This window comes from Streptomyces sp. NPDC126499, from assembly GCF_040302485.1.
Lineage (GTDB): Bacteria > Actinomycetota > Actinomycetes > Streptomycetales > Streptomycetaceae > Streptomyces.
In genome coordinates, this window is record NZ_JBEOUO010000008.1 from 1 (window position 1) to 113,121 (window position 113,121).

Below are 113,121 nucleotides of genomic sequence, written 5' to 3' on the forward strand. Positions count from 1 at the left end.
GGCCGAACAGGCCCTGGTTCGCGGTGATCCCGGCCCGCGCCCCCGGCACCTGCCGGTCGCCCGCCGCGCCGTGAACCCGCCGTGGACGCGCCGTCGAGTCGCCGCGCAGGCGTCTCCAGGTGTCCGCAGGCGCCCTCAGGTCGTCGGCACGGGCGCCCTCAGGTCGCCGGCACGGGCACCCTCAGGTCGTCGGCACGGGCGCCCTCAGGTCGTCAGCGCCGCAGCTCCGCCCGCGAGGACCAGGGCGTGTTCGACGACCGCGACCAGGACGTTCTTGACCGACTCGCGGTCCCGGGCGTCGCACATCAGCAGCTCCACCTCCGGGTCGAGGTCGAGCGCGCCCCGGACGGTCTCGGGCGCGTAGCGGCGGGCGCCCTCGAAGCAGTTGACGGCGACCGTGAAGGGGATGCCGCGCCGCTCGAAGTAGTCGATGGCGGCGAAGCTGTCCTCCAGGCGCCGGGTGTCGGCGAGCACGACCGCGCCGAGCGCGCCCTGGGCGAGCTCGTCCCACAGGAACCAGAAGCGGTCCTGTCCCGGGGTGCCGAAGAGGTAGAGGACCAGGTCCTCGCGCAGCGTGATCCGCCCGAAGTCCATGGCGACGGTGGTGGTCGCCTTGGTCTCGACACCGTGCAGGTCGTCGACCGGCCGGCCGGCTTCGCTGAGGATCTCCTCGGTGCGCAGCGGCCGGATCTCGCTGACCGCGCCCACCAGGGTGGTCTTTCCGACTCCGAAGCCGCCCGCGACGAGGATCTTCAGCGTCATCGGTTCGACCGGCGGCTGCTGCTTGCGGCTAGAGCGCCCGAAGGCCATTGATCACCTCGCGAAGGATGCTCACGTCCGGCAGCTCGGCCGGCGGAACGGGGCGGGTCACGTGTACGAGCTCGTCCTCGACGAGGTCCCCGACGAGGACCCGTACCACCCCGACGGGGAGGTCGAGCCCCGCGGCGAGTTCGGCGATCGACTGCGGCTGCTCGGAGCAGCGTTCGACGATCTCCACGTGTTCGGGGGACAGCGTCTGGTCGCGGCCGGGGTCGTCGGCGGCCGGTTCGGGCACCACCACCGCGATGAGGTCGAGGCGGTGGCGGGTCGCGGCACTGGTGCGGCCGCGGGTCATCGCGTACGGGCGGACCACCGGGCCCGCCTCGTCGTCGAACCAGTGGCCGGTCTCGCCCTCGTGGCCCGCTCTGGACCGGCTGCCGGCCCGGTCTGCGTCACTCATCCCCGTCCCCCTCACTCATCCCCCGGTGGGCAGCCCGGTGCGGGGCGCCGTGGCGAGGTGCGCGCCGACCCGCTTGACCATGAGGGTCATCTCGTACGCGACCTGGCCGACGTCGGAGTCGGCGTCGGCGAGGACGGCCAGGCAGCTGCCGTCACCGGCGGCGGTGACGAAGAGGAAGGCGTCCTCCAGCTCGACGACGGTCTGGCGGACCCTGCCCGCCTCGAAGTGGCGCCCTACGCCCTTGGCGAGGCTGTGGAAGCCGGAGGCGACGGCGGCGAGGTGCTCGCCGTCCTCGCGGGAGAGGTCCTGCGAGGCGCCGGTGGGCAGGCCGTCGCTGGAGAGCACCAGGGCCTTGCGGATCGAGCCGACGCGCTGGACGAGTTCGTCGAGGAGCCAGTTCAGCTCCCCGTTGCCGTGGGTGGAGCTGTGGGCTGCTGCGGCGTTCGGTGCGGTCATCGACCGTCCCCCTCGGGTGTCGTTCCTGGTGCTGTCGTTTCGGCGTTCTGCCGGCGGCCGCGCTGCCAGCCCCGCTGCATCGAGGCCATGCGGCTGCGCACCTCCTCGGCGTCGCGCTCGAAGGAGTCGGTCTCGGTGGCGGCTCCGGAGCCGGCCGTGGCGCCCTTCCGGTCCCCGCCCCGACCGTCCCGGTCCCGTCCGTCGCGGTCACGACCGTCCCCGGCGCGGTCGTTCCCGCGCCCGTCGGTGGCGCGCAGCTGGGGCGCGAGGCTGGCCTGGCGGACGCGGCGGGGCAGCCCGCCGAACGGGGCCGGTTCCTCCTGCGGTACGGGGACGAGGGTGGGCGCGGGGCGGACCCGGCCGAGCTCCATCGTGTCGTCGGGACGGGAGCCGGGGCCGGAGGCGTCGGTGTCGCCGGCCGGTCCCGCGGCCGGGTGGTCCCGGCCCGGCTCGTCCAGGCGCCGGCCGTGGTCGACGACGAGCGTCGGCGGGCGGCGGCGGGGCAGCGGGACGGGTCCGGCCGGGGTGTCGTCGGCGCTGTGGGCGTCGGTGCGATCGTGGCTCTGCTGGTGCCGGTCCTGCTTCTGGCTCTGCTTCTGCCTCTGGCTCTGACCGTGGTGCTGGGCGCCGCGGCGGCGGTGCTCACGGGCCCGGAACAGGCCGCCGCGCTCGCTCTCGGTGTCGAGGAGGTCGGCCGCGCCGCCGAGGAGGTCGTCGAGGCCGTCGGTGCCCAGCGGGGCCTCCAGCTCGACGGGGCCGTCGAGGGCCGTGTCGAGGACCTGGGTGAGGGCGGGCCGGCCGCCGGTCAGCCCCTCGGGCCCGGAGGCGTTCTTCCGGTCCGTCGCGATGCGGGGGTCCAGGCTCTTGCGGTCGAGCCGGAAGCCGGCGCCCTGGGTCTCGGGGGCGTCGGTGAGCAGCGCGGCCGGGATGAAGACGACCGCGGTGGTGCCTCCGTACGGGGAGGGCTGGAGGGAGACGCGGACGTTCTGGCGCTGGGCGAGGCGGCTGACCACGAAGAGGCCGAGGCGGTCGGTGTCGGACAGCTCGAACTCGGGGGTCTCGGCGAGGCGCAGGTTGGCGTCGAGCAGGGCGTCGGGGCTCATGCCGAGGCCGCGGTCGTGGATCTCCAGGGTGAAGCCGTTGGCGACGCGCTCGCCGAGCACCTGGACGGCGGTGTGCGGCGGCGAGAAGACGGTGGCGTTCTCGAGGAGTTCGGCGATGAGGTGGGTGAGGTCGGCGACGGCGGGGCCGCCGACGCCGAGCCGGGGCAGCCGGCGGACCTCGATGCGCTCGTAGTCCTCGACCTCGGCGACGGCGGCGCGGACGACGTCCATGAGCTGGACGGGCTTGCGCCACTGCCGGGAGGGGGCGGCGCCGGAGAGGATCACCAGGCCCTCGGCGTGGCGGCGCATGCGGGTGGTGAGGTGGTCGAGCCGGAAGAGGTCGGCGAGCTCGTCGGTGTCCTCGGTGCGGCGCTCCATGGTGTCGAGGAGGGTGAGCTGGCGGTGCAGCAGGACCTGGTTGCGGCGGGCGAGGTTGACGAAGACCTCGGCGACGCCGCGGCGCATGTCGGCCTGCTTGACGGCGGCCTCGACGGCGGCGCGCTGGAGGGTGTTGAGGGCCTGGCCGACCTGGCCGACCTCGTCCTCGGCGTACCGCAGGTGGGGCACCTCGGTCTCGACGTCGACGTGTTCGCCGGCGGCGAGCCGGCGCATGACGCTGGGCAGGCGGACGCCGGAGACCTCCTGGGCCTCCTTGCGGAGCAGCCGCAGGTCGCGGATGAGCTCGCGGCCGATGCGGACGGAGACGACGACGGAGACGAGGAGGGCGACGAAGCCGAGGACACCGGCGATGCCGGCCTTGAGCAGCACTCTGTACGCGGCGGGCTGGACCCGCTCCTGGTAGCGGTCGCCGGCCGCGGTGTTCTCGCGGGCGAGGTCGTCGAGGACGGGGGCGGTGTGCTCCTGCCAGCGCTCGGCGGTGACGGCCCGGGGGTTGTCGGTGGCGCCCGCCGTGATGACGGCCTCCTCCGCCTTGCGCAGCGGCGCGGTCTCGGGGCCGGTCCAGTACGTTTCGAAGCGCCGGCGTTCGGAGCCCGGGAGGATCTCCAGGTTGGCCTCGTAGAACACCTTGCGACCGGCGACGAGGTCGGTGATCGCGCGGATCTCCTCGGTGGTGACGCGTTCGGCGATGAGCGCGGAGACGACGAGGGCGTCCTCGCGGGAGAGGAGTTCGCGGGCGCGGGTGACACCGACGAGGGCGCGGCCCTGCTTGTCCATCTCGACGTTCTCCAGGGCGTGGAGGGTCAGGAGGAAGCTGTAGCAGGGGTCGACGAGCCGGCTGTAGAAGTCGAGGGCCTGCATGCGGCCGATGCTGCGGTTCTCCACCGAGCGGCGCAGTGAGGAGAGGCCGTCGAGGGCGTCGAGGACGGAGGTGAGCCGCTGGGCGGTGACCGGGCTCATCTCGCCGCGTACGCCGGGGTCGGCGGCGTTGCGCCGGATCAGGGCGATCTGGCGGTCGGTGGCCTCGCGTTGCACGCGGAGCTCGGTGAGGGCGTCGGCGGCCCGGGGGTCGGCGAGGTAGACGAGGGACTGGCGGCGTTCCTTCTGGATGACGCGGACGGTGTCCTCGATGGGGTAGCCGACCTTGTCGACGATGTAGGCGACGTCGAGGAGTTGCCGGGCCTCGCGGCCGGTGAGGACCGTAGCGAAGCCCCAGAGGCCGGTGAGGGAGACGAGCGGCACGAGGAGCAACGCCACGATCTTCCTGCGGATGGACTTCCCGCGAAAGCGCATGGCCTCCCCCAGCTCGGCCCCCGCGGCCACGGAGGTCCCTCACATCGTCACGTCGTCACGCTCGGCGTCAACACGCGGCGTCAACCTTCGGATTCAACAAACGGCGGCGCGAGCCTACTACTGCATCACAGCCATCTCGAAGACGCGTCCGGGCGATTTTCAGCCGGTCGAGTGAGTGTTGATCATGAGATGTCCCGGTATTCGAGGAGTTGGCTTCCGCCACTGTGGCGCAGGACACCTTGCGGGGCGCGGCGCGGGCCGCCGAGGCCCGTCCGCTCCACGATGGCTGGAATTGGGCGTTCCGCTCCGTCGAGAGGTGACCGGGGAGGGGACCGGCGAAACCTTTTCCCTCCCTCGTACGTCATTCTGTACCGGGGAGGGTGTGTCCGCGTAAAGCGGCTCAAGACGGGCAGCAGCTTCCCTGGAGACATCGTTGGTGGGGAGTGACGAGCGCGATGGAACACGAGGCGCGGCCGGTGCGGCAGTTGTGGGTGGAGGACGAGAAGGGCCGTCGCCGGTTGCCGGATCCGGTGCGGGCGGCCGCCGTGCGAGCCGTTCTGATCACCTCCGTGACGCTGATTCAGGCGATGGTCGCCTTCTTCTGCTCGCTCGCCGGGTCGTGGCTGGCGTTCCCGGTGACGATCACGGCGGTGGTCAGCACCGTGGTGGCGACCTGGAGCGTGCTCGACGTGTGGATCACCCGCCAGGTGTGGCAGCAGCGCAACGGCGTCGTGTCGGAGCCGAGCAGCACGGCGGGTCTGCTGCGGCGCGAACAGCGCCGGGAGGAAGGGGCGGCGCTGTCGGAGGCCGCCTGAGCGCGGACGAGCGGAGACGCGGAGACCTGATGGCGAGGGCGTTCGGCCCGGCCCCCGTTGCGCGGGGGACGGGCCGAACGCCTTTTCCATGACCGCGCCCGACTACTCCGGCGCCGCGCCGGAGGCCACGGCGGTGGCGGAGGCGGTGGCCGAGGTGGATGCGGAGGCCGCGGCGACGGCGGGGGCGGTCTCGGGAGTACGGCGGAACATCCGGGTCGCCGTGATCTCGCCGTGGATCGTCTCGCCCTCCGCGCTCGGCTGCGGCAGGCCCGGCCGCAGATGCTCCTCCACGCTGATGTACTTCAGGCCCGCCCTCAGGTCGGCATCGTTGCGCAGCCGGATGACCAGCGGGAACTCGGCGAGCGCGGTCGTGTCGAACAGGCCCGTGGTGTACAGCAGCTGCACGCCGAGCGCGTCGGACACCGCCCGCTGGAGCTCCAGCAGATACGTGGCGTTGGCGCGGCCGATGGGGTTGTCGAGGAACAGCGTGCCCGCGTGGCGGTGCTTGTCGCGGCCCCGGTCGTTGGAGCGGAGCGCGGCCATCGTGCAGTAGAGGGCGATGGCGGCGGTGAGCAGCTGGCCGCCGGAGAAGACGTCGCCCATCTGCCCGACCGGCACGCGTTCGGCGCGCAGCACCGCGTCCGGCTTGAGGATCTCCACGGCGACACCGCGCGGTTCGAGCGCCGCCTGGACACCGCGCAGCAGCAGGGACATCCCGTCCCGGCGCAGGTCGGAGTTCTTCCTGACGGCGGCGCGGGTCGCCTCGTCGATCACCTCGCCGAGGCGCTCGGTGAGGGTGGCCTGGTCGGGCTCCTCGAAGCGGATGCGCAGGAACTCCTGGCCCGACCACTCCCCCAGGCCCTCGGGCAGCCGGGACAGCCGCTGGGCGGAGCGCAGCGTGGCGAGCGCGGACTCCACCAGGCCGCGCAGCCGGTCCACGATGGAGTCGCGGTTGCGCTCCAGCTGCGCGAGCTCGTCGGTGAGCACGCGCAGGCGCGGGGCGAAGGCCTCGGCCCACTTCGCCGCGTGCTCCGGCAGTGCGGCGGCGGGCAGTTCACGGATCTGCTGGCGGGCCGGGGTGCGGACCTGCTCGAACCGGGTGGAGTTGGCGTGCCGTACGAGGATGTCGCCGGCCTCGCGGACTGCGGCGTCGGCGGCCGACAGGTCGGCGGCGCAGCCGCGCAGCGAACGGCGGGCCTCCGCCGCCGCGTTCCGGGCCTCCGCCAGCGGGCCGGGGTACGGCTCGGGCTCCTCCTGCTCCTCCTCCGCGTGGTCGCGCAGGAGGTCGCGGAGGAGCGCCGCGGTCTCGTCGAAGCCGCCGGCGGCGTCCTCGGCGGCCCGGTGGGCCTGGAGCAGACCGGCGTGGGCGGCGCGCGCCGCCTCCAGGGCGTCGGTGCGGGCGGCCAGTTCGGCGGTGGCGGTACGCAGCAGGGCCTGGGCGTGCTCGGCGTCGGCCGGGACGAGCTCCTCGGGCAGCTCGGTGTGCGCCTCGCCGTCCTCGGGGGCGAGCCGCTCGGCCTCGCCGCGCAGCCGGCCGAGCTTCTCGCTGGCCTCGGAGGCGCGCGTCTCCAACTTCTGTACGAGGGCTTCGGCGCGGGCGGCGGCGGCCTGGCGGGACGGTCCGTCCGCGCCGTCGGTGGACTCCAGGAGCTGCTCGGCGCGGGTACGGACCTTGTTGGTCAGGCGGTCGAGCTCGGCGCGGGCGGCGGACTCGTCGCTCTCGGCACGGGCCTGCTCGGCGCGCAGGTCGGCGCCGACGCCGACCTTCTCGTACAGCTGGGAGGCGGCGCGGTAGGCCTCGCGCAGGGTGGGGAGCGCGGCGCGGGAGGCGTCGGCGTCCTCCTCCGGCAGGTTCTCCGGGGCGCCGGCGATCTCGGCGCGCTCGGCGCGCAGCGCGCGGGCGGTGCGGTGGGCGTCGTCGGCGGCGCGCTGGGCGGCCCGGCGGTCCTCGTCGGCGGCGCGGGCACGCTCCAGGCAGGTCTGGGCGCGGGCCTCGCACTCGGCGGCCTCGTCGGCGAGTTCGCGCAGCCTGGCCTGCCAGGCGGAACGCTCGCGCAGCCGGAAGGCGAGGCCGGCGAGCGCGTCGGCGGCACGGCGGGACCGCTGGGCGGCCTCCTGCCGCTCGTCGCGGACCCGGGCGGCGTCGGCGGCGGCCTCGTCGGCCTCGGCCCGTACCGTACGGGCCTCGGCGAGCGCGGCGACCGCGGCCTCGGCGGCGGTACGGGCGGAGGCCGCGGCGGCGGCCAGCTCCGTGAGCATGCCGGGCGGGCAGTCGGCGCGCCAGGCGCCGATCCGGGCGGCGAGGGAGCGGTCGCCCGCGAGGCGGGCGGCGAGGGCCCGGATCTCCTCGTCACGGGCGGCGGCACGGGCGCGCAGGGCCTGGCGCTCCTCGTCGGCGGCGTGCTCGTCGTGCATCGCCGGGTTCGGCGGCACGAGGAAGACCTCCCCGTCCTGCCCGGAGTCGGGCGCGGGCACGGGCGCGAGGAGGGCGGCGGCGGTGCCGACGGCGACGGTGGAGCGGGGCAGCAGCGCGGCGCCGCTCAGCACTTCGCGGGCACGGCCGTAGGAGACGGGGTCGGTGATGACGACGCCGTCGACCAGCTCGGGGCGGGCGGCGAGGACGGCGGCGTGGTCGGCGGGGTCGACGGCCTGGGCGAGGTAGCGCCAGCCGGGCAGGGCGGGGATGCCGTGCTCGCCGAGGTACTCGACAGTGGCGAGGACGTCGGGGCCGGGCGGCAGCAGACCGCCGTCGCCGAGGGCGCCGAGGATGCGGTTGTCGTCGGCGGCGGCCGTGCGCAGGTCGAAGAGCTGGCGCTCGGCGGAGGCGATGGACTGGTCGAGCAGGGCGCGCAGGTCGTCGGCGTACCGGTCGAACTCGGTGACGGTGAGGGGGCCTTGGGCGGCCGGCCGCAGACCGAAGGCGGCGCCGGGGGCGGCGTGGCCGGTGGCGGGCGCGGCGGCGGTGCCGGTGCGGTCGCCGGGGTCACCGGGGCCCTGGTCACGGAGGCCCTGACCACCCGGGCCCTGGCCAGGGAGGCCGTGGCCGCGGGCCGCGGGGTCGCCGGGCGTGGCGAGGCCGCTCTCGGCCTGGTCGTCGGACCGGGCCGCGCTGCCGTACGCGTCGCCGTCGGCGGCGGCGCTTCCGGCGTGGCCGGCGGCTTCCGGCCCGTCCGCGCCGGGGCGGGCGGCCGTGGCCGGGCCCGTCCGGCCGGCGCGGTGGTCACCGGACGCGGAGCCGGCCGGGCCGCCGGCGCCGTCGCGGCGGCTCCCGGTCGCGCCGGGGCCGCCCTGACCGGGGACGACGCCGGTGCCCGGGGTGCCGGCCCGCTGGCCCGGGACGGGGGCGGGGGTGCTCGGCAGGCTGAGCAGTTCGGCCAGGCGCTCCTCGGCGGCCAGCGACTCGGCGGCGCGGCGCTCCGCCTCGTAGGCGTGCTCGGCGGCCTCGGCCGCGTCGGAGGCGCGGGCGGCGGCGAGTTCGGCGCGGGATTCGGCGGCGGCGGCCTCTCGGGCGCGTTCGGCGGCCGTCCGGGCGGCCTCGCGGGCCGCGTCCCACGCGGCGACCGTGGTCTTCTCGGCGTCGCTCGCGGCGAGGGCGGCGCGGGCGGGGTCGGCGTCGGGCGCCGTGTCGTCGAGCCAGCCGGCGCGGACGGCCTCGGCCGTCTCCTGTTCGACCTCGGCGAGGCGCTGGCGCAGGTGGCCCGCCTCGCTGCGGGCGCGCTGGGCCTCGGTGGCGGCGGCGGTGGCGTCGCGGTGGGCGGTCTCGCCGGCCTCCTGGAGGGCGGCGGAACGCTCCTCCTCCTCGGCGGCCTGCCGTTCGCCTTCCTCGGCCGCGGCGGCCAGTGCCCGTACGAGATCGGCGGCGGCCTTGGCGCGGGCGGCGAGGGCCGGGGCGGCGTCCCGCTCGGCCTCGCGGATGGCCGCGGCGACGCGCGTGGAGCGGTCGCTCGCTGCCCGGTGGCGGAGCACGGACTCGGCGGCCTGCCAGGCCGCGTGCAGGGTGCGGGCGTCGCTGAGCTCGCGGCGCTGGGCGGCGGCGCCCTTCTCGGCGGCCGTCAGGGCCAGTGAGGCGTGGCGGTAGGCGAGTTCGGCGGCGATGAGGGCGCTGCGGCCGCGTGCGGTCTCGGCCTCGGAGACGGCGTGGGCGGCGGAGGTGACCTGCTGGGCGAGTTCGGCGGCCCGGCCGCGCTCCTGGGCGGCGCGGGCGGAGAGCCGGCGGGCGAGGGTGCGGGTGCGGCGTTCGGCGCCGGCGTGCACGTCGCGGGCGCGGGCGCGGGTGTCGGCGGCGTCCACGATGCGGGTGAGCAGGTCGACGGAGCCGGCGGTGAAGTCCCGTTCGGCGGTGAGCTCGGCGCGGCGGCCGAGCTTGTTGCCGAAGCCGCTGACCAGGTCGGCGAGGCCGTCGGTGTCGCGGGTGTCGGTGACGGCGCGCAGCAGCAGGTCGGTGAAGTCGGAGTCCTTCTTGACCGCGAAGAGGCCGGCGGCCTCGCCCTCGTCGGCGTTCATCTCCCGCTGATAGCGGAAGAGTTCGGGGTCGAGTCCGAGGTCGCCGAGGTGCTCGTTCCAGCGGTCGTGGATCTCCTCCCAGTAGACCTCCAGGTGGGGATAGGCCTTGCCCGCCTCGGTGAGGGCGTCGCGGAAGCCCTTCATGGTGCGGCGGCGGCCGGTGGCGCCGGAGGTGCCCTCGGCGGGCGGGCGGACGGAAGTGGCCTCGGCGACGGGCAGGTTGTCGAGGCTGAGCCCGGGGCCCGGGCGGAAGGAGTACCAGGCCTCGGCGAACTTGCGGGGGTCGTTGGAGACCTGGCGGCCGCGCCACTCGCTGGCCTTGCCGACGACGACGAGTTCACCGGTGAGGGTGTGCTGCCACTCCAGGGCGACGTGGCCGCAGTCGTCGGCGAGGAGGAACTTGCGGAGCACGCCGGAGCTGGCGCCGCCGAGGGTGTTGCGGTGGCCGGGCAGCATGACCGAGAAGATCAGCTTGAGGAGGACGGACTTGCCGCCGCCGTTCTCCAGGAAGAGGACGCCGGCGGGGGCCGGGCGGCGCGGCGGGCCGACCGGCTCCTCCTCGAAGAACTCCGCCTGGGTGGGGGCGGGGTGGGGCACGGGCGCGCCGACTCCGCGCAGGTCCAGGACGGTGTCGGCGTAGCGGGCACCGGCCGGGCCGATGGAGTAGAGGCGGACCCGGGACAGCTCGTACATGCGGCGGACTCTCGTCGTGTCGTTCGTGGATCAGGCGTGGAAGGGCAGGCCGGCGTCGGCGGCGATCTCCAGGTCGTCGCCCTCCGGCGGCGGCAGGAGCGTGGCGGTGCCGTCGCTGACGGGGACGATGCCGAGGTCGAGGAGCTCGGCGAGGGCGGCGCTGCCGGCCATGTCGCGGACCTGGAGCTGGTAGCGGGCGGTGGTGCGGTAGGAGCCGCCGGACTCGTCGCCGGTGCGCTGGAGGAAACCGGAGTCGGTGAGGAAGGCGACGGCCTTGCCGACGATGCCGGTGGTGGAGCCGGCGAGCCGGCGTGCGTCCTTGGTGGCGCCGGTGGCGCTGCGGCGGGCGTAGATCCGCCAGGCGGCCTCCAGGCCGGGGGCATCGGTCTCGGGGTCGGTGTTCTCGCCCTGCTGCTCGGCGCGCTCCTCCAGGCGGCGGCAGGCCTGGCGTACGAAGGCGTCGACGCCGTTGACGGTGAGCCGGCCGATGTAGCCGTCGTCGGCGAGGTCCTCGGGGCGGGGGAAGGCCATGGCGGCGACGGCGAGGTGGGCGAGGCCGTGCAGGAACCGGTCGGCGGAGTCGGTGGAGGCACGGCGGGCGTAGTCGCCCATGCGGACGGCGAAGACGGAGTCCTCCCCGGCGGTGACGGCCATGCCGGCGCGCGGGGAGACCTCCAGGACGACGAGGCCGAGGCCGGTGGCGACGGCGTCGGCGAGGCGCGCGAAGGCGGGGTCCTCGCGGTAGCGGCGGAGCAGTTCGGCGTACTCGGCGTCACGGGCGGGCAGCAGCTTGGGCTGCAGGCCGAAGGAGACGAGCCGGGCGGCGTCGGCCGCGTCGGCGGGCGTCAGCGCCGCGGTCGCGGGGGTGGTCCGGGGGGCCTCCGGCTCGCTCCACGCGTCGGTGTGCTCGACGTGGTGTTCGCTCACGGCTGGGGCTCCTCGGGACGGTGGGTGGGTTCGGGCAGGGGCAGGCGTACGGGCGTGACGGCGACGGGCGGCGGCGTGACCACCGGCTCGGCACGGGTCTCGGCACCGCGCGGCAGCGGCACCGCCCGCACGAACGGCCGCCCCACCGGCCCGCTCGCGCCCCCGACGACGACGGCCGCGACGCGCGGTCCGTCCCCGTCCGGCTCGGACGGCGCCTCGACGGGCCGCGCGACGGCGACGCGCGTCACACGGATGCCGGGCACGGGGGTGCCGGGCACGGGCGTGTCGGGCACAGGCGTGTCGGGCACAGGCGTGCCGGGGCGGGAGCCCTGGGCCGGGGTCCGCTCGGCGTGCGGCGGTGCGGTGCGCCGCGCGTCGGGCCCGGCGGGTGGCGGCGCGACGGGCCGCGCGTCAGGCCCGGCGGCCGGGGCGGTGGGGGCGGCCGCGCGGGTGCCGGTGCCCGTCGGCACGGCGGGATCGCCAGCGCGGGTGCCGGTACCCGTCGGGGCGGTGGGGGCGGCCGCGGGGGTTCCGGTGCGCGTCGGTGCGCCGGGGACCGGTGCGGCGAGGGAGGCCATGGGCTCCGGAGCGACGGACGGCGAGGCTGCCGGGGCTGCTGGGGCTGCCGCAGGCACGCCGGCAGGCGGCCCGGCGGCGTCCGGCCCCGCCGACGGCGCGGTGGCATTCCCCGCAGCGCCCGAGGCCGGCACCGGCCCGTCGGCACACGGCACGGGCTCCGCGGCCGTCGCCGGGGTCGTGTCGGTCGGGTCCGCGGGGGTCATGTGGCCTCCGTGCGGTCGGCCGCCATGCCCGCGGCGTCGAGGAGGGCCGTGCCGACGATGAGGTCGGCGCCGCCGAATTCGGGGTCGTCGAGGGGGGTGCCGTCGTCGACGGCGAAGAGGAGGCGTTCCTCGCCCTGGCGGTAGGCCGTGCCGACCGGAGGGCTGGCGGCGTGGACGGCGAGGAGGGCGACCAGGTAGGGAAGATCGGGGTCGAGGCGGCGGGCGTCGGCGAGGAGGCCGGAGAGGCGGCGCGGGGCGTCGTGCTCCAGGTCGAGGAGCTCCATGGCGCTCGCCAGCTGCTCCTCGCTGAAGCGGCTGTCGTCGGGGGTGGCGATCAGGTCCGGCTCGGGCATCTCGGCGCCCAGGTGCTGGCGCTCCACGGGCGGGGTGAGGAGCATGTCGACGAGGTCGCCGACGCGGACGGACGCGGGCGTGCGCAGGCCCGTGCCGTGGGCGAAGAAGGCGTCGGTGACCTTGATGGCCTGCTCGACGGGCAGCGGCAGGACCGGGGCGACCAGCTGTCCGTACAGGTCGAGGCCCGTGTACGCGGTGGGCGCGGCGAAGGCCTGGCGGTCCTGTTCGGCGCGGAAGAGCGGGCCGGCCTCCAAGAGGCGGGACTGGAGCTGGGTGTGCCGCCGGATGCAGTCCTTGACGATGTCGACGAGCTCGGCGGCGCGGCGCTTGTGCTCCTGGTCCTCCGCCTCGTCGCGGGCCTTGCGGATGTTGGTGAGGATCGCGTTCTCGTGGCGGTAGCGGTCGGCGACGTGGTCGAGCGCCTCGGCGATCATGTCGGGGACCGCGTTGAGCCAGTCGACGGCGCGGACGTTGCGCCGGGTGGCCTCCAGGGTCTTGCGGAGGGTCTCCGCGTACTGCACGGTCCGGTAGCGGGCCTGCTCCGCGGCGAGCTGGGCGTCGGCGAGGCGGCCCCGGTTGATGAGGACCTCCAGCTTCACCTCGGCGGCGATCTGGGCGCTGGTGACGTCCGTGTCGAGGGCGCCGACGAGGACGTTGACCGCTTCGTCCGTCGTACGGAGGTAGACGCCGCCGCCGTAGCCCGGGACCTCTTCGATGAGTTTGAAGTCGTAGTCGCGGCGGATGTAGACGCCGTCCGCGCCGAACGTGCCGTAGACGGCACGGAAGCCGCGGTCGACGCTGCCGACGTTGATCAGGTTCTCCAGGACCCAGCGGGCGACGCGCTCGTGCTCGGCGGCGGGGCGCTCGGGGGCCTGGGCGGCGACACGGGGCAGCAGACGGGCGATTATCTGCTCGCTGTCGGCGCCGGTGTCGAAGTCCATGTTGAGCGTGACGAGGTCGATCGCGGCGAGGGCGATCTCGGCCATCGCGTAGACCGAGTACTCACCGGCCAGGTTCGCCTTGCGCGCGTCGAGGTCGTGCAGCGGGGCGGTGCACGCGAGCGCGCGGAGCCGCCGCGCGAGCCCTTCGTCGGCGGCCGGGCCCTGCGCGGGGCGCGGCCCCGCGCTGAGCTGGGGCGGAGCGAGGTCCGTCGAGGCAGGCGAAGTCACGGTGCACAGAGTAGGTCCTCGAACTGACAACGGTCGAAACGGCGCTTATGCGACCGCGACGGCCTGCCCCGGCGCACCCCGGCCTCGCGCTTGCGCGACCGCGACGGCCTGCCCCGGCGCACCCCGGCCCCGGTCGGCCCGCGCCCCCGAGAACGCTCCCCCGCGCCCGGCGCCCGCTCACCCCTCCGGTTCGTCGACCGCCTTCGCGTACGCCTCGGCGATACGGGTGCGGGAGTCGTCCAGGTAGCGGGCGAGGAGTCGCTCGGCGCCGTCCCGGTCTCCGGACCGCAGCACGTCCAGAATCTCCCGGTTTCTTAGGAGATAGGGCTCGTGGAGACCGCGCGGGTCGTCCACCATGTGGAAGGCGAGCCGGAGTTCGGCGAGCACACCGCGCATGAGTTCGTCGGTGCGGGCGCTGCCGGCCAGGGCGACGAGCTCGCGGTGGAAGTGGATGTTGGCGGTGGAGACGCCCTTCCAGTCCCCGGCGCGCGCGGCCCGCTCGCCCTCCGCGACGGCGGCGGCGAGCCCGTCGACCGGGAACGGCGGCTCCCCGAGCCCGCGCACGACGGCGCATTCGACGAGCCGGCGGGTGCGGTAGATGTCGGCGACGTCCTCGACCGCGAGGACCCGGACGAAGACGCCCCGGTTGAGCCGGTGGACGAGCAGTCGTTCGTGGGTGAGCAGCCGGAAGGCCTCACGCAGGGTGTTGCGGGACACCCCGAGGGCGCCGCCGATGCTCTCCTCGGACAGGCGGGTGCCGGGCGGGAAGAAGCCCTCGGCGATCCGGGTGCGCAGGATGTCGGCGACCCGTTCCGCCGTGCTCGTGCGCCCCAGCAGGGCGCGGTCGTCGGCCAGTTCGCCGAATCCGTCCATGTGCCTCGTTCCCTCCGTCGTCCGCGGCCGAGTCAATCGCAGGAACCGTCACGGAAACAAGAACGAGCCGACACGTCTCTTGTCGGATCGTTCAACAATCCCTACATTGAACGACACCGCACCGCTCCTCACTCCTCCTCCCTCTGCGAGGTGCAGATGAGCACGACCAGGACCCAGCAGCAGATCCGGGACGAACGGGCCGACGACACCGGCGCGTTCGCGTGGCTGCGCGCCCTCGGACCGCGCGGCAGGCGCGCGTTCGGCGGCGCCTTCGGCGGATACGCCCTTGATTCGTACGATTTCTTCACCCTGCCGCTGTCGATGGTGGCGATCGCCGCCTACTTCCACCTCGACCAGGGGCAGACCGGCCTCCTCACCACCGTCACCCTGGTGGTCTCGGCCGTCGGCGGAGCGCTCGCCGGCATCCTCGCCGACCGGATCGGACGGGTCCGGGCGCTGATGATCACGGTCGCCACCTACGCCCTGTTCACCGTCCTGTGCGGCTTCGCGCCGAACTACGAGACGCTGATGGTCTTCCGCGCCCTGCAGGGCCTCGGCTTCGGCGGCGAGTGGGCGGTCGGCGCCATCCTGGTCGCCGAGTACGCCTCCGCGCGGCACCGGGGCCGTACGCTCGGCGGCATCCAGAGCGCGTGGGCGGCCGGCTGGGCGCTCGCCGTGATCGTCTACACGCTGGTCTTCCAGTTCGTCGACGCCGACACCGCCTGGCGGGTCATGTTCTGGACCGGCGCCCTGCCCGCCCTGCTCATCGTCTACGTGCGCCGCAACGTCGAGGACGCGCCGCAGGCGGCCGAGGCGCGCCGCGCGAGCGCCGACCGCGGCTCGTTCACCGCCGTCTTCAGGCGCCCGCTGCTCGGCACCACCCTCTTCGCGGTGCTGCTCTCGACCGGCGTCCAGGGGGGCTACTACACGCTCGCCACGTGGGTGCCGACCTTCCTGAAGACCGAGCGCGGACTGACGGTCGTCGGCACCGGCGGCTATCTGACCTTCCTGATCTCCGGGGCCTTCACCGGCTACCTCACCGGCGGCTATCTCACCGACCGGCTCGGCCGGAAGAAGAACATCGCGCTCTTCGCGGTCCTGTCCGCGCTCGCCGTCCTCGCCTACACCCACATCCCGGCCGGGGCGAACACCCTGCTCCTGGTCCTCGGCTTCCCGCTCGGCTTCTGCATGTCGGCCATCTTCAGCGGCTTCGGCTCCTTCCTCGCCGAGCTCTACCCGACGGCCGTCCGCGGCACCGGTCAGGGCTTCACCTACAACACCGGCCGCGCGGTCGGCGCGCTCTTCCCCACCCTGGTCGGCTTCCTCGCCGACAGCTGGGGCGTGGGCGGCGCCCTGGTGTTCGGCGCCGTCGGCTACGGACTCGCCGTGCTCGCCCTGCTCGGCCTGCCGGAGACCCGCGGGAGGGAACTCGTATGAGCCGCCCCACGACCGCCCACGACGGCGCCCGCGACCGCGACCGCGCCCTCGTCCCGGATCCGCCTGCCGCACGCGCGCGTGCCCGCGCGTGTGCCACGGGGCCCACCGCCGGCCGGGGCCCCGGCCATACGCGGGTGACGTCGCCGCCCGGCGGCATCGTGCGCTGAATTCGTGCTCTTCCGCGCGGCAAGGAAAGGAAACCTCTCATGACCCGGGTCTCGATCGACCTCAACGCCGATCTCGGCGAGGGCTTCGGCCGCTGGACGCTGACCGACGACGAGCGGCTGCTCTCGGTGGTCACCAGCGCCAACGTGGCCTGCGGCTTCCACGCCGGGGACGCGGCGACCATGCGCCGCGTCTGCGAACTGGCGGCGGAACGCGGGGTACGGATCGGGGCCCAGGTCTCCTACCGCGACCTGGCCGGTTTCGGCCGGCGCGCCATGGACGTGCCGCCGGCCGAGCTGGCGGCGGAGGTCGCGTACCAGATCGGCGCCCTGGAGGTGTTCGCCCGTGCGGCCGGCTCCCGGGTGGCGTACGTCAAGCCGCACGGCGCTCTCTACAACCGGGTGGTGCGCGACGAGGAGCAGGCGGCGGCGGTCGTGGAGGGTGTCCTCCTCGCCTCGGGCCGTCCGACCGGCGGCCGAGGGTCGTCCGACCAGGGGGCGTCCGACCAGGGCCCGTACGCTCGGGGGCTGCCGGTCCTCGGGCTGCCCGGGTCACGGCTGCACGAGGCCGCCGTGCGGGCCGGACTGCCGGTCGTCGGCGAGGCGTTCGGCGACCGCGCCTACCGGGCCGACGGCACCCTGCTGCCACGGGGGCAGGAGGGCGCCGTCGTCACCGATCCGGCGGAGGTGGTGGAACGGTCGGTCTCCATGGCCCGGTTCGGTGTGGTCACCGCGCACTGCGGGCGTTCGGTCGCCGTCCGGGCCCGCTCGCTGTGCCTCCACGGCGACACGCCGGGCGCCGTGGAGCTGGCCCGGCGGGTGCGGGCGCAGCTGGAGTCCGCCGGGGTCCGGGTGGAGGCCTTCGCATGAGGGCCCGCGAGGTGTTCCGGGTCGGCGAACGCGGGCTGCTGGTCGAGCTGGTGAGCGGCGAGGCGACGGAGGCCTTCCACGCCGAGCTGCTGCGCCGGCGGGAGGCGGGCACGCTGCCCGCCGTACGGGAGATCGTTCCGGCGGCGCGGACGGTGCTCCTGGAAGGTGTGGCGGCTCCCGACCGGCTCGCGGCCGAGCTGCGCTCCTGGGACGTTCCCGTGCGCCACGCGCGCGAGGCGGCGTCCGTGGAGGTGCCGGTGCGCTACGACGGCCCGGATCTCGCCGACGTGGCCGATCTGTGGGGGGTGTCCGTGGAGGCGGCGGTGCGGATCCACTCGGAGACCCGGTTCCGGGTCGCCTTCTGCGGGTTCGCGCCGGGCTTCGGCTACCTCACGGGCCTCGGCAGCCGTTACGAGGTGCCGCGGCGGGCCACCCCGCGTACCGCCGTACCGGCCGGCTCGGTCGCGCTCGCGGGGCCGTACACCGGGGTGTACCCGCGTTCCTCGCCCGGCGGCTGGCAGTTGATCGGCACGACGGACGCGGTGCTGTGGGACCCGGCCCGCGAGCCCGCCGCGCTGCTCTCCCCCGGCACCCAGGTGCGTTTCACGGTGGCGGGCCGATGACCGACCGTGCTCTCGCCGTCGTACGGGCCGGGGCGCTGACCACCGTGCAGGACCTGGGACGCCCCGGGTACGCGCACCTGGGCGTGCCGCGCTCCGGCGCGCTCGATCCGGAGGCGGTACGACTCGTCAACCGGCTGCTCGGCAACGCGGAGGGCGCGGCCGTCCTGGAGACCACGCTCACCGGGTGCGCGGTGCGGCCGCGCCGCGCGGTGACGGCCGTCGTGGGCGGTGCCCCCTGCCCGGTGACCGTGGACGGCCGGCCCGCCGCCTGGGGCACGCCCGTACGGCTCGGGCCCGGGCAGCTCCTGGAGGTGGGCGCGGCGGTGCGCGGGCTGCGCTCTTACGTGGGGTTCGGCGGCGGGGTCGCCGTCGAACCGGTGCTCGGCAGCCGCTCCACCGACCTGCTGTCCGGGCTCGGCCCGGCGCCGCTGGTGGACGGGGTGGTGCTGCCGCTGGGGGCGGCCACGGCCGTACGGGGGTCGGTCGACGCTCCCCCGTGGCCGGGCCCGGGGGACGAGCTCGTCCTGCGGGTCCGGCTCGGGCCCCGTGACGGCTGGTTCACGCCCGGCGCGCTGAGAACGCTCGCCACGCGCGCGTGGCGGGTGTCATCGGCGAGCAACCGCATCGGGCTGCGCACGGAGGGCCCGGCCCTGGAGCGGGCCGTCCACGGTGAACTGCCCAGCGAGGGCATGCCGCTCGGCGCGGTGCAGGTGCCGCCGGACGGCCGTCCGGTGGTGTTCCTCGCCGACCATCCGACGACGGGTGGCTATCCGGTGGTGGCGGTCGTCCGGGAGGCCGACCTGGCGCGGGCGGCGCAGGCGGTTCCGGGGACGGTGGTGCGCTTCGTGCCGTACCGCTGAGGTACTCGCGACGCTGACGTGCTCGCGACCGCTGGCGTGTTCGCGGGACCCGTCACGAGGTGGGCCCGCCCGGAGTGCGCCACGCTGCGTCCGCCGTGCCGGCCGGTCGGCGGAAGACGTCTGTCCGGGGCCGTCCCCGACAGGGGCGGGCTGGGTCGCCTGTTCGGGGCGGTCCGGACGGGTCAGCGGGCCGGGTCGCCGACGGTGGCGGAACCGTCGTCCTCGGGCAGGCCGTAGCCCCCGCCGCCCGGGGTGCGGATCACCAGGACGTCGCCGGGGCCGACGTCCGTCGTGTCGACGCCCTCCAGCCGCTCGACGGTGCCGTCGGCGCGCTCGACCGCGTTGGCGCCGAGTGCGCCCGGCAGGCCACCCGCCATGCCGTACGGCGGAACGCGGCGGTGGCCGGTCAGCAGGGTGACCGTCATCGGTTCCAGGAAGCGGATGCGGCGCTCGGCGCCGTTGCCGCCGACGTGGTGGCCGCGACCGCCGCTGCCCTCGCGGATCGCGAAGGCGTCGACCCGGACGGGGTGGCGCCACTCCAGGATCTCGGGGTCGGTCAGCCGGGAGTTGGTCATGTGCGTCTGGACGGCGTCGGCGCCGTCGAAGTCCTCGCCCGCACCGGAGCCGCCGGCGACCGTCTCGTAGTACTGCACGCGGTCGTTGCCGAAGGTGACGTTGTTCATGGTGCCGGAGCCCTCGGCCTGGACGCCGAGGGCCGCGTAGAGGGCGCCGGTGACGGCCTGGGAGGTCTCGACGTTGCCGGCGACGGTGGCCGCGGGGTAGCGCGGGGCGAGCATGGAACCGGGCGGGACGCGCACGTCGAGCGGCTCCAGACAGCCGCTGTTGAGCGGGATGTCGTCGTCGACGAGGGTGCGGAACACGTACAGGACGGCGGCCATGACGACGGAGGTCGGCGCGTTGGCGTTGCCCGGCAGCTGCGGGGAGGTGCCGGTGAAGTCGAGAACGGCTCGGCAGCGTTCGCGGTCGACGCGCACGGAGACCTGGATGACGGCACCGCCGTCGGTCTCGTAACGGTAGGAGCCGTCGTTCAGGCCGGCGACGATGCGGCGGACGGACTCCTCGGCGTTGGCGCGGACGTGCCGCATGTAGGCGTGGACGACGTCGAGGCCGAACCGGTCGACGGTCTTGCGGAGTTCCTCGATGCCCTTCTCGTTGGCGGCGATCTGGGCGCGCAGGTCGGCGAGGTTGGTGTCGGGGTCGCGCGAGGGGTGGGGGGCGCCGGTGAGCAGGGCCCGGGTCTCCGCCTCGCGCAGTCTTCCGTCGCGGACCAGGAGCCAGTTGTCGAAGAGGACGCCCTCCTCGTGGACGGTGCGGCTGAAGGCGGGCATGGAGCCGGGGGTGATGCCGCCGATCTCGGCGTGATGGCCGCGGGAGGCCACGAGGAAGAGCAGGTCCGTGCCGGTGTCGTCGAAGACGGGTGTGACGACGGTGACGTCCGGCAGGTGGGTGCCGCCGTGGTACGGGTCGTTGATGGCGTACACGTCGCCGGGGCGCAGGTCGTCCGCGTCGCGGCGCAGCACCTCCTTGATGGTCTCGCCCATGGAGCCGAGATGGACGGGGATGTGGGGAGCGTTGGCGATGAGGTTGCCCTCGGGGTCGAACAGGGCGCAGGAGAAGTCGAGCCGTTCCTTGATGTTGACGGAGCGTGCGGTGTTCTCCAGGCGGACGCCCATCTGCTCGGCGATCGCCATGAAGAGGTTGTTGAAGACCTCCAGGAGCACGGGGTCGACGTCGGTGCCGGCGGCTCTGCGGGCGGGGCGCGGCGTGACGCGGCGCAGCAGAAGGTGGCCGCCTTCGGTGGCGGTGGCGCGCCAGCCGGGGTCGACGACGGTGGTGGCGTCGGCCTCGGCGAGGATGGCGGGGCCGTCGACGCCGTCGCCGGGGCGCAGGTCCTCGCGCCGGTGCAGCGGGGTGGGGGCGGGCCCGTCTCCGCTGTGCATGGTGACGGTCGCTCTCGGCGCGAGCTCGCCCTGGCGGGTGCTGCGGGGGACGACGACGGGGCCGTGCGGTCCGGCGGTGCCGACGGCTTCCACGGAGACGGCCTCGACGACGATGGGGGCGTCCATGGTGAAGCCGTAGCGCCGCCGGTGGACGGCTGTGAACCGGGCTTTCATCTGTTCTGCGGTTCCAAGGGGTACGGGGAGGCTCGCGTCGGTGCCGGCGTAACGCAGCAGCACGCGCGCGTGGGTGGTGATCGCCTCGTCGGGGAGTCCGTCGGCGCGCAGGTCGGCGCGGGTACGGTCGGCGAGTTCGGCGCAGAGGCGGGTGACGCGCTCGGCGGTGCCGGAGGCGCCCCCGGCGCGGGCCGCGCGCCCGACGGCGGCCCCGGCTACGGGCGCGGCCTCGGCTCCGGGCGCGTGCCCGGCTTCGGACTCGTCCCCGGATCCGGATTCGTCCCCGGATCCGGATTCGTCCCCGGCTTCGGCCTCCTCCCCGGCCTGGGACTCGTGCCCGGCTTCCGTCGCGTCGAGTTCGGCTTCCGTCGCGTCGAGTTCGGCCTCGACCGACTGCTCCCCCATGGCGGTGGCGTCGGCGAGGCCGATCCCGTACGCGGAGAGGACTCCGGCCAGCGGCGGTACGAGGACGGTGTCCACGCCCAGGGCGTCGGCGACGGCGCAGGCGTGCTGGCCGCCGGCGCCGCCGAAGCAGGTGAGGGCGTAGCGCGTGATGTCGTGGCCGCGCTGGACGGAGATCTTCTTGACGGCGTTGGCCATGTTGAGCACGGCGATCTCCAGGAAGCCCGCGGCCACCTCCTCGGGAGTACGGTCACCGCCGATCTCCGCGGCGAGGTCCGTGAACCGCCTACGGACGACATCGGCGTCGAGCGGCTGGTCGCCGTGTGCGCCGAACACAGCCGGGAAGTGGTCCGGTTGGATCCGGCCGAGCATCACGTTGGCGTCGGTGACGGTCAGCGGGCCGCCGCGGCGATAGCAGGCGGGGCCGGGGACGGCACCGGCGGAGTCCGGCCCGACGCGGTAGCGCCGGCCGTCGTAGTGCAGGACGGAGCCGCCGCCCGCCGCGACCGTGTGGATGCTCATCATGGGGGCGCGCATCCGCACCCCGGCGACCTGCGTGCCGAGTTCCCGCTCGAACTCGCCCGCGTAGTGCGAGACGTCCGTCGACGTGCCGCCCATGTCGAAGCCGACGACCCGGTCGAAGCCGGCCTGCTCCGAGGTGCGGGCCATGCCGACGACGCCGCCGGCCGGGCCGGACAGGACGGCGTCCTTGCCCCGGAAGCGGGCCGCCTCCCGCAGCCCGCCGTTGGACTGCATGAACATCAGCCGCACGCCGGAGAGTTCACGGGCGACCTCGTCCACGTACCGCCGCAGGATCGGCGAGAGGTACGCGTCGACGACGGTGGTGTCGCCGCGCGGGACGAGCCTGACCAGCGGGCTGACCTCGTGGGAGCAGCTGATCTGGGTGAAGCCGGCGGCACGGGCGAGTGCGGCGACGCGGGCCTCGTGGGCGGTGTGGCGGTAGCCGTGCATCAGGACGACGGCGGCGGAACGCAGTCCGTCGCGGTGGGCGTCGGCCAGGGCGGCGGTGACGGCGTCCTCGTCGAGGGGCGTGACGACCCGGCCGTGGGCGTCGACCCGCTCGGGAACCTCGATCACGCGCGCGTACACCGCTTCGGGCAGCACGATGTGGCGGGCGAAGATGCGCGGCCGGTTCTGATAGGCGATGCGCAGGGCGTCGCGGAAGCCGGCGGTGATCAGCAGGACGGTGGGCTCGCCGCGCCGCTCCAGCAGGGCGTTGGTGGCGACGGTGGTGCCCATCTTGACGACGGCGATCCGGTCGGCGGGGACGGGTTCACCGGGGCCGAGGCCGAGGAGGAGCCGGATCCCGGCGACGGCGGCGTCCTCGGGGCGGTCGGGATCATGGGAGAGCAGCTTGCGGGTGACGAGCCGGCCGTCGGGGCGCCGGCCCACGATGTCGGTGAAGGTGCCGCCGCGGTCGATCCAGAACTCCCAGCGCCCGGTCATGGTCCCATTGTGGCCGCGAGCGCCCGGGACAGGGCGTGTTCGGCGCGGGCGTCGAGCCGGGCCCGGGTGCCGGTGGCGGAATGGCGCAGCTCGGTGGCGGCGAGCAGGAGCAGCTGGGGCAGCAGGTCGCCGCAGCGGCGTACGACCCAGGCGGTCCCGGCGGTGGCGAGCCAGAGCAGCGCGTCCGTACGGGTCGGCGGGGGCTGTTCGGGTTCGGGCGACGGCGGTGTGCCGTGGGCGAGTCCGCGGTCGCGGAGCAGCCGGTGGAAGGCGGCGGCGACGGCGCGGTGGCCGCGCTCGCCGGGGTGGAGCCGGTCGGCGCTCCACAGGGACCGGTCCTCGGTCCAGGCGGGGGCGTCGAGATGGAGGTGGACGGCGCCGTACCGCGCGGAGAGCGCGTGCACGACGGCGTTGACGGCCCGCTGCCGCCGGGCGAGCGGCCGGGCGAGGGCCGCGGGCAGGCCCAGCATCCGGCCCGGGTCGGGCAGACAGGCGGTGAGCAGGACGGCGCCGCTGGCGGAGAGTTCGGCGCAGACACGGTCGAGGCGGCGGGCGAGCGGTCCGATGTCGAAGGTGCGGCGCAGGGTGTCGTTGACGCCGACGACGACGGACGCGAGCTGGGGCCGCAGGGCCACGGCCCTCGGCAGCTGAACCTCGGCCACGTCTCGGCTCTGTGCCCCGCTGACGGCCAGGTTGGTGAACGCGACCTCTTCCCCGCCGGGTCTCAACCCCTCCGCGAGCAACCCGGCCCACCCCCGCCACCGGGCGCCCACCGGGTCGCCGACCCCCTCACTGAGGGAGTCGCCGAGGACCACGAACCGGGTGACGGGCGAGGGGGCGCCCCGGGGCGCCGGGGCTGCGGGCCCGGACCGGAGGCGCGATGCCGAGACGTCGGACGCCGGGGCGGTCAGCGCGGACCCGAGGTGCGACGCCGGGGCGCCGTCTCGGTCCGCCGGGCCGGGCGTCGGCTCGGGACGGGGTGTCGGGGGATGCCGGGTGGTCATCGGAGGGTCTCCCGCGACGCCCTGCCGACGGCGGCCGTCGGCGCCGCGTCGTGGGCCGTCAGGAAGGCGGTGGTCGCGCGCGACCAGGAGAAGAGTTCGGCGCGGGCGCGGGCGGCCGTGCGGCGCTCGTCGTCCGGGCGGTCGAGGACCGTGCGGACGGCGCGGGCGAAGGAGGCCGGGTCGTCGGCGGCGCAGGCGCCGGCATCCGCGACGACCTCGGGCAGGGCGGAGGAGGCGCTGCAGACGACGGGTGTGCCGCAGGCGAGGGCTTCGAGGGCGGCGAGGCCGAAGGTCTCGGCGGGGCCCGGTGCCAGGCAGACGTCCGCCGCGGCCTGGAGGTCGGCCAGGGCCTCGGGGTCGGCGACGTGGCCGAGGAACCGCACCGGGAGCCGCTGCTCCCGGGCCCGGCGTTCCAGGGCGGCCCGCAGCGGTCCGTCGCCGGCGACGACCAGGGCGGCCCGGACGCCGAGGGCGCGCAGCTCGGCGAGGGCGTCGAGGGCGGTACCGGGCCGTTTCTCGACGGAGAGGCGGGAGCACAGCACCAGCAGCACCCGCTCGCCGTCGGCGTACCGGGCCCTCAGCACGGTGCTGCGGCGCCCCGGGCGGCAGCGGTCCAGGTCGACGCCGAGCGGCGCGCGGACGACGTTGCGCGCCCCGATCCGTACGAACTCCCGCTCCGCCCACTCCGTGGTGCAGACGATCCTGGAGTAGGCCCAGGCCGTGCGGCGGTTGAGCCGGTCGGCGGTCCGGGCCGCGACCGCGGCGGGCACGCCCCAGGTGCGGAGCACCCCGTCGGCGGTCTCGTGGGACACCATCACGGACGGCACCCGGGCCCGGCGCGCCCACTCCCCCGTCCAGCGCAGCGTGGTCCGGTCCGAGACCTCCAGGCGGTCGGGGGCCAGCCCCTCCAGGAGCCTGCGCAGCCGTCGGCGGTCGGCGAGGACGCGGTATCCCCCGGTGCCCGGCAGCTCGGGCCCGGGGAGGGTGATCACCCGGCCCTGCGCGGTCTCCTCGTCGCTCGCCACATCGCCGGGGACGACGAGCACCGGATCGTGTCCGGCGGCGCGGTAGCCGCGCCCGAGCCGGTCGAGGGCGGTGCGCAGACCGCCGGAGGTCGGCGTGACGAAGTTCGCCAGCCGGACGATCCGCAGCGGCCGGGCGCCCACCCGGCCGCCACCCGCGCCTGGCCGGGTCCGGGGCTCGGCCGTGGGTGCGATACCGGGGTCGGTACGGGGCCGTCGACCCGCTCCGAGGTCCCCCTCGGGCACCGGTACGCCCACAGGTACGGGTACGGCCCCTGCGCCGAACCCACCACCACGCGCGCGCGTGCCGCTCATGCCGCCACCGCCGTCCGCTCGCCCAGCACGTCTCCGTAATGGCCGATCAGTTCGTCGCCGACGGCTTCCCACGTGCGGCGTCCGACCGTGGCACGGGCCGCCCGGCCGTAGGCGGTGCGCAGGGCGGGGGCGGCGGCCAGCGAGACGACGGCGTCGCAGAGCCCGGCCGGGTCGTCCGGGGCGACGAGGAGACCGGTGCGGCGGTGGGCGACGAGGTCGAGGGGGCCGCCCGCGGCGGGTGCGACGACCGGGACGCCACTGGCCATGGCCTCCTGCACGGTCTGGCAGAAGGTCTCGTACGGTCCGGTGTGGGCGAACACGTCGAGCGAGGCGAAGATCCGGGCCAGGTCGGTCCCGGTGCGGCGCCCCAGGAAGAGGGCGCCGGGCAGCGCCGCCCGCAGCCCCGGCTCGCTGGGACCGTCGCCGACGACCACGACCCGTACGCCGGGCAGGGCGCACACCCCGGCGAGCAGGTCGACGCGCTTCTCGGGGGCGAGGCGCCCCACGTAGCCGACGATCGTCTCGCCGCCGGGCGCGAGCTCACGGCGCAGGGCCGGGTCGCGCTGGGCGGGCCGGAAGCGTGCGGTGTCGACGCCGCGCCGCCAGAGCCGGATCCGCCCGATGCCGTGGGCCTGGAGGTCCCGTACGGCGGCGGTGGAGGGGGCGAGGGTGCGGTCGGCCGCGCCGTGCACGGCCCGCAGCCGGCGCCAGGCGGCGGTCTCGCCCGCGCCCATGTACGTACGGGCGTATCCGGCGAGGTCGGTCTGGTAGACGGCGACGGCGGGCAGCCCGAGGCGGCCGGCGGCGCTCATCCCGCGCACGCCGAGCACGAAGGGGCTGGCCAGGTGGACGATGTCGGCCCGGTGCGCGGCGATCGCGGCGGCGACCTTGCGGCTGGGCAGGGCGACTCGTACCTGCGGGTAGCCGGGCAGGGGCAGTGACGGCACGCGGACGACGGGGCAGGGCGCGTCGGCGTCCGGTCCGGTCGCCCCCGTGGGGACGGCGGGGGCGACGACGAGGGGGTCGTGGCCGCGGCGGGCCAGGTGGTGGGCGGTCTGCACGGCGCAGTGCGCCACACCGTTGACGTCGGGCGGGAAGGACTCGGTGACGATGACGACACGCATACGGGTGTTGTCGTCGCGCTCGGCGTGTCCCCGTCAAAGTGGATCTGGACGCCGGGGGAACGTCCCATGAGCGTTTCCTCCGGGTCCCCACGCCTCCGCGCCGCCGCGCCGCCGCGACTCCCGGGTCCGCCCGGTCGCCACGACCCCGCTCGCCCGTCTCACGGAACCGCCCGCGTCCCCGTCGCCGCTCTCCGTAAGCCCGTTCGCCCTCATCCCGCGGCACCGCGCCCGCGCGCCCGCGCGCCTTCCGCGCGAAGGCCCGGGGGCGCCGCTCGCGGCAGCCCCCGGGCCGGCTCCCTCGGGGAGCGTCAGACCTGCAGGTCGAGGTCCGGTCCTATCCGGTTCCGTACGGCCGTCTGGACCTCCGCCTCCTCGGCGGGGTCGGCGGCGAGGCGGCGCAGGCGCTCGGCGACCCGGACGTCACCCGTCTCGGCGTGGAGGGCGGCGAGCTCGCGGGTGGTCTCCTCGCAGTCCCACAGGCACTCGACGGCGAAGCCGGTCGGGAAGCCGGCGTCGGTGGCGGCGAGGGCCCGGGCGGTGCGGCCGCGGAGCTGGGAGGAGGCGGTCTCGCGGTAGATGTGGCGCAGCACGGGGGCGGCGCAGGCGATGCCGAGGCGTCCGGCGCCGTCGACGAGGGGGTAGAGGGCGGGGGCGTCGGGGCCCTGGGAACGGACCGTCTCGCGGAGGGCGCCGAGGACGAGGGGGGAGTCCTGGGTGCCGCCGCGATGGGCGAGCGTTCCGGCGGCGGCCGAGCCGAGCGCGTCGGGGCGGTGGATCCAGCCGCGGGCACGGTCCACGGCGGCCTCGCCGCTCATCCGCTGGTACGCGGCGACCGCGGCGTCCGCGACGGTGCGGGAGCCGTCGGCGACGGCCCGTTCGACGAGGTCGAGGACGGCGGGGTCCTGCGTCTCGGCGAGGTAGTGCAGGGCGGCGCAGCGGGCGCCGTCGGGGCCGCCGCCGGCGGTGGCGAGGATGGTCTCGCGGTCCTCGGGTCCGGCGACGGCGACCAGGCAGCGGGCGGCGGGCCCGTGCAGTTCGGCGCCGCGCTCGTGGCCCTCCTGGGCCCAGTCGAGGACGGCCTGGACGCTCCAGCCGGGCCGGGGTCCGGTGGGGCGGAGCTGCCGCTGCCAGCGGTCGAAGGACCCCTGCTCGCGGGCGGCCCTGATCCGGGCGCCGACGGCTTCCCTGGGGTCCTCGGCCCACAGGCGCCAGGGCCGCGGCTCGAAGGCGTCGCGGACGGTGGCGGCGAGCTCGGCCTCGCCCTCGGCGGTGGCCGGGAAGCGGGCGAGGACCGGCAGCGCGAGGGCGCGCAGGCCGGTGTCGTCGTCGCGGAGCGCGAGCTCGTCCAGGGCCCAGGCCCAGTTGGTGCCGGTGGCGGCGTACCGCCGCAGGAGCACCAGGGCGTCCTGGCGGCCGTAGGAGGCCAGGTGGCCGAGGACGGAGAGCGCGAGCCCGGTCCTCGACTCCTCGGTGTCGAGGTGGTCCTCGGCACCGAAGAGGTGCGCCTCGATCTCCTCCAGACCTCCGTGGAGGTCGAGGTAGAGCCGGGCGTAGTAGAGGGAGCGGTTCTCGACCTGCCAGTCGTGGCGGGGGTCGTCGAGAACACAGTGGTTGAGGGCCGCGAGGGCCTCGGGGCGTGGCGCGGCGAGCGCGTGGAGGGTGCCGTCGCCGCGGCCCCTCTGCAGCAGACCGAGCAGGGTGCCGCTCGGCGCTATGACTGGATCGAACATGGAAGACGCCTCACATCAAGCTGTCGACACGACCGGGTGGGATCCGGGGTGAACCGGGACAGGCTCGTCGCCTAGGCCGTGCGGCAACATGTCGGGCCGCCCGTTGTCGTCCTGCGCTTGCCAGTGACCATCTTCCTCTGCCTCTCGTCGGTGGCCCCCTGCGGGCCCGACGTCATGATGACCCACCCATTTCGCCACCGCGACCACATTTACGGCGCCGCCTCACCTGGGGTTCAGCCGGTGTTCACCGAGCTCCGAAGAGTTCGAGGAGTTCCGTCTTCCCGAACATCCGCGCGGTGTCCACGGCGGACGGAGTCCCTGCTTCCGGATCTGCGCCGCCGGAGAGGAGGGCGCGGACGACGGCGTCCTCGCCCTTGAAGACGGCTCCGGCGAGCGGGGTCTGGCCGCGGTCGTTGGCGCGGTCGGCGTCGGCCCCCCGGGTCAGCAGCGCGGTGACCGCCTCGGCGTGGCCGTGGTAGGCGGCGAGCATGACGAGGGAGTCGCCCTTCTCGTTGGTGAGGTTCGCCGGGACGCCGGCGTCGAGGTAGGCGGCGAGGGTCACCGCGTCCCCCGTACGGGCCAGGTCGAAGACCTTGGAGGCCAGTTCGACGACCTCGGGGTCCGGGGTCTCGTGCTCGCTCATCGTGTGTCCTGCCTCTCCTTGCCTGTCCCGCGCACGGCGGGCGCGGCCGTACGAGTGAATCGACAGGGTACTGCCCGTCGCACGACATGAGGCGGCGCGTCCGCGGCAAGGATCACCGCAGCTCGTGACCGGACCGGTGCACTACCGCAACCCGCGCGTTTCGCCACCCGGAGATGGTCCGGGCGTCCGCTGGTCAAGTGAAATCGCCAGCTATTCACCCATATGCACCTTTTATCACATAGATACTTGCTGTGAACTTGGAAGGACTCATGGTGACTGTCCCCTCAACCAGGAGAACACCTCATGATCCTGTCCATCTCAGGCGTCGTCCTGCTCGGCATCATCTGCTTCCTGTTCTTCAAGAAGGACGGACTCAAGGCCTCGCACGCGCTCGTCTGCGCGCTCTTCGGCTTCTACCTCGCGGGCACCGCGATCGCCCCCAGCATCACCGCGGGCGGCCAGAGCCTCGCCAGCCTCTTGGGCGGGATCAAGTTCTGACGCCCTTCCCCCCTCACCACCACTCCAGGAGTACGACGTGGCCCGGCGACCACTCCCCCGCATTCTGAGCAGCGGCAGCGCACAGATCGCTCGCAGCCGAGAGATCGCGCGCACGGCCGCCGACAGCGCCACCGACGTGCTCCATCCGCTGATCACCGTCTCGCGTGGTCTGCGGAAGCTGGCCGCGACCGCGCGCGCCAAGTGGGCCGCGACCCCCAAGGAGCGGCGCGGTCCCACGCTGTTCCTGGTCGCGGCCTGCGTCCTGGTCGTCGCCCTCGTGCCGTACGGTCCGCTGCTCGCCCTCGTCACGGTGATGGGCGCGGCCGCCTGGCAGGGACGTGAGCGCCCGGTCGTCAAGACCGGGCCCGACGACGCCGAGATCGCCCGGCTCAAGGGTCTCTACGAGGCTCTGGTGCCGTATCTGTCGCTGCCCGAGGACCCCGAGCCGCTCTTCGCCCACGGCGGCGACTGGAGCGCGGCGTTCGGGGACTACGCCTTCGACGAGGACGGCCGCCTCACCCGGCTGCGGATCTCCTACCCCCCGTACTTCACCGACGGCGAGCCGGCCGCCCGGGCCCGGATCGAGCACCTGCTGCACGCCAAGTCGGGGCGTGGCCGCGAGTACCTCTTCGACTGGGACGAGGAGGGCAACCGGCTGACCATGCGCGTGCTGCCCGCGCTGCCCACCACCATCGCCGCCCAGCGCTTCGTGACGGTGCCCGGCGAGACCGTGCTGGGCTTCACCGACGCCGACGCCGTCCAGCGGACCGTGCCCGTCCGGGCGTCCGACGGCACCGAGGACGCCCCGGCCGTCGTGTGGCGCACCGGCCCCCGCTCCACCGAGCCGCACCTGCTCGCCGTCGGCCAGCCCGGCAGCGGCACCACCTCCCTGCTGCGCTCGATCGCCCTGCAGGCCCTGCCGCACGGAGACGTGCTGATCGTCGAGGGCAGCGGCACCGGCGAGTACGCCTGTCTGGTCGGCCGGGACGGCGTGCTCGCCGTCGAGTGCGGACTCTCCGGCGCGCTCACCAGCCTGGAATGGGCCGCGCACGAGACCGAGCGGCGGCTGATCGCCGCCAACCGCGCCCGGCAGGCGGGCCGGCCGGCGCCCGAGGACACCCGGCGCCCGCTGTGGATCCTGCTCGACCGGCCGAGCGTCCTCGGCCACCTGGCCGCCGCCGACGGCCGCCCCGATCCGCAGGACCTGCTCCAGGTGCCGCTGCGGCACGGGCGGGCGGCCCAGGTCACGGTCGTCGTGGCCGAGCAGTTCGACAGCGTCGAGTCGCTGAGCGAGACGGTACGCGGCCACACGCGCGCGCGTGTGGTGCTCGGCCCCGCGTCGCGCGAGCAGATCGCGGCGGTGCTGGGCGCCGAACCGCACACCACGCCGGTCCCCGACGTGCCGCCGGGCCGCGGCTACGCCCGCCTCGGCGCCGGGCCGGTGCTCCGCCTCCAGGTGCCGGCCACGCCCGACCCGTACGACGACGCGACCAGCGAGGCGCACCGGCGGGCGGTCCTGGAGCTGCTGCCGGAGCGGGAGACGGCAGTCGCCCCGGCGGTCGAGACGCCCCCGGGCCCGGCGGCCGAACCGGACCTGGACACCGACACGGCCCCGACCCACCGCAAGGAGCCGGCTCCCGCCCACCGCAAGGAGCCGGCGCCGACCCCGCTGCCCTCCCCCGTCGCCGCGGAGGGCTGAGCCCCCTCCGCGCGAGGAGACGGCCGCACCCGTGAGGGGTGCGGCCGTCTCTCTTCCCGCGGCCGGCCGTCTACGCGACGAAGGACCGAGGCCCGTCGACGCCCCCGCCCGCGCCGGACTCCACCAGGCGGGCCGCGGCGGCGAGGCGGACGGCGGCCTCCTCGGCGACCGGGCCGCCGACCGTGAACGGGAGCCGCACGTAGCCCTCGAAGGCACCGTCCACCCCGAAGCGCGGGCCCGAGGGGACCCGGACGCCGACGCGCTCGCCGACCTCGGCGATGCGGGAGCCCGAGAGGCCGCCGGTGCGCACCCACAGGGTCAGGCCGCCGCGCGGGACCTCGAACTCCCAGTCGGGCAGCTCCCTGCGGACCGCGGCGACCAGGGCGTCGCGGTTCTCCCTGGCCTGGGCGCGGCGCAGCGCGACGGCCTCCTCCCAGCCGCCGGTGCGCATCAGCCAGTGGACGCCGAGCTGCTCCAGGACGGGGGTGCCGAGGTCGGCGTAGGCGCGGGCGGCGACGAGGGAGCGGATGACGTCGGGCGAGGCGCGCACCCAGCCGATCCGCATGCCCGCCCAGAACGCCTTGCTGGCCGAGCCGACGGTGATGACGGTGGCGCCGGCCGGGTCGAAGGCGCAGACCCGCCGGGGCATCCGCAGGTCCTCGTCGAGGAACAGCTCGGTCATGGTCTCGTCGACCACCAGGACCGTGCCGGCGGACCGGGCCGCCTCCACCAGCTGCCGCCGCTGGTCCTCGTCGGCGAGGGCGCCGGTGGGGTTGTGGAAGTCGGCGACGACGTACGCGAGGCGGGGTGCCGCGTCGCGCAGCACCTGGCGCCAGCGGGCGAGGTCCCAGCCGCGCAGGCCCTCGGCCATGGCGACGGGCACGAGCCGGGCGCCGGCCTCGCGCATCAGCTGGAGGATGTTGGCGTACGAGGGGGACTCGACGGCGATCCGCTCCCCGCGGCCCGCGAAGAGGTGGCAGATGGCGTCGATGGCGCCCATGGCGCCGGTGGTGACCATGATCTGCTCGGGCATGGTGGGGATGCCGCGCTCGGTGTAGCGGTCGGCGAGCATCTGCCGCAGCGCGGGCAGTCCGGCCGGGTAGTCGCCGTGCGTGTGGGCGTACGGCGGCAGTTCCTCCAGGGCGCCCTGGATGCCCCGGGTGAGCCAGGGCTCGGGCGCGGGCAGCGCCGCGCAGCCGAGGTCGATCATGGAGCCGAGCGACTCCGGAGGCAGCGGTTCGAGGCCGCGGGCGGGCAGCGGGTTGCCGGCCGGGACGGCGGTCCAGCTGCCGGCGCCGCGCCGAGACTCCAGGAAGCCTTCCGCGCGCAGCGCCTCGTAGGCCGCGGCGACGGTGGTGCGGCTGACGGTGAGGGCGAGGGCCAGCTCGCGTTCGGCGGGCAGCCGGGCGGCGACCGGGACGCGGCCCTCCAGGACCAGCAGGCGGATGCCGTCGGCGAGGGCGCGGTAGGCGGGCGGCTTGCGGGCGCCGGGCACGGCGGGCCGCGGCTGCTGGGCCTTGAGCTGCCGGGCGAGCTGGGCCGGCCCCACGGCCGAAGTCCACTGGGCCATGGAAATCAGTCCACCTTCCGCGAATTGGCCATGGTTGGGTTGTCGTCTCCCGCCACAGAGTGTCATGAACCAGTCCACCGACACCAGCCCAGGCCGGTCCACCCGACCGGCCGTCCCCCAGGGAGGCACTCCTTTGTCCATCGCCTCCGGCCTCCGCGGCCGGCACCTGACGCGCCGTCTCGTCCAGCTCTACGCCGGGCTCGCGCTGTACGGCATCAGCTCGGCGCTCCTGGTACGCGGCGGGCTCGGCCTGGAACCCTGGGGCGTGCTGCACCAGGGCCTCGCCGAGCGGACGGGGCTGAGCATCGGCGTCGTGTCGATCGTCGTCGGGGCGGTCGTGCTCCTGCTGTGGATCCCGATCCGGCAGAAGCCGGGCCTGGGCACCGTCTCCAACGTCTTCGTCATCGGTCTCGCGATGGACGGCACCCTGGCCCTGGTGCCGGAGACGAGCGGACTGCCGGCCGGAATCGCGCTGATGGTGCTCGGCATCGTGCTCAACGGCATGGCCACCGGCCTCTACATCGCGGCCCGCTTCGGCCCCGGCCCGCGCGACGGCCTGATGACGGGCCTGCACCGGCTGACGGGCCGGTCGATCCGGTTGGTCCGCACGGCGATCGAGGTGGCGGTCGTGGCCACGGGCTTCCTGCTCGGCGGCTCGGTGGGGGTCGGCACCGTCCTGTACGCGCTGTCGATCGGTCCGCTGGCGCAGTTCTTCCTGCGGTGGTTCGCCGTCCCGGAGACGGATCGTGGATCCGATGTCCCGGTGATGGGATCCGATGTCCAGGATCCTGGATCCCCTATTCATGATCGTGGATCCAACATTCAGCATTCCGGATCCGATCCCGTCGCCCCCGCGACACCCCGGCAGGCCATACTGCGGCGGTGACTCGCGTACCCCACCGCCACCCCTACCTCGACCACCCGGCCCCCATCCCCTTCGCCCATCGCGGCGGCACGGCGGACGGCCTGGAGAACACGGCGGCCGCCTTCCGGCGGGCCGCCGCGGCCGGTTACCGCTATTTCGAGACGGACGTGCACACGACCGCGGACGGAGTCCTCGTCGCCTTCCACGACGCGACGCTCGACCGGGTCACCGACGCCCGCGGCCGGATCCGGGACCTGCCGTGGGCGGCGGTCCGGGAGGCGCGGGTGGCCGGGAAGGAGCCGCTGCCGCTGTTCGCGGACCTGCTGGCGGAGTTCCCGGAGGCCCGCTGGAACGTGGATCTGAAGACCGAGTCGGCGCTCGCGCCGCTGCTCGACGCGATCCGCGAGGCCGGGGCCTGGGACCGTGTGTGCGTGAGCTCCTTCACCGAGGCCCGGGTGGCGCGGGCCCGGAAGCTCGCCGGGGAACGCCTCGCCACCTCGTACGGCGTGAAGGGCGTGGTCGGGCTGCGGCTGCGCTCGCTCGGCGTGCCGGCGGCGCTGCGCGCGGGCGCGGTGGCGGCCCAGGTTCCGGAGCGTCAGGCCGGCATCCCGGTGGTGGACCGGCGCTTCGTGCGCGCGGCGCACGCGCGCGGGCTGCAGGTGCACGTGTGGACCGTGAACGATCCGGCGCGGATGAACGCCCTCCTCGATCTGGGCGTGGATGGCATCATGACCGATCATCTGGAGACGCTGCGCGAGGTGCTCACCGACCGGGGGCTGTGGGTCTGAGGCCCGGGGCCGAGCGCGCGTCCCGTCAACGGGGACGAACGAGGGGGCGCGGGCGTGACGGCCGACACCACGGAGCCGGAGGGGCGGACCGCCGACCCCGCCGGGCGCAGACGCGAACAGCGCGGCTGGTACTTCTACGACTTCGCGTGCTCGGTGTACTCCACGAGCGTCCTGACCGTGTTCCTCGGGCCGTACCTGACCTCGGTCGCCAAGGCGGCGGCGGACCCGGAGGGGTTCGTGCACCCGCTGGGCATCCCGGTCCGGGCGGGCTCGCTCTTCGCGTACTCCGTCTCGGCCTCGCTGGTGGTGGCGGTGCTCGCCATGCCGCTGGCGGGTGCGGCGGCCGACCGGACGGGCCGCAAGAAGCCGTTGCTGGCGGTGGCGGCGTATCTGGGCGCGGCCGCGACGACGGGGATGTTCTTCCTGGAGGGTCAGCGCTATCTCCTCGGCGCGTTCCTGCTGATCGTGGCGAACGCCTCCTTCGCGGTGGCGATGGCGCTGTACAACGCCTACCTGCCGCAGATCGCGGAGCCGGACGAGCGGGACGCGGTCTCCTCGCGCGGCTGGGCGTTCGGGTACACCTCGGGGGCGCTGGTCCTGGTCCTGAACCTGGTGCTGTACTCCGGGCACGAGTCCTTCGGACTCACGGAGGGCACGGCGGTGCGGATCTGTCTGGCGTCGGCGGGCCTGTGGTGGGGCGTGTTCGCGCTGGTGCCGCTGCGGCGGCTGCGGGACCGCCCCGTGCTCCCGGCCCCGGCGAAGAGCGGGACCGGCGGCCGAGAGAGGGACGGCGGGGAGGCCGTCGAAGAGGGTGCCGTCGGCGGCTGGCGGCAGCTGGTGGCGACGCTCAAGGACATGCGCCGGCATCCGCTGACGCTGTCGTTCCTGCTCGCGTACCTGGTCTACAACGACGGGGTGCAGACGGTGATCTCCCAGGCGTCGATCTACGGCTCCGAGGAGCTGGGTCTGGACCAGACGACGCTGATCACGGCCGTGCTGCTGGTGCAGGTCCTCGCGGTGGCGGGGGCGCTCGGGATGGGCCGGATGGCCCGGACGTACGGGGCGAAGCGGACGATCCTGGGGTCGCTCGCGGTGTGGACGGCGATCCTGGCCGCCGGCTACTTCCTGCCGGCCGGCGCTCCGGTGTTCTTCTACTGCCTGGCGGCGGCGATCGGCCTGGTCCTGGGCGGCAGCCAGGCGCTGTCGCGGTCGCTGTTCTCCCATCTGGTGCCGCGCGGCAAGGAGGCGGAGTACTTCTCGGCGTACGAGATGAGCGACCGGGGGCTGAGCTGGCTGGGCCCGTTGGTGTTCGGTCTCGCGTATCAGCTGACGGGGAGCTACCGGGATGCCATCATCTCCCTGGTGATCTTCTTCGCCGCCGGTTTCGTCCTGCTCGCGAGGGTCCCGGTACGGCGCGCGGTGGCCGCGGCGGGAAACCCCGTACCCGACCGGATTTAGACGCGGGAGTGAAAGGGCGGTAGTGTACGCGTTTGGCCTGCCAGGCGGACCGTTACTGCGCGCTGTCTTGGTGAAGGCGTTGAGTGACATCTGCTGCCAGATGTGACAAAACGGGCACTGGTGGGTACAACAAGGGGCGGCACGACGGGCGACGCATGACCCGGAACGGGAATCTTTACCGCCGACCGGACGTTGACCGGATGACGACGACAGCGACACCTGTCCTGTGGGCGACAAGCCCGGGAGGCACGATTCATGAGTGAGCGAGCTCTTCGCGGCACGCGCCTCGTGGTGACCAGCTACGAGACCGACCGCGGCATCGATCTGGCCCCGCGCCAGGCGGTGGAGTACGCATGCGAGAAGGGACATCGTTTTGAGATGCCCTTCTCGGTCGAGGCGGAGATTCCGCCGGAGTGGGAGTGCAAGGTCTGCGGAAGCCAGGCGCTCCTGGTGGACGGGGACGGCCCCGAGGAGAAGAAGGGCAAGCCGGCGCGTACGCACTGGGACATGCTCATGGAGCGGCGTACCCGCGAGGAGCTGGAGGAGGTCCTGGCCGAGAGGCTGGCGGTCCTTCGGTCCGGCGCCATGAACATCGCCGTGCATCCGCGCGACAGCCGCAAGTCCGCCTGACGCGACCGTCCGCCCGGCGGACGGCAGCACGGCCCGACAGTACGAACAAACGCCGCGGGGCCCGGTACACGATCCGTGTACCGGGCCCCGCGGCGTCGTCGTACGGTGCGGGCGCCGACGCGCCCCACGCGCCCGCCGCGCTACGGCGTGAGGGGCGGGCGCCGGTCCTCGGGCCGCTCAGGCCGCTGAGGCGCGTCCTCGCGGATGACCTCACCCTGCACGACCTTCCCGTCCGGCCGGTGAATGCGGGCCTGCTGGAAGGCGTCCTGGAGGCTTCCGTGCGGGGCGGCGCCCATCCGGCGCTCCACCGCCTTCTCCGCGTACCGCCCGACGGCCGCACGCACCGGCGGCACGAGCAGCAGCAGGCCGGCCGCGTCGGAGATCAGGCCGGGGAGCATCAGGAGCAGCCCGCCGAGCATCAGGAAGCCGTTGCGGTCCTCCGCCCCGGTCCGCTCGGCGGCCGTGGGCGCCTCGCCGCGCAGCGCCGCCTCCTGGGCGCGCTGGAAGGTCCCGGTGAGGTTGGCGAAGGCCCGCCGCCCGGCCCGCTTGATGACGGCGGCACCGAGCACGGCGCCGCCGAGGAGCAGCAGGAAGACGGTCGGGCCGCCCGCCGCGTCCGCCACGACGGTGAGCAGCCAGATCTCCAGGACCAGCCACGCGGCGAGGCCCAGCGGAAGGAACGTACGCGCGCGGGAGCGCTTGGGGGCGAGGGGAGGCGGTGCGCCGGTCGTCATGCCCCCCAGTGTGCCTGGCGGCCCGCAGGAACGTCATAAAGGCGGGATCAGGTACGAGGGGCAGCGCGCCACCGGCGGGAGAGCGCCGGTGCGACCGGCCGAGCGAGCCGGTGCGCTCCACGCGCGAGGGCCGGTGCGGCCAGCCGCCCGAGAGCACAGGCTCGCTCCACGCGCGAGGGCCGTGCGGCCGGCCCCGAAGCGCCGGTGCGCCCAGCCCGCCGAGTCGGCCCGCTCAGCCCGAAAGCGCCCTCCTCGCTCGGCCCGAGCGAGCCGGTGCGCTCAGCCCGACCAAGCCTGCACGGCCAGCCCGAGCGAGCCGGCACGGCCCGCCCCACGAGCGCCCCTGCGGTCAGTGCGAGGGCTTGCGCCCGAGCAGTTTGCCGACCTTCTGCGCCCGGGCCGTCAGACCCCAGCCGGTGACCCGCCACAGTGCCTCGACGAGGATGTCGCGGCTCATCTTGGAGTCGCCGATCTCGCGCTCCACGAAGGTGATGGGCACCTCGACCACGTGGAAGCCGGCGGCGACCGCGCGGCGGGCGAGGTCGACCTGGAAGCAGTAGCCGGCCGAGGCGACGTCGTCGAGGCCGAGGCCCTCCAGGGTCTCCTTGCGGAAGGCCCGGTAGCCGCCGGTGACGTCGCGGATCGGGACGTCGAGCATGAGGCGCGAGTAGAGGCTGCCGCCGCGGGAGATGAACTCCCGGGACTTCGGCCAGTTCACGATCCGGCCGCCGGGCACCCAGCGGGAGCCGAGCACCAGGTCCGCGCCCTTGAGGGCGGTGAGCAGCCGCGGCAGCTCCTCGGGCTGGTGGGAGCCGTCGGCGTCCATTTCGACCAGCACGTCGTAGCCGTGCTCCATGCCCCAGCGGAAGCCCGCGAGATAGGCGGCGCCGAGGCCCTCCTTGCCCTTGCGGTGCAGCACGTGGACGTGGTCGTCCTCGGCGGCGAGCTCGTCGGCGAACTTGCCCGTGCCGTCGGGGCTGTTGTCGTCGGCGACGAGGATGTGCGCCTCGGGTACGGCCTCCCGTACCCGCGAGACGATCGGCTTGATGTTCTCCGCCTCGTTGTACGTGGGGATGATCACCAAGGCCTTGCCGAGCGGGCCGTAACGCCTCTGGCCACCGTCGTTCACTACTGCCCCTTCGGATACATACGCGAGCCCCCACCATAGCGAGCCCCGCGCACGGGGTGCGGGATCGGGGCCCGGCGTCCTTCGGGCCGACCCGGGACCCGCTGGCTGCGGATCGACTCCAGGCCGTTGTCTACTGAACACCGGGGCCCCACCCGGGTCGCACCCTCCGCCGGAAAAACCTTCCCTCGCCCCCGAGGCGCGGGCGGCGTTCGGTGCCTGCGTGGAGGTTTGAAACCGGTCGGACGTCCGTGGTGGACGCGCCGAACCTACCGGCCGGTGGCCGCCCGCTGTCAACACCCGTTTGACCTGCGGTGATGAACCGTCTCTGCAGAGCAACGGGACAGATCCGCAGGTCGCGGGCGAGCCCGGCGGAAGTCGAGCGGCGGTACGAAATGTCGTACGTCACTCGTTCGGCCGGACGAACACCGTCTGCCCCAGGACCACGGTCCGCAGGCAGACGGGCAGCTCGCCGCCGGGGGACAGATCGGGCAGACCGGGCGTCCCGGAGCGGGGGTCGGTCGACCAGCGGGCCACCCGGTCGTCCGGCGCCTGGACCACCAGCTCCCCGGTGCGCCAGATCGCGTAGTCGGCCGGCGCGCCGGGCACCAGGGTGCCCGCGTCGTCGCGGCCGACCGCGCGCCAGCCGCCCCGGGTGTGGGCGGTGAAGGCGGCGCGGACGGAGATCCGGTGCTCGGGCGTGCGGTGGAAGGCGGCGGCGCGCACGGTGCCCCACGGGTCGAGCGGGGTGACCGGGCTGTCGGAGCCGAAGGCGAGCGGCACGCCCGCGCGCAGCAGGGCGGCGTACGGGTTGAGGGTGCGGGCCCGCTCGGCACCGAGGCGGTCGGCGTACATGCCGTCCTCGCCGCCCCAGTACGCGTCGAAGGCCGGCTGCACGGAGGCGGTGAGGCCCAGCTCGGCGAAGGCGGCGATCGACTCGGGGCTGAGCATCTCCGCGTGCTCGACGCGGTGCCGGGCGGCCCTGATCCGGGCCAGGCCGAGCTTCTCGGAGGCGGCCCTGACGCCTTCGACGACCGCGTCGACGGCGGCGTCTCCGATGGCGTGGAAACCGGCCTGGAGACCGGCCTCGGTGCAGGCGACGACATGGGCGGCGACGGCGTCCGCGTCGAGGTGGGCGACGCCGGCGCCGGCACCGTCGGCGTACGGCTCGTGCAGGCAGGCGGTGTGGGAGCCGAGGGAGCCGTCGGCGAAGAGGTCGCCGGCCGCACCGAGGGCGCCGAGAGCGCGGGCCCGTTCGACGTCGAGGTCGGCCCAGTAGCCGACGACCCGGGGCCCGGGCTCGCTGCGGGCGAGGTCGAGCAGGCCGGTGAAGTCCTCCTCGGAGGAGATCTCGGGGCCGCCGCACTCGTGCAGCGTGCCGATGCCGAGGGAGGCGGCGTGCCGCCGGGCGGCGCGCTGGGCCTCGGTGCGCTGCCCGGGGGAGAGCGCGGCGTAGGCGGCGGCGCGGACGGCGTGGTGGGCGTCGCCGGTGAGGGGCTGCCCGTCGTGGAAGCCGGTGAGCGCGCGGACGCCGGGCACGAGGTCCAGCAGGGCGGTGGTGACGACGGCGGAGTGGACGTCGATGCGGGTGAGGTAGAGCGGGCGGCCGCCGGTGAGTTCGTCGAGCTCGGTACGGGTGAGCGGGCGGCGCTCGGGCCAGCGGGCGGCGTCCCAGCCGTGGCCGATGAGGATGCGGTCGGCGGGGCGGGCGGCGGCGTAGGCACGGATCGCGTCGGCCGCCTCGGTGAGGGAGGCGGCGGCGGACAGGTCGAGGCCGGTGAGCGCGAGGCCGGTGGCGGTGGTGTGCACATGGGCGTCGACGAAGGCCGGGGTGACGAGCGCGCCGTCCAGGTCGACCACCTCGTCCACGCCGGACGCGAAGGCGTCGGCCGCGCCCTCGGAGCCCACCCAGGCGACGTGTCCGCGCTCCACGACCATGGCGGTGGCGAAGGGGTCGGCGGGGCTGTGGACTTCTCCACCGCGCAGCAGCACGGTGCGGTGTTCGTACGCGCTCATGCGACCAGGCTAGGACCTGCCGGGACCCGCTTCGTCCGCCGGGGCCGCGCCCCGGCCGGTGCGGGTCCTAGATGCGGGGCGGTCTCGCCTCGTACGGGGTGGACAGGACGACCGTGGTGCGGCTGGAGACGTGGGCCTGGGAGCGGATGCGGCTGAGCAGGTGCTCGAGCTCCAGGGGGGTGGCGACGCGCACCTTGAGGATGTAGTTCTCCTCCCCCGCGACGCTGTGGCAGGCCTCGATCTCGGGGATGTCGGCGAGCCGGTCGGGGGTGTCGTCGGGGGCGCTGGGGTCGAAGGGTTTCACCGAGATGAAGGCGGTCAGCGGCAGGCCGACGGCCTCCGGGTCGACGACGGCGGCGTAGCCGCGGATGACTCCGCGCTGCTCCAGGCGGCGGACGCGCTGATGTACGGCCGAGGTGGACAGGCCGGTGGCCTTGCCCAGGTCGGTGTAGCTCATGCGCCCGTCCCTGACGAGCAACTCGACGATCTGACGATCCAGCTCCTCCATGCGGTGACCCTATTGCCCTGGAGGGGCGGGGGCACAGTCGGGAGGGCGCCGCATCCCAGAGTGTGGGCATCCGTGGGGCACCTGCGAGCGGCATGTGACGAACGCCACAGGTTTTGCGGGCGCTGGAGCGTGACCTCACGGTTATGCGGTCGACCGTATGGGAATTGCTTGCTGTGGTCGAGGCCACCCAGATCCGGCCGACCCGTTCCGAGGGGGAGATTCTCCATGCAGGAGCCTGTTGATTCCGTCGACACGTCCGACGAGCTCGACGCGTACGACACCTTTGAGATGTACCGGGTGATCTGCCCGGACTGCGAGCAGCCGATCGCGCTGCTCGCGGACGAGGACGTCCTGCCGGAGCACGCGCTCTGCCCGACGCCGTGGAACCCCTTCGTCCTGACGGTCTGCACCGGCACCGGCCGGCCCGCCGCCGACGCGCGTCCCGCGGACGAGACCCTGGAGGTCCAGGAGCAGGACACCGCCCTGCTCCTGACGCTCCCCCAGGGCCTGGACTGGCGGACGCAGCCGTTCTCGCACGTGGGCGGCCCGGGATCGCGGCCGATCAAGCGGGCGCAGCTGCGCCGCGCGGCCTGAGCCCCGCCCTCACCGGTAGCGCCCCTGCACCATCGCCGCGAGGCCGGCGTGGTGCAGGATCGGGCCGTCGGGTTCTCCGTCACCTCCGCCGCGCCGAAGTACGCCTGGCGGTAGGCGATCCGGAGCATGACGATCGCGTGCCGCAGCGCCGCGTACCCGGATCACGCCCGTGCGGTGACCGGCCTGGACGAAGCCGGCGGCCCTCCAGGGTGAGCCGGCCGCCGTGGCGGCGGGGCGGTGGCACGGGAGTTGACGGTGCGTCAGGTAGCGTACGAGGGCCAGAGGCGTGCAGGCGGGGAGCGGTGTCGGGGGTGGCCGGGGACGCCTCGAACTTCCGCGCGACGGCCCCGGGCGGTGACCGGGGAGCGGGCCGAAGCGTTGGTCCCGGCATGACCACGCTGTATACGGCACCCAGCGGATACGGCCGGCATCGACAGTCCGGGCCGCCCTTTGAAGAATCGGTTCAGCACGAGGTTTCCGCGCCGATGCCGCCCCCCGTACGTGCGGTGCCGGTGCCCACCCCGGTCCCGGGGCCCACCGTCGCGGCCACGTCCGTCCCGGCGGCAGGCGCCGCCCCGGGGCCCGCTGCCGCCGCGAGGCCCGCGACCGCGTCCACGGCGCACCACGCGCCCGCTCCCGCCCCGCACCTCGGCGACCCTCCGATCTACACGGCGATGCTCCACCTGTGGGCCAGCCACGGCAGGACCCTGCCGGGCCACCGCGACCAGGAGTGGAGCCGCCTCGCCGCCGGTCCCGTCTGGGCCGACCGCACCGTACGCGTCAACGGGACTCTGGTCCGGCAAGGTGACGCGCGATGACCACCCGCTGGATCTGATTCGTGCCCTCGACGATCTGGAGCATCTTCGCCTCGCGCAGAAACCGTTCGACCGGGAAGTCCGCGGTGTAGCCGTAGCCGCCGAGCACCTGCACCGCGTCCGTCGTGACCCGCATCGCCGCGTCCGAGCAGAACAGCTTCGCCATCGCCGCCTGCCGGCCGAACGGCAGGCCCTCGTCGCGCACCCGCGCCGCCTCCAGGTACAGGGCCCGGCCCGCCTCGACCTGGGTGGCCATGTCGGCGAGCAGGAAGCGCAGCCCCTGGAAGTCGGCGATCGGGCGGCCGAACTGGCGTCGCTCGCGCGCGTAGCCGACGGCCGTGTCCAGCGCCGCCTGCGCGAGGCCGACCGCACAGGCCGCGATGCCGAGCCTTCCCGAGTCCAGGGCGGCCAGGGCGATCGGGAAGCCCTGCCCCTCCGCTCCGATCCGCCGCGCGTCGGGGACGCGGACGCCGTCGAGGTGCACCTGGGCGGTGGGCGAGCCCTTCATCCCCATCTTCCGTTCCGGCGCCGCGGCGCTCAGGCCCGGCGCGTCGCCGGGCACCAGGAAGGCCGTGATCCCTTTCGGCCCCTCCTCGCCGGTCCGGGCCATCACGGTGTAGAAGTCGGCGATCCCGCCGTGGGTGATCCACGCCTTGGTGCCGTCGAGGACCCAGTCGTCGCCGTCCCGGACCGCCCGGGTGCGCAAGCCGGCCGCGTCGGAGCCCGAGGACGGCTCGGAGAGGCAGTACGCGCCGAGGAGACCGCCGCCGAGCATCGCCGGCAGGTGCGCGGCCCGCTGCTCCTCGGTGCCGAAGGCGGCCAGGGCGTGGCAGGACAGGCTGTGCACGCTGACCCCGAGGGCGACGGTGAGCCGGGCGGCGGCCAGCTCCTCCAGGACCTGGAGGTAGACGGTGTACGGCTGGTCGCCGCCGCCGTACGCGGAGTCGTACGGGAGCCCGAGCAGGCCCGAGGCCGAGAGCAGCGAGAAGAGTTCGCGGGGGAAGCGGCCGGCGGCCTCCTCCTCGGCGGCGCGGGGCGCGACCTCCCGCGCGGCGATCTCCCGGACCAGGGCGAACAGCTCCCGGGACTCCTCGGTGGGCAGCCGGCGTTCCACGGGCTGCGGGGCGCGGTCGGACATGGCGGCGCACTCCTCCCTCTCGCGGCCCCTCGGGCCGGGGCACTGCGCCCGATGCTGCCCCGGGGACGGTCGGACGCGGGGGCGGCAGGCGGCGGTGGCGGGTGGAGTATGCCCGTTCGGCGGCGCCCGCTCACGGACCGGCGCTCGTCCGGGTCGTGCGGGGCCCCTACCCGGTCACATCAGGCCGGCCTGGGTGACGAACATGGCCAGGACCACCACCAGGGTCCAGCCGAGGAGGTGTTCCAGGACCTTCGGTCCGTCGGTCTTCGGGCCGCCGGTGCGGACGCGGGCGCGGGCGGCGGCGTGGGAGGTCGCGGTCATGGCGCTCAGCCTGCCAGCCGCCCGGGCGCGGGGCAGCGACGCAGATCACGCCGGCCCCGGGCCCGGGAAGGGGTCAGTGGACCCCGACGGCGGCAAGCGCCTTGCGCTGCGCGGGAGTCGGCCGGTCGGGGAAGAAGAGGTAGCAGACCCCACCTGTGCCGGACACCACTTTGCCGTTGGCGTTGTACCGCTTGGTGCGCAGCCAGATGTTCTCCCACTCGCGCCGCCGGTAGACCCGGCGGACCGCCTCGTTGCTCGGCGAGGCGGGGTCGTTGGCGATCACGTCGCCGTCCGGGGTGAAGCCGATCACGGTCATGAGGTGGCCGGAGGTGCCGTAGCCCGCGCCGGTCAGCTCCTCCTTGCGGAAGGACTGGGAGGTGATGGCCGGGATGCCGGCCCCGATCAGGGTCTCCAGGTCGGTGAGCGTGCGCAGGCGGGTCACGACCGCGTTCATGTCGGGGTAGGAGGCGGCGTAGGCGGCGTTGAAGGACCAGTTGCCGCAGCCCTCGTACTGGTAGTCGTAGGTGAAGCGGGCCGCGTGGCAGACCTGGGGGTCGGCGAAGGCGGGGTTCACCCAGGCCAGGTCCTCGGGCGAGGGCCGCCGGCCCCAGTACTCGACGATCATCTGCGAGGAGGTGGGGCTGCACCAGGCCTCGCCGCCGTTGTCGTACTCCGGGTACTGGCCGATGTGGGTGTTCTGCGAGTAGCGCGGCACGATCAGCTCGTGGGCGAGGCCGGGCTCGGAGGCGGGCACGGTGAAGCGGTCCGGGATGTCCGAGGCCATCGCGCCGAGCCGCCACACCACCGGGGTGAGGGTCGTGCCGGGCCTGCGGTACAGGGTGAGGCGCAGCCGGTACGAGACGAGCCGCAGGCCGCTCGCCGGGTCGTCCACGGCGAAGGTGTCGGTCCAGACGGTGGCCCGGCCGTCGCTCTGGTCGTCGACCGAGGTGCGGCGGATGTCGGTGTCGCCGGCGGCCCAGCGGCCCATCACGAACCACGGCGTCGCGGTGCCGTCGCCGTAGGTGCCGGCCAGCTCGACCTGGAGCCAGGTGCCGGGCGGGGTATGGGCGTTCCAGGAGGTGACGACCTCGGTGGCGGGGACGGCGGAGGTGTGGAGGGGCGAGGTCCACACCGCGTACTCCCAGGCGGTGGTACGGCCGGTGTGCGGGTCGGTGTAGTCGGTGCGTCCGGCGGGGGTGTCGATGACCAGGCCGGGACGGTGGCCGGCGACGGCCCGGGTGCCGGCGGCGGTGCCGCAGCGCCAGTCGGTGTACGTGTTCCAGAAGCGGTTGTCGACCAGGCCGCCGGGCGCCGGGGCGTGGCCGCCCCTGGCCTCGTCGGGGCGGGCCGCGGTGTCGGGGCAGGCACCCGTCAGCGCGGCGGCGGGGGCTGCGGTGGCCGCTGCCGCGGCCGTGCCCGCGGCGGCCGCGAGGGCGGCGAGGACGGTTCTGCGGGGGGCCGGGGCGGGGGAAGGGGGCATGGGCGGTGACCCTCCAGTCGGTGGTGGCGAACGGACGGGCTGCGCGCCCACTATCGCGGCTCGCGGACGCGTTCTGCCAGCGATTCGACGCGTGCCGCCCGAGCAATATTGGTCTCGACCGATGGCATCGCGGGCGGCGCTGACCTGCGGCGTCCGGCTCCGGCCCGCTCGCCTACCCTGGGGCCATGAACGACCTGGACCGCGTGGCCGCCCGCCTGCTCCGGCTGCCGCCCTCCTGCGGCCCGGTGCGGCTCGTCGCGGTCGACGGTCACGCGGGTTCCGGCAAGTCCACGCTCGCCGCACGGCTCTCCGCGGCGCTCGACGGGGCCCCCGTGCTGCACCTCGACGACCTCGCCACCCACGCGGAGCTCTTCGCGTGGACGAGCCGGATGCTCGGCCAGGTGATCGGGCCGCTCTCCCGGGGCGAGACGGCGTTGTATCACCCGTACGACTGGAGTCTGCGCGTCTTCGGACCGCCCAGGGAGCTGCCCCCGGCGCCGGTGGTGCTGGTGGAGGGGGTGGGGGCCGGGCGGCGGGAGCTGCGGCCGTTCCTGGCGGCGCTGCTGTGGATGGAGCGCGGCCCCGAGGAGTCCTGGGCGCGCGGCCGGCGCCGTGACGGCCCCGCCCTCTCCTCCTTCTGGGACGGCTGGACGGTGGCGGAGACTCGCCATTTCGCGGCGGACCCCTCACGGCCGTTCGCCGATACGTTGGTACGGGAGCGAGCCGAGGGGTACGAGTGGCTCCCGGGGCCTTCTGTGGCAGCAGGCCCGCACCAGATCATCACCCAACGTGATGACTCCCCTGCCGCAAACTGAGCAGCCGGAAGTCCACTTCCGCAAGTGCCCCAACTCGGCTTGACCCAAGGGGCGTACAGGTCTTACGTTCTGAATGTGCGGCTCTTCGGAAACCGCCGCGGACGCGAAGCCCCCGGTTGTTCCCCCGTGATCGGGGGCTTCGTTCTGCCCTTGCGCTCACCGAGGGTCACGACGCGCGGGCCGGCGACGGATCGCGTCGATCACGGCCGATCGGTGCCTTCTCCCTCTTCACGCACCCCCTGCGCAGGTACGATGCCCCTCGGTGCGGTCAGTTCCCGTCCACGTGTAGACGGTTGTGGGGGACCCGAATGGACTTCGGCACACAGGGCACGCATGCCCCCGCCGAGCTCGCCTGGCTACGCGGAGTCGACGCCTACACGATGGGCGCCTATCCGCAGGCCGAGGAGGAGTTCCGTACGGCGGTGCGCATCGATCCCGGCATGGCCGACGGCTGGCTCGGTCTGCACGCGCTGCGGGTCGACACGACGACCGCCCTGCTGCGGATGTACCGCAACCGCGAGAGGTTCGGCGAGCAGCGGGCCCGGCACCGCCGGTATCTCAACTCCTGGTACTGGCTGGGCTGGTGGGTGCAGCCGGTGCTGGAGAGCCCGCGCGATCTGCTGCTCGCGCACGCCTCGCACTGGCTCGACGGCCGCCACGTCCCCGAGCTCGACCGGGCGCTCGCCGGCCTGCCGCCGGTCGACACCGACCCGCAGGTCCGCTTCCTGCACGCCTGCCGCTCCTATCTGGTGAAGGACTGGGAGCAGCTGGTGCGGCACACCGAGCCGCTGGTCGACGATCCGATGCTCGGCATCGAGGCGGGGCTCTTCGGCGGCATGGCCCGGGTGCGTCTGGAGATGTACGGGCAGGCCGAGCCGCTCCTCGCGACGGCGCTCATGCGCTGCCGCAGCGAGCAGCCGCAGCGCAAGGAGCTGCGTTACTGGCTGGCCCGGGCGCACGAGGGCACCGGCCGCACCGCCGCCGCACTGCCCCTGTACCGGGCGGTGCACCGGATCGACCCGTCCTTCATGGACACGGCGGCCCGGCTCGCGGCCATCGCCGAGTACGACGGCTTCGAGGGGCCGGACGACCCGGTGGGGCTGGCGCCCGCGATGTACGGCGGGCTCGGCCAGGACACGGTGGACGGCGAGCGCGCCGACCCGGAGGTCCCGGCCGGTGACGGCCTGCTCCTGAAGCCGGAGGCCGTGCCGCCGCCCGTACCCGCTCCCCCGGAGCCGCCCGACGTGGTGCGCCAGAAGGCCGCGGTCCCGCGGCAGCCGGTGCCACCGCGCTTCCCGGCCAGCCCCACGGACCCGGCGCTGCTCGCCGAGGCGCTCGACGAGCTGGAGCGGATGGTCGGCATGGAGCCGGTCAAACGGCAGGTGAAGGCGCTGTCGGCACAGCTGGAGATGGCCCGGCTGCGGGCGGGGCAGGGTCTTCCGGTCCAGCCGCCGAAACGTCACTTTGTCTTCTCCGGCCCCTCCGGCACCGGGAAGACCACCGTGGCCCGCATCCTCGGCCGGGTCTTCTACGCTCTCGGGCTGCTCGGCGGGGACCATCTCGTGGAGGCCCAGCGGGCCGACCTGGTCGGCGAGTTCCTGGGGCAGACCGCCGTCAAGGCGAACGAGCTGATCGACTCGGCGGTCGGCGGGGTGCTCTTCGTCGACGAGGCCTACTCGCTCTCCAACACCGGATACAGCAAGGGTGACGCCTACGGCGACGAGGCCCTCCAGGTCCTCCTGAAGCGCGCCGAGGACAACCGCGACCACCTGGTGGTGATCCTGGCCGGCTACCCGGAGGGGATGGACCGGCTCCTCGCCACCAATCCCGGGCTCTCCTCCCGCTTCACGACCCGGGTCGACTTCCCCTCGTACCGCCCGCGCGAGCTCACGGCGATCGGTGAGGTGCTCGCCGCCGCCAACGGCGACGGCTGGGACGAGGAGGCCCTTGAGGAACTGCGCTCGATCAGCGCGCACGTGGTCGAGCAGGGCTGGATCGACGAGCTCGGCAACGGCCGCTTCCTGCGCACCCTGTATGAGAAGTCCTGCGCCTACCGCGATCTGCGGCTGTCCGGCTACCCGGGCACCCCGAGCCGCGAGGACCTCGCCACGCTGCGGCTGCCGGATCTGATGCAGGCGTACGGGGAGGTGCTGTCGGGCCGCGGTCCGGCGAACCGGGGCCCGCAGGAACCGCCGGGGATCTGAGGCGGGGGGGGTCCGGTCCGCAGATCGGATCCAGGATCCAGCATCCAACGGACCGGATCCACCGGTGCCCGGATCGGATCCACGATCCAGGAACCAACGGACCGGATCCACCGAGCGCAGATCGGATCCAGGATCCGATATCCAGGCAACGGTCGGATCCAGGATCCGATATCCAGGTCACGGGTCGGATCCTGGATATCGGATATGGGATCCCACGCCGCTCAGCGCGTCAGCGCCTCCGCCGGCCTCGACGGCTGCGCCGGCGACGGCGCCTGAGGCGACTGCGGCTGCGGTTCCTGGACCTGCGGAGCCGGACCCTGCGGAGCCTGGGACCGCGGCGTCGGCCGTGGCGGCGACACCATCCGGTGGGCCGGGTCGCGGACCTCGCCCACCAGCGTCTCCAGGACGTCCTCCAGGGCGACGAGGCCGAGCACCCGCCCCGAGGCGTCCGCCACCTGGGCCAGGTGGGTCGCGGCCCGGCGCATCACCGTGAGCGCGTCGTCCAGCGGCAGCTCGGCCCGGAGCGTGGCCATCGGCCGCCAGACCTGCTGCGGCACCGCCCGTTCCGCCTCCTCCAGGTCGAGGACGTCCTTCACGTGCACGAAGCCCATGAAGCCGCCGCTCCGGCCCTCGCCGCGTACCGGGAAGCGGGAGTAGCCGGTGCGGACCGTCAGCTCCTCGATCTCGCGCGGGGTGACGGACGGGGAGACCGTCACCAGCGAGGCCGAGGGGATGAGGACGTCCGTCACCGGGCGGGTGCCCATCTCCAGGGCGTCCTCCAGGCGTTCCTGCTCGGCCGGGTCGAGGAGTCCGGCCTGGCCGGCGTCCTCGACGAGCCGGCCGAGCTGGGAGCTGGTGAAGACGGCCTCCACCTCGTCCTTCGGCTCGACCCCGAAGGCCCGCAGGACGACCCGGGCACAGGCGCCCAGCGCGCGGGTCACCGGCCGGCAGAGCCGGGCGAAGCCGACGAGGGCGGGGGCGAGCCACAGCGCGGTCCGCTCGGGGTCGGCCATGGCGAGGTTCTTCGGGACCATCTCGCCGATCACCAGGTGGAGGAAGACCACCGCGGCGAGCGCGAGCACGTACCCGAGCGGATGGATCAGGCTCTCCGGCACGCCCACGGCGTGGAAGACGGGTTCGAGCAGACGGGCCACGGTCGGCTCGGCCACCGCGCCGAGGGTCAGCGAGCAGACGGTGATGCCGAACTGGGCGGCGGCCATCATCTGCGGCAGGTTCTCCAGGCCGTACAGGACCTGGCGGGCCCGTTTGCCGCCCAGCGGCTCGATCTGGCTGCGCCGCACGGAGACCAGCGCGAACTCGGCGCCGACGAAGAAGCCGTTGGCGAGGACCAGCAGGACGGCGAAGAGCAGGGGGAGCAGACTCATCGGGCCGCCTCCGCCGTGACCGGCACCGGGGCGGTGCGGGTGATCCGCACCCGTTCGGCGCGGTAGCGGTCCACCTGGCGCACGGAGAGCCGCCAGCCGGGCAGTTCGGCCCGGTCGCCCGGGGCGGGGATGCGCCCGAGCAGATCGGCGACGAGCCCGGCGACCGTCTCGTACGGCCCCTCGGGCACGTCGAGGCCTATCCGGTGCAGGGTGTGCACCCGGCAGGAGCCGTCCGCCTCCCAGCTCTGCGAGCCGTCCTCCGAGGGCACGGCGGCCAGCTCGGGCCGTTCGTCGGCGGCCGTGTCGTGCTCGTCGCGGACCTCGCCGACGAGCTCCTCGACGATGTCCTCCAGCGTGACGACCCCGGCGGTGCCGCCGTACTCGTCGACGACGACGGCGATCGGCTGCTCCCGGCGCAGCCGCTCCAGGAGCGTGCGGGCCGGCAGGGACTCGGGGACGAGCAGCGGCGGGACGGCGATCCGGCCCACGGGGACGCGGTGCCGCTCGTGCGGGGCGACGGCGAGGGCGTCCTTGAGGTGGACCATGCCGACGATCTCGTCGATCCGTTCGCGGTAGACCGGGAACCGGGACAGGCCGGTGGCCCGGGTGAGGTTGACGACGTCGGCCGCGGTGGCGTCCGACTGCAGGGCGCTCACCTTCACCCGCGGGGTCATGAGCTGCTCGGCGGTGAGCCCGCCGAAGGACAGCGTCCGTACGAAGAGGTCGGCGGTGTCCTGTTCGAGGGCGCCGGCCCGCGCGGAGTGGCGGGCGAGGGCGACGAGCTCGCCCGGTGTGCGGACCGAGTCGAGCTCGTCCGCCGGTTCCACGCCGAACAGCCGGACGAGCCGGTTGGCGACGGTGTTGAGCAGGGTGATCACGGGCCGGAACAGGGTGGCGAAGACGTGCTGCGGTCCGGCGACGAACCGGGCCACCTGGAGCGGCCGGGAGACCGCCCAGTTCTTGGGCACGAGTTCGCCGACCACCATCTGCACGGCCGACGCGAGCAGCATGCCGACGACCACGGCTATGCCGGAGACGGCCCCGGCGGGCAGTCCGGTCGCGGTGAGCGGCCCGTCGAGCAGCCGGGCGAGCGCGGGCTCGGCGAGCATGCCGGTGACGAGCGAGGTGAGGGTGATGCCGAGCTGGGTGCCGGAGAGCTGGAAGGACAGCTCGCGCAGCGCCCTGACGACGCCGCGGGCCCGGCGGTCGCCTTCGGCGGCGGCGCGCTCGGCGTCGGCGCGTTCCACGGTCACGAGGCCGAACTCGGCGGCCACGAAGAAGCCGTTGGCGAGGATCAGGAGGAAGGCTGCGGCGAGCAGCAGCAGAGAGACGATCATGCCGCCGCCTCCGAGGTGGAGGGGGCGGCGCAGGTACTACCGGACGATCCGTCCATTGCCGGAGGGAGTCACTCCTCGGGTCGAAGGGCGGCCTCGCGGGCCGCCGGCGGCGGCCCTGCACAACACGCGAGGCGGTGGTGCCACTCGGCACCACCGCCTCAAGAGTAGTCACGCCCGTGCCGTCACGGGCAGGGGGTCGGCCCCGTATGGGGGACGAACGGGGGACGTCTGCGGGTCGGACCGGGGTGTCAGACCGTCCCGGCGGACTCGGCTCCGGTGCCCCTGGACTCGGCGAGGGCGCGCAGGGCGCGGGCGTCCCGGATGGCCTGCTGCTTGGCGATTCCCGGCTGGATGCCGAGGGCCGGCAGGCTGGTGCCGTCGCTCAGATCGAGGAAGACCCAGGGGTCGCCGGGGCGCAGGTTGACCCGGAGGATCTCCGCCCACGCGAGTCGGCGTGTCCGGGTGATGTTGACGACCGTGACGCCCTCGTCGTCGGCGACGACCTTGGGGCGGCTGAGCAGCACCAGGACGCCGAGGAAGAGCGCGGCGGTGAAGACGAAGCTGACCCGCTCCGCCGGGCTGAGCCGCTCCAGCATCATCGCGACGACGGTGATGACGACGAACATCACCACCCCGATCGTCAACAGGACCGCCCGGGTGCGGCCGGGACGGAAGGTGGCCGGGAGGTCGGGGGCGGTGGCGTCGGACATGGGGTTCCTAGCAGTGCGGGTGCGTGCGGGCAGCGGGTGCCTGCGGACGGCGGGCGCGCGCCTCGCAGGCGGCCGGTCAGAGGCGGCAGGCGTGGATGGCCGTGGTCAGGATCGCACGGGCACCCAGCTCGTACAGGTCGTCCATGACCTTCTGCGCCTCCTTGGCGGGGACCATCGCGCGGACGGCGACCCAGCCCTCGTTGTGCAGCGGCGAGACGGTGGGCGACTCCAGGCCCGGGGTGAGGGCGACGGCCTGCTCCAGGTGCTCGGCGCGGCAGTCGTAGTCCATCATCACGTAGCTGCGGGCGACGAGGACGCCCTGGAGGCGGCGCAGGAACTGCTGGACCTTGGGGTCGTCGGTCGGGGCGCCGGTGCGCCGGACGACGACGGCCTCGGAGGTGAGGATCGGCTCGCCGATGACCTCCAGGCCGGCGTTGCGCAGGCTGGTGCCGGTCTCGACGACGTCGGCGATGATCTCGGCGACACCGAGCTGGATCGCGGTCTCGACTGCGCCGTCGAGGTGGACGACGGAGGCGTCGACGCCCTGCTCGGCGAGGTGCTTGGCGACGATGCCCTCGTAGGAGGTGGCGATCGTCATCCCGTGGAAGTCCCCGGGGCCGCTCGCGGTGCCGGGCCGGGTGGCGTAGCGGAAGGTGGAGCGGCCGAAGTTCAGCGGCAGGATCTCCTCGGCGTTGGCGCCGGAGTCCAGGAGCAGGTCACGGCCGGTGATGCCGATGTCGAGCCGGCCGGACGCCACGTAGATCGCGATGTCCTTCGGGCGAAGGTAGAAGAACTCCACGTCGTTGTCGGGGTCGACGGTGACGAGCTCCTTGGACTCCTTGCGCTGCCGGTAGCCCGCCTCATGGAGCATCTCCATCGCAGGTCCGGAGAGTGAACCCTTGTTGGGGACGGCGATGCGCAGCATGGGGTGGGCTTCCTTTGCCTCAGGAGTTCGGGGGGTGTGCGGTGCTCGGTGCTCAGAGGTGGGCGTAGACGTCGTCGAGGGAGATCCCGCGGGCGACCATCATCACCTGGACGTGGTACAGCAGCTGCGAGATCTCCTCGGCGGCGGCGTCCTTGCCTTCGTACTCGGCGGCCATCCAGACCTCGGCGGCCTCCTCGACGACCTTCTTGCCGATGGCATGGACGCCCTTGCCGACCAGTTCCGCGGTGCGGGAGGTCGCCGGGTCGCCGGTCTCGGCCTTGAGCTTGAGCTCGGCGAAGAGCTCTTCGAAGGTTTTGTTCGCCATGATGTCCTAAGAGTACGGGGTGTGAGAAGGCGGGCGCGCAGCGCCTCCATCAGGGGTGGTGGCCGGGTGACGGGCGGGCTCTCAGCGCCAGGGTTCGCTGACCGTGCGCAGCGTGGTCGCGGTGGCGACGGCGGCGGTGACGGCCTCGTGGCCCTTGTCCTCGGAGGATCCCTCGAGGCCGGCCCGGTCGAGGGCCTGCTCCTCGTTGTCGACGGTCAGGACGCCGAATCCGACGGGTACGCCGGTGTCGATCGAGACCTGGGTGAGGCCGTGGGTGACGCCCTGGCACACGTACTCGAAGTGCGGCGTTCCGCCGCGGATGACGACGCCGAGCGCCACGATGGCATCGTAGCCGCGGCCGGCGAGGACCTTGGCCACGACGGGGAGCTCGAAGCTGCCGGGGACGCGCAGCAGGGTGGGCTCGTCGATGCCGAGCTCGGCGAGGGCCCGCAGGGCGCCGTCGACGAGGCCGTCCATGATCTTCTCGTGCCACTGGGCCGCGATGACCGCGACGCGGAGGTCGCCGCAGTTCTTCACGCTGAGGACGGGTGCGCCCTTGCCGCTCATGTTGCTCCTTGCCGAATCGTTCGTGGGTACGGATTACGCGGATTCACTGGTTGCCGCAGGTGGCGGCCGGGGAGCCGTCGAGCCAGGGCAGGTCGTGGCCCATCCGGTCGCGCTTGGTGCGCAGGTAGCGGAGGTTGTGCTCGCCCGCCGTGACGGGCATGGGCTCGCGGCCCTCGACCTTCAGGCCGTGGCGGGTGAGGGCGTCGATCTTGTCGGGGTTGTTGGTCATGAGCCGGAGGCTGCGGACCCCGAGGTCGGCGAGGATCTGGGCGCCGGCCGCGTAGTCGCGGGCGTCGGCGGGCAGGCCGAGCTCCAGGTTGGCGTCGAGGGTGTCGCGGCCGCGCTCCTGGAGTTCGTAGGCGCGCAGCTTGGACAGCAGGCCGATGCCGCGGCCCTCGTGGCCGCGCAGATAGACGACGACGCCGCGGCCGGTCTCGGTGATGCGGTCCATGGAGGCCTGGAGCTGGGGGCCGCAGTCGCAGCGCAGCGAGTGGAAGACGTCGCCGGTCAGGCACTCGGAGTGGACCCGGACCAGGACGTCCTCGCCGTCGCCGATCTCGCCGTGGACGAGGGCGACGTGCTCGACGCCGTCGACGGTGGAGCGGTAGCCGTACGCGGTGAACTCGCCGTGCGCCGTGGGCAGGTGGACCTCGGCCTCGCGGCGGACGGTGGGCTCGGCGGAGCGGCGGTAGGCGATCAGGTCCTCGATGGAGATGATCGTCAGGCCGTGCTTGCGGGCGAAGGGGATCAGCTCGGGCAGCCGCAGCATGACGCCGTCCTCGCCGGCGATCTCGACGATCGCGCCGGCGGGGCGGAGTCCGGCGAGGCGGGCGAGGTCGACGGCGGCCTCGGTGTGGCCGTTGCGGACCAGGACGCCGCCTTCCCTGGCGCGCAGCGGGAAGATGTGGCCGGGGCGGACGAAGTCGCCGGGCTCGTAGTCGCCGCTGGCGAGCATGCGCAGGGTGGTGGCGCGGTCGGCGGCGGAGATGCCGGTGGTGACGCCGTGGGCGGGGGCCGCGTCGACGGAGACGGTGAAGGCGGTCTTCATCGACTCCGTGTTGTGGTCGACCATCTGCGGCAGCTGCAGGCGTTCGAGCTCGTCGCTCTCCATGGGGGCGCAGATCAGGCCGCGGCACTCGCTCATCATGAAGGCGACGACCTCGGGGGTGGCCATCTCGGCGGCGATGACGAGGTCGCCCTCGTTCTCGCGGTCCTCGTCGTCGACGACGACGACGGGGCGGCCCGCGGCGATGTCGCGGATGGCCTGCTCGACGGGGTCGAGGGCGAGGTCGGTGGCGTCGAACAGGAGGGGTGCCGTGCTCATGCCGCTGCTCCTTCCAGGGCGGGAGCGGTGCGCGTCCGGAGCCACCAGTCGCGCATGCCCCAGATGACGAGGGCGAAGTAGACGAGGTAGACCAGGCCGGAGAAGGCGAGGCCGCTGTTGAAGGCGAGGGGGACGCCGACGAGGTCGACGAGGAGCCAGGCGAACCAGAACTCGACCAGGCCGCGGGCCTGGGCGACCATCGCGACGAGGGTGCCGACGAAGATGTACGCGTCGGCCCACGGGCTCCAGGAGAGCGACGGGTAGAGGGTGAACAGGCCGCCGACGGCGAGGGTGCCGAGGACGGCGCCGGCGAGGAGCAGTCCGCGCTCCTTCCAGCTGGCGAAGCGGACGGCGATGGAGCCGTCCTGAGCCTGCTGCCGGCCGCGGTTCCACTGCCACCAGCCCCAGGCGGCGACGCCGATGACGAGGAGCTGCTTGCCGACGCCGCCGGAGAGGTGGGCGGAGGCGTAGGCGCCGACGAGGATGACGCCGGAGAGCAGCTGGGCGGGCCAGGTGAGGATGGAGCGGCGCCAGCCGAGGGCCAGGGCGATCAGACCGATCGTGTTGCCGATCATGTCGGACCACATGATGTGCTGGTCGAAGACGGTGAACGCCTCGGAGTTGAGCCAGTTCACTTGACGGTCTCCTGCGCGTTCGGGCCGAGCAGCCGCTCGACGTACTTGGCGATGACGTCCACTTCGAGGTTGACCGGGTCGCCGGGCTGCTTGATGCCGAGCGTGGTCAGGGCGAGGGTGGTGGGGATGAGGCTGATGGTGAACCAGTCGTCGCCGACCTCGACGACGGTGAGGCTGACGCCGTCGACGGTGATGGAGCCCTTCTCGACGACGTAGCGGGCGAGCGCGGCGGGCAGGCCGACCTTGACGATCTCCCAGTGCTCGGAGGGGGTGCGCGCGAGGATCGTGCCGGTGCCGTCCACGTGTCCCTGGACGATGTGGCCGCCGAGGCGTCCGCCGACGGCCATGGGCCGCTCCAGGTTGACCCGGGAGCCGGTCTCCAGGGCGCCGAGGGAGGACCGCTTGAGGGTCTCGGCCATCACGTCGGCGGTGAACTCCCCCTCGCCGCAGTCGACCACGGTGAGGCAGACGCCGTTGACGGCGATCGAGTCGCCGTGCCGGGCACCCTCGGTGACGAGGGGGCCGCGCAGGCGGAAGCGGGAGGCGTCCGCCAGCTGCTCGACGGCGACGACCTCGCCCAGCTCTTCGACGATTCCGGTGAACACGGTCAGGCTCCCTTGGCGGTGGCGGAGGTGGCGGGGGTGGCAGAAGTGGCGGAGGGGGTGGCCGCGGGGACGGCGGTGACGCGGATGTCGGATCCGATGCGGACGGTCTCGGTGATGTCGAGCCGCAGCGCGTCCGTGATCGTGGTGATTCCGGCGTCGGCGAGGGCGGCGGGGCCGGCGCCGAGGAGGACGGGGGCGAGATAGCCGACGACCTGGTCGACGGCGCCCGCGGCGAGGAAGGCGCCCGCGAGGGTGGGGCCGCCTTCGAGGAGGACGGAGCGGACGCCCTGCTGGTGGAGCGCGGCGAGGAGCTCGCCGATGTCGAGGCCGCCGCCGGGTGCGCGGGGCAGGCGCCAGGTCTCGGGGAAGTGCGTGGTCTCCTCCGGGATCAGGTCCTCGGCCACGGCGATCACGGTGCGGGCGGCGTCGTCGAGGACCCGGGCGCCCGGCTTCACCGCGCTCGCCTCGGTGTCGACGACGACCCGCAGGGGCTGGACGGCGTCGTCGATGCCGCGTACCGCGAGGTGGGGGTCGTCGGCGCGGGCGGTGCCGGAGCCGACGACGACGGCGTCGGACTCGGCGCGCAGCCGGTGGACGTCGGCGCGGGACTCGGCGGAGCTGATCCAGCGGGAGGTGCCGTCGGCGGCGGCGATCCGGCCGTCGAGGGTGGCGGCGTACTTCCAGCGCACGAAGGGGCGGCCGCGGCGGACGGAGGTGAGCCAGGCGATGTTGCCGGCCTCGGCCTCCTCGGCCAGGAGGCCGTGCGTGACCTCGACGCCGGCCGCGCGCAGGGTGTCGGCACCGCCGGTGGCCTGCGGGTTCGGGTCGCCGACCGCGTAGACGACGCGGGCGATCCCGGCCTCGATCAGGGCCTGGGCGCAGGGGCCGGTGCGGCCGGTGTGGTTGCAGGGTTCGAGGGTGACGTAGGCGGTGCCGCCGCGGGCCAGGACGCCGGCCTCGCGCAGGGCGTGGACCTCGGCGTGCGGGCCGCCGGCGCGCTGGTGCCAGCCTTCGCCGACCTGGTGGCCGGAGGCGTCGGTGACGACGCAGCCGACGACCGGGTTGGGGCTGGTGGAGCCGAGACCGCGGGCGGCGAGCGCGATCGCGCGTCGCATGGCGGTGATGTCGGCCTGCTGGGCCACCGGGTCCTCCTGCCTCTTCGGGCACGGACTCCGGGGCCTGTCGATGACGACAGAGAGCGGGTACGACGGCTCGCGCAGGGTGCGCGTGGGCCTGCCGGTCCCCGGTACGCCGCCACGGCACCTGTGCCGATACGGCGACCAGCGGACGTACGGCCGGCACACCCCTGGTGAGGGTCGCCCGCCGCGCACTGCCTCCCATCCGGACTTTCACCGTCGGTCCAGGAATCTCACCTGGTCAACCGGCCGCTGGCTGCGGACGGGTCGCGGACTATACCGCCGGTTCGGAATTACACCGACCCCGGAGTGCGCTGCTGCTGATACAGGGCCAGTGTGCCACGGCCGGACGGCGGCCATGCGGGTGAGGCCCTGTGGGCTGGCTCACAGAGCGCCACGCCCCCGTCACGGGATCGGCGGGCGACCACTCCGGAATTCCTCCTTGGTCCAGACCTATTGACGCACTGGTCTAGTCCTCTTAATCTCCGTGTCACCTCCGAGGTACGGCCCGCCGGTGTGCGCACTCCACGGGCCCAACACGATCCACCCCCTTGTTCGTTGTTGTGCTCTGCCGACCTCCCCTGGAGGAACCGACCGTGCTGTCCCCCACCAAGAAGAGGGCCTCGCTGCTCGCTTCCGGCGCCGCCGTCGCCGGACTGCTGATCAGCTCGCTCTCCGGCGGCGTCTCGCACGCCGCCGACAACGAGAGCTGTCGCCCCGACGGCCTGTACAAGACGCCCGGCGTCGACGTCCCGTACTGCTCGGTCTACGACACCGAGGGCCGCGAGAAGATGGGCGCGGACCACCAACGCCGGGTCATCGGCTACTTCACCGGCTGGCGCACCGGCAAGAACGGCGAGCCCGCCTATCTGGCCAAGGACATCCCGTGGGACAAGATCACCCACATCAACTACGCCTTCGGCCACGTCGGCGGCGACAACAAGCTCTCCGTGGGCGCGGACGGCCCGGGCAACGCGGCCACCGGGATGACCTGGCCCGGTGTCGCGGGCGCCGAGATGGACCCGGCGTACGCCTACAAGGGCCACTTCAACCTGCTCAACAAGTTCAAGAAGCAGCACCCGGACGTCAAGACGCTGATCTCGGTCGGCGGCTGGGCGGAGACCGGCGGCTACTTCGACGACAACGGCACCCGGGTGAACTCCGGCGGCTTCTACTCGATGGCGACCAACGCCGACGGGTCGGTCAACCAGGCCGGGATCGAGACGTTCGCGAACTCGGCCGTCGACTTCATCCGGAAGTACGGCTTCAACGGCGTCGACATCGACTACGAGTACCCGACGACGATGAAGGACGCCGGCAACCCGCTCGACTGGCAGCTCGCCAACGCGCGCCGCGCCGGCCTCGTCCAGGGCTACGCCGCCCTGATGAAGTCCCTGCGCGAGAAGCTCGACCGGGCCGGCGCCGCCGACGGCAAGCACTACCTGCTGACCGTCGCCGCGCCCTCCTCCGGCTACCTGCTGCGCGGCATGGAGACCTTCCAGGTCCAGAAGTACCTGGACTACGTCAACATCATGTCCTACGACCTGCACGGCGCCTGGAACGAGTACGTCGGCCCCAACGCCTCGCTCTTCGACGACGGCAAGGACGCCGAGCTGGCCGCCGCGAACGTCTACGGCTCCGCGCAGTACGGCGGCATCGGCTACCTCAACACCGACTGGGCGTACCACTACTTCCGCGGCTCCATGCCGGCCGGCCGGATCAACATCGGCCTGCCCTACTACACCCGCGGCCACAAGAACGTGCAGGGCGGCACCGACGGTCTGTGGGGCAAGGCCACCGCGACCGGCTGCCCGGCCGGCTCGGGCCTGACCAAGTGCGGTGACGGCGCCGTCGGCATCGACAACCTGTGGCACGACAAGGACACCAACGGGCAGGAGTCGCCCGCCGGTTCCAACCCGATGTGGCACGCCAAGAACCTGGAGAAGGGGATCGTCGGCGACTACGTCACCACATACGGCTTCCCCGCGAACACCACGCTGACCGGCACCTACGTCCGCAAGTACGACTCCACGCTGGTCGCGCCGTGGCTGTGGAACGCCCAGAAGAAGGTCTTCCTGTCCACCGAGGACGAGCAGTCCGTGGCCGCCAAGGCCGACTACGTCGTCAGCCGGGGCATCGGTGGCACGATGGTCTGGGAGATGGCCGGCGACTACGACTGGAACGCCGCCAAGGGCCAGTACGAGATGGGCGACACCCTCACCTCGCTGATGTACGACAAGTTCAAGGCGGCCACCCCGTACGGCGCGAAGAAGTCCAACAAGGCGCTGCCGACCCAGGCCGTGAACGTGGGCGTCGAGTTCACCGACTTCAAGCTCGGCGACTCCAACTACCCGATCACGCCGAAGATCAGGATCACCAACCACACGAAGACGACGCTGCCGGGCGGCACCGAGTTCCAGTTCGACTACGCGACCGCCGCGCCGGGCAACGCCTCCGACCAGTCCGGCTTCGGCACCAAGGTGATCAGCAGCGACCACACGGGCGGCAACGTCGGCGGCCTGAAGGGCGACTTCCACCGGGTCTCGCTGAAGCTCCCGGCCTGGCAGTCGCTGGCCCCGGGCGCGACCGTCGACCTGTCGTTCAACTACTACCTGCCGGTCTCGACCCCGTCGAACTGGACGGTGACCGTCAACGGCACGACGTACGCGCTCGCCGGCGACCTGGCGCGCGGCACGACGGTCGTGGAGCCGGGCGGCTCGACCCCGACGCCCACCCCGACGCCGACGCCGACCGGCCCGACGCCCACGCCGACCCCCACCCCCACGCCCACGCCCACGGGCGGCACCTGCACCGCCCCGGCGTACGTGGCGGGCACGATCTACAACGCGGGGAACCTCGTCTCCCACAAGGGCCGCACCTGGAAGGCCCAGTGGTGGACCCAGAACGAGGAGCCGGGCACGACCGGCGAGTGGGGCGTCTGGAGGGACCAGGGCGCCTGCTGATCCGCACGACCCGATGACCCCCGGCGGCGGTCCGACGGCCCTTGGCCGCCGCCGGGCCCCCCGCCCCGCGCCGCGCTCCCCCGTCCGGAGCGCGGCGCGGGTGCGTGACCCGCGCGTCTTTCCCGACGACTCGCCCCGCCAGGCGGCTGGCACACCCACCGCCCGTCGCGGTTCAGCGTGGTTCAGTGCCGGCGACGGCGGACGGCGGCGACGGCCCAGGCGGCGAGCGCGGATGCCGCCAGACCCGCCGCGAGAGCCCGGCCGCGCCCCGGCGCGGGGAGCAGCAGGTCACGCGCGCGGTCGAACGCGCTCAGCGGGATGCCGGCCAGGGCGTTGGCCGGCGGGCGGCGCGGCACGGCCGGGTGAGGGCGGGTGGGTGCGGTACGGCGCACGCTCTCCCAGGTGGTGCCGAGGCGCCGCAGCCGGGCGGCGTCGTTGCCCAGCGCCTCCTGGAGCCGGGGCAGCAGCACGTCCTCCTCGTCCCGGATGTCCTGGCGGATCAGGGAGAATGCGGCGGTGACCAGCCGGTCGTGCCGGGGGGCCGCCGGATCGGTCGACCGGATCTCGGCCACGAGGTCGTTGATCCGCTGGTGCTCCTCCTCGACCTGGGAGGTCAGCGCCTCACCGTCGGGGGCGAGCCTGCGCAGGGCCGGCCACAGCACGGTCTCCTCGGCGAAGGCATGGCTGAAGGTGAGCTGGACGATGTCGTGCAGCGTCGCCCGGCGTTCCGGAGGCGTCAGCCCGTCGGACTCGTAGCGCCGCATGAGGCGGTCGAGCTCCGCGTGGTCCCGGCGCTGGCGGGCCAGGACGCTGGATGTGCCGCCGAGCTGTTCGAGGCTCTGCTGCGCGAGGGAACGGGACATCGGGCACTCCTTGGGTCGTGTGCGCGGGTACGGGGCGGGCCGGTCAGGACGCCGGGGCCGCGCCGGGCGAGCTCATGCGCCGGGCCGGATCACGGCGCGGACGCACCCGGCCCTCGTGTGCCGGACCATGCCGTAGGTCTGCGGCGCCTGGTCGAGCGGGAGGCTGTGCGCCGCGCCTGCCCAGGAGGCCCGTGGACAAACGGGACGTCGCCCCGGACGGAGGCCCCGGGCGCATGGGCCCGTGGACCGACGGTGCGCCGCCCCGGACGGACGCCCCGGGCCCAGGAGGACGCAGATCCCGGTGCGGGCGGTGCGCCCGTCGCCGGGACAGCGCCTCCGGGCCAGGGGGTGCGGGCCTGTGCGGACGGTGCGCCCGTCGCCGGGACCGCGCCTCCGGCCCAGGGGGTGCGGGCCTGTGCGGACGGTGCGCCCGTCGCCGGGGGCGCGGCGCCTACGGGAACAGGGCGTCCTGCGCCGCGTCGCGGGCGGTCAGCAGGGCGCCGCGCAGGATGGCGGTGTCGCCGAGGGTGGTGGCGCGGACCTCGGTGCGCAGCGGGGACAGTTCGGCGAGGCGGGCCTCGACACGGGCGGCGAGCTCCGGGCCGCCCCGGTGACCGGTCTCGCCGGCGAGGACCACGCACCCGGGGTCGAGGACGGCCGCGACGGCGGCCGCGCCGATGGCGAGCCGGTCGGCGAGGGCGTCGAGGAAGGGGCCGTCACCGGTCTCCAGGGCGGTGGCCGGGTCGAGGCCGTGGCCGCGTGCGAGGGCGTCGACCGCGGCGGCGCAGGCCAGCTCGTCGAAGCCGCCGTCGCAGCCGTGGGCGGAGGGCAGCCCGGAGGTGCCCGGCACCGGCAGGAAGCCGATCTCGCCCGCTCCCCCGGAGGCGCCGCGGCGCAGCCGTCCGTCGAGGACGACGGCCGCGCCGACGCCCTGGCCGAGCCAGAGCAGCACGAAGGTGTCGCGGTCCGCGCGGGCGGCTCCCTCGCGCAGTTCGGCGACGGCGGCGAGGTTGACCTCGTTCTCCACCAGGACGGTGGCGGGCAGCCGCTGCCGCAGGGCGGCGATCAGGCGCCGGTGCCATTCGGGCAGCTTCGCGGTGTCCCGCAGCTGCCGGGTCGCCGGGTCGATGAGGCCGGGGGCGCCGACGGCCACGCTGTGCAGCCGGGCGGCGCCGGCCTTCGCCGCGGTGCGTTCGAGCAGGGCGACGGCCTGGTCGGCGGCGGGGCCCGGGGCGGCGCCCTCGCCGATCGGCAGGGACGCCTCGGCGAGGGTGGTGCCGAGGAGGTCGGCGACGACGACGGTGACGGAGCGGGTGCGCACGTCGAGGGCGGCGAGGTGGGCGCGGTCGGCGACGATCCCGTACAGCTTGGCGTTGGGGCCGCGGCGCTCGGCGCCGGACTCGCCGACGACATGGACGAGGCCGGAGCTGCGCAGCCGCTCGACGAGGTCGGCGACGGTGGGGCGGGAGAGCCCGGTGAGGGTCTTCAGCTGGGTCGCCGTCAACGGGCCCTCGTCCTGGAGCAGTCGCAGGGCGAGCCGGTCGTTGATGGCCCGGGCGGTGCTCGGGGATGCGGCCATGCGGGGATCCTCTCAGACGAACTCGGACTTCCGTTCCCCTCCGTCCACTATTTATCAGGCAGGGTCCCTGATAGTTTACGGCGAGATCACGACCCAGGGAGGGACCATGGCGGCGGAGACCGTCTTCAGCACCGAACGGCTGCGCCGGGCCAGGTTCGCCGTCGCCGCCGTCTTCTGCGTCCACGGCGCGGTCACGGGCAGCTTCGCCACCCGCATCCCGTGGATCCAGGAGCACGCCGGCGTCAGTCCGGGCCAGCTGGGGCTCGCCCTCGCCTTCCCCGCGATCGGTGCCTCGCTCGCGATGCCGCTGGCGGGCGCGATCAGCCATCGCTTCGGCGCCCGCACCGCGCTGCGCGGACTGCTCGCGCTGTGGACCCTGTCGCTGGTCCTGCCGTCCCTCGCGCCGAACGTCTACGGCCTGTGCGCGGCCCTCTTCGTCTACGGCGCCACCGCCGGCATGTCCGACGTGGCCATGAACGCGCTCGGCGTCGAGACGGAGAACCGGCTCGGCCGCTCGATCATGTCCAGCCTGCACGGCATGTGGAGCGCCGGCGCCCTGATCGGCTCGGCGGCGGGCACCGTCGCCGCCCACCTCGGGGGCGACGCCCGTCTGCACCACCTGCTCGCGGCCGTGGTCCTGACCGTGCTCGGCCTCGTCTGCTGCCAGGGCGTGCTCGACCTGCAGAGCGCGCCCGAGGAGGAGGCGCCGCCGCGCTTCTCGCTGCCCCCGAAGTCCGCGCTCGTCATCGGCGCCATCGGCTTCTGCGGGGTGTTCGCGGAGGGCGCGAGCCTGGACTGGTCGGCGGTCTACCTCAAGGAGGAGCTGGGCACCTCGGCCGGTCTGGCCGCCGCGTCCACCACCGCCTTCGCGCTCACCATGGCCGTGGCGCGTCTGGTCGGCGACCGGGTGGTGGACCGTTTCGGCGCGGTGCGCACCGTACGCGTCGGGGGCCTGGCGGCCACGCTCGGCGGGCTCCTCGTGGTGTTCGCCCCGCACGCGGCCCTCGCCCTGACCGGTTTCGGCCTGCTCGGGCTCGGCGTCGCGGTGGTCGTCCCCCTGGCCTTCGCCGCCGCGGGACGCAGCGGCCCGAACCCCAGCCAGGCCATCGCGGGCGTCGCCACCATCACGTACACCTCGGGCCTCATCGCCCCGTCCGCGATCGGCGGCATCGCCGACGCGACCTCGCTGGCCTTCTCCTTCGGCCTGGTCACCCTGCTCGCGTTCGGTCTGGTCCTGGGCGCGGGCGTGCTGCGGCCGGGCGGCCGGAGCACGCCCGGCACCACGGCCGGGACCGGGGCGGCGACGGCCGGCTCCTCGGAAGGGATCCGCTGACCTGCGGGCCACTACCATATGGCTGAACTTTTTCGGTCCCGGCACGACGGGACCTGAAGGCCGTCGGAATCCCGAGAACGACCCCGAGAACTGGAGCGACCACATGAGCCTCGGCGTGCGCTGGACCCTGCACGGCGACGGGAGGACACCCGCTCCGGGAGCCGTCGTCCGGCCGGACGAACGCCTCTCCTGGCCGCGCACGGTCGGTCTCGGCGCCCAGCACGTGGTGGCGATGTTCGGTGCCTCGTTCGTGGCCCCGGTCCTCATGGGTCTCGACCCGAACCTCGCCATCATGATGTCCGGTGTCGCCACCGTGATCTTCCTGCTCGCGACCCGCGGCACGGTTCCCTCGTACCTCGGCTGCTCGCTCTCCTTCGTGGGCGTGGCCGCCGCGATCCGGGCCTCGGGCGGCGACAGCGCCACGGTGACCGGCGCGGTCCTCGTGGTCGGCGTGGTGCTCTTCCTCGCCGGTCTCGCGGTGGCCAGGTTCGGGGCGCGGATCATCCACGCGGCCATGCCGCCGGTGGTCACCGGCGCCGTGGTCATGCTGATCGGCTTCAACCTGGCCCCGGTCACCGCCGCCACCTACTGGCCGCAGGACCAGTGGACGGCGCTGCTCGTGATGCTGTTCACCGGTCTGGCCGTGGTCGCCCTGCGCGGCTTCTGGTCGCGGATCGCGATCTTCCTCGGCCTGGTCTTCGGCTACGGCATCTCCTGGGTCTTCGACCTGGTCTTCGGAAAGATCCACTCGATGTCCCCGGGCGGCGAGGTCACCGACCACTGGCGGCTCGACCTCTCCGGCGTCGCCCGGGCCGACTGGATCGGCCTGCCCTCCTTCCACGGCCCGAGCTTCGAGTGGTCCGCGATCCTGGTGGCGCTGCCCGTGGTCATCGCGCTGATCGCCGAGAACGCCGGACACGTCAAGGCCGTCGGCGAGATGACCGGCGACCCGCTGGACGACAAGCTGGGCACGGCGATCGCCGCCGACGGCGCCGCCTCGATGCTGTCCACCGCCGTGGGCGGCCCGCCGAACACCACGTACTCCGAGAACATCGGCGTCATGGCGGCGACGAGGGTCTACTCCACCGCCGCCTACTGGGCCGCGGCCGGCTTCGCCCTGCTCTTCGGCCTGTGCCCCAAGTTCGGCGCGGTCGTCGCCGCCATCCCCGGCGGCGTGCTCGGCGGCATCACCGTGATCCTCTACGGCATGATCGGCCTGCTCGGCGCCCAGATCTGGATCAACGCCAAGGTCGACCTGCGCAACCCGCTCAACCTGGTGCCCGCCGCGGCCGGCATCATCATCGGCGTCGGCGGCGTGAAGCTCACCTTCACCGACACCTTCGAGCTCGGCGGCATCGCGCTCGGCACCCTGGTCGTCATCACCGGCTACCACGTGCTGCGCGCCTGCGCCCCGGCCCACATGAAGCAGCAGGAGCCCCTGCTCGACGCCGGCACCAGCGCGTACGAGACCACGGACGGCCAGGAACCCGCCGCCAAGCCGTAAGCGATTCGCTCGATCTGGGGAAGCCGGGCGGCGGAACCCTTCCGTCCGGCTCTGCGGCTGCCACCCTGCACCCATGGCACCCATGGCACCCACGGCGCGGACGCAGGACATGACGCAGACGCAGGACATCGAGATCGGGCCGTTCACGGCCGTCGACCCCGTGGTGGACCGGATGCGGGCCATCCGCTCCGCCTGGCACCCGGCGGACGGGGTCGCGGTGTTCAACCGGGTCTATCTGACCGTCACCGAGGAGATCGGCCGGGCCATCGACGCGGGCACGTTCACCGACCGGCAGGCCGCCGCCACCCTCGACGTACGGTTCGCCCGGCGCTATCTCGCGGTCGTCGACGCCGTCGCCACCGGCGCCCCGGCACCCGCCTGCTGGCGGCCGCTCTTCCACTACCGGCGCCACCCGGGCGTACGGCCGCTGCAGTTCGCGCTCGCCGGGATCAACGCGCACATCGGCCACGACCTCGCCCTCGCGGTGGTCGACACCTGCCACAGCCTGGACTGCGCGCCCGCGGACCTGGAGGACGAGTTCCACCGGGTCGGCGACGTCCTCGTCCTCCTGGAGGAGCGCATCCGGGAGGAACTGATGCCGGGCCCGGACCTCCTGGAGGTCGCGGACCCGCTGACGCATCTGCTCGGCTGCTGGAGCCTGGACCGGGCCCGCGAGGGGGCCTGGCTCGCCGCCCGCTCGCTGTGGCAGCTGCGGGGGCTGCCCGACCTGGCCGAGGAGTTCACCGAACGCCTCGACCGGTCGGTGGGCCTGGTGGGGCGGATGCTGCTCACCCCGATGGCCCGCCCGTAGGAGCCCCTCCGGAGCTCTCGGGTTCTGTCCTTCGACCTCAGTCCTCCGGCAGCTCGACCGGGGCGATCTCGTCGTACACGTCGCCCGGACCCGGGTTGGTGGCGTCCGTCGAGCCGCCGAAGTGGTGCATCACGCCCCACACCGCGTTCAGCGCCGTCTGGATCGCGCCCTCGGCCCAGCCGGCCGTCCAGGAGATGTCGTCGCCGGCGAGGAAGATGCCCCGCTTGTCCTCGGGCAGCCGGTCCTGCATGAAGTGCGTGAACAGGCGGCGCTGGTAGCGGTAGTGACCCGGCAGGTTGGCCTTGAAGGCGCCCATGAAGTAGGGCTCGTTCTCCCAGGAGACCGTCACCGGGTTGCCGATGATGTGCTTGCGGATGTCGACCTTCGGGTAGATCTCGCCGAGCGACTTCAGCATGACCTCCATCCGCTCCTGCGCGGACAGCGGCAGCCACTTCAGGCTGTCGTCGCACCAGGTGTACGACAGGCAGATGACGGCCGGCTTGTCCGGGCCGTCGTCCAGGAGGTACGTGCCCCGGGTCATCCGGTCGGTCAGCGTCATCGACATGACGTCCCGGCCGGTCTCCTCGTCCTTGTCCAGCCAGAACGGCCGGTCGACGGGCACGAAGAGCTTGGACGACTCCATGTAGTGGGTGCGCTCGATCGCCGTCCAGTGGTCGATCGGGAAGAGCGAGTCGTCACACGCGATCTTGGAGAGCAGCATCCAGGACTGGGCGGTGAAGATCGCCGCCTGGTACGTGCGGATGTCGCCGGACGCGTCGGTGACGGTGATCCGGTTGCCGGCGGTGCGGTTCAGGCGCGTGACGGCCGGCTTGGGCTGACCGCCCTCGTGCAGCGAGCTCAGCGACGTGCCCTGCGCCCAGTGGACGATCTTCTCCGGCTCGCGCTCCCACAGGCGCAGCGGCAGCTGCTGGGAGCCGCCGACGATGCCGCGGTGGTGGTCGTCGGCCTCGGTGTAGACGACCCGCAGGATCTCCAGGATGGAGTTCGGGAAGTCGGTGTCCCAGCCGCCGGTGCCGAAGCCGACCTGGCCGAAGATCTCGCGGTGCCGGAAGGACTTGAAGGCCTCCGACTCGCACAGGAAGCCGTAGAAGGTCTGGTTGTCGAGCTTCTCGACGAGCTTGGCCCAGATCTCGCGGATGCGCGGGACGTCGCGCTCGCGCATGGCGCGGTTCATGTCGGAGAAGTCGGCGCCCTCGTCGAGGCACTTGTTCCAGGCCTCGGCGACGTCACGGTAGACCTGCGGCAGGTCGTCGATGGTCTCCGCGTAGTGCGTCTCGCCCTTGAGGTCGACGACGGTCGAGGGGGTGGCCTCGGCCAGCGGGTTCGGGAAGGGCCGGGTCTCCAGGCCCACCAGGTCGATGTAGTGCTGGAGCGCGGTCGAGGAGGGCGGGAAGCGCATGGCGCCCATCTCGGCGGTCAGGCCCTCGGCGCCGGTGCCCTCGAAGCCGACGGTCCGCAGCCGGCCGCCGATCTGGTCGGCCTCGTAGACGACGGGCTTGAGGCCCATCTTCATCAGCTCGTAGGCGGCGACGATGCCGGACAGACCGCCGCCGATGACGGCGACCTCGGTGCCGTGCTCGGTCGCGGGTATCTGGCCGAGACCCGCCGGGTGGGCCAGGAAGTCGTCGTAGGCGTACGGGAAGTCCGGGCCGAACATGGTGATCGGCGGCTGCGCGTCGGTGTGCTGGACGGCGGTGGGCACCGTGGACGTCATGGGGTACGGACTCCTTGCACGAAACAGGTGAGGCAGAGGGGAGGGCGGGGGCGGGCGTGGCTCAGACGAGGGAGCCGTAGAGCCCGGGGCGGCGGTCGCGGAGGTAGGGGTTGTCCTTCCGGGAGGCCGCCAGGAAGTCGGGGTCGACGTCGCCGAAGACCAGGTCCTCGCCGCGCCCGGCGCGGGCCCGGGCGGTGCCGTCGGGGCCGGCGAGCGTGGACAGACCGACGAACTCGAAGTCGCCCTCGGGTCCGGTCCGGTTGGCGTACGCGAGGTAGATCTGGTTCTCGAAGGCGCGCACGGGGACCACGGACTCGGGGACGATCTCGGCGGGGTGCATCAGCGCGGTCGGGACGAGGAGGAGGTCCGTGCCGGCCAGCGCCTGCGCCCGTACGTTCTCGGGGAACTCGACGTCGTAGCAGATCATCAGGCCGACGGTGAGGCCGCCGAGCTCCGTCTGGACGAGGCCGTCGTCGCCGGGCGTGAACCACTTCGCCTCGAAGTCGCCGAAGAGGTGGGTCTTGCGGTAGTGGGCGAGCACCGCGCCGTCGGCGCCGAAGAGCTGGGCGGAGTTGTACAGCACGCCGTGCCGCTCGGTGTCGCGCTCCGGGTAGCCGTAGCCGACGGCGAGGCCGTGACGGGCGGCGATGTCCGCGACCGCGTGGGCGGAGGGGCCGTCGGACGGCTCGGCGAGCCGCGCGAGGTCGGGGCCGATGGCGTAGCCGGTCAGGATCAGCTCGGGGGCGAGCAGCAGGCCCGCTCCGGCCGCCGCGGCACGGGCCGCGGCCTCGTCGAGGATCTTCAGATTGGCGGCCACGTCACCGAGCTGTCCGGAGCTCTGGAGCAGGGCGATGCGCAGCGCGGGCATGAGCGATCCTCGGGGGGCGGAGTTGAGGGGGAAGACGTCAAAAACGGTACGGTTTCGCGCTCCTCCGGGACAAGGCGGGACCGTTGCGGACCGACCGTCGAACCGTTGCGCGATCGCCCGCGACCACGGCGATTCGTTGCGCGAGGCTCCGACCAGGGGCGTAGGGCCTGCCCGCCGCGCGGCGGAGGGGGAGACCGTTCCCGGGCGCGACGCCCCGGCGCGGGCGGCGCGGAAGAGTGGTGGGCGTCCGGCAGAACACCGGACGACCTGCCGAGAGGACCGACACGACATGGACCGTCGCACGAAGATCGCCGCCGTGGCCGCCGCCCTGCTGATCACCGCCGGAGCGGGCGGCTCCGCCACCGCGTCGGGAGACGGGAAGGGCGGCAGCCGCGAGGCGGCGGCGCTGACCGGCACCGCCAAGCTGTACCGGCCGGCCGGCGACGACATCACCTTCTCCTTCGACGCGCATCTGGCGGCGAAGGACACCATGGACCCGCAGGCGGCGACCGGCACCTTCCGCTACAGCCACTACAAGAACGGCAAGGGCGGCTACGCGGTGGCGAAGGTGGACTGCCTCACCACCGGCGGCAAGGTGGCCGTGGTGACGGGGGTGGTCACCGAGACCGACCTGGACCACCTGAGGGGCAAGCGGGTCGGGATCTCCGTCCACGACGACGGGAAGCGCGACCGGCTGGGATACAGCTGGGTCGGGCGGGACGCGCACCTGGAGGTGCCGCCGTGCCTGAGCGCCGCCCCCTTCGAGAAGGTGCGGGCCGGGACGGGTGACTTCCGGGTGCTGCCCTGGCGCCTGGACTACCCGACGGAATGACCGGGCCGCACCCGCCGCAACGGGCAGAGGGACCGCCCCACGGGGGTGGGCGGTCCCTCTGCGGCCTCGACGGTGCCGGGGGCTACGCGGGCGAGCCCGAGGAGAAGCGCCGCAGCAGCGGCGACAGCACCAGGACGGACTTGGTGCGCTCCACGAAGGGCTCGCCCGCGATCCGCTCCAGGACCCGCTCGAAGTGGCGCATGTCGGAGGCGAAGACCTGCACGACGGCGTCCGCGTCGCCGGTGACGGTCGACGCGGACACCACCTCGGGATACCGCTCCAGACCGCGCCGGATGTCGTCCGGCGAGGTGTTGTGGCGGCAGTAGATCTCGACGAACCCCTCCGTCTCCCAGCCGAGCGCCGCCGGGTCCACCCGTACGGTGAAGCCGGTGATGGCGCCCTCGGCCCGGAGCCGGTCCACGCGCCGCTTGACGGCGGGCGCGGAGAGGCCGACGAGCGAGCCGATGTCGGCGTAGCTGCGGCGGGCGTCTTCCGCGAGGGCGTGGACGATGCGTTCGTCGAGGTCGTTGAGTCGCACTACGGGTGGATCACTTCTCTGCGGGGGCCTCTGCCAGGGCCGGGGCCGTGGCCAGTCGGGAGCGGCGCATGCCGTACAGGAAGTAGAACACGAGACCCGCGATCATCCAGCCGCCGAACCACAGCCAGGTGACGGCCGGAAGGCTGATCATCATGTAGCCGCAGAAGAGGAAGCCCAGGATCGGGGTGACCGGGAAGAGCATCACCTTGAAAGTGCGGTTCATCTCGGGCCGCGTGTAGCGCAGGACGATGACCGCGACGTTGACCAGGGCGAAGGCGAACAGCGTGCCGATGCTGGTGGCGTTGGCCAGCTCGCCCAGCGGGATGAACGCGGCGAGGCCGCCGCAGAAGAGCGAGACGATCACGGTGTTGACGCGCGGGGCGCCGCTCTTCGAGTCGACCTTCGCGAAGACCTTGGGCACCAGGCCGTCGCGCGACATCGCGAAGAGGATGCGGGTCTGTCCGTAGAGGACGGCGAAGACGACGCTGGCGATGGCGACGACCGCGCCCGCCGCGAGCACGACGCCCCAGAAGCTCTGTCCGGTGACGTCCTTCATGATCTGGGCGAGGGCCGCCTCGGTGCCCTCGAAGTCCTGCCACGGCATGGCGCCGACGGCGACCAGCGCGACCAGGCAGTACAGCACGGTGACGATCAGCAGCGAGAGCATGATCGCGCGCGGCAGGTCCCGCTTGGGGTTCTTGGCCTCCTCACCGGCGGTGGAGGCGGCGTCGAAGCCGATGTACGAGAAGAACAGCGTGGCCGCGGCGGCGCTGATGCCGGTCACACCGAGCGGGGCGAGCGGGGCGTAGTTGCCCGCCTTGATGCCCAGGAAACCGATGCCGATGAAGAGCAGCAGCGTGACGATCTTCACGGCGACCATGATCGTGTTGATGCGGGCGCTCTCCTTGGCGCCGCCCATCAGGAAGACCATCGCGAGCAGGACCACGACGAGGGCCGGGAGGTTGACGAACCCGCCCTCGCCGAGCGGCGCGGAGACGGCCTCGGGGATGGTCACCCCGATGGTGCCGTCGAGCAGCTCGTTGAGGTACTCGCCCCAGCCGACCGCCACGGCGGCGACGGAGACGCCGTACTCCAGGACGAGGCACCAGCCGCAGACCCAGGCGATGAGCTCACCCATCGTTGCGTACGCATACGAGTACGAGGAACCGGAGACCGGTATGGAGCCGGCCAGCTCGGCGTAGGAGAGCGCCGAGAAGAGGGCGGTGAGGCCCGCGAGGACGAAGGAGATCGCGACCGCGGGGCCGGCCAGCGGGGTGGCCTCGCCGAGCACGACGAAGATGCCGGTGCCGAGCGTCGCACCGATGCTGATCATGGTCAGCTGCCACATCGAGAGCGAGCGGCGGAGGGTGCCGCCCTCGCCCTGGCCACCCTCCGCGACCAGGTCTTCGACCGGCTTGCGACGGGTGAGGGCAGAGAGCCCGGAGGTCTTGCGGGCGGCCGGGACGGTCGTGTCCTCGGCCGGTGGGGCTGCGCCATGGTCCAGCACTGCAAAGGCTCCTTATCGCTGCCTGTAGACGAGGCGAGGACCGCGGCGGTACGCGGGCATGTCGAGAGCCCACGGGGGAAGGGGGAACCGCCGAGCAGGCGGTCGCCGCCACTCCTGGTACGAGGGTTGAGCCTAAGCGCTGAGGCTTCGCACTCGTAATGCAGGGTTGTTGCGCACTACCGAATGATCATTGCGCGCTTCCGGCACAGACGGGGAAACATTGCGCTCCCCCGCATGAATCGACACATCGGGGGCGTAGGGAGGGCCTCCGGCGTGCAGGGACTCCTTGTGGCGCGCGACCGCGCGCACCCGCCGTCCGCCCGATCGGAGGTCGTCGTGAGCTGGCTGGAACCCGGACCCTTTCTTCGCGGTGTCGCGTGGCGGGACGGCGAGCGGCCGGTACGGGCCGATCCCGCGGACCTGGCGCGGCTGCCCTGGGACATCGCGGAGCGGGCCGCGCTGCCCATCGGGGTGCGGGTGGAGTTCGCGGCGGCGCCGGGCACCCGGGCGGTGGAGCTGCGCTACCGGGCGGCGGTGCCGGCGGCGGGCGACCCGGTGCGGGCACTGCGGCACGGCTTCGCGCTCTGGCGCGGGCCGCGGTGTCTCGCGGAGGTGTTCGCCGAGCCGGCCGAGGAGTCGGTCGTACGCATCGGGCTCCCGCCCGGTGGCGGGGACTTCACCGTGTACCTGCCGGAAGCGCAGGCGCCGCTCGTGCGGGCCCTCAGGCCGGTCGGCGGCGCCCTGGCGCCCGTGCCGCGCCGCCCCCGCTGGCTGGTCCACGGCGACTCGATCACCGAGGGCTGGTGGGCCACCCGGCCGGCGCGCTCCTGGCCCGCGACGGCCGGCCGGACGCTCGGCCTGGACCCGGTCAACCTCGGCTACGCGGGCGGCGCGCGCGGGGAGCTGCCCCTCGCCGAGCACCTCGCCCGCCTCCCGGGCGAGCTGATCACCCTGGCGTTCGGCACCAACTGCTGGTCGGCCGTGCCCAGTTCGGCGCCGCTGCTCTACGAGACGACCCGCACCTTCGTCACCCTCGTCCGACGCGGCCATCCCGACACTCCCCTGCTGCTGCTCTCCCCCGTGCTGCGCCCCGCGGCCGAGCGGACCGGCAACGCCCTGGGCGCCACGCTCGCGGAGCTGCGCACGGCCATGGAGGAGGCCGTACGGGACCTGATGGCGGCCGGGGACGCCCGCCTGGCGCTGCTGCCCGGCCGGGAGCTCCTGGGGCCCGAGGACCTGGCCGACGGGCTCCATCCCGACGACGGCGGCCACGCGCGGATCGCGGCGGCGGTGGCGGCGGCGCTGCGCGAGGCGGGCTTCGTGGGGCGGCGGGGGCCTGTCCGGCCGCCCCGCGAGGACGTCAGGCCAGGCGTCTGACCAGGAAGGTGCAGGAGTCGGCGTGGTGGTGCGTCCGCCCCTCGGCGTCGGTGTGCGACCAGCGGTCGGTGTACGGGGTCACGGACTCGTAGCCGAGGCGCGCGTACAGGGCCGCGGCCCGGGGGTTGTCGTCGGCCACGCCGAGCCCCAGGAGCGTGCGGCCCCGCTCGCGCGCCAGGTCCTCGGCCGCGCGCACCAGGGCGGTACCGATGCCTCGCCCGCGCAGGTCCGCGCGGACGTCCAGGCCGTTGAGTTCGGGGCAGTCGGCGAGCAGGGCCCGCACCTCGGGGGCGGCGCAGCCGTCCCAGCGGACCAGTCCGTGCCCGGCCGGGACGCCGTCGTGCCAGGCGAGCAGATAGGTGGCGAGACCGGCCTCCTGGCGGGCGAACCGGCCGGAGTGCCGGGTCGGCGCGTCCGGGGTGGGCAGGTGGCGGTCGAGCAGGCTGACGTCCTCGGCCCGGCAGGGTCTGATCTCCGTACGCTCCATGTGCCCGACCGTACGGGAACGCCATGGGCCCCCGGGAGGGATTTCCCGGGGGCCCGTAGCGTTGCCGATTCGTTTCGGCGGCCGGCTATGCGCCGGTCAGCTCCAGCTGGCGTGCAGCGGCTTGCCCTCCGCGTAACCGGCGGCGGACTGGATGCCGACGACGGCCTTCTCCTCGAACTCGGCGAGCGAGCCCGCACCGGCGTAGGTGCAGGAGGAGCGGACACCGGCGATGATCGAGTCGATCAGGTCCTCGACGCCCGGACGCTGCGGGTCGAGGAACATCCGGGAGGTGGAGATGCCCTCCTCGAACAGCGCCTTGCGGGCGCGGTCGTAGGCGGACTCGTCGGAGGTCCGGTTCTTGACGGCGCGGGCCGAGGCCATGCCGAAGGACTCCTTGTACGCGCGCCCCTTGGCGTCGTGCTGGAGGTCGCCCGGGGACTCGTAGGTGCCGGCGAACCAGGAGCCGATCATGACGTTGGACGCACCGGCGGCGAGCGCCATGGCGACGTCGCGCGGGTGACGGACACCGCCGTCGGCCCACACGTGCTTGCCGTACTTCTTCGCCTCGGCGGCGCACTCCAGGACGGCCGAGAACTGCGGACGGCCGACACCGGTCATCATGCGGGTGGTGCACATGGCGCCGGGGCCCACGCCGACCTTGATGATGTCCGCGCCGGCGTCGATGAGGTCCTTGACGCCCTCGGCGGCGACGATGTTGCCCGCCACGATCGGGACCTGCGGGTCGAGCGCCCGGACGGTCCGGATGGCGTTGATCATCGACTCCTGGTGGCCGTGCGCGGTGTCGATGACGAGCGTGTCCACGCCCGCGTCGAGCAGCTGCTTGGCCTTGCCCGCGACGTCGCCGTTGATGCCGACGGCGGCGGCGATGCGCAGCCGGCCCTTGGCGTCGACCGCCGGCGTGTACAGGGTCGCGCGCAGGGCGCCCTTGCGGGTGAGGATGCCGACCAGCTTGCCGTCCTTGTCGACGGCCGGGGCGTAGCGCCGGTTGGCGTGGTCCAGGGTGTTGAACGCCTCGCGCGGGTCGATGTCCGCGTCGAGCAGCAGCAGGTCCCGGGACATGACCTCGGACAGCTGGGTGAAGCGGTCCACGCCGGACAGGTCGGCGTCGGTGACGACACCGACCGGGCGGTCGTTCTCGTCCACGACGACGCCGGCGTCGTGCGCCCGCTTCGGCAGCAGCGAGAGCGCGTCGGCGACGGTCTGGTGCGGGGCCAGCACGATGGGGGTGTCGAGGACGTGGTGGCGGGACTTGACCCAGCCGATGACGTCGGTGACGACCTCGATCGGGATGTCCTGCGGGATGACGACCAGGCCACCGCGGCGGGCGACGGTCTCGGCCATGCGGCGGCCGGCGATGGCGGTCATGTTGGCCACGACCAGCGGGATCGTCGTACCGGTCCCGTCCGGGGAGGAGAGGTCCACGGCCTGGCGGGAACCGACGGCCGAGCGGCTCGGCACCATGAACACATCGTCGTACGTGAGGTCGTACGGCGGCTTGACGTCATTGAGGAAACGCACGTGCTGACATCCCAGTCGTTCGGATCGGCCCCTAGGCATTTCAGCCAGGGGAAAAAGCACGTAGTTCATTGTCCCACGCCGGGGGCGCGGGGCGGTGCGGGCTGATCGTCCGAGCCTTGCGAGGGTGCGCTTGTCCGATCCTCCAAATGGGCGAGGTCGCCGCCGAGGGACAGAAGGACCGCGAGGCCGGCCGAACTGGCCCGGGCCGCCGCCGAGAACACTTCCTGGGCGATGGACCAGTCGTCCGGTTCGGCCTCGGCATAAGCGTGCCAGCCGGTCACCACGATCGCCATGGGTTCGCGCATGTCGGCGAGGCAGTCGGCGAGGGCGTCCCAGTTGCGCCCGAACCGGACCGGCAGCGGCAGGATGCGGACACAGCGGCTGATGAAGGCGTTCTTGTCGGTGACCCCGTGCAGGTCGAGGACGACGGCGTCATCGATTCTCATCCGCGACCACCTCCCGGAAGCTCTGGTAGTGGTCGTCCGTGTAGTACGTCTCCCCACTCCGGCCGGTGACGATGCGCCGGGCGCCGCGGTCGCGTTCGCCGGGCGTCCGGACGGTGTACTCGCGGTAGTAGCCGCGCTCGCGCCGCGGCAGGATCCGCTCGAAGTTGGAGAAGACGGCGCCGTCCCTGGCGTACGGGAAGGGCCCGCCGCTCCTGATGAGGGCGAGGGTCTCGCGGGCCTCCGGCGGCAGGTCGCGCTCGCGGACGGTGGGGAGGCCGGAGGACGGGAGGGCCGCGGTGACGGTGGTGGTGGCCGCCGCGGTGCCCGTACGGGTCGGGGGCGCCGTCTCCGTGGCCGGGCCGCCGCCGCAGCCCGCGAGGAGCCCCGCGAACAGCAGCGAGAGCCCGGCCAGGAGGGCGAGCACGAGCCGGGCACGACGCTGGATCATGCCCCGATGCTGCCACCGCCCCGCCCGGCACGCGGGCGGGGCGCGCCCGTGGCGGGGCGGTCAGATGCCGTCCCGGTCGGCCCGGTCGAGGGCGGGGCGCGGACCGGGGCGCGGACCGGGCGTGCCCGGGGGCGGGGCGGTCAGATGCCGTCCGGGTCGGCCCGGTCGAGGGCGGGGCGCGGACCGGGACTGGACTCGGTGAGCAGGTAGTCGGCCGCGGACCGGTCGGTCACCAGGCTGGTGACGAGACCGGAGCGGAGCACCGCCCCGATCGCCGCCGCCTTGCGCTGGCCGCCGGCGATGGCGACGACCTCGGGGATCCGGCGCAGCCGGTCCGCCTCGACGGTGATGCAGCGCTCGCCGAGGTCCCGGCCCACCCGGCGGCCCTCCGCGTCGAAGAGGTGCGCCGACATCTCGGCCGCGACGCCGAGCGAGGCGTAGTGGGCCCGCTCCTCGTCGGAGAGCATGTCGTGCACGGTCGAGATGCCCGGCTCCCAGGAGCCGATGGAGACGCAGGCGACCGTCACCTTGTCGAAGTACTCGAAGGCCCGGGCGATGCCGGTCTGGCTGCGCAGGGCGTTGGCGGTGGCCGCGTCCGGCAGCAGCATCGGCGCGTAGATGGGGTGCGCCTCGCCGCCGGAGACCTGGGCGGCACGCCGTACCGCCTCGACCGAGCCGCGCTCGGCGGTGCCCGCGTCGTACACGCCGGTGAGCTGGACGACGGTGCAGGGCGGCAGCCGGTCGAGGGCGGCCGCCATGTGGATGGTGGAGCGGCCCCAGGCCAGGCCCAGGACGTCGCCCTCGTTGACCAGCTCGCCGAGCAGGTCGGCCGCCACCTCGCCCAGGTTCTCCGGGTCGGGCGACTCCTCGTCGCCCTCCGCCGGGGACTCGACGACGACGGCGTGGCGCAGCCCGTAGCGGGCGCGCAGCGCGTCGGAGCGCTCGGCGTCCAGCTCGGCCGGGACGCGGATCTCGATGCGCACGAGGTCGCGCTCCAGGGCGGTCTCCAGGACCCGGGCCACCTTGAAGCGGCTCACGCCGAACTCCTCGGCGATCTGGATCTTCGACTTGCCCTCGAGGTAGAAGCGGCGGGCCATGGCCGCCGCCTGCACGAGCTCCGCGGGTCCCATCCGCAGGGCTGACCGTCCCGCCGACATACCCGCCACCGCGATCTCCTCACTGCTGTTCACGTACCGCTGCTCATGTGCCGTGTTCCGGCTGCGCTTGCGCTTCGGTGCTGCTGTTCACACTCCGGACTCACCGTTCATCCTGTCAGATCCGGCGGTCCTGATCGGCCGTGTCGGCGGCCCGACGGACCGCGTTCACGTACCGGTGGGTCCGTGGTGGCTCAGTGGCCACATGCCCACGGCGCCGAGGCGGTCACGGCCTCGGCCCTGGCCCGCAGGGAGCGGACGGCCTCGGCCGGGTCGGCGGCCCCGTAGACGGCGGAACCGGCCACGAAGACGTCCGCGCCGGCCTCGGCGCACCGCTCGATGGTCGACTCTGCGACACCGCCGTCCACCTGGAGCCAGAGCTCCAGACCGTGCTTGGAGATGAGCTCACGGGTGCGGCGGATCTTCGGCAGCATGATGTCGAGGAAGGCCTGGCCGCCGAAGCCGGGCTCGACCGTCATGATCAGGAGCATGTCGAGCTCGGGGAGCAGATCCTCGTACGGCTCGATGGGCGTGGCCGGCTTGAGCGCCATCGACGCCCGCGCCCCCTTGGCCCTGATCTCCCGCGCCAGGCGCACCGGGGCGGCCGCCGCCTCCACGTGGAAGGTGACCGAACCGGCCCCGGCCTCCACGTACTGCGGGGCCCAGCGGTCCGGGTCCTCGATCATGAGATGGCAGTCGAGCGGGGTGTCCGTGGCCCGGCTCAGCGACTCGACCACCGGCACGCCCAGCGTCAGATTGGGCACGAAGTGGTTGTCCATCACGTCGACGTGCAGCCAGTCGGCGCCGTCGACCGCCTTCGCCTCCTCGGCGAGCCGGGCGAAGTCCGCGGACAGGATGCTGGGATTGATCTGCGCCATGAGCCAAGCCTGCCACGTTCTTGAGGACTTCTTTGCCGCGATGCGGTGCGGATTGTGCGGGGGACGCCGGACGGCGGGGACGTAATGGTACAGACCAGTTGATTTCGCCGGCCGCGTGCCTCCTCCGGACCTGAGGAACACGCGGCCGACGGCGATCGGAACCGGCCGTCACGCCTCCGCGGACGCCGGACCGTCGAAGTGCGTCGTCACCGCGACCCTGAGCGCACCCGTGGGCGAGGGCGCGACCTGGGCGACCGTGTGCTCCTCGGGGTGGCCGGCGACGAGGGCCGGGGCGCCCTCCGGCGACGGCAGGCGGCGCACCTTCCACCCCGCGCCGCGGAAGTACGCCTCCACTCGGGCGACCGCCCGCGCCCGCTCGTCGTCCCCCGCCAGCGGAACGGTCGACCAGGTGTGGTGCACCGCGGTCAGAGCCTCTTCCCGGACCGTACGGAGGCCCTCCCCGGCCTGCGTGGGCGCCGGTCCGACGCCCAGCACGTCATAGATCCGACTGGAGTGCCCAAGGGCCCGGCGCGCGGCGGGAGAGTCGGGCTCCGGCGTCTGGAACGCGGCGGGGTCGGCGGCGGAGCCCGCCGATGCCTTGCCGGGCGGGAGGAAGCAGGGGGACGTCACCTTGAGTGAGGCGATCCCTTCTCCCTTGGCGCGGTCGACGACCCCGGTGACGGCGTCCATCCAGAAGTCGTCGGGCTCCGTACGCATGTAGACGGTCGGGAAGGCTCCGTCCCAGTCGACCTCGCCCGAGGTGTTGTACGTGTAGCCCTTCTTCAGCCAGGCGTCCCGTGCCTGGCGCACGAGGTTCTGGGCCTGGGCCCCGGGAACGCCGGTCAGTTTGTAGATGAGGGTGACCTGTACCCGGTCGTCGTGGCCGTGGTCGTCCCGGGCGATGCAGGCGCCGACCGGCGCGTTGCCCATGCGCTCCAGGGTCGGTCGGGGCGACATGCCGTCCACCGCCTCGCCGATGATCTGCTCGGCCCGGTCGATCGCCTGCTGTTCGTTCATCGTTACCTGCTTCGGTGTGGTTCCGCCGACCTGTCCGTCCTCCTGTGCCCCGCACCCGGTCGCCATGATCGTCATGGCCAGCAGTACGGCAGCCGGGATGGCCCTGCGTGGGTTCACGGTCGTCCTCCGGTCACGATCTTCCCCAGACTGCCGAGCGGCTTCTCCTCCCAGTACTGGGAGTGCGCCGGCATCATCTCCCAGTCGTGGACCAGCGGCAGTTTCCCGTTGGGAACCTCGAAGACCTGGCCACCGAAGTCCTCGGAGGTCGGGTCGGTTCCATGCACGATCGCGTCGCCGTCGAAGAACGTATCCCAGTACGCCTTGGGGCTGAGCAGGTCCTTGGCCATCGGCGGGGCGAGGTTGATCAGGTCGTTCTGGGCCGTGGCCGCGAAGACGCGGTCCGGCGGGATGTTCAGGTCCTTGGCGTGGTCCACTCCCACACCAGGACTGCCCAGCATGATCGCGTTGTCGACCGGCAGATCGATGTGCATCTCCATCGTCTCGCCCACCACCAGGGAGCCGTAGCTGTGACCCATGAGCGTCTGGTTCACACCGTTCTCGCGGTGATTGGCCACGTCGATCCCCTGGATGAAGTCGCCGAGCGGCTCCTTGGCGTCGTCGGCCCACTTCGTCTCCGTCGCGTCGGTCATGATCCCCTGCGGGGCGTCGTAACCGAGCCACACGATCGAGGCCGTCCTGTGGGCGCCGTCCTGCCGCTCCGCCTCGGCCTGGAGCACCACGGCCCTGTCGATGTCCCCGCCGATGGACTCCAGCTTGGCGAACGTCCCCGGCACGTACGTCACCACGTTGTCGGCGGTGTCCGGGTTGCCGATGGAGACGATGGCGCGGCCCATGTCCTTGCCGTCGAAGCCGAGGAGATAGGGGCGGTTGGTCTCGCTCGTGAAGCTGTCGAACCGGGACTGGATGGCGTCCATGCCCTTGTAGCCGTTCTCCAGCTGCTTCCTCTTCTCCTCCCACTCCTTCCACTCGTCCGTCGGGACCATCGCGCCCTTGACCTCGCGACCGGTGACCGGGCTGATGTAGGGCCGGTAGTGCTCCGGCTCCTTCTTCAGCCAGGCGTCGTACTCCAGCTGCTTGGCGGCTCGCTGTTCCGCGAGCACCGTGCGGTTCGCCTCGTCGCGCACGTTCGAGGGGAGACCGTCGAGGGCGCCGATGCTCGCGGGGTGCATCGAGATGTAGGCCTCGCGCTGTTCGTCCGTGAGACCGTTCCACCAGTCGGCGTTGTCGTAGGGCCAGTTGTTCTTGGGCGGCGGCTTGATCGCGTCGAGGTAGGCGTCGGCCGCCCCGCGGACGCCCGCGGTGTCCGACGTGACGTCCGTCCAGTCCCTGTCGGACACGGTCAGGTCGTCGTCGGCCTTGAGGGCCCGTATCTTCGGCTCCCACTTCGCGTCCGCGTCCGTGGCTTCCTTGAGCGCGTCGGCGATCCGGTCGGCGTACGCCATCGCTTTGCCGTAGTTCGGGTTGGGGTGGATGTTCGCCGCCTGGCGCTCCAGCGCGTCGGAGGTCTCGTTCCCCCCGGCGCTTCCCGTCACCGTGCCGCCTTCGGCGTCCTTGTCCGCGCCGGGCTTCCGGCCCGCGGGAAAGGCGACGGACCCGTCCCCGTTCACGGTGCAGCCGTCGGCCGTGGCGTCGTCGATCGCCGCCTGCAGCTTCCGCTGGGCGGCCGCCATGTCGTGGGCGAAGCCGTTGAGGGCGGTGCTGATCACGTGGCACTCGGTCACGGCGTAGTGGAAGTTCTTCGCCAGGGCCTGAAGCTGCTTCTGCGACGCCTCCATCGCCTCACCGGCCAGCGACTTGCGCATCCCGGTGGCGACGGTGTTCTCGATGTGCTGCTTGGCCGCCTGGGCCGCGTTGCCGAGGGCACGGTATCCATCCGCGGCGCCCTCGAACTCGGCGGGCTTGAAGGCCTTGAGGGTGGCGTAGTCCATGCCGCCGTCACCGGCCCTTCGTCTGGCCGCCGACGGCGTCCGTGTCCGCGTACTCGCGGCTCAGCCGGTCCATCTCGCCCTTGACCGCGTCATCGGTCGTCAGGACGTCGCGGCCCACCTGCTGCAGGATGCCCTGGAGCGCCCCGCACCGCTTGCTGACGCTCTCGGCGTACTTCTTCCAGGAGTCGTAGACGTCCTTCTGCGCGGCCGCGGTCAGACAGCCCGTGGTCGCGCCGAGCCCCGCCTGGCCCTCCTCCAGCTTGGCCACCCCGGTGCCGATGCCCTGGCGCAGGGAGCCCACGCCCTCACCCGCGGTGTTCCACGCCTTCTGGCTGGACTTCAGGCCGCCCGTCACGGCGCTGGGAGCGGAACCGGACTCGGCCGGCAGCTGGTTGAGCCGCATCGCCGTGGGTTGCCGCTCGCCGGCCACCTCGGCCTTGATCTGCTCCCACTCGTCCCACGCCACGCCTCGTCCCCCGTCTCACCGCTAACGATCATCAGTGGGGACCACTCCATCGCACCCGCGACGCCCGACTCATGAGTACGCGTACTCATATGACTTGAGCATCCGGTCCGCCGACGGGGCGGGGGGACGAGGGGCGAGGGCCGCGGAGGGGGCGGCGGGGCGGCGGCCCCGGCGACGCGGTGGCGGCCGCCGCCCTCGGGGGAGTTCAGGCCGTGCGGCGGATCAGCGCCAGATACATCGCGTCCGTACCGTGCAGGTGCGGCCACAGCTGGACGTCCGGCCCGTCGCCGAGCTCGGGGACGCCGGGAAGCAGCGGGCGGGCGTCGATCAGTTCGGCGCCGCCGGTCTTCTTCAGGACGTCGTCGACGACCACCCGGGTCTCCGCCAGGTGCGGGGAGCAGGTCGCGTAGCCGACCACTCCCCCGACCCGCACGGCCCGCAGTGCCTCGGTGAGCAGCCCCCGCTGGAGCGGGGCGAAGCCGTCGAGGTCGGAGGGGCGGCGGCGCCAGCGGGCCTCGGGGCGGCGGCGCAGGGCGCCGAGGCCCGAGCAGGGCACGTCCATCAGGACCCGGTCGAAGGCGCCCTCGCGCCACGGCGGGCGGGTGCCGTCGGCGGCGATGACCTGGTACGGGCCGGGGTTGCCGGCCAGGGCGCGCTCGACCAGGCGGGCGCGGTGCGGCTGCTTCTCGGAGGCGAGCAGGGCGGCGCCGCGCTCGGCGGCGAGCGCGCCCAGCAGGGCCGCCTTGCCGCCGGGGCCGGCGCAGCCGTCGAGCCAGCGGGTGTCGGAGCCGTCGACGGGCGCGTTGGCGAGCGCGATCGCGACGAGCTGGCTGCCCTCGTCCTGGACGCCGGCCCGGCCCTCCCGGACCGCCTCGATGGCGCCTGGCTCGCCGCCCTCGGCGAGCCGCCGCGCGTACGGCGACCAGCGTCCGGGCTCGGTCTCCGCGGCGGCGGCCAGCTCCTCGGTGGTGGCCCGGCCCGGCCTGGCCACCAGCGTCACCTCGGGCCGCTCGTTGTCGGCCGCCAGAAGGGCCTCGATCCCGGCCCGGCCGCCGCCGAGGGCGTCCCACAGCGCGGAGACCACCCAGCGGGGGTGGGAGTGGACGACGGCGAGGTGGTCCTCGGCGTCCTCCTCGTACGGGGGCGCGACCCGCGCCACCCAGGTGTCGAAGTCGTCCTGTGCGATCTTGCGCAGCACGGCGTTCACGAACTTGGCCCGCCCGTCCCCGAGGACCACCCGTGCCAGCTCCACGGTGGCGGACACCGCGGCGTGGCTCGGGGTCCGCATGCCGAGCAGCTGGTGCGCGCCGAGCGCCAGCACGTCGAGCACCGGCGGGTCGACCTCGCGCAGCGGCCGGTCGACGCAGGCGGAGATGATCGCGTCGTACGTCCCCTGCCGGCGCAGCGTCCCGTACACGAGCTCGGTCGCGAGCGCCGCGTCCCGGCCGTCGAAGCCCTCGTGCTTCTCACGGGCCTTCTTCAGCAGCGGCGGCAGCACCAGGTTCGCGTACGCGTCCCGCTCGTCCACGGCCCGCAGCGCCTCGAAGGCCAGGATCCGGACGGGGTCCTTCTTGGGCCTGCGGTGGGGCCTCGGGGACTTCGGGGAGGTGGGGGACTTCGGGGTGCGGCGACGTGGCTGCTCGCTCAAAGGTGCTCCGCGTGAGGAAAAGACGTGAGGTCGGAAGACCAGGGGCCGAAAGACCGGGGGTCGAAAGACCGGAGGTCGGACACCCTCAGCGTACGTCCGTGCCGCCCGGCCTGGAAAAACGACCCTGCCGGACCGCCCAGGACTCGGCGGCGATCAGACAGGAGACGGGCGCCGTACCGCCGCCGTCCGCCTCGAAGGCGACGAGCACGGGAGGGTCGGCCCCGAGGAGCCGGGTGACCTCCGCGCGCTCCTCGGGGACGGGCTCCCGGAAGTCGGGGTCGGCGAAGTCCATCGGGCACCGTACGTAGAGGGTGTCCGTGAAGACGACTTCGAGCCCGTGGTGGTAGGTGAGGTCGTGGTCGGCGGCGAGCGTCAGCCGGCTGCCGTCGTAGCCGAGGACCGTCCAGTCCCACCAGGACCCTTCGGGGAGCGGGAGCAGCACGTCGGGCGCCCTCACGCCCCTACGCGCTCGCCCGGGGCGATCCGGACGCCGCGCGCCCAGTCCGCCGCCTTCATCGGCTTCTTGCCCTGGGGCTGGACCCACAGGAGTTCCACGGCGTGCGAGCCGGTGCCCACGTACACGTTGTTCTTGCCGGCCGCGAGCTCGCCCGGGGCCAGGTCGGTGCGGTCGGGCAGCAGGGCGACCTGGATCAGCTTGAGGCGCTCGCCGCGGAAGAGGGTCCAGGCGCCGGGCGCGGGGGTGCAGCCGCGGACGACGCGGTCGACGCGCAGTGCGGGGGCCGTGAAGTCGACGTGGGCGTCCTCGACCTGGATCTTCGGGGCGAGGGTGATGCCCTCGGCCGGCTGCGGCACGGCCTTGAGGGTGCCGTCCTCGATGCCGTCCATGGTCGCCGCGAGCAGCCCCGCGCCGGCGAAGGCGAGCCGGGTGAGCAGGTCACCACTGGTGTCGGTGGGGCGGACCTCCTCGGTGACGACCCCGTACACCGGGCCCGAGTCGAGCCCCTCCTCGATCTGGAAGGTCGACGCGCCGGTCACCTGGTCCCCGGCCATCAGCGCGTGCTGCACGGGCGCCGCGCCGCGCCAGGCGGGCAGCAGGGAGAAGTGCAGGTTGACCCAGCCGTGGACGGGGATGTCGAGGGCGACGCGCGGCAGCAGCGCGCCGTACGCCACGACGGGGCAGCAGTCGGGCGCGATCTCCCGGAGCCGCGCGAGGAACGCCTCGTCGCGCGGCCGCTCCGGCTTGAGCACCTCGATCCCGGCCTCCTCCGCGCGCGCGGCGACGGGGCTCGCGACGAGCCGCCGCCCGCGCCCGGCGGGCGCGTCGGGCCGGGTGACGACGGCGGCCACCTCGTGCCGCCCGGAGGCGAGCAGGGCGTCCAGGGCGGGTACGGCGACCTCGGGGGTACCTGCGAAGACGAGCTTCACGCGGGAAAACCTCGCATCTCGGGGCGATGGGGGTACCTCCCTGCTCGAGCGCAGCGGAGAGCTCGGGGGAGGGCAGCGCACCAGTCTAGGGCTGTCCTGTCGATCACGCCGCGAGCCCGGCAAGATCGGCGAGACACCCCCCTGGGGGCCGCCTGGGCGCTCGGCGGGCGGGGGCGTGCGGGAGGACGAGCGCCCCGCGCATATGCGGATACGCCCCCGCAGCGTGACCCAAGTCCCGGTGGCGCGTTGGTCAAGAGAGATTGACCGAATCGGGTCGCCCTCCCCCCGCGACCCGCCCCTTTCACGCCGGTTCGAGAGGCTTATCCATGGCCGACCACGCAACCCACGACGCCCAGGCCCGGGCGAGTCTGCACCTGCTGGTGCGGGACATCGAGCGGGTCCGGCGGCAGGTTGACGCACTGCGCACCCTGACGGCCCAGCTGGGCAATGTCTACCGCCCTCGCCGCTCAGCCCCTTCGACGGGCTTCGTCGTCTACGGACGCGCCCCCGCCCCGACCGTCCGCCTCGCCCAGGAGCTGCGGGACAGCGTCGAGACCCTGGTGACGGCCGCGGTGGACTTCGACCGCTCCCTCGGCTTCTCGTGGGACGCGGTGGGCTCCGCGCTCGGAGTCACCAAGCAGGCGGTCCACCGCCGTTACGGCTCCCGCCGCGCGCCCCAGCCGGGCGTCGCCCTGGACACCGACCGCGCGGCGGAGCCTGGCACGACGCGCACGATCCCCGTGGTCCCGCCCGCCCGCAGCATGCCGCCGCAGCCGACCTCGGGCAGTCAGACGCTCCGCGAGGACACCCGCCCGCCGGCCTTCCCGGCCCCCCGCAACGGCTGACGGACCGCCGCCCCCTCCCAGGCCGCCCGTGCCGTACGCGCACGGGCGGCCTGGTGCGTCGGGCGGCCTGGTGGGCGGCGGGGGGCCTCTCGCGCCACGTGGGCAGGCGCGGGGCGGCGGCACGCGGGGCCGCGGCCGGTCGGGCGGCTCCCCTGTCCCGCTGGCGGGACGGGAGCGGCGGCACGCGGGGCCGCGGCCGGTCGGGCGGCTCTCCTCCCCCGCCGGCGGGACGTCAGCCGATGTCCGGTGGGTCGACCCGGATCCGGAGCGGCTCGCCGCCGCCTCGGGCGAGGCGGGCGGCCTGGGCCTTCTTGAGGGCCGCGGCCAGGGCGGCCCCGCTGCCCGGGGGGACGCGGATCAGGGCGCGGTCCCACTGTTCGCCCGGCGGGGTGTCGCCGGGGCGGCGGGGGCCGCCGGGACGGGTCACGGGGAGGGGGACCGGGCCCAGGACCTCGGCGTCGGGGGGCAGGTCGGCGGCGGTGAGGAAGGCCGCGAGGGCCTCCGGCGGGCCGGCCACCGCCGCCATGCGGGAGACGGGCGGGAAGCCCAGCTCCGCCCGCTCGGCCAGCTCGCGCTGGGCGTGGCCGACGGGGTCCCAGCGGACGAGGGCCTGGACGGGGCGCAGGGTGGGCTCGGCGACGACCACCACGGTGCCGCCGTCGCCCTGACCCCGTACCAGCGAGGCCGCGTCGATCCAGCGGCGCAGCGCCTCTTCGCCGGCCCGCAGGTCGGGGCGGCCGAGCATGGCCCAGCCGTCGAGGAGCAGGGCGGCCGCGTAGCCGCCGTCGGCGACGGGCTCGGCGCCGGGGGTGCTCACCACGAGCGCCGGCCGGCCCGGTACGCGGTCGAGGACGTGGTCGCGCCCGGAGGTGCGTACGGGGACGGCCGGGAAGGCCCGGCCCAGTTCCTCGGCGGTGCGCCGGGCTCCCACGACCTGGGCGCGCAGCCGGGTGGAGCCGCACGCCACGCAGTGCCAGTCGCCGGCGGTCCGCCCGCACCAGCCGCAGTGCAGCTCCTGCTGCTCGGGGGCCTCCAGGGGGCCCGAGCAGTGGCGGCAGCGGGCGGGGGTGCGGCATCGCTGGCACGCGAGCCGGGGGACGTACCCGCGGCGGGGCACCTGGACGAGGACCGGGCCCGTCTTGAGCGCCTCGCGCACGGTCTCCCAGGCCAGGGACGGCAGCCGGGCGGCACGGGCGGCCTCGTCGCGGGCGAGCAGCTCGTCGCCCACCGTCCGTACGAGCGGGGCGGCGATCCGCACCTGCTCGCGGTCGGCCACGAGGGGCCGTGCCCAGCCGGACTCGACGAGCTGGGCGGCCTCCACGGTGCAGCTGGTGGAGCCCAGCAGGAAGGCGCAGCGGTCGTGGGCGGCGCGCAGCAGCAGCACGTCACGGGCGTGCGGCTGCGGGGCGTGGGGCTCGCTGTGGCTGGTGTCGCCGTCGTCCCAGATGACGGCGAGCCCGAGGTCGCGTACGGGGGCGAACATGGCGGCGCGGGTGCCGACGACCGCGCGAACCGCTCCGCGCCTGACGGCGAGCCACTCGGCGTACCGCTTCTCTGGTCCGGCCTCTGCGGTGAGCAGGGCGTGTCGTCCTTCGCCGAGCACGGCGGTCAGGGCGGCGTCGACACGGGAAGCGGCCCGGCCGTCGGGGACGACGACGAGGGCGCCGCGCCCCGAGGCGAGGGTGGCGGTGACGGCGCGGGCGATCTCCTCGGCCCAGTGCGGTCCCGGCAGGGCGTTCCACACGGCCCGGGGCGCCCCGCCCTGGGCCAGCGCCTGAAGGAACGCCGCCCCCTGCTCGTAGCGCCGCCAGCTGCCCGGCTCGGGTGCGGGCGGCGGCGGCAGCGGCTCGGGCGAGGGCCGGCTCTCGGCGCGGGCGTTGCGCGGCGGCACGGCGAGCTGCAGGACGTCGGCGAGGCTGCCCGCGTAGCGGTCGGCGACGGCCCGGGCGAGGGCGAGCAGCTCGGGGCCGAGCACCGGCTCGGGCGAGACGACGTCGGCGAGCGCGGCGAGCGGCCCGGAGTAGTCGGACTCGGCCCGCCGCTCCACGAGGAACCCGTCGATGAGCCGCCCGCCCTCGCGCCGCCCGCCCCGCACCTGGTGCGCCCCGGCCCCGAACCGCACCCGCACCCGCACTCCGGGTTGCGCGGCGGCGTCCAGCTCCTCGGGCACCGCGTAGTCGAAGAACTGGTCGAGGTGCAGCACGCCCTTGTTCACCACGACCCGCGCCACCGGCAGCTCCGGCGCCAGCGCGGCCCCCCGCCACGTCCGCGGCTTGGCCCGCGGCACCTTCGCCTTCCGCACGGTCTCCCGGATGAGCGCGAGCTGCTCGGGCTCCTCGTGGCCCCCGTGCCCTTCGTGCCCCCGGGGCTTCTCGTTCTCGCTGCTCACAGGCTCATACCTACCAGACGCCACCGACAGTCAGGCGGGGACGGCGAAGGCCCGGCACCACCGGGGTGCCGGGCCTTTCGTCGTGCTGCGGTCGCTCGCGCCCGCTCGCGACTCGTGTGGGTCGCTCGGGGTCGCTTACAGACCCGCGGCCGCCTTGAGGGCGTCCACGCGGTCGGTGCGCTCCCAGGTGAAGTCCGGCAGCTCGCGGCCGAAGTGGCCGTAGGCGGCGGTCTGGGAGTAGATCGGGCGGAGCAGGTCGAGGTCGCGGATGATCGCGGCCGGGCGGAGGTCGAAGACCTCGGCGATGGCGTTCTCGATCTTCTCGGTCTCGATGGTGTTGGTGCCGAAGGTCTCGACGAAGAGGCCGACGGGCTCGGCCTTGCCGATCGCGTAGGCGACCTGGACCTCGCAGCGGGAGGCGAGGCCCGCGGCGACGACGTTCTTGGCGACCCAGCGCATGGCGTAGGCGGCCGAGCGGTCGACCTTGGACGGGTCCTTGCCGGAGAAGGCGCCGCCACCGTGGCGGGCCATGCCGCCGTAGGTGTCGATGATGATCTTGCGGCCGGTGAGGCCGGCGTCGCCCATCGGGCCGCCGATCTCGAAGCGGCCGGTCGGGTTGACCAGGAGGCGGTAGCCGTCGGTGTCGAGCTTGATGCCCTCCTCGACGAGCTGCTTCAGGACGTGCTCGACGACGAACTCGCGGATGTCGGGCGCGAGCAGCGACTCGAGGTCGATGTCCGAGGCGTGCTGGGAGGAGACGACCACGGTGTCGAGGCGGACGGCCTTGTCGCCGTCGTACTCGATGGTGACCTGGGTCTTGCCGTCGGGGCGCAGGTACGGGATGGTGCCGTTCTTGCGGACCTCGGTCAGGCGGCGCGAGAGGCGGTGCGCCAGGTGGATCGGGAGCGGCATGAGCTCCGGGGTCTCGTCCGACGCGTAGCCGAACATCAGGCCCTGGTCACCGGCGCCCTGCTTGTCGAGCTCGTCCTCGTCACCCTCGACGCGCTGCTCGTAGGCGGTGTCGACGCCCTGCGCGATGTCCGGGGACTGCGACCCGATGGAGACCGAGACGCCGCAGGAGGCGCCGTCGAAGCCCTTCTTCGAGGAGTCGTACCCGATGTCGAGGATCTTGTTGCGGACGAGGGTGGGGATGTCCGCCCAGGCCTTGGTGGTGACCTCACCGGCGACGTGCACGAGGCCGGTGGTGATCAGCGTCTCGACGGCGACGCGGGAGGTGGGGTCCTCCTTGAGCAGCGCGTCGAGGATGGTGTCGCTGATCTGGTCAGCGATCTTGTCGGGGTGACCCTCGGTCACGGACTCCGAGGTGAACAGACGACGGGACACAACGCTCCCTGGGGTTGCAGCGGCTGCTGGCTAGTCGATTGCGGACCGGCAGGGGGCTGCGCCCCGCGACGTTCCGAGGACAGTCTATCGGGCACGATCGGTCATCTGGCCAGGTCCCCCGGCCGGGAGAGGCGTGATCTGTGCGCCATCCGACGCGCCGGGCCGGGCGTATGTCCCGTTTCGCGGGGTTCCTCTCGGTCGCGGACGGGACGCCTCGGCGTCCCGTCCCGTTCGTGAGGAGTTCATCGCGCCGCTCGCCGGGGCCTTCACCGCGGGACTCGTCGGGGTCTTCACTGCCACGCCCGTGGGGGCCTTCGCGCCGGTGTTACGGGGCGGGGGTGCGCAGGCGCGGCAGGACCAGGTCCCACACCGTCTCGGCGAGGGCTTCCTTCGGTCCGTACGGGACGGGGGTCTCGGTGCCGTCGGCGGCGAGGACCACGGCCTCGTTCTCCTCCGACCCGAAGGTCTTGCGCTCCCCCACCTCGTTGACGACGAGCAGGTCGCAGCCCTTGCGGCGCAGCTTCCGCCGGCCGTTGGCGAGCACGTCGTCCGTCTCGGCGGCGAAGCCGACGACGACCTGGCCGGGCAGGGCGCGGTCGGCGGAGATCTCGGCGAGGACGTCCGGATTGCGGACCAGCTCGATGGTGGGGGCGCCGCCGTCGTCGGTCTTCTTGATCTTGCCGGTGGCGTAGGCGGCGGGGCGGAAGTCGGCGACCGCGGCGGCCATGACGACCGCGTCGGCGTCGGCGGCGGCCTTGAGGACCGCCTCGCGCAGCTGGACGGCGGTGCCGACGCGTACGACGTCGACGCCCGCCGGGTCGGGCAGCCCCGTGTTGGCCTCGATCAGGGTGACCCGGGCGCCCCGGGCGGCGGCGGCCCTCGCGAGGGCGTAGCCCTGCTTGCCGGAGGAGCGGTTGCCCAGGTAGCGGACCGGGTCGAGGGGCTCGCGGGTGCCGCCGGCGCTGACCACGACGTGGCGGCCGGCCAGGTCGGGGGCGGTGACGCCACGGGCCAGGATCCGCTTGCAGATCTCGAAGATCTCGCCCGGGTCCGGGAGCCGGCCCTTGCCGGTGTCGACGCCGGTGAGACGGCCGACGGCGGGCTCGATGACCACGGCGCCGCGGCGGCGCAGGGTGGCCACGTTCTCCTGGGTGGCGGGGTGCTCCCACATCTCGGTGTGCATGGCGGGGGCGAAGACGACCGGACAGCGCGCGGTGAGCAGCGTGTTGGTCAGCAGGTCGTCGGCGAGGCCGTGGGCGGCCTTGGCCAGCATGTCGGCGGTGGCCGGGGCGACGACGACGAGGTCGGCGGCCTGGCCGATCCGCACGTGCGGGACCTCGTGGACGGTCTCCCAGACCTCGCTGGAGACCGGGTTGCCGGAGAGCGCGGACCAGGTGGCGGCGCCCACGAAGTGCAGGGCGGAGTCGGTCGGGACGACCCGGACGTCGTGGCCCGACTCGGTCAGCCGCCGCAGCAGCTCGCACGCCTTGTAGGCGGCGATGCCACCGCTCACGCCCAGGACGACCTTCGGCTTCGCCACCGCGCTCAACTCTGCTCCCCGCACTCGGATGCGTACGACCGCACGACTACACGTCTCCATGAGACACCACAGGCCCGGCGGATGTTCCGCCGGGCCTGTGGTGACAAGCGTTACAAGAGCGCTGCTCTACTGCGCCGGACCCTCGATGGCCTCGGAGGTCAGCAGGCCCGCGTTGATCTCGCGCAGGGCGATCGAGAGCGGCTTCTCGTGGACGTGGGTGTCCACGAGCGGACCGACGTACTCGAGCAGACCCTCGCCGAGCTGCGAGTAGTACGCGTTGATCTGACGCGCGCGCTTGGCCGCGTAGATCACGAGGCTGTACTTCGAGTCAGTGGCCTCGAGGAGCTCGTCGATCGGCGGGTTGATGATGCCCTCGGGCGCGGTGATGGAAGAGGACACGCTCTACCTTCCGAAGATGGAAAAAAGATCAGACAACGTGCATCAACGTTAGCAGCTCGCGGGCGACGTCCTCGACGGAGGTGTTGACGAGCGTGGTGTCGAACTCCGACTCGGCGGCCAGTTCGACCTTCGCCGCCTGCAGCCGGCGCTCGATGACCTCGGGCGACTCGGTGCCGCGGCCGGTGAGCCGGCGGACCAGCTCGTCCCAGCTCGGCGGGGCCAGGAAGACCAGCTGGGCCTCGGCCATGGAGTCCTTGACCTGGCGCGCGCCCTGGAGGTCGATCTCCAGGAGGACGGGCTCGCCCGCCTCCAGGCGGTCGAGGACCGCGCGGCGCGGGGTGCCGTAGCGGTTGCCCGCGAACTCGGCCCACTCGAGCAGCTCGCCGTTGGCGATCAGCTTGTCGAACTCGTCGTCCGTGACGAAGAAGTACTGGACGCCGTGCTGCTCGCCGGGTCGCGGCTTTCGTGTCGTGGCCGACACCGAGAGCCAGACCTCGGGGTGGACCTTGCGCATATGAGCGACGACCGTGCTCTTGCCCACCCCTGAGGGGCCGGAGAGCACGGTCAGCCGCGGACGTACCTCTGCTGCCATGCAGCGATTATTCCAGCTTTACGGGTGTGCCCGGGACGCTTGCCCCCGGGCGGGGGCGCCCTCAGGCGCCGGTGCTGCCGAACTCGCGCTCCAGGGAGGCGATCTGGTTGGAACCGAGGCCGCGGACCCGGCGGCTCTCGGAGATGCCCAGTCGCTCCATGATCTGCTTGGCGCGGACCTTGCCGACGCCGGGCAGGGACTCGAGCAGCGCGGAGACCTTCATCTTGCCGATGACGTCGTTCTCCTGGCCCTGCTTGATGACCTCGTGGAGAGAGGCGCCGGAGTGCTTGAGTCGATTCTTGACCTCGGCCCGCTCCCGGCGAGCCGCGGCGGCCTTTTCGAGCGCGGCTGCGCGCTGTTCAGGGGTAAGGGGCGGAAGAGCCACGCCTACGTCACCTCGGATGTCGAACTGTCGGATACGGACCGGTGGGAAACTGCACGCCCCGCGTGAGCGGAGCACCCCACACCAGTGGAGCGACGACCGACGTGGAGTACGCCGAACGCCGACTCTGTCCCGGAGACTAGCGGCCAAGGCCGCTCCAGTCAGCGAGAACAGACGAAAAGTCCTGGTCAGCATCGACCGACCAGGACTTTTCCGACATTACGACCCGGTTTTGGGTCAACTTTTGTCAAGGAGTGAGACGGCGAGGACACGCCGCCCGACCTGCGGATTGGCGAGAACCCGCCGTGGGGGTGCCCCCGGACGGAGTCTGGGGGAAGCCGTCCGGGTGCCTCAGGCGCCCACGGCCGCCCTGATCTCGTTCGCGTAACGTTCCGCGGCCGCCCGCAGAGCGGTGGCGTCCGGGCCCTCCTTCAGGACCCCGCGGCTGACGTTCGGGACGACGTTGCGCACCGCCGCGCCGAAGACGGCGGGCAGGTCGGCCGCGGTCGCGCCCTGGGCGCCGATGCCGGGGGCGAGCAGCGGGCCGTTGATGTCGAGGTCGAAGGCGGACAGGTCGCCGAGGGTGGCACCGACGACCGCGCCGAAGGAGCCCATGGGGCTCTCCCCCGCGTTCTCCTCCGCCAGGTGCGCCAGCATCGTCGCACCGACGGTCCGGCCGTCCTCACGCACGGCGCGCTGGACCTCGGCCCCCTCCGGGTTGGAGGTCAGCGCCAGGACGAAGAGCCCGGCACCGGACTCCCGGGCCAGGTCCACGGCCGGCTTCAGCGAGCCGTAGCCGAGGTACGGGGAGACGGTGAGCGCGTCGGAGAACAGCGGGGAGTCCTTGCGCAGGAAGGCCTCCGCGTAGGCGGCCATGGTGGAGCCGATGTCGCCGCGCTTGGCGTCCATGACGACCAGGCCGCCCGCCTCCCGCAGGTCGGCGACGGCGCGCTCCAGGACGGCCACGCCGCGCGAGCCGAAGCGCTCGAAGAAGGCGGCCTGCGGCTTGAAGACGGCGACCGTGCCGGCCAGCGCCTCGACGACGGTGTACGTGAAGCGCTCCAGGCCCGCGATGTCGTCGGCCAGGCCCCAGGAGTCGAGGAGGGCGGCGTGCGGGTCGATGCCGACGCACAGGGGGCCGCGCTCGTCCATGGCGGAGCGCAGGCGGGTGCCGAAGGAGAGGGTCATCAGGCGGCGGCCTTTCGGGTGTCGGCGCCGACGGCCTCGGCGAGGGTGGCGTACGGGGAGGCCGCGAGGCGCGCCGCGAGGCCCTTGTGGATCGCGCGGGCGTAGAACGGGCCCTCGTAGATGAAGGCGCTGTAGCCCTGGATCAGGGTGGCGCCGGCCAGGATCCGCTGCCAGGCGTCCTCGGCGTTCTCGATGCCGCCGACGCCCACGAGGACGATCCGGTCGCCCACGCGCGCGTAGAGGCGGCGCAGGACCTCCAGGGAGCGCTGCTTGACGGGGGCGCCGGACAGGCCGCCGGTCTCCTTGATCAGTGCCGGGTCGGACGTCAGGCCGAGGCCCTCGCGGGCGATGGTGGTGTTGGTGGCGATGATGCCGTCGAGGCCCAGCTCCAGGGCGAGGTCGGCGACGGCGTCCACGTCCTCGTCGGCGAGGTCGGGGGCGATCTTCACCAGAAGGGGGACCCGGCGGCCCTCGACGGACCGGTCCGCCGCTTCCCGGACCGCCGTGAGCAGCGGGCGCAGGGACTCGGTGGCCTGGAGGTTGCGCAGGCCCGGGGTGTTCGGCGAGGAGACGTTGACGACGAGGTAGTCGGCGTGCCGGGCGAGGCGCTCGGTGGACTTCACGTAGTCGGCGGCGGCCTCGGCCTCGGGCACGACCTTGGTCTTGCCGATGTTGACGCCCACGACGGTCTTGAAGACGGGGTTGCGGGCGGCCAGGCGGGCGGCGACGGCGGCCGAGCCCTCGTTGTTGAAGCCCATGCGGTTGATCAGGGCGCGGTCCGGGACGAGCCGGAAGAGCCGCTTCTTGGGGTTGCCGGGCTGGGCCTCGCCGGTCACGGTGCCGATCTCGACGTGGTCGAAGCCGAGCATGGCCATGCCGTCGATGGCGACGGCGTTCTTGTCGAAGCCGGCCGCGAGACCGAAGGGGCCGTGCATGCGCAGGCCGAGGGCCTCGGTGCGCAGCTCCTTGTGACGGGGCGCGAGGACGGCGGCGACGAAGGTGCGCAGGACCGGGACGCGGGCCGCGAGCCGGATCCAGCGGAAGGCCAGGTGGTGGGCCTCCTCCGGGTCCATCCGCTTGAAGACGAGGTGGAAGAAGAACTTGTACATGAAGGGTGTCCTCAGCAAGAGGGGGACACCGTTTCCGGTGTCCCCCTTGTGGGCTGCTAGTCGCGGGCCGCGATCAGATGCGCGGCGTGTTCCTGGAGCGAGCGGACGCCCACGTCGCCGTGGCCCAGCGCCTCGATGCCCTGGACGGCGGCGGCGAGCGCCTGGACCGTGGTGAGGCAGGGGACGCCGCGCGAGACCGCCGCCGTACGGATCTCGTAGCCGTCGAGGCGGCCGCCGGTGCCGTACGGGGTGTTGACGATGAGGTCGACCTGGCCGTCGTGGATCAGCTGGACGATGGTCTTCTCGCCGCCGGGGCCCTCGCCCTCGCTGAGCTTGCGCACGACGGTGGCGTTGATGCCGTTGCGCTTGAGGACCTCGGCGGTGCCGGAGGTGGCGAGCAGTTCGAAGCCGTGGGCGACGAGCTCGCGGGCCGGGAAGATCATCGAGCGCTTGTCGCGGTTGGCGACGGAGATGAACGCGCGGCCCTTGGTGGGCAGCGGGCCGTAGGCGCCGGCCTGCGACTTGGCGTACGCCGTGCCGAAGACCGAGTCGATGCCCATGACCTCGCCGGTGGAGCGCATCTCCGGGCCGAGGACGGTGTCGACGCCGCGGCCGTGGATGTCGCGGAAGCGCGACCACGGCATGACGGCCTCCTTGACGGAGATCGGCGCGTCCAGCGGCAGGGTGCCGCCGTCGCCGTTCTTCGGCAGCAGGCCCTCGGCGCGCAGCTCGGCGATGGTGGCGCCCAGCGAGATGCGGGCGGCGGCCTTCGCGAGCGGCACCGCGGTCGCCTTCGAGGTGAAGGGGACGGTGCGCGAGGCGCGCGGGTTGGCCTCGAGGACGTAGAGGATGTCCCCGGCCATCGCGAACTGGATGTTGATCAGGCCGCGCACGCCGACGCCCTTGGCGATGGCCTCGGTGGAGGCGCGCAGCCGCTTGACGTCGAAGCCGCCGAGGGTGATCGGGGGCAGGGCGCAGGCGGAGTCGCCGGAGTGGATGCCGGCCTCCTCGATGTGCTCCATGACGCCGCCGAGGTAGAGCTCCTCGCCGTCGTAGAGCGCGTCGACGTCGATCTCGATGGCGTCGTCGAGGAAGCGGTCGACGAGGACCGGGCGGGTCGGGGAGATCTCGGTGGACTCGGCGATGTACGCCTCCAGGCGCGTCTCGTCGTAGACGATCTCCATGCCGCGGCCGCCGAGCACGTACGAGGGGCGTACGAGGACGGGGTAGCCGATCTCGTCGGCGATCTTCTTGGCGCCCTCGAAGGTGGTGGCGGTGCCGTGCTTGGGGGCGGGCAGGCCCGCCTCCTCCAGGACGCGGCCGAAGGCGCCGCGGTCCTCGGCGGCGTGGATGGCCTCCGGGGAGGTGCCGACGACCGGCACGCCGTTGTCCTTGAGCGCCTGGGCGAGGCCGAGCGGGGTCTGGCCGCCGAGCTGGACGACGACGCCCGCGATGGGGCCGGCGAGCGACTCGGCGTGGACGATCTCCAGGACGTCCTCGAGCGTCAGCGGCTCGAAGTACAGGCGGTCGGAGGTGTCGTAGTCCGTGGAGACGGTCTCCGGGTTGCAGTTGACCATCACGGTCTCGTAGCCGGCGTCGCTGAGGGCGAAGGAGGCGTGGACGCAGGAGTAGTCGAACTCGATGCCCTGGCCGATGCGGTTCGGGCCGGAGCCCAGGATGATCACCGCGGGCTTCTCGCGCGGCGCGATCTCGGTCTCCTCGTCGTAGGACGAGTAGAAGTACGGGGTCTTGGCGGCGAACTCGGCGGCGCAGGTGTCGACCGTCTTGTAGACCGGGCGGACGCCGAGGGCGTGCCGGACCTCACGGACGACGTCCTCGCGCAGGCCGCGGATCTCGGCGATCTGGGCGTCGGAGAAGCCGTGGCGCTTGGCCTCGGCGAGCAGCTCGGGGTCGAGCTTCTCGGCCAGCGCGAGCTCGTCGGCGATCTCCTTGATGAGGAAGAGCTGGTCGACGAACCAGGGGTCGATCTTGGTGGCCTCGAAGACCTCCTCGGGCGTGGCGCCCGCGCGGATGGCCTGCATGACCGTGTTGATCCGGCCGTCGGTGGGGCGGACCGCCTCGCGCAGCAGCTCGGCCTTGTCGCCGGGCTCGCCGGTGAAGGCGAACTGCGAGCCCTTCTTCTCCAGGGAGCGCAGGGCCTTCTGGAGCGCCTCGGTGAAGTTGCGGCCGATCGCCATGGCCTCGCCGACCGACTTCATGGTGGTGGTGAGGGTGGAGTCGGCGGAGGGGAACTTCTCGAAGGCGAAGCGGGGCGCCTTGACGACGACGTAGTCGAGGGTCGGCTCGAAGGAGGCCGGGGTCTTCTCGGTGATGTCGTTGGGGATCTCGTCCAGCGTGTAGCCGACGGCCAGCTTGGCGGCGATCTTGGCGATCGGGAAGCCGGTGGCCTTGGAGGCGAGCGCGGAGGAGCGGGAGACGCGCGGGTTCATCTCGATGACGATGATCCGGCCGTCGGCGGGGTTGACCGCGAACTGGATGTTGCAGCCGCCGGTGTCGACGCCGACCTCGCGGATGATCGCGATGCCGATGTCGCGCAGCCGCTGGTACTCGCGGTCGGTGAGGGTCATCGAGGGCGCGACGGTGATGGAGTCACCGGTGTGGACGCCCATCGGGTCGAAGTTCTCGATGGAGCAGACGACCACGACGTTGTCGGCCTTGTCGCGCATCAGCTCCAGCTCGTACTCCTTCCAGCCGAGGATGGACTCCTCCAGGAGCACCTCGGTGGTCGGGGAGAGCGTGAGGCCCTGGCCGGCGATGCGGCGCAGCTCCTCCTCGTCGTGGGCGAAGCCGGAGCCGGCGCCGCCCATGGTGAAGGAGGGGCGGACGACGACGGGGTAGCCGCCGAGGGTCTCGACGCCCTTGAGGACGTCGTCCATGGAGTGGCAGATGACCGAGCGGGCGGACTCGCCGTAACCGATCTTGGCCTTGACGGCCTCGACGACGCCCTTGAAGAGGTCGCGGTCCTCGCCCTTGTGGATGGCCTCGACGTTGGCGCCGATGAGCTCGACGCCGTACTTCTCCAGGACACCCTGCTCGTGCATGGAGATCGCGGTGTTGAGCGCGGTCTGGCCGCCGAGGGTGGGCAGCAGGGCGTCGGGGCGCTCCTTGGCGATGATCTTCTCGACGAACTCGGGGGTGATCGGCTCGACGTAGGTGGCGTCGGCGATCTCCGGGTCGGTCATGATCGTGGCCGGGTTGGAGTTGACCAGGATGACGCGCAGGCCCTCGGACTTGAGGACCCGGCATGCCTGGGTGCCGGAGTAGTCGAACTCGGCGGCCTGGCCGATGACGATCGGGCCGGAGCCGATGACCAGGACGGACTGGATATCGGTGCGCTTAGGCACGCTCGGCCTCCATCAGAGAAACGAAGCGGTCGAAGAGGTACGCGGCGTCGTGCGGGCCGGCGGCCGCCTCGGGGTGGTACTGGACGGAGAAGGCGGGCTGGTCGAGCAGCTGGAGGCCTTCCACCACGTTGTCGTTCAGGCACACGTGGGAGACCTCGGCACGCCCGTAGGGGGTGTCGGAGACCTTGTCGAGGGGCGCGTCGACGGCGAAGCCGTGGTTGTGCGCGGTGACCTCGACCTTGCCGGTGGTGCGGTCCTGGACGGGCTGGTTGATGCCGCGGTGGCCGTACTTCAGCTTGTACGTGCCGAAGCCGAGGGCGCGGCCGAGGATCTGGTTGCCGAAGCAGATGCCGAAGAGCGGGGTCTTGCGCTCCAGGACGGCGCGCATGACGGCGACGGGGCCGTCGGCGGTGGCGGGGTCGCCCGGGCCGTTGGAGAAGAACACGCCGTCGGGGTTCACCGCGAAGACGTCCTCGGCGGTGGCGGTGGCGGGCAGCACGTGGACCTCGATGCCGCGCTCGGCCATCCGGTGCGGGGTCATGCCCTTGATGCCGAGGTCGACGGCGGCGACGGTGAACTTCTTCTCGCCGATCGCGGGGACGACGTAGGCCTCCTTGGTGGCGACCTCGGCGGAGAGGTCCGCGCCCGTCATCTCGGGCTGCCGGCGGACCTCGGCGAGCATGGTGCCCTCGTCGGGGAGCGCGGTGCCGGAGAAGATGCCGACGCGCATGGCGCCGCTCTCGCGCAGGTGGCGGGTGAGGGCGCGGGTGTCGACGCCCTGGATGCCGACGACGCCCTGGGCGCGCAGCTCCTCGTCGAGGGAGCGGCGGGCGCGCCAGTTGGAGGAGACGCGGGCGGGGTCGCGGACGACGTAGCCGGCCACCCAGATGCGGGCGGACTCGGGGTCCTCGTCGTTGACGCCGGTGTTGCCGACGTGCGGGGCGGTCATCACCACGACCTGGCGGTGGTACGACGGGTCGGTGAGGGTCTCCTGGTAGCCGGTCATGCCGGTGGAGAACACGGCCTCGCCGAAGGTCTCCCCCACGGCCCCGTAGGCGCGTCCGCGGAAGATGCGGCCGTCCTCCAGGACGAGTACGGCGGGAACCTTGGCGGTTCCCCTTGTGGAGGTCGTCATCGTGCGGTGCCTTCCGTCGTGCTTGCGGGGGTGTTCGGGCTCAGGGAGTTGATGGCCTCGACCCAGGCGGCGTGCTCGGCCGCGTGGTCGGCGCGGAAGCCGGAGTCGAGCAGCGTGTCGCCGTGGGCCCAGGTGACGACCAGCAGGCCGCCCTCGGTGAGGACCTTTCCGGCGATGCCCTTGTCGAGGCGGGCCTCGCGCAGGGCGTGGGCCGGGATGTGGAAGTCGTCCGCCCCGGGGCGTACGACGCTGATCCCGGCGTCCGTGAGGGTGAGCTCGGCGCGGCTGCGGACGCCCAGGCCGTGGGCGACGATCCGGTCGAGCCACTGACCGGCGGTGGTGGAGCCGTGGTAGCGGCCGTGCAGCGTGAGGCGCGCCTCGCCGGGCTCCTCGGGTGCGGTGGGCAGGGGCGGCAGGTCGGACTGGAGGCTGCCCCGCCACTTCCATCCCTGGCGCATCAGCCAGTAGACGAAGGCGATGAAGAGCAGCAGTCCGGCGACCCAGCCGAGCCGTCCGGCCCAGTCGGTGACCTCGGCCGATTTCTGTTCGGCTTCTGCGGCCAGGTGGATGAGTGGTGTCACGCCAGCTTCCCGTCGACGAGCGTTGCCCGGCCCCGCAGGAACGTGTGGGTGACGCGTCCCGGAAGCTCGCGGCCCTCGTAGGGGGTGTTGCGGCTGCGGGAGGCGAAGTCGGCGGGGTTCACCACACCACGGTATGCCGGATCGACGAGGGTCAGGTTGGCGGGCTCACCAGCCGAGACGGGGCGTCCGTGACCCTTGGCCGCGCCGATCCGGGCCGGCTTGACGGACATCCGGTCGGCGACGCCGGCCCAGTCGAGCAGGCCGGTCTCCACCATCGTCTGCTGGACGACGGACAGGGCGGTCTCCAGGCCGACCATGCCCATGGCGGCGGCGGCCCACTCGCAGTCCTTGTCCTCGTGGGGGTGCGGGGCGTGGTCGGTGGCCACGATGTCGATGGTGCCGTCGGCCAGGGCCTCGCGCAGGGCCGTCACGTCGCGCTCGGTGCGCAGCGGCGGGTTGACCTTGTAAACCGGGTTGTAGCTGCGGACCATCTCGTCGGTGAGGAGGAGGTGGTGCGGGGTGACCTCGGCGGTGACGTCGATGCCGCGGGACTTGGCCCAGCGGACGATCTCGACGGAGCCGGCGGTGGAGAGGTGGCAGATGTGGACGCGGGAGCCGACGTGCTCGGCGAGGAGGACGTCGCGGGCGATGATCGACTCCTCGGCGACGGCGGGCCAGCCGCCGAGGCCGAGCTCGGCGGAGACGACGCCCTCGTTCATCTGGGCGCCCTCGGTGAGGCGGGGCTCCTGGGCGTGCTGGGCGACGACGCCGCCGAAGGCCTTCACGTACTCCAGGGCGCGGCGCATGATCACCGCGTCGTCGACGCACTTGCCGTCGTCGGAGAAGACGGTGACGCCGGCGGCGGAGTCGTGCATGGCGCCGAGCTCGGCGAGCTTCTTGCCCTCCAGGCCGACGGTGACGGCGCCGATGGGCTGCACGTCGCAGTAGCCGGCCTCCTTGCCGAGCCGGTAGACCTGCTCGACGACGCCGGCGGTGTCGGCGACGGGGAAGGTGTTGGCCATGGCGAAGACGGCCGTGTAGCCGCCGGAGGCGGCGGCGCGGGTGCCGGTGAGGACGGTCTCGGAGTCCTCGCGGCCGGGCTCGCGCAGGTGGGTGTGCAGGTCGACCAGGCCGGGCAGGAGGATCTGCCCCTCGGCCTCGATCACCTGGGCGTCCTCGGCCACCAGGCCCTTGCCGGTCTCGGCGATGATCTCGCCGTCGATCAGGACGTCCTGGGCCTCGCCGCCGAGCACCTTCGCACCACGGATCAGGATCTTGCTCATGCGGTTCAGTTCTCCTCGGTACGGGCGTGGGTGGCGGCGGGCTCGGAGCCGCCGAGCAGCAGGTAGAGGACGGCCATGCGGATGGAGACGCCGTTGGCGACCTGCTCGACGACCGTGCAGCGGTCGGAGTCGGCGACCTCGGCGGTGATCTCCATGCCGCGGACCATGGGCCCGGGGTGCATGACGATGGCGTGCTCGGGCATCTTCGCCATCCGGAGGCCGTCGAGCCCGTAGCGGCGCGAGTACTCGCGCTCGGTCGGGAAGAAGGCCGCGTTCATCCGCTCGCGCTGCACACGCAGCATCATCACCGCGTCGGACTTCGGCAGCACGTTGTCGAGGTCGTAGGAGACCTCGCAGGGCCAGTGCTCGACGCCGACGGGGACGAGGGTGGGCGGGGCCACCAGGGTGACCTCGGCGCCGAGGGTGTGCAGCAGGTCGACGTTGGAGCGGGCGACCCGGCTGTGCAGGATGTCGCCGACGAGGGTGATGCGCTTTCCGGACAGGTCCTGGCCGAGGCCGGCGTCGCGGCCGACGAGGCGGCGGCGCATGGTGAAGGCGTCCAGGAGGGCCTGGGTGGGGTGCTGGTGGGTGCCGTCGCCGGCGTTGATGACGGGGGCGTCGATCCAGCCGGAGGTGGCCAGGCGGTAGGGGGCGCCGGAGGCGCTGTGGCGGATGACGACGGCGTCGACGCCCATGGCCTCCAGGGTCTGGGCGGTGTCCTTGAGGGACTCGCCCTTGGAGACGCTGGAGCCCTTGGCGGCGAAGTTGATGACGTCGGCGGACAGGCGCTTCTCGGCCGCCTCGAAGGAGATCCGGGTGCGGGTCGAGTCCTCGAAGAAGAGGTTGCAGATCGTGCGCCCGCGCAGGGTCGGGAGCTTCTTGATGGGCCGGTCGGCCACCCGGGCCATCTCCTCGGCGGTGTCGAGGATGAGGACGGCGTCGTCGCGGGTGAGGTCGGCGGCCGAGATGAGGTGACGCATCATCGGGGTTTCTCTCCGTGGTGGGGAGGAGGTGGGCATGCGGGTGCGCAGGGCTGTGCCCCGGACCCGTCGTGGGCCGGTCCGGATCAGGAGGCGGGCTTGCTGCCGAGCAGGACGGTGTCGCGACCGTCCTCCTCGGCGAGCTGGACCTTGACCGTCTCCCGCAGCGACGTGGGGAGGTTCTTGCCGACGTAGTCGGCGCGGATCGGGAGTTCGCGGTGGCCGCGGTCGACGAGGACCGCGAGCTGGACGGCACGGGGGCGGCCGATGTCGCCGAGGGCGTCGAGGGCGGCGCGGATGGTGCGGCCGGAGAAGAGGACGTCGTCAACGAGGACGACGAGACGGCCGTCGATGCCGTCCCCGGGGATGTCGGTGCGGCCGATGGCGCGCGCCGGCTTCATCCGCAGGTCGTCCCGGTACATGGTGATGTCGAGGGAGCCGACCGGGACCGTGGTGCCGGTGATCGATTCGAGCTTCTCGGCCAGCCGGCGGGCGAGGTAGACGCCGCGGGTGGGAATGCCGAGGAGGACCACGTCGTCGGCGCCCTTGGCGCGCTCGACGATCTCGTGGGCGATGCGGGTCAGGACCCGCGCGATGTCCGGGGCCTCGAGAACGGGCCGGGCGGCATCGGTCTGCTGCTGTGCGTCCATGTGGAAACGGACCTCCTTCTCCGCCTCACGGGACGGCTCTTAAAGGACGTCGGAATTGCGCCGTCCACCTTACCAGGGGCGGAGGGGTGCCCCGCTCACCACCCGGGCGCCACTCCGGGCGCCGTCCCTCGCGAGGGGGCGGTATGGACCATTCGGCTTGACGGGAGAGTGTCACGCTGCGTAACCTCACAGTGAGTTACCAGCCGCGCGGCGCAGCCGCATGTCGTCACAGCGTCCGGGAGCGTTATGTCCAGCGAATACGCAAAGCAGCTCGGGGCCAAACTCCGTGCGATCCGCACCCAGCAGGGCCTGTCCCTCCACGGTGTGGAGGAGAAGTCCCAGGGCCGCTGGAAGGCGGTCGTGGTCGGTTCGTACGAGCGTGGCGACCGCGCGGTGACCGTGCAGCGCCTGGCCGAGCTCGCGGACTTCTACGGTGTGCCGGTGCAGGAGCTGCTGCCGGGCACCACGCCGGGCGGGGCCGCCGAGCCGCCGCCGAAGCTGGTCCTGGACCTGGAGCGCCTGGCCCACGTCCCCGCCGAGAAGGCCGGCCCGCTCCAGCGCTACGCGGCGACGATCCAGTCGCAGCGCGGCGACTACAACGGCAAGGTGCTGTCGATCCGCCAGGACGACCTGCGCACCCTCGCCGTCATCTACGACCAGTCCCCCTCGGTCCTCACCGAGCAGCTGATCAGCTGGGGCGTGCTGGACGCGGACGCGCGCCGCGCCGTCGCCCACGAGGAGAGCTGACCTTCGTTTCCGACCCCTTGCCGGGTCACAGCAGAAACGTGCCGCCGGGGCCGTGGGAGTCGATCGCCGACTCCCACGGCCCCGGCGCTTTCCGTCTCCCGGGCCGCCCCCGTCACCCGTTCGGCGGTACGCGGGTCCGATGATCCGACGGCACGCCGAAGGGGCCCGCAGCACGGCGTGTGCTGCGGGCCCCTTCGACTGCCGGGGAGGGGAGGGACTAGGCGTCCGCGTCCCGGCGCAGGCGCGGCTTCAGGTCCTTGAAGCGGGCGAGCAGACCGTTGACGAAGCTCGGCGACTCGTCCGTGGAGAACTCCTTGGCGAGCTGCACGGCCTCGTCGATCGCCACCGCGTCCGGGGTGCCGTCGTCCCAGATCAGCTCGTACGCGGCGAGGCGCACGATGTTCCGGTCCGCGACGGGCATCCGGTCGAGGTCCCAGTCCACCGCGTAGGTCGCGATGAGCTCGTCGATCCGGGCGATGTGCTGGGCGTAGCCCTCGACCAGCTGCATGGTGAACTCGTTCACCGGCGGCTGGCGGTCGTCGGCCCGGTGGTGCCGGACCTGGTCCGCGAGGACTTCCTGCACCGAGGCACCACGCTGGTCGGCCTCGAACAGGATCTGGAAGGCCCGCCTGCGGGCCTTGCTCCGGGCGGCCACGGTTAGCTGTTCACCCGGCCGAGGTAGTCGCTGGTGCGGGTGTCGACCTTGATCTTCTCACCGGTGGTGATGAAGAGCGGGACCTGGATCTGGTGGCCGGTCTCCAGGGTGGCGGGCTTGGTGCCACCGGTGGAGCGGTCGCCCTGGACGCCCGGCTCGGTCTCGGCGATGGTCAGCTCGACGGCGGCCGGGAGCTCGACGTAGAGCACCTCGCCCTCGTGCTGCGCGACCTGGGCGGTGAAGCCCTCGACGAGGAAGTTGGCGGCGTCGCCGACGGCCTTGCGGTCGACCATCAGCTGGTCGTAGGTCTCCATGTCCATGAAGACGAAGTACTCGCCGTCCATGTAGGAGAACTGCATCTCGCGGCGGTCGATGGTGGCCGTGTCGACCTTCACGCCCGCGTTGAAGGTCTTGTCGACGACCTTGCCGGACAGGACGTTCTTGAGCTTGGTGCGCACGAAGGCCGGGCCCTTGCCGGGCTTGACGTGCTGGAACTCGACGACGGACCAGAGCTGGCCGCCTTCGAGCTTGAGCACCATGCCGTTCTTGAGGTCGTTCGTGGAAGCCACGGTTGCGGAATCTCCTGGACTGACGTGGACCCCGGAGACGTACGCGCCCTACAGCGCGAGCAGCTCCTTGGTCGTGATGGTGAGTAGCTCGGGTCCGCCGTCCGCCTCCTGGCGCACGACGAGCGTGTCATCGATCCGGACCCCGCCCCGGCCCGGGAGGTGGACCCCCGGTTCGACGGTGACCGGCACACAAGCGTCCAGTTTACCCATGGCCGCGGGTGCGAGCTGCGGGTCCTCGTCGATTTCCAGGCCCACGCCGTGCCCCGTGAGGGCGGTGGCGGCGTCGCCGTGGCCCGCCGCGGTGAGAATCTGCCGGGCCGCGCGGTCCACGTCCCGGTACGCGGCGCCGGGGACCAGGGCCTCGCGTCCGGCGCGCTGAGCGGCGAAGACGAGGTCGTAGAGCTCGATCTGCCAGTCCGCGGGGGTGGTGCCGATGACGAAGGTGCGGCCGATCTCGCAGCGGTAGCCGCGGTAGTTGGCGCCGAGGCAGACGGTGAGGAAATCGCCCTCCTCGACCCGCCGGTCGGTCGGCCTGTGCCCGGCCCGGCCCGAGTGCGGCCCGGTGGCCACGGAGGTGGGGAAGGCGGGCCCGTCGGCGCCGTGGTCGACGAGCCGGCGCTCCAGCTCCAGCGCGAGGTGCCGCTCGGTCCTGCCGACCAGGATCGACTCCAGGAGCTCGCCGAGGGCCTGGTCGGCGATCTCGGCGGCGATCCGCAGGCAGGCGATCTCGTCCTCGTCCTTGACGATCCTGAGCTGTTCGACGGCCGAGGACAGGTCGGCCAGGCGCAGCCCCGGCGCGACGGAGCCCATGGCCCGGTGACGGGCCACGGTCAGGTGGTGCTCCTCGACGGACAGGGCGTCGGCCCCCGCCTTGCGGGCGAAGTCGACGGCGGCGACGGCCGGGTCACCGCCGTCGCTGGGCAGGACGACCTGGCGCAGGAGCTCGTCGAGCCGCCCGTCGGCCGGGTCTCCGCCCGGGGCGGTCGGGCAGAGCAGCACGTCCTCGTCGGGGCCGACCAGCAGCACGGCGCCGGCGGGCGAACCGCCCGAGAGATAGCGGACATTGGCGGGGCGGGTGACCAGGGCCGCCGCGCTGCCGGCGGCCGCGCACCGGTCGCGCAGCCGCATCCGGCGGTCCGCATACAGCTCTGACATGCTCCGAGCCTACGAGCGCCCGGCCGGCCCGGCCTGTTGTGCGCGGCCGACCGGGCAGCGGGGGGCGTGGGCGGCGGCGAAGCGGGAGCCGGGGGGCGTGGGCGGCGGCCAAGCGGGAGCCGGGGGCCATGGACGGCGGCCGGTTGCCCGAGCGTTTGGACCGGCGGCCCACTGCGGGAGCCCCGGGTCCTGGTCCGGCAGCCGGTTGCGGGAGCTCGGGGCCCCGCACCGGTGGTCCGTCGAGGGCCGGGAGCTCAGGTCTGCGGCTGGCCGGATATCGCGCGGGCGAGGACCTCGTCCAGGACGCGGGCCGTGGTCTCCACGTCGTACGTCGAGTTGTCGATGATCGGGAGGCCGGAACCGTACCAGCCGGCCATCCGGCCGTGGATCGCGGCGACCTCCTCGTCGGCGAGGCGGCGGTTGCCGCTGCGTTCGGCGTTGCGTTCCAGGACGACGTCGAGGCCGGGCAGCAGGACGACGGGGAGCAGGCCGGGGCCCACGTGGCGCTTCCAGCCACCGAGGCCGACGACGGGCCAGTCGGGGAAGACGGCGTCGTCGAGGATGCAGGAGATGCCGTTGGCGAGGAAGTTGCGGGCGGCGAAGCCGCAGGTGCGGCGGGCCAGGCGGTACTGGGCCTCGGAGTTCTCGTTCCAGCCGGACTGGGGGTCGGCGAAGCCGGAGCAGACCCACTCGCGCACGTCGTCGAGGCTGATGTGGGCCGTCGGGACGCTCCGGCGGCCGGCCCAGTGGCGGGCGACGGTGGTCTTGCCCGCTCCGGCCGGGCCGATGAGCAGCACGGCGATGGTGGCGGTGCCGGTGCCGGTCACCGGGGGCGGCATCGCGATGTGCCCGGTGGCCCGCGGCCCGGCCGGGGCGACCGGCGGGGCGTTCCAGCCGGGGGCGGGCGGCCCGGGCGGCGGCGGGCTCTGCGGCGTGGGCGGTGCCGGGTAGGGGTGGTGCGGGGGCGCCGGCGGGACGGGCGGAGGTCCGCCCTGGGCCCGGGCGCCGAGGGCGCCGGGCGCCCACTGGGTGTGGCCGGCGGGTCCGTGCGGTGGCAACGGAGCCCCCATCCCGTGCTGCATCCGGTGCCCACTCCGTCCCTGCGCCGATGATTCCGTCGTTGCCGGAACGTTACCGCCCCCGGCTTCCCCAGGGGAAACGGCCGGGGGCGGATCGACGTGCCCGGATCAGGAATCCGGCTTCAGGAATCCGGCTTCAGGAGTCGGGCTTCAGGAGTCGGGCTTCAGGAGTCGGGCTTCAGGGATCCCGCTTCAGGAGTCGAGCTCCTCGGCGAGCGCGCGCAGGGCGAGCCGGTAGGAGCCGATGCCGAAGCCGGCGACGGTCCCGGTGGCCACGGCGGCGACCACCGAGGTGTGCCGGAACTCCTCGCGGGTGTACGGGTTGGAGATGTGCACCTCGATCAGCGGCGCGGTGCGCTGGGCGGCCGCGTCGCGCATCCCGTACGAGTAGTGCGTGAAGGCGCCGGGGTTGAGGACGACCGGGACGGACCCGTCGGCGGCCTCGTGCAGCCAGCGGATCATCTCGCCCTCGTCGTTGGTCTCCCGCACCTCGACGTCGAAGCCGAGCTCCTCGCCGAGGGCGCGGCAGGACTCCACGAGCCCCTTGTAGGAGGTGGCTCCGTAGATGTCGGGCTCGCGCGAGCCCAGGCGGCCGAGGTTCGGGCCGTTCAGCACGAGGACGCGGCGCGGCTCGCTCACGCGGACACCTCGCCGTACGCGGCGATCAGGACGGCCGGGTCCGGGCCCTCCAGGACGGCCGGCTTGGCGAGCCCGTCGAGGACGATGAAGCGCAGCAGGTCGCCACGGGACTTCTTGTCGACCTTCATCGTCTCCAGGAGCTTCGGCCACTGGTCGCCGCGGTAGGTCAGCGGCAGACCGACCGACTCCAGGACCGCGCGGTGGCGGTCGGCGGTGGCGTCGTCGAGGCGGCCGGCGAGCCGGCCGAGCTCGGCGGCGAAGACCATGCCGACGGAGACGGCGGCACCGTGGCGCCACTTGTACCGCTCGTTCTTCTCGATGGCGTGGGCGAGGGTGTGGCCGTAGTTGAGGATCTCGCGGCGGCCGGCCTCCTTGAGGTCGCCGGAGACGACCTCGGCCTTGACCCGGATCGACCGCTCGATGAGCTCGGCGGTGTGCGGTCCGGCCGGGGTGCGGGCGGCCTGCGGGTCGGCCTCGATCAGGTCGAGGATGACCGGGTCGGCGATGAAACCGGCCTTGATGATCTCGGCGAGGCCGCTCACGTAGTCGTTGACCGGCAGCGAGTCGAGCGCGGCGAGGTCGCACAGCACCCCGGCGGGCGGGTGGAAGGCGCCCACGAGGTTCTTGCCCTCGGCGGTGTTGATGCCGGTCTTGCCGCCGACGGCGGCGTCGACCATCGCGAGGACGGTGGTGGGCACCGCGATCCAGCGCACGCCCCGCAGCCAGGTCGCGGCGACGAAGCCGGCCAGGTCGGTGGTGGCGCCGCCGCCGACACCGACGATGAGGTCGCTGCGGGTGAAGCCGGTCTGGCCGAGCGCCTTCCAGCAGTAGGCGGCGACCTCGGCGGTCTTGGCCTCCTCGGCGTTGGGCACCTGGATGGCGACGGCCTCGTAGCCCTGCTCGGCGAGGTCGGCGCGCAGCGCCTCGCCGGTCTCGGCCAGTGCCTCGGGGTGGATCACCGCGATCCGCCTGACCGAGGGGCCGATCAGTCCGGGGAGCTCGCCGAGCAGCTGCCGGCCGACCAGTACCTCGTACGGGTCGGTGCCCGCGGAGCCGCCGACCTGGATACGGGTCACTTCCTGGTCCGTCATACGTCCTTCAACTCCAGTGCGTCGAGGATCGCGTCGGCGACCTCTTCGGGGGTGCGCTCGTCGGTGGCGACGACGGCGCGGGCGACTTCTTCGTACAGATGGCGGCGCGCGTCCATCAGCTCGCGCCACTGGCGGCGCGGGTTGACGGCGAGCAGCGGCCGGGCGGCGCCGAGGCCGACGCGGCGGACGGCGGCCTCGACGTCCATGGAGAGGTACGCGACGGGCAGCCCGCGCAGCAGGGCGCGGGTGCCCTCGTCGAGCACCGCGCCGCCGCCGAGCGCGAGGACGCCCTCGTGCTCGGTGACGGCCTTGCGCACGGCCTCGCGTTCGAGGGCGCGGAAGTGGTCCTCGCCGTCCTCGACGAAGATGTCGGCGATCTCGCGTCCCTCGGCGGCGACGATGTCGGCGTCGGTGTCCCGGTAGGCGGCTCCGAGCCGTTCGGCGAGGAGCGCGCCCACGGTGGACTTGCCGGAGCCCATCGGGCCGACGAGGACGACCAGCGGGCCGCCGGTCACCGGATGTGGAGGTTGTCGAGGTAGGAGCGGACGTTGCGGCGGGTCTCGGGGACCGAGTCGCCGCCGAACTTCTCCAGGACGGCGTCGGCAAGGACCAGGGCGACCATCGCCTCGGCGACGATGCCGGCGGCCGGGACGGCGCAGACGTCGGAGCGCTGGTGGTGGGCCGCGGCGGCCTCGCCGGTGGCCACGTCGACGGTCGCGAGGGCGCGCGGGACGGTGGCGATCGGCTTCATGGCGGCGCGGACGCGCAGCAGCTCGCCGGTGGTCAGACCGCCCTCGGTGCCGCCGGAGCGGCCGGAGGTGCGCTTGATGCCGTCGTCGGTCTTCACGATCTCGTCGTGGGCCTTCGAGCCGGGTACGCGGGCGAGCTCGAAGCCGTCGCCGACCTCGACGCCCTTGATGGCCTGGATGCCCATGAGGGCGGCGGCGAGCCGGGCGTCGAGACGGCGGTCCCAGTGGACGTGGGAGCCGAGGCCGACGGGGACGCCGTAGGCGAGGACCTCGACGACGCCGCCGAGGGTGTCGCCGTCCTTGTGGGCCTGGTCGATCTCGGCGACCATCGCCTTCGACGCGTCGGCGTCGAGGCAGCGGACCGGGTCGGCGTCGAGCTTGTCGACGTCGGCGGGGGTCGGGTAGACGCCGTACGGGGCCTTGGCGGCGGCGAGCTCGACCACGTGGGAGACGATCTCGATGCCGGCCGCCTCCTTGAGGAAGGAGCGGGCCACGGCGCCGAGGGCGACGCGGGCGGCGGTCTCACGGGCGCTGGCGCGCTCCAGGATCGGCCGGGCCTCGTCGAAGCCGTACTTCTGCATGCCGGCCAGGTCGGCGTGGCCGGGCCGGGGGCGGGTCAGCGGCGCGTTGCGCGCGGAGCCGGCCAGCTCGTCCGGGTCGACCGGGTCGGCCGACATGACCTTCTCCCACTTGGGCCACTCGGTGTTGCCGACCATGACGGCGATCGGCGAGCCGAGGGAGAGGCCGTGGCGGACGCCGCCGAGGAACGTGATCTCGTCCTGCTCGAACTTCATGCGGGCACCGCGTCCATAGCCGAGGCGCCGCCGCGCGAGATGGTCCGCCACCAGCTCCGTGGTGACCGGAACGCCGGCCGGAAGTCCCTCAAGGGTTGCAACCAGCGCGGGTCCGTGGGACTCCCCCGCCGTCAGCCAACGCAACCTGCTCAACGATGCTCCTCATGCTCGCGCCTGGGCACTGCGACGGCGCGACCTGGGTGCGCGGCCCTGGTCCGCCACCCCCGATCCTCCCACGTCCGGGCGGTCGACCGATCGCCGGTCCACGGGTCGGGACACAAGTCTCACGTATCGGGTGTCGTTTCCGCCGTGCCGGGCGGAGTGACACCGCGTTCGCGCCACCAGTCGCGCACCCGTGTCCCGATGACGTAGAGGACGAAGGCGCCCCCCAGAACGAGTACCGGATATCGGATCCAATCCGGCAGCGCCATGAAGGCGATCCTGATCAGTCCCCACACCAGATGCGCGAGATCGAATCCAATATCCCATTTCGACGCGAGCAGCACGTCGCCCCCCCGACTCACGATTTCTCTCCTGTGCTCAGCGCTCGGCGAGCGCCTTCTCCCCCGCCGCCCGCATGGCCGCCAACGGGCCGGGAGTACGGCCGGTCATCTGCTCGACCTGGAGCACCGCCTGGTGGACCAGGAGGTCGAGCCCCCCGACGACCTTCCCGCCCCGCGCCGACCAGGCCGCGGCGAGCCGGGTGGGCCAGGGGTCGTAGAGGACGTCGAACAGGGTGCCGGGCGTGTCGGGCACGGACGCGGCGAGCGCGTCCGTGGTCCCCGCCGGAGTGGTGGCGATCACCAGCGGCGCGGCGAGGGCCTCGGCGGCGGCGTCCCAGGACGCGGTGCGCACATCGACGCCGAGCCGCTCGCCCCAGCCGTGCATCTCCCGCGCGCGGGCCTCGCTGCGGACGTAGGCGGTGACGGGCCCCGAGCAGATCCGAGCCAGCGCGGCCAGCGCCGAGGAGGCGGTGGCGCCGGCGCCGAGGACGGCCGCGGTGTCCACCTTCTCGACGCCCCGCTCGCGCAGAGCGGCGACCATGCCGGGGATGTCGGTGTTGTCGCCGATCCGGCGTCCGTCCTCGGTGAGGACGACCGTGTTGACGGCCTCGACCGAGGCCGCGGTGCCGGTGACCTCGTCGAGCAGCGGGATGATCGCCCGCTTGAGCGGCATGGTCAGCGACAGCCCGGCCCAGGACTCGTCCAGCTCGCCCACGAAGCCGGGCAGTGCGGCCTCGTCGACCTCGAAGCGGCCGTACGACCAGTCGTCGAGGCCGAGCTCGCGGTACGCGGCCCGGTGCAGGACCGGCGAGAGGGAGTGGGCGATGGGCGAACCGAGGACGGCCGCCCGCCGGGTGGGACTCATCGTTCAGTTCCCCGCATTGAACTTCTCGACGAGCCTGTCGTGCTCGGCGAGGGTCTTGGCGAATTCGGTCTTGCTCATGCCGTCGGTGGCGACGAAGTACATCCAGCCGTCGTTCGTCGGGTGGAGGGCGGCGTTCACCGCCTCCACCCCCGGGTTGCCGATCGGCCCGGGCGTCAGGCCCTTGTGCTTGTAGGTGTTGTACGGGTCCGGGTTGCTCAGGATCTCCTTGCGGGTGATCTTGATCTTGCTCTGGCCCGTCAGATAGTTGTACGTGGAGTCGAACTGCAGGAGCTGGAAGGTCTCCTTGTTGTCCGGACCGAGGCGGTTGTAGATGACCTCGGCCATCTTCGTGAAGTCGTCGTGCGTCTTGCCCTCGGCCTGCACGAGGCTCGCGACGGTGACCAGCTCCCACGGGCCCTTGAGCCCGAGCTGCGTCGCCTTCCCCTCCAGGTCGAGCTTGCCGTACTCCTGGTTGGCACGCGCGACCATCTTGCGCAGGGCGTCCTCGGGCTTGGCGCCCTTGGCGACGGGGTAGCTCGCCGGGAAGAGGAAGCCCTCCAGCGGGTCCTTCACCTCGGGGTGGTTCTTCGCCCAGTCCGGCAGGCCCAGGTCGTTCGCCTGCTTGAAGGCGACCTCCTTGGTGGTGCCCGGCTTGAGCCCGAGACGCTTGTCGAGCTGGTCGTACACCCAGGCGTTGCGCTTGCCCTCGGGGATGACGAAGTTCGCCTTGCTCGCCGGGCTGAGCATGAGCGCGACGGCGCTCTCCGCCGACATCTCCTTCTTCAGCGTGTAGACGCCGGCCTGGATCGTCAGGCCCTTGGGGTTCTTCTGCTGGGCGGAGACGAAGGCGTCGACGCTCTTCACGACGCCGGCCTTCTTCAGGATGTTGCCGATGACGTAACCGCCGGCGTCCTGCGGGATCTCGACCTGGACCTCGCCGGCGCCGGTGCCCGCGTAGTCGGGCGCGGCACCGAACTGGCCCTGCCAGAACTGGTAGCCGAAGTAGCCGACACCGCCGACGCCGCCCACCAGGACGAGCGCCACGACCAGGCAGGCCACGCCGTTCTTGGCCTTCTTGCCCTTGTTCCGGTTCTTGCCGCCACGGCGGTCACGCCCGGCACGGCGGCCGGCCGGCTCCTCGTCGTACTCGTCGTCGTCCCGTCCGGCGCGGTCGTCCCGGTCGTCGCCCGGGTCGTCCTCACCGGTGAAGAAGGGGTGCCGCTCCTCTTCCTGCGGCTCCGCCTCCCAGTCGTTCACCGGCTGCGGCGGCACCTGCCGACGGCCCGGGGGCTGCGGCGGCGGGTAGGCCTCGGGGGTGCCGTAGAGATCGGGGTTCTGACCGCCGTACGGATCGGCGGGCGGCGCGTTGTACGGCATGGCCGCCTGGCTCGTCTCCCAGGTGCCGTCGTACTGCTGTGCGGGATACCCGGGCGTGTCGTAACCGCCCGGGTTCCCGTACTGCTGATCGCCGTACTGCTGTGCGCCGTACTCCTGCGGCTGCTGCTGGTACGTGCCGTCGGCATATCCCTGGTGCTGCCCGTAGGGATCCTGATGGCCGTACTGCTGGGCCTGCTGCGGGTTCTGATCGCCGTACTGCTGGGCCTGCGGCGGGTCCTGGTGGCCGTACTGCTGCGCCTGCTGCGGGTACGGGTACTGCTGCTGGCCCTCCCACCCCTGGTCCCCGTACAGAGGATCCGTGGGGTGCCACGGTTCGGAGCCGGGGCTCCGGCCATACTCAGTCATCGATCCCCAAACAGCCGCGAGGCTTCCGGACCATCAGCCTCTACGTTGTGCGGCAGCTGTTCGAACACCGCCACATCGCGGGGAACGTTACCGTATCGCGATCAGTTGACATCCATCCCTCCGCACCGATAGTCGGAGAAACTTCCAGCGGTCACCCGCTTGGCTTCCTGCTTCGCTGCTGACCGCCCGCCCGGGATCGCTCCCGTTGAGGTCTTACGCCAGCTCCACAGGCCGTCACCGCCAGCCCGGCGGCCAGGAGGTTCTTCGCCCCGTTCTCGATCACGATCGTTTGGTTCTCACGAACGAGTCGGGTCGTCAGTTCGTGCAGGTGGTCGCGACGCCGGTCCGCAATCCTGGCATGCAGCCGTGCAACCCTGCGTTGTGCCTTCTGGCGGTTCTTCGAGCCGGGCTGTTTCCGTGCCAGCCGTCGCCGAGCAAGTGCGAGACGCTTCCTGTCGACCCGCTCATGCCTCGGATTCGCGACCTTCTCTCCCGTGGAAAGGGTCACCAGCGACGCGAGTCCTACGTCGAGCGCAACCGCGGGCTCGCCTGCCGGCGGCAGAGGTCGCACCGTCGGATCCTCCACCAGAAGCGCGACGAACCAGCGACCGGCAGCGTCCCGTGAGATCGTCACAGTGGAGGGTTCGGCACCGGCCGGGAGTGGCCTTGACCAAACGATCCGAAGCGGCTCGACCATCTTCGCAAGGGTCAGGCTTCCGTCGTGCCACCGGAACGCTGACCGGGTGTACTCCGCAGTGGCGCGCGACTTTTTCCGTGACTTGAATCGTGGGTACTTCGCCCGCCTTTCCCAGAAGTTCACGAACGCGCCCTG

The 113,121-nt window shown here is 73.3% G+C and carries 99 protein-coding genes, 2 pseudogenes and 1 riboswitch (1 of these 102 only partly in view); of the genes and pseudogenes, 23 read left to right on the plus strand and 78 right to left on the minus strand.

The window, feature by feature from the left end; genetic code table 11:
* Window positions 1-204 precede the first annotated feature (204 nt).
* Genes ABTZ91_RS13510 through ABTZ91_RS13525 form a run of 4 tightly spaced genes read right to left on the minus strand, consistent with a single transcriptional unit; the run spans window position 205 to window position 4,470 of the window.
* A complete protein-coding gene (locus ABTZ91_RS13510; protein ID WP_352077297.1) occupies window positions 205-810 on the minus strand; it encodes an ATP/GTP-binding protein in 606 nt (201 codons plus the stop codon).
* The gene (locus tag ABTZ91_RS13515) at window positions 791-1,219 is read right to left on the minus strand and encodes a DUF742 domain-containing protein (RefSeq protein ID WP_352077298.1); all 429 of its coding nucleotides are present in this window, start codon (window positions 1,217-1,219) and stop codon (window positions 791-793) included. Before ABTZ91_RS13515 ends, ABTZ91_RS13510 begins: the two co-directional genes overlap by 20 nt.
* A 15-nt stretch (window positions 1,220-1,234) precedes the next feature.
* Complete coding sequence (locus tag ABTZ91_RS13520) at window positions 1,235-1,675, minus strand: roadblock/LC7 domain-containing protein (protein WP_352077299.1); 441 nt, start codon at window positions 1,673-1,675, stop codon at window positions 1,235-1,237.
* A complete protein-coding gene (locus ABTZ91_RS13525) occupies window positions 1,672-4,470 on the minus strand; it encodes a nitrate- and nitrite sensing domain-containing protein (protein ID WP_352077567.1) in 2,799 nt (932 codons plus the stop codon). The genes ABTZ91_RS13520 and ABTZ91_RS13525 overlap by 4 nt, the downstream gene beginning before the upstream one ends.
* Before the next feature lie 455 nt (window positions 4,471-4,925).
* Between ABTZ91_RS13525 and ABTZ91_RS13530 the strand changes: the two genes are divergently transcribed.
* Window positions 4,926-5,285: a hypothetical protein gene (locus ABTZ91_RS13530; protein ID WP_352077300.1), complete on the plus strand. Its 360-nt coding sequence runs from the start codon at window positions 4,926-4,928 to the stop codon at window positions 5,283-5,285.
* Window positions 5,286-5,387: 102 nt separating this feature from the next.
* Here ABTZ91_RS13530 and ABTZ91_RS13535 read toward each other — a convergent pair whose 3' ends face one another.
* The 5 genes from ABTZ91_RS13535 to ABTZ91_RS13555 form a co-directional block, all read right to left on the minus strand.
* Window positions 5,388-10,481: a hypothetical protein gene (locus ABTZ91_RS13535; protein ID WP_352077301.1), complete on the minus strand. Its 5,094-nt coding sequence runs from the start codon at window positions 10,479-10,481 to the stop codon at window positions 5,388-5,390.
* A gap of 30 nt (window positions 10,482-10,511) precedes the next feature.
* On the minus strand, window positions 10,512-11,408 hold the full coding sequence (locus ABTZ91_RS13540; RefSeq protein ID WP_352077302.1) for a hypothetical protein: 897 nt from the start codon (window positions 11,406-11,408) through the stop codon (window positions 10,512-10,514).
* The gene (locus ABTZ91_RS13545; RefSeq protein ID WP_352077303.1) at window positions 11,405-11,878 is read right to left on the minus strand and encodes a hypothetical protein; all 474 of its coding nucleotides are present in this window, start codon (window positions 11,876-11,878) and stop codon (window positions 11,405-11,407) included. Before ABTZ91_RS13545 ends, ABTZ91_RS13540 begins: the two co-directional genes overlap by 4 nt.
* A gap of 308 nt (window positions 11,879-12,186) precedes the next feature.
* A complete protein-coding gene (locus ABTZ91_RS13550) occupies window positions 12,187-13,713 on the minus strand; it encodes a hypothetical protein (protein WP_352077304.1) in 1,527 nt (508 codons plus the stop codon).
* 177 nt (window positions 13,714-13,890) lie between these two features.
* On the minus strand, window positions 13,891-14,586 hold the full coding sequence (locus tag ABTZ91_RS13555) for a GntR family transcriptional regulator (protein ID WP_352077305.1): 696 nt from the start codon (window positions 14,584-14,586) through the stop codon (window positions 13,891-13,893).
* A gap of 156 nt (window positions 14,587-14,742) precedes the next feature.
* Between ABTZ91_RS13555 and ABTZ91_RS13560 the strand changes: the two genes are divergently transcribed.
* From ABTZ91_RS13560 to ABTZ91_RS13575, 4 genes are all read left to right on the plus strand, one after another.
* Window positions 14,743-16,023, plus strand: a complete 1,281-nt coding sequence (locus ABTZ91_RS13560; protein ID WP_352077306.1) for an MFS transporter — start codon at window positions 14,743-14,745, stop codon at window positions 16,021-16,023.
* Between the two features lie 206 nt (window positions 16,024-16,229).
* Complete coding sequence (locus ABTZ91_RS13565) at window positions 16,230-17,057, plus strand: 5-oxoprolinase subunit PxpA (protein WP_352077307.1); 828 nt, start codon at window positions 16,230-16,232, stop codon at window positions 17,055-17,057.
* On the plus strand, window positions 17,054-17,680 hold the full coding sequence (locus tag ABTZ91_RS13570; protein WP_352077308.1) for an allophanate hydrolase subunit 1: 627 nt from the start codon (window positions 17,054-17,056) through the stop codon (window positions 17,678-17,680). Before ABTZ91_RS13565 ends, ABTZ91_RS13570 begins: the two co-directional genes overlap by 4 nt.
* Window positions 17,677-18,540 (plus strand): biotin-dependent carboxyltransferase family protein, encoded by an 864-nt coding sequence (locus ABTZ91_RS13575; RefSeq protein WP_352077309.1) that lies wholly within the window; start codon window positions 17,677-17,679, stop codon window positions 18,538-18,540. Before ABTZ91_RS13570 ends, ABTZ91_RS13575 begins: the two co-directional genes overlap by 4 nt.
* 182 nt (window positions 18,541-18,722) lie before the next feature.
* Here the strand turns inward: ABTZ91_RS13575 and ABTZ91_RS13580 are convergent, their stop codons facing one another.
* From ABTZ91_RS13580 to ABTZ91_RS13605, 6 genes are all read right to left on the minus strand, one after another.
* Window positions 18,723-22,544, minus strand: a complete 3,822-nt coding sequence (locus ABTZ91_RS13580; protein ID WP_352077310.1) for a hydantoinase B/oxoprolinase family protein — start codon at window positions 22,542-22,544, stop codon at window positions 18,723-18,725.
* The gene (locus tag ABTZ91_RS13585; protein WP_352077568.1) at window positions 22,541-23,359 is read right to left on the minus strand and encodes an SGNH/GDSL hydrolase family protein; all 819 of its coding nucleotides are present in this window, start codon (window positions 23,357-23,359) and stop codon (window positions 22,541-22,543) included. Before ABTZ91_RS13585 ends, ABTZ91_RS13580 begins: the two co-directional genes overlap by 4 nt.
* 185 nt (window positions 23,360-23,544) lie before the next feature.
* On the minus strand, window positions 23,545-24,714 hold the full coding sequence (locus ABTZ91_RS13590) for a glycosyltransferase (RefSeq protein ID WP_352077311.1): 1,170 nt from the start codon (window positions 24,712-24,714) through the stop codon (window positions 23,545-23,547).
* 167 nt (window positions 24,715-24,881) lie between these two features.
* Window positions 24,882-26,009 carry a glycosyltransferase family 1 protein gene (locus ABTZ91_RS13595; RefSeq protein WP_352077312.1) on the minus strand — a complete coding sequence of 376 codons (1,128 nt, stop codon included), beginning with the start codon at window positions 26,007-26,009 and terminating at the stop codon, window positions 24,882-24,884.
* Window positions 26,010-26,317: 308 nt separating this feature from the next.
* A complete protein-coding gene (locus ABTZ91_RS13600) occupies window positions 26,318-27,739 on the minus strand; it encodes a HEAT repeat domain-containing protein (protein ID WP_352077313.1) in 1,422 nt (473 codons plus the stop codon).
* A 244-nt stretch (window positions 27,740-27,983) separates the two neighbouring features.
* The gene (locus ABTZ91_RS13605; protein ID WP_352077314.1) at window positions 27,984-28,382 is read right to left on the minus strand and encodes an ankyrin repeat domain-containing protein; all 399 of its coding nucleotides are present in this window, start codon (window positions 28,380-28,382) and stop codon (window positions 27,984-27,986) included.
* Window positions 28,383-28,685: 303 nt separating this feature from the next.
* Here ABTZ91_RS13605 and ABTZ91_RS13610 point away from each other — a divergent pair, with 303 nt between their 5' ends.
* Window positions 28,686-28,880: a hypothetical protein gene (locus ABTZ91_RS13610; protein ID WP_128976945.1), complete on the plus strand. Its 195-nt coding sequence runs from the start codon at window positions 28,686-28,688 to the stop codon at window positions 28,878-28,880.
* A gap of 37 nt (window positions 28,881-28,917) precedes the next feature.
* Window positions 28,918-30,579, plus strand: a complete 1,662-nt coding sequence (locus ABTZ91_RS13615; RefSeq protein WP_352077315.1) for a hypothetical protein — start codon at window positions 28,918-28,920, stop codon at window positions 30,577-30,579.
* A 70-nt stretch (window positions 30,580-30,649) separates the two neighbouring features.
* Here ABTZ91_RS13615 and ABTZ91_RS13620 read toward each other — a convergent pair whose 3' ends face one another.
* A complete protein-coding gene (locus tag ABTZ91_RS13620; protein WP_352077316.1) occupies window positions 30,650-32,149 on the minus strand; it encodes a PLP-dependent aminotransferase family protein in 1,500 nt (499 codons plus the stop codon).
* Window positions 32,150-32,282: 133 nt separating this feature from the next.
* Here ABTZ91_RS13620 and ABTZ91_RS13625 point away from each other — a divergent pair, with 133 nt between their 5' ends.
* The 4 genes from ABTZ91_RS13625 (at window position 32,283) to ABTZ91_RS13640 (ending at window position 35,890) form a co-directional block, all read left to right on the plus strand.
* Window positions 32,283-33,035, plus strand: a complete 753-nt coding sequence (locus ABTZ91_RS13625) for a hypothetical protein (RefSeq protein WP_352077317.1) — start codon at window positions 32,283-32,285, stop codon at window positions 33,033-33,035.
* Window positions 33,032-33,802 carry a glycerophosphodiester phosphodiesterase gene (locus tag ABTZ91_RS13630; protein ID WP_352077318.1) on the plus strand — a complete coding sequence of 257 codons (771 nt, stop codon included), beginning with the start codon at window positions 33,032-33,034 and terminating at the stop codon, window positions 33,800-33,802. The genes ABTZ91_RS13625 and ABTZ91_RS13630 overlap by 4 nt, the downstream gene beginning before the upstream one ends.
* Window positions 33,803-33,856: 54 nt before the next feature.
* Window positions 33,857-35,260 (plus strand): MFS transporter, encoded by a 1,404-nt coding sequence (locus ABTZ91_RS13635; RefSeq protein ID WP_352077319.1) that lies wholly within the window; start codon window positions 33,857-33,859, stop codon window positions 35,258-35,260.
* Window positions 35,261-35,515: 255 nt separating this feature from the next.
* Window positions 35,516-35,890 carry an RNA polymerase-binding protein RbpA gene (locus tag ABTZ91_RS13640; RefSeq protein ID WP_026278069.1) on the plus strand — a complete coding sequence of 125 codons (375 nt, stop codon included), beginning with the start codon at window positions 35,516-35,518 and terminating at the stop codon, window positions 35,888-35,890.
* Window positions 35,891-36,030: 140 nt separating this feature from the next.
* Here the strand turns inward: ABTZ91_RS13640 and fxsA are convergent, their stop codons facing one another.
* The 4 genes from fxsA to ABTZ91_RS13660 form a co-directional block, all read right to left on the minus strand.
* Window positions 36,031-36,624, minus strand: coding sequence for an FxsA family membrane protein (fxsA, locus tag ABTZ91_RS13645; RefSeq protein ID WP_352077320.1), 594 nt, complete (start codon window positions 36,622-36,624; stop codon window positions 36,031-36,033).
* Between the two features lie 349 nt (window positions 36,625-36,973).
* Window positions 36,974-37,753 carry a polyprenol monophosphomannose synthase gene (locus ABTZ91_RS13650; protein WP_352077321.1) on the minus strand — a complete coding sequence of 260 codons (780 nt, stop codon included), beginning with the start codon at window positions 37,751-37,753 and terminating at the stop codon, window positions 36,974-36,976.
* Window positions 37,754-38,155: 402 nt separating this feature from the next.
* Window positions 38,156-39,766: an amidohydrolase gene (locus ABTZ91_RS13655; protein WP_352077322.1), complete on the minus strand. Its 1,611-nt coding sequence runs from the start codon at window positions 39,764-39,766 to the stop codon at window positions 38,156-38,158.
* Window positions 39,767-39,833: 67 nt separating this feature from the next.
* On the minus strand, window positions 39,834-40,274 hold the full coding sequence (locus tag ABTZ91_RS13660) for an Lrp/AsnC family transcriptional regulator (protein ID WP_352077323.1): 441 nt from the start codon (window positions 40,272-40,274) through the stop codon (window positions 39,834-39,836).
* Window positions 40,275-40,499: 225 nt separating this feature from the next.
* Between ABTZ91_RS13660 and ABTZ91_RS13665 the strand changes: the two genes are divergently transcribed.
* On the plus strand, window positions 40,500-40,868 hold the full coding sequence (locus ABTZ91_RS13665; RefSeq protein WP_352077324.1) for a hypothetical protein: 369 nt from the start codon (window positions 40,500-40,502) through the stop codon (window positions 40,866-40,868).
* Between the two features lie 9 nt (window positions 40,869-40,877).
* Here the strand turns inward: ABTZ91_RS13665 and ABTZ91_RS13670 are convergent.
* Window positions 40,878-41,023 (minus strand): annotated as a pseudogene (locus tag ABTZ91_RS13670) (phosphotransferase family protein); the annotation flags it as partial.
* A 330-nt stretch (window positions 41,024-41,353) separates the two neighbouring features.
* On the opposite strand from ABTZ91_RS13670, the gene ABTZ91_RS13675 reads away from it, so the two are divergent.
* Window positions 41,354-41,686, plus strand: a complete 333-nt coding sequence (locus ABTZ91_RS13675) for a hypothetical protein (RefSeq protein ID WP_352077325.1) — start codon at window positions 41,354-41,356, stop codon at window positions 41,684-41,686.
* On the opposite strand, the gene ABTZ91_RS13680 is transcribed toward ABTZ91_RS13675, so the two are convergent.
* The 3 genes from ABTZ91_RS13680 to ABTZ91_RS13690 all read right to left on the minus strand — a co-directional run bounded on the left by ABTZ91_RS13680 (window position 41,649) and on the right by ABTZ91_RS13690 (window position 44,622).
* A complete protein-coding gene (locus tag ABTZ91_RS13680; RefSeq protein WP_352077326.1) occupies window positions 41,649-42,821 on the minus strand; it encodes an acyl-CoA dehydrogenase family protein in 1,173 nt (390 codons plus the stop codon). The genes ABTZ91_RS13675 and ABTZ91_RS13680 overlap by 38 nt on opposite strands.
* A 174-nt stretch (window positions 42,822-42,995) precedes the next feature.
* Window positions 42,996-43,142, minus strand: a complete 147-nt coding sequence (locus ABTZ91_RS13685; RefSeq protein WP_352077327.1) for an SCO1431 family membrane protein — start codon at window positions 43,140-43,142, stop codon at window positions 42,996-42,998.
* Between the two features lie 73 nt (window positions 43,143-43,215).
* A complete protein-coding gene (locus ABTZ91_RS13690) occupies window positions 43,216-44,622 on the minus strand; it encodes a peptidase C39 family protein (RefSeq protein WP_352077328.1) in 1,407 nt (468 codons plus the stop codon).
* 185 nt (window positions 44,623-44,807) lie between these two features.
* Here ABTZ91_RS13690 and ABTZ91_RS13695 point away from each other — a divergent pair, with 185 nt between their 5' ends.
* Together ABTZ91_RS13695 and ABTZ91_RS13700 are read left to right on the plus strand one after the other, a co-directional pair.
* Entirely contained in the window at window positions 44,808-45,437 is a 630-nt protein-coding gene (locus ABTZ91_RS13695) for a hypothetical protein (protein WP_352077329.1), read from the plus strand.
* A 308-nt stretch (window positions 45,438-45,745) separates the two neighbouring features.
* The gene (locus tag ABTZ91_RS13700) at window positions 45,746-47,641 is read left to right on the plus strand and encodes an AAA family ATPase (RefSeq protein ID WP_352077330.1); all 1,896 of its coding nucleotides are present in this window, start codon (window positions 45,746-45,748) and stop codon (window positions 47,639-47,641) included.
* A gap of 221 nt (window positions 47,642-47,862) precedes the next feature.
* Here the strand turns inward: ABTZ91_RS13700 and ABTZ91_RS13705 are convergent, their stop codons facing one another.
* From ABTZ91_RS13705 to ribD, 10 genes are all read right to left on the minus strand, one after another.
* Window positions 47,863-49,026, minus strand: a complete 1,164-nt coding sequence (locus ABTZ91_RS13705; protein WP_352077331.1) for a CNNM domain-containing protein — start codon at window positions 49,024-49,026, stop codon at window positions 47,863-47,865.
* Window positions 49,023-50,363 (minus strand): hemolysin family protein, encoded by a 1,341-nt coding sequence (locus ABTZ91_RS13710; protein WP_352077332.1) that lies wholly within the window; start codon window positions 50,361-50,363, stop codon window positions 49,023-49,025. The genes ABTZ91_RS13705 and ABTZ91_RS13710 overlap by 4 nt, the downstream gene beginning before the upstream one ends.
* Before the next feature lie 248 nt (window positions 50,364-50,611).
* A complete protein-coding gene (locus ABTZ91_RS13715) occupies window positions 50,612-51,073 on the minus strand; it encodes a PH domain-containing protein (protein ID WP_352077333.1) in 462 nt (153 codons plus the stop codon).
* A gap of 76 nt (window positions 51,074-51,149) precedes the next feature.
* Window positions 51,150-51,998: an ATP phosphoribosyltransferase gene (hisG, locus tag ABTZ91_RS13720; protein ID WP_352077334.1), complete on the minus strand. Its 849-nt coding sequence runs from the start codon at window positions 51,996-51,998 to the stop codon at window positions 51,150-51,152.
* Between the two features lie 52 nt (window positions 51,999-52,050).
* Complete coding sequence (locus ABTZ91_RS13725) at window positions 52,051-52,323, minus strand: phosphoribosyl-ATP diphosphatase (protein WP_352077335.1); 273 nt, start codon at window positions 52,321-52,323, stop codon at window positions 52,051-52,053.
* Between the two features lie 81 nt (window positions 52,324-52,404).
* The gene (gene ribH, locus ABTZ91_RS13730) at window positions 52,405-52,890 is read right to left on the minus strand and encodes a 6,7-dimethyl-8-ribityllumazine synthase (protein WP_189512609.1); all 486 of its coding nucleotides are present in this window, start codon (window positions 52,888-52,890) and stop codon (window positions 52,405-52,407) included.
* Between the two features lie 43 nt (window positions 52,891-52,933).
* On the minus strand, window positions 52,934-54,214 hold the full coding sequence (locus tag ABTZ91_RS13735; RefSeq protein WP_352077336.1) for a bifunctional 3,4-dihydroxy-2-butanone-4-phosphate synthase/GTP cyclohydrolase II: 1,281 nt from the start codon (window positions 54,212-54,214) through the stop codon (window positions 52,934-52,936).
* The gene (locus ABTZ91_RS13740) at window positions 54,211-54,801 is read right to left on the minus strand and encodes a nicotinamide mononucleotide transporter family protein (protein ID WP_352077569.1); all 591 of its coding nucleotides are present in this window, start codon (window positions 54,799-54,801) and stop codon (window positions 54,211-54,213) included. The genes ABTZ91_RS13735 and ABTZ91_RS13740 overlap by 4 nt, the downstream gene beginning before the upstream one ends.
* Before the next feature lie 44 nt (window positions 54,802-54,845).
* Window positions 54,846-55,454, minus strand: coding sequence for a riboflavin synthase (locus ABTZ91_RS13745; protein ID WP_352077337.1), 609 nt, complete (start codon window positions 55,452-55,454; stop codon window positions 54,846-54,848).
* 2 nt (window positions 55,455-55,456) lie between these two features.
* Window positions 55,457-56,596 (minus strand): bifunctional diaminohydroxyphosphoribosylaminopyrimidine deaminase/5-amino-6-(5-phosphoribosylamino)uracil reductase RibD, encoded by a 1,140-nt coding sequence (ribD, locus tag ABTZ91_RS13750; protein WP_352077338.1) that lies wholly within the window; start codon window positions 56,594-56,596, stop codon window positions 55,457-55,459.
* Between the two features lie 181 nt (window positions 56,597-56,777).
* A riboswitch (FMN riboswitch) is annotated at window positions 56,778-56,907 on the minus strand.
* A gap of 279 nt (window positions 56,908-57,186) precedes the next feature.
* Here ribD and ABTZ91_RS13755 point away from each other — a divergent pair.
* Complete coding sequence (locus ABTZ91_RS13755) at window positions 57,187-59,553, plus strand: chitinase C-terminal domain-containing protein (protein WP_352077339.1); 2,367 nt, start codon at window positions 57,187-57,189, stop codon at window positions 59,551-59,553.
* A gap of 182 nt (window positions 59,554-59,735) precedes the next feature.
* Here ABTZ91_RS13755 and ABTZ91_RS13760 read toward each other — a convergent pair whose 3' ends face one another.
* Both ABTZ91_RS13760 and ABTZ91_RS13765 read right to left on the minus strand, forming a co-directional pair.
* Window positions 59,736-60,416, minus strand: a complete 681-nt coding sequence (locus ABTZ91_RS13760) for a hemerythrin domain-containing protein (protein ID WP_352077340.1) — start codon at window positions 60,414-60,416, stop codon at window positions 59,736-59,738.
* Between the two features lie 451 nt (window positions 60,417-60,867).
* Window positions 60,868-61,995 carry an ROK family transcriptional regulator gene (locus ABTZ91_RS13765; protein ID WP_352077341.1) on the minus strand — a complete coding sequence of 376 codons (1,128 nt, stop codon included), beginning with the start codon at window positions 61,993-61,995 and terminating at the stop codon, window positions 60,868-60,870.
* Window positions 61,996-62,101: 106 nt separating this feature from the next.
* Between ABTZ91_RS13765 and ABTZ91_RS13770 the strand changes: the two genes are divergently transcribed.
* The 3 genes from ABTZ91_RS13770 to ABTZ91_RS13780 all read left to right on the plus strand — a co-directional run bounded on the left by ABTZ91_RS13770 (window position 62,102) and on the right by ABTZ91_RS13780 (window position 65,643).
* Entirely contained in the window at window positions 62,102-63,328 is a 1,227-nt protein-coding gene (locus ABTZ91_RS13770) for an MFS transporter (RefSeq protein WP_352077342.1), read from the plus strand.
* Window positions 63,329-63,431: 103 nt separating this feature from the next.
* The gene (locus ABTZ91_RS13775) at window positions 63,432-64,832 is read left to right on the plus strand and encodes a solute carrier family 23 protein (RefSeq protein WP_352077343.1); all 1,401 of its coding nucleotides are present in this window, start codon (window positions 63,432-63,434) and stop codon (window positions 64,830-64,832) included.
* Between the two features lie 109 nt (window positions 64,833-64,941).
* Window positions 64,942-65,643, plus strand: a complete 702-nt coding sequence (locus ABTZ91_RS13780) for a DUF5995 family protein (protein WP_352077570.1) — start codon at window positions 64,942-64,944, stop codon at window positions 65,641-65,643.
* Between the two features lie 37 nt (window positions 65,644-65,680).
* On the opposite strand, the gene ABTZ91_RS13785 is transcribed toward ABTZ91_RS13780, so the two are convergent.
* Window positions 65,681-67,378 carry an NAD(P)/FAD-dependent oxidoreductase gene (locus ABTZ91_RS13785; protein WP_352077344.1) on the minus strand — a complete coding sequence of 566 codons (1,698 nt, stop codon included), beginning with the start codon at window positions 67,376-67,378 and terminating at the stop codon, window positions 65,681-65,683.
* 61 nt (window positions 67,379-67,439) lie between these two features.
* On the minus strand, window positions 67,440-68,246 hold the full coding sequence (locus ABTZ91_RS13790; protein WP_352077345.1) for a carbon-nitrogen hydrolase family protein: 807 nt from the start codon (window positions 68,244-68,246) through the stop codon (window positions 67,440-67,442).
* A 289-nt stretch (window positions 68,247-68,535) separates the two neighbouring features.
* On the opposite strand from ABTZ91_RS13790, the gene ABTZ91_RS13795 reads away from it, so the two are divergent.
* The gene (locus tag ABTZ91_RS13795; protein ID WP_352077346.1) at window positions 68,536-69,078 is read left to right on the plus strand and encodes a Repetin; all 543 of its coding nucleotides are present in this window, start codon (window positions 68,536-68,538) and stop codon (window positions 69,076-69,078) included.
* A gap of 82 nt (window positions 69,079-69,160) precedes the next feature.
* Here the strand turns inward: ABTZ91_RS13795 and ABTZ91_RS13800 are convergent, their stop codons facing one another.
* Both ABTZ91_RS13800 and ABTZ91_RS13805 read right to left on the minus strand, forming a co-directional pair.
* Entirely contained in the window at window positions 69,161-69,616 is a 456-nt protein-coding gene (locus ABTZ91_RS13800; protein ID WP_015032260.1) for an Lrp/AsnC family transcriptional regulator, read from the minus strand.
* Window positions 69,617-69,626: 10 nt separating this feature from the next.
* Window positions 69,627-71,123, minus strand: coding sequence for an amino acid permease (locus tag ABTZ91_RS13805; RefSeq protein ID WP_352077347.1), 1,497 nt, complete (start codon window positions 71,121-71,123; stop codon window positions 69,627-69,629).
* Between the two features lie 336 nt (window positions 71,124-71,459).
* Here ABTZ91_RS13805 and ABTZ91_RS13810 point away from each other — a divergent pair, with 336 nt between their 5' ends.
* A complete protein-coding gene (locus ABTZ91_RS13810) occupies window positions 71,460-72,500 on the plus strand; it encodes a GDSL-type esterase/lipase family protein (protein WP_352077571.1) in 1,041 nt (346 codons plus the stop codon).
* Here the strand turns inward: ABTZ91_RS13810 and ABTZ91_RS13815 are convergent.
* The 12 genes from ABTZ91_RS13815 to fmt form a co-directional block, all read right to left on the minus strand.
* Window positions 72,484-72,987, minus strand: a complete 504-nt coding sequence (locus tag ABTZ91_RS13815) for a GNAT family N-acetyltransferase (protein ID WP_352077348.1) — start codon at window positions 72,985-72,987, stop codon at window positions 72,484-72,486. The genes ABTZ91_RS13810 and ABTZ91_RS13815 overlap by 17 nt on opposite strands.
* A gap of 96 nt (window positions 72,988-73,083) precedes the next feature.
* Entirely contained in the window at window positions 73,084-74,526 is a 1,443-nt protein-coding gene (locus tag ABTZ91_RS13820) for a GuaB1 family IMP dehydrogenase-related protein (protein ID WP_352077349.1), read from the minus strand.
* A 65-nt stretch (window positions 74,527-74,591) separates the two neighbouring features.
* The gene (locus ABTZ91_RS13825) at window positions 74,592-74,972 is read right to left on the minus strand and encodes a barstar family protein (protein WP_352077350.1); all 381 of its coding nucleotides are present in this window, start codon (window positions 74,970-74,972) and stop codon (window positions 74,592-74,594) included.
* Window positions 74,959-75,420 (minus strand): ribonuclease domain-containing protein, encoded by a 462-nt coding sequence (locus tag ABTZ91_RS13830; protein WP_352077351.1) that lies wholly within the window; start codon window positions 75,418-75,420, stop codon window positions 74,959-74,961. The genes ABTZ91_RS13825 and ABTZ91_RS13830 overlap by 14 nt, the downstream gene beginning before the upstream one ends.
* A 140-nt stretch (window positions 75,421-75,560) precedes the next feature.
* A complete protein-coding gene (locus tag ABTZ91_RS13835) occupies window positions 75,561-76,610 on the minus strand; it encodes a sugar-binding domain-containing protein (protein WP_352077352.1) in 1,050 nt (349 codons plus the stop codon).
* A gap of 158 nt (window positions 76,611-76,768) precedes the next feature.
* On the minus strand, window positions 76,769-77,452 hold the full coding sequence (rpe, locus tag ABTZ91_RS13840) for a ribulose-phosphate 3-epimerase (protein WP_352077353.1): 684 nt from the start codon (window positions 77,450-77,452) through the stop codon (window positions 76,769-76,771).
* Between the two features lie 168 nt (window positions 77,453-77,620).
* Complete coding sequence (locus ABTZ91_RS13845) at window positions 77,621-78,469, minus strand: hypothetical protein (protein WP_352077354.1); 849 nt, start codon at window positions 78,467-78,469, stop codon at window positions 77,621-77,623.
* 113 nt (window positions 78,470-78,582) lie between these two features.
* Entirely contained in the window at window positions 78,583-80,418 is a 1,836-nt protein-coding gene (locus tag ABTZ91_RS13850; protein WP_352077355.1) for an alpha/beta hydrolase, read from the minus strand.
* A 7-nt stretch (window positions 80,419-80,425) separates the two neighbouring features.
* Window positions 80,426-80,884 carry a hypothetical protein gene (locus ABTZ91_RS13855; protein WP_352077356.1) on the minus strand — a complete coding sequence of 153 codons (459 nt, stop codon included), beginning with the start codon at window positions 80,882-80,884 and terminating at the stop codon, window positions 80,426-80,428.
* Between the two features lie 205 nt (window positions 80,885-81,089).
* A complete protein-coding gene (locus tag ABTZ91_RS13860) occupies window positions 81,090-82,532 on the minus strand; it encodes a transcription antitermination factor NusB (protein WP_352077357.1) in 1,443 nt (480 codons plus the stop codon).
* A gap of 85 nt (window positions 82,533-82,617) precedes the next feature.
* Window positions 82,618-82,974, minus strand: a complete 357-nt coding sequence (locus ABTZ91_RS13865) for a hypothetical protein (protein WP_352077358.1) — start codon at window positions 82,972-82,974, stop codon at window positions 82,618-82,620.
* An 11-nt stretch (window positions 82,975-82,985) separates the two neighbouring features.
* The gene (fmt, locus tag ABTZ91_RS13870; protein ID WP_352077359.1) at window positions 82,986-83,918 is read right to left on the minus strand and encodes a methionyl-tRNA formyltransferase; all 933 of its coding nucleotides are present in this window, start codon (window positions 83,916-83,918) and stop codon (window positions 82,986-82,988) included.
* Between the two features lie 326 nt (window positions 83,919-84,244).
* On the opposite strand from fmt, the gene ABTZ91_RS13875 reads away from it, so the two are divergent.
* Window positions 84,245-84,763 carry a hypothetical protein gene (locus tag ABTZ91_RS13875; RefSeq protein ID WP_352077360.1) on the plus strand — a complete coding sequence of 173 codons (519 nt, stop codon included), beginning with the start codon at window positions 84,245-84,247 and terminating at the stop codon, window positions 84,761-84,763.
* Window positions 84,764-84,995: 232 nt separating this feature from the next.
* On the opposite strand, the gene ABTZ91_RS13880 is transcribed toward ABTZ91_RS13875, so the two are convergent.
* The 14 genes from ABTZ91_RS13880 to pyrR all read right to left on the minus strand — a co-directional run bounded on the left by ABTZ91_RS13880 (window position 84,996) and on the right by pyrR (window position 101,700).
* Window positions 84,996-87,152 (minus strand): primosomal protein N', encoded by a 2,157-nt coding sequence (locus tag ABTZ91_RS13880; RefSeq protein ID WP_352077361.1) that lies wholly within the window; start codon window positions 87,150-87,152, stop codon window positions 84,996-84,998.
* A gap of 135 nt (window positions 87,153-87,287) precedes the next feature.
* A complete protein-coding gene (gene metK / locus ABTZ91_RS13885; protein ID WP_352077362.1) occupies window positions 87,288-88,496 on the minus strand; it encodes a methionine adenosyltransferase in 1,209 nt (402 codons plus the stop codon).
* A 325-nt stretch (window positions 88,497-88,821) separates the two neighbouring features.
* Window positions 88,822-90,036: a bifunctional phosphopantothenoylcysteine decarboxylase/phosphopantothenate--cysteine ligase CoaBC gene (coaBC, locus tag ABTZ91_RS13890; protein WP_352077363.1), complete on the minus strand. Its 1,215-nt coding sequence runs from the start codon at window positions 90,034-90,036 to the stop codon at window positions 88,822-88,824.
* A gap of 126 nt (window positions 90,037-90,162) precedes the next feature.
* On the minus strand, window positions 90,163-90,435 hold the full coding sequence (gene rpoZ / locus ABTZ91_RS13895; protein ID WP_005319902.1) for a DNA-directed RNA polymerase subunit omega: 273 nt from the start codon (window positions 90,433-90,435) through the stop codon (window positions 90,163-90,165).
* Window positions 90,436-90,463: 28 nt separating this feature from the next.
* Window positions 90,464-91,027, minus strand: coding sequence for a guanylate kinase (gene gmk, locus ABTZ91_RS13900; RefSeq protein WP_352077364.1), 564 nt, complete (start codon window positions 91,025-91,027; stop codon window positions 90,464-90,466).
* Window positions 91,028-91,088: 61 nt separating this feature from the next.
* Window positions 91,089-91,412: an integration host factor gene (locus ABTZ91_RS13905; RefSeq protein ID WP_026246651.1), complete on the minus strand. Its 324-nt coding sequence runs from the start codon at window positions 91,410-91,412 to the stop codon at window positions 91,089-91,091.
* Between the two features lie 348 nt (window positions 91,413-91,760).
* Complete coding sequence (pyrF, locus tag ABTZ91_RS13910) at window positions 91,761-92,597, minus strand: orotidine-5'-phosphate decarboxylase (RefSeq protein ID WP_352077365.1); 837 nt, start codon at window positions 92,595-92,597, stop codon at window positions 91,761-91,763.
* Window positions 92,597-93,706 carry a quinone-dependent dihydroorotate dehydrogenase gene (locus ABTZ91_RS13915; protein ID WP_352077366.1) on the minus strand — a complete coding sequence of 370 codons (1,110 nt, stop codon included), beginning with the start codon at window positions 93,704-93,706 and terminating at the stop codon, window positions 92,597-92,599. Before ABTZ91_RS13915 ends, pyrF begins: the two co-directional genes overlap by 1 nt.
* Window positions 93,707-93,762: 56 nt before the next feature.
* A complete protein-coding gene (gene carB, locus ABTZ91_RS13920; RefSeq protein WP_352077367.1) occupies window positions 93,763-97,071 on the minus strand; it encodes a carbamoyl-phosphate synthase large subunit in 3,309 nt (1,102 codons plus the stop codon).
* Window positions 97,064-98,206, minus strand: coding sequence for a glutamine-hydrolyzing carbamoyl-phosphate synthase small subunit (gene carA / locus ABTZ91_RS13925; protein WP_352077368.1), 1,143 nt, complete (start codon window positions 98,204-98,206; stop codon window positions 97,064-97,066). The genes carB and carA overlap by 8 nt, the downstream gene beginning before the upstream one ends.
* A complete protein-coding gene (locus ABTZ91_RS13930) occupies window positions 98,203-98,787 on the minus strand; it encodes a hypothetical protein (protein WP_352077369.1) in 585 nt (194 codons plus the stop codon). The genes carA and ABTZ91_RS13930 overlap by 4 nt, the downstream gene beginning before the upstream one ends.
* Window positions 98,784-100,070 carry a dihydroorotase gene (locus ABTZ91_RS13935; protein ID WP_352077370.1) on the minus strand — a complete coding sequence of 429 codons (1,287 nt, stop codon included), beginning with the start codon at window positions 100,068-100,070 and terminating at the stop codon, window positions 98,784-98,786. The genes ABTZ91_RS13930 and ABTZ91_RS13935 overlap by 4 nt, the downstream gene beginning before the upstream one ends.
* A 5-nt stretch (window positions 100,071-100,075) precedes the next feature.
* A complete protein-coding gene (locus ABTZ91_RS13940) occupies window positions 100,076-101,053 on the minus strand; it encodes an aspartate carbamoyltransferase catalytic subunit (RefSeq protein WP_352077371.1) in 978 nt (325 codons plus the stop codon).
* A gap of 83 nt (window positions 101,054-101,136) precedes the next feature.
* On the minus strand, window positions 101,137-101,700 hold the full coding sequence (gene pyrR / locus ABTZ91_RS13945; protein ID WP_352077372.1) for a bifunctional pyr operon transcriptional regulator/uracil phosphoribosyltransferase PyrR: 564 nt from the start codon (window positions 101,698-101,700) through the stop codon (window positions 101,137-101,139).
* A 246-nt stretch (window positions 101,701-101,946) separates the two neighbouring features.
* Between pyrR and bldD the strand changes: the two genes are divergently transcribed.
* Window positions 101,947-102,447: a transcriptional regulator BldD gene (bldD, locus tag ABTZ91_RS13950; RefSeq protein WP_030607052.1), complete on the plus strand. Its 501-nt coding sequence runs from the start codon at window positions 101,947-101,949 to the stop codon at window positions 102,445-102,447.
* 217 nt (window positions 102,448-102,664) lie between these two features.
* Here bldD and nusB read toward each other — a convergent pair whose 3' ends face one another.
* From nusB to ABTZ91_RS14010, 12 genes and pseudogenes are all read right to left on the minus strand, one after another.
* A complete protein-coding gene (nusB, locus tag ABTZ91_RS13955; protein ID WP_352077373.1) occupies window positions 102,665-103,102 on the minus strand; it encodes a transcription antitermination factor NusB in 438 nt (145 codons plus the stop codon).
* 2 nt (window positions 103,103-103,104) lie between these two features.
* Window positions 103,105-103,671 (minus strand): elongation factor P, encoded by a 567-nt coding sequence (gene efp, locus ABTZ91_RS13960; protein ID WP_352077374.1) that lies wholly within the window; start codon window positions 103,669-103,671, stop codon window positions 103,105-103,107.
* Window positions 103,672-103,719: 48 nt separating this feature from the next.
* The gene (locus ABTZ91_RS13965; protein WP_352077375.1) at window positions 103,720-104,826 is read right to left on the minus strand and encodes an aminopeptidase P family protein; all 1,107 of its coding nucleotides are present in this window, start codon (window positions 104,824-104,826) and stop codon (window positions 103,720-103,722) included.
* A gap of 254 nt (window positions 104,827-105,080) precedes the next feature.
* Window positions 105,081-105,908 (minus strand): AAA family ATPase, encoded by an 828-nt coding sequence (locus ABTZ91_RS13970; protein WP_352077376.1) that lies wholly within the window; start codon window positions 105,906-105,908, stop codon window positions 105,081-105,083.
* Window positions 105,909-106,097: 189 nt separating this feature from the next.
* Window positions 106,098-106,544, minus strand: coding sequence for a type II 3-dehydroquinate dehydratase (gene aroQ, locus ABTZ91_RS13975; RefSeq protein WP_352077377.1), 447 nt, complete (start codon window positions 106,542-106,544; stop codon window positions 106,098-106,100).
* Entirely contained in the window at window positions 106,541-107,635 is a 1,095-nt protein-coding gene (aroB, locus tag ABTZ91_RS13980; RefSeq protein WP_352077378.1) for a 3-dehydroquinate synthase, read from the minus strand. The genes aroQ and aroB overlap by 4 nt, the downstream gene beginning before the upstream one ends.
* Window positions 107,632-108,150: a shikimate kinase gene (locus ABTZ91_RS13985; RefSeq protein ID WP_352077379.1), complete on the minus strand. Its 519-nt coding sequence runs from the start codon at window positions 108,148-108,150 to the stop codon at window positions 107,632-107,634. The genes aroB and ABTZ91_RS13985 overlap by 4 nt, the downstream gene beginning before the upstream one ends.
* On the minus strand, window positions 108,147-109,331 hold the full coding sequence (aroC, locus tag ABTZ91_RS13990) for a chorismate synthase (protein ID WP_352077380.1): 1,185 nt from the start codon (window positions 109,329-109,331) through the stop codon (window positions 108,147-108,149). The genes ABTZ91_RS13985 and aroC overlap by 4 nt, the downstream gene beginning before the upstream one ends.
* Window positions 109,332-109,462: 131 nt before the next feature.
* Entirely contained in the window at window positions 109,463-109,684 is a 222-nt protein-coding gene (locus tag ABTZ91_RS13995; RefSeq protein WP_352077381.1) for a hypothetical protein, read from the minus strand.
* Between the two features lie 34 nt (window positions 109,685-109,718).
* Window positions 109,719-110,546, minus strand: a complete 828-nt coding sequence (locus ABTZ91_RS14000; RefSeq protein WP_352077382.1) for a shikimate dehydrogenase — start codon at window positions 110,544-110,546, stop codon at window positions 109,719-109,721.
* Window positions 110,547-110,549: 3 nt separating this feature from the next.
* Window positions 110,550-112,289, minus strand: a complete 1,740-nt coding sequence (gene mltG / locus ABTZ91_RS14005) for an endolytic transglycosylase MltG (RefSeq protein WP_352077383.1) — start codon at window positions 112,287-112,289, stop codon at window positions 110,550-110,552.
* Between the two features lie 101 nt (window positions 112,290-112,390).
* Window positions 112,391-113,121 (minus strand): annotated as a pseudogene (locus ABTZ91_RS14010) (RNA-guided endonuclease InsQ/TnpB family protein) (it continues 267 nt past the right edge of the window).

Bases quoted from the DNA above. Each gene is read 5' to 3' on its own strand.
- ABTZ91_RS13555 (WP_352077305.1), bottom strand. From the start codon at position 14,586: ATGGACGGATTCGGCGAACTGGCCGACGACCGCGCCCTGCTGGGGCGC.
- ABTZ91_RS13725 (WP_352077335.1), bottom strand. From the start codon at position 52,323: ATGGCGAACAAAACCTTCGAAGAGCTCTTCGCCGAGCTCAAGCTCAAG.
- ABTZ91_RS13515 (WP_352077298.1), bottom strand. From the start codon at position 1,219: ATGAGTGACGCAGACCGGGCCGGCAGCCGGTCCAGAGCGGGCCACGAG.
- gmk (WP_352077364.1), bottom strand. From the start codon at position 91,027: ATGGCAGCAGAGGTACGTCCGCGGCTGACCGTGCTCTCCGGCCCCTCA.
- pyrF (WP_352077365.1), bottom strand. From the start codon at position 92,597: ATGACCCTCTCCTTCGGCACCCGCCTGCGCTCCGCCATGGACGAGCGC.
- ribH (WP_189512609.1), bottom strand. From the start codon at position 52,890: ATGAGCGGCAAGGGCGCACCCGTCCTCAGCGTGAAGAACTGCGGCGAC.
- aroB (WP_352077378.1), bottom strand. From the start codon at position 107,635: ATGACGGACCAGGAAGTGACCCGTATCCAGGTCGGCGGCTCCGCGGGC.
- ABTZ91_RS13675 (WP_352077325.1), top strand. From the start codon at position 41,354: ATGCCGCCCCCCGTACGTGCGGTGCCGGTGCCCACCCCGGTCCCGGGG.
- ABTZ91_RS13655 (WP_352077322.1), bottom strand. From the start codon at position 39,766: ATGAGCGCGTACGAACACCGCACCGTGCTGCTGCGCGGTGGAGAAGTC.
- ABTZ91_RS13525 (WP_352077567.1), bottom strand. From the start codon at position 4,470: ATGCGCTTTCGCGGGAAGTCCATCCGCAGGAAGATCGTGGCGTTGCTC.
- ABTZ91_RS13610 (WP_128976945.1), top strand. From the start codon at position 28,686: ATGATCCTGTCCATCTCAGGCGTCGTCCTGCTCGGCATCATCTGCTTC.
- rpe (WP_352077353.1), bottom strand. From the start codon at position 77,452: ATGGCGCAGATCAATCCCAGCATCCTGTCCGCGGACTTCGCCCGGCTC.
- ABTZ91_RS13970 (WP_352077376.1), bottom strand. From the start codon at position 105,908: ATGCAGCACGGGATGGGGGCTCCGTTGCCACCGCACGGACCCGCCGGC.
- ABTZ91_RS13620 (WP_352077316.1), bottom strand. From the start codon at position 32,149: ATGGCCCAGTGGACTTCGGCCGTGGGGCCGGCCCAGCTCGCCCGGCAG.
- ABTZ91_RS13845 (WP_352077354.1), bottom strand. From the start codon at position 78,469: ATGAACGAACAGCAGGCGATCGACCGGGCCGAGCAGATCATCGGCGAG.
- ABTZ91_RS13770 (WP_352077342.1), top strand. From the start codon at position 62,102: ATGGCGGCGGAGACCGTCTTCAGCACCGAACGGCTGCGCCGGGCCAGG.
- ABTZ91_RS13780 (WP_352077570.1), top strand. From the start codon at position 64,942: ATGACGCAGACGCAGGACATCGAGATCGGGCCGTTCACGGCCGTCGAC.
- ABTZ91_RS13830 (WP_352077351.1), bottom strand. From the start codon at position 75,420: ATGATCCAGCGTCGTGCCCGGCTCGTGCTCGCCCTCCTGGCCGGGCTC.
- ABTZ91_RS13795 (WP_352077346.1), top strand. From the start codon at position 68,536: ATGGACCGTCGCACGAAGATCGCCGCCGTGGCCGCCGCCCTGCTGATC.
- pyrR (WP_352077372.1), bottom strand. From the start codon at position 101,700: ATGGACGCACAGCAGCAGACCGATGCCGCCCGGCCCGTTCTCGAGGCC.
- ABTZ91_RS13760 (WP_352077340.1), bottom strand. From the start codon at position 60,416: ATGTCCCGTTCCCTCGCGCAGCAGAGCCTCGAACAGCTCGGCGGCACA.
- ABTZ91_RS13850 (WP_352077355.1), bottom strand. From the start codon at position 80,418: ATGGACTACGCCACCCTCAAGGCCTTCAAGCCCGCCGAGTTCGAGGGC.
- bldD (WP_030607052.1), top strand. From the start codon at position 101,947: ATGTCCAGCGAATACGCAAAGCAGCTCGGGGCCAAACTCCGTGCGATC.
- ABTZ91_RS13520 (WP_352077299.1), bottom strand. From the start codon at position 1,675: ATGACCGCACCGAACGCCGCAGCAGCCCACAGCTCCACCCACGGCAAC.
- ABTZ91_RS13710 (WP_352077332.1), bottom strand. From the start codon at position 50,363: ATGATCGTCTCTCTGCTGCTGCTCGCCGCAGCCTTCCTCCTGATCCTC.
- ABTZ91_RS13740 (WP_352077569.1), bottom strand. From the start codon at position 54,801: ATGTGGTCCGACATGATCGGCAACACGATCGGTCTGATCGCCCTGGCC.
- ABTZ91_RS13570 (WP_352077308.1), top strand. From the start codon at position 17,054: ATGAGGGCCCGCGAGGTGTTCCGGGTCGGCGAACGCGGGCTGCTGGTC.
- ABTZ91_RS13580 (WP_352077310.1), bottom strand. From the start codon at position 22,544: ATGACCGGGCGCTGGGAGTTCTGGATCGACCGCGGCGGCACCTTCACC.
- ABTZ91_RS13510 (WP_352077297.1), bottom strand. From the start codon at position 810: ATGGCCTTCGGGCGCTCTAGCCGCAAGCAGCAGCCGCCGGTCGAACCG.
- mltG (WP_352077383.1), bottom strand. From the start codon at position 112,289: ATGACTGAGTATGGCCGGAGCCCCGGCTCCGAACCGTGGCACCCCACG.
- ABTZ91_RS13700 (WP_352077330.1), top strand. From the start codon at position 45,746: ATGGACTTCGGCACACAGGGCACGCATGCCCCCGCCGAGCTCGCCTGG.
- ABTZ91_RS13815 (WP_352077348.1), bottom strand. From the start codon at position 72,987: ATGGAGCGTACGGAGATCAGACCCTGCCGGGCCGAGGACGTCAGCCTG.
- ABTZ91_RS13600 (WP_352077313.1), bottom strand. From the start codon at position 27,739: ATGTTCGATCCAGTCATAGCGCCGAGCGGCACCCTGCTCGGTCTGCTG.
- ABTZ91_RS13765 (WP_352077341.1), bottom strand. From the start codon at position 61,995: ATGGCCGCATCCCCGAGCACCGCCCGGGCCATCAACGACCGGCTCGCC.
- ABTZ91_RS13665 (WP_352077324.1), top strand. From the start codon at position 40,500: ATGCAGGAGCCTGTTGATTCCGTCGACACGTCCGACGAGCTCGACGCG.
- ABTZ91_RS13640 (WP_026278069.1), top strand. From the start codon at position 35,516: ATGAGTGAGCGAGCTCTTCGCGGCACGCGCCTCGTGGTGACCAGCTAC.
- carA (WP_352077368.1), bottom strand. From the start codon at position 98,206: ATGACGACCTCCACAAGGGGAACCGCCAAGGTTCCCGCCGTACTCGTC.
- ABTZ91_RS13690 (WP_352077328.1), bottom strand. From the start codon at position 44,622: ATGCCCCCTTCCCCCGCCCCGGCCCCCCGCAGAACCGTCCTCGCCGCC.
- ABTZ91_RS13965 (WP_352077375.1), bottom strand. From the start codon at position 104,826: ATGTCAGAGCTGTATGCGGACCGCCGGATGCGGCTGCGCGACCGGTGC.
- ABTZ91_RS13680 (WP_352077326.1), bottom strand. From the start codon at position 42,821: ATGTCCGACCGCGCCCCGCAGCCCGTGGAACGCCGGCTGCCCACCGAG.
- ABTZ91_RS13705 (WP_352077331.1), bottom strand. From the start codon at position 49,026: ATGAGTCTGCTCCCCCTGCTCTTCGCCGTCCTGCTGGTCCTCGCCAAC.
- ABTZ91_RS13940 (WP_352077371.1), bottom strand. From the start codon at position 101,053: ATGATGCGTCACCTCATCTCGGCCGCCGACCTCACCCGCGACGACGCC.
- ABTZ91_RS13785 (WP_352077344.1), bottom strand. From the start codon at position 67,378: ATGACGTCCACGGTGCCCACCGCCGTCCAGCACACCGACGCGCAGCCG.
- ABTZ91_RS13535 (WP_352077301.1), bottom strand. From the start codon at position 10,481: ATGTACGAGCTGTCCCGGGTCCGCCTCTACTCCATCGGCCCGGCCGGT.
- ABTZ91_RS14000 (WP_352077382.1), bottom strand. From the start codon at position 110,546: ATGAGTCCCACCCGGCGGGCGGCCGTCCTCGGTTCGCCCATCGCCCAC.
- ABTZ91_RS13825 (WP_352077350.1), bottom strand. From the start codon at position 74,972: ATGAGAATCGATGACGCCGTCGTCCTCGACCTGCACGGGGTCACCGAC.
- ABTZ91_RS13695 (WP_352077329.1), top strand. From the start codon at position 44,808: ATGAACGACCTGGACCGCGTGGCCGCCCGCCTGCTCCGGCTGCCGCCC.
- hisG (WP_352077334.1), bottom strand. From the start codon at position 51,998: ATGCTGCGCATCGCCGTCCCCAACAAGGGTTCACTCTCCGGACCTGCG.
- ABTZ91_RS13875 (WP_352077360.1), top strand. From the start codon at position 84,245: ATGGCCGACCACGCAACCCACGACGCCCAGGCCCGGGCGAGTCTGCAC.
- ABTZ91_RS13790 (WP_352077345.1), bottom strand. From the start codon at position 68,246: ATGCCCGCGCTGCGCATCGCCCTGCTCCAGAGCTCCGGACAGCTCGGT.
- fxsA (WP_352077320.1), bottom strand. From the start codon at position 36,624: ATGACGACCGGCGCACCGCCTCCCCTCGCCCCCAAGCGCTCCCGCGCG.
- ABTZ91_RS13530 (WP_352077300.1), top strand. From the start codon at position 4,926: ATGGAACACGAGGCGCGGCCGGTGCGGCAGTTGTGGGTGGAGGACGAG.
- ABTZ91_RS13915 (WP_352077366.1), bottom strand. From the start codon at position 93,706: ATGTACAAGTTCTTCTTCCACCTCGTCTTCAAGCGGATGGACCCGGAG.
- ABTZ91_RS13660 (WP_352077323.1), bottom strand. From the start codon at position 40,274: ATGGAGGAGCTGGATCGTCAGATCGTCGAGTTGCTCGTCAGGGACGGG.
- ABTZ91_RS13775 (WP_352077343.1), top strand. From the start codon at position 63,432: ATGAGCCTCGGCGTGCGCTGGACCCTGCACGGCGACGGGAGGACACCC.
- ABTZ91_RS13935 (WP_352077370.1), bottom strand. From the start codon at position 100,070: ATGAGCAAGATCCTGATCCGTGGTGCGAAGGTGCTCGGCGGCGAGGCC.
- ABTZ91_RS13565 (WP_352077307.1), top strand. From the start codon at position 16,230: ATGACCCGGGTCTCGATCGACCTCAACGCCGATCTCGGCGAGGGCTTC.
- ABTZ91_RS13685 (WP_352077327.1), bottom strand. From the start codon at position 43,142: ATGACCGCGACCTCCCACGCCGCCGCCCGCGCCCGCGTCCGCACCGGC.
- ABTZ91_RS13560 (WP_352077306.1), top strand. From the start codon at position 14,743: ATGAGCACGACCAGGACCCAGCAGCAGATCCGGGACGAACGGGCCGAC.
- ABTZ91_RS13605 (WP_352077314.1), bottom strand. From the start codon at position 28,382: ATGAGCGAGCACGAGACCCCGGACCCCGAGGTCGTCGAACTGGCCTCC.
- ABTZ91_RS13595 (WP_352077312.1), bottom strand. From the start codon at position 26,009: ATGCGTGTCGTCATCGTCACCGAGTCCTTCCCGCCCGACGTCAACGGT.
- ABTZ91_RS13735 (WP_352077336.1), bottom strand. From the start codon at position 54,214: ATGAGCACGGCACCCCTCCTGTTCGACGCCACCGACCTCGCCCTCGAC.
- ABTZ91_RS13575 (WP_352077309.1), top strand. From the start codon at position 17,677: ATGACCGACCGTGCTCTCGCCGTCGTACGGGCCGGGGCGCTGACCACC.
- ABTZ91_RS13715 (WP_352077333.1), bottom strand. From the start codon at position 51,073: ATGTCCGACGCCACCGCCCCCGACCTCCCGGCCACCTTCCGTCCCGGC.